The sequence below is a fragment of the Streptomyces sp. NPDC037083 genome, assembly GCF_055606485.1.
Window position 1 is genome coordinate 282,636 of sequence record NZ_JBVJSQ010000009.1, and the last position, 92,781, is coordinate 375,416.

At 73.0% G+C, this 92,781-nt stretch carries 88 protein-coding genes (1 of these 88 cut by a window edge); 39 read left to right on the forward strand and 49 right to left on the reverse strand.

The features are described from left to right. The 4 genes from ssuE to ACZ7DE_RS24860 all read left to right on the forward strand — a co-directional run. Positions 1 to 259, forward strand: partial view of an NADPH-dependent FMN reductase gene (gene ssuE / locus ACZ7DE_RS24845; protein WP_470764723.1) — the final stretch only. Its footprint begins 296 nt before the window's first position; 259 of the gene's 555 nt are visible here — the last part of the coding sequence; its start codon lies off the left edge, out of view; it ends in the stop codon at positions 257 to 259. A gap of 7 nt (positions 260 to 266) precedes the next feature. Beyond that, entirely contained in the window at positions 267 to 1,451 is a 1,185-nt protein-coding gene (locus ACZ7DE_RS24850; RefSeq protein ID WP_470764725.1) for an SfnB family sulfur acquisition oxidoreductase, read from the forward strand. A gap of 174 nt (positions 1,452 to 1,625) precedes the next feature. Further along, a complete protein-coding gene (locus ACZ7DE_RS24855) occupies positions 1,626 to 2,771 on the forward strand; it encodes an LLM class flavin-dependent oxidoreductase (protein WP_470764727.1) in 1,146 nt (381 codons plus the stop codon). A gap of 435 nt (positions 2,772 to 3,206) precedes the next feature. After that, on the forward strand, positions 3,207 to 4,313 hold the full coding sequence (locus tag ACZ7DE_RS24860; protein WP_470764729.1) for a hypothetical protein: 1,107 nt from the start codon (positions 3,207 to 3,209) through the stop codon (positions 4,311 to 4,313). A gap of 50 nt (positions 4,314 to 4,363) precedes the next feature. On the opposite strand, the gene ACZ7DE_RS24865 is transcribed toward ACZ7DE_RS24860, so the two are convergent. Beyond that, positions 4,364 to 5,392, reverse strand: a complete 1,029-nt coding sequence (locus ACZ7DE_RS24865) for an acyl-CoA dehydrogenase family protein (protein WP_470764731.1) — start codon at positions 5,390 to 5,392, stop codon at positions 4,364 to 4,366. A gap of 111 nt (positions 5,393 to 5,503) precedes the next feature. On the opposite strand from ACZ7DE_RS24865, the gene ACZ7DE_RS24870 reads away from it, so the two are divergent. The 6 genes from ACZ7DE_RS24870 to ACZ7DE_RS24895 all read left to right on the forward strand — a co-directional run bounded on the left by ACZ7DE_RS24870 (position 5,504) and on the right by ACZ7DE_RS24895 (position 11,168). Continuing rightward, positions 5,504 to 5,854, forward strand: a complete 351-nt coding sequence (locus ACZ7DE_RS24870) for a YciI family protein (protein WP_470764733.1) — start codon at positions 5,504 to 5,506, stop codon at positions 5,852 to 5,854. A 3-nt stretch (positions 5,855 to 5,857) separates the two neighbouring features. Continuing rightward, positions 5,858 to 7,075 (forward strand): RNA polymerase sigma factor, encoded by a 1,218-nt coding sequence (locus ACZ7DE_RS24875; protein ID WP_470764734.1) that lies wholly within the window; start codon positions 5,858 to 5,860, stop codon positions 7,073 to 7,075. A 77-nt stretch (positions 7,076 to 7,152) separates the two neighbouring features. Further along, on the forward strand, positions 7,153 to 8,478 hold the full coding sequence (locus ACZ7DE_RS24880) for an aldehyde dehydrogenase family protein (RefSeq protein ID WP_470764737.1): 1,326 nt from the start codon (positions 7,153 to 7,155) through the stop codon (positions 8,476 to 8,478). Between the two features lie 126 nt (positions 8,479 to 8,604). Further along, positions 8,605 to 9,525: an aldo/keto reductase gene (locus ACZ7DE_RS24885; protein ID WP_470764739.1), complete on the forward strand. Its 921-nt coding sequence runs from the start codon at positions 8,605 to 8,607 to the stop codon at positions 9,523 to 9,525. 148 nt (positions 9,526 to 9,673) lie between these two features. Continuing rightward, on the forward strand, positions 9,674 to 10,066 hold the full coding sequence (locus ACZ7DE_RS24890; RefSeq protein WP_470764741.1) for a VOC family protein: 393 nt from the start codon (positions 9,674 to 9,676) through the stop codon (positions 10,064 to 10,066). Between the two features lie 37 nt (positions 10,067 to 10,103). Continuing rightward, a complete protein-coding gene (locus ACZ7DE_RS24895; RefSeq protein ID WP_470764743.1) occupies positions 10,104 to 11,168 on the forward strand; it encodes an adenosine deaminase in 1,065 nt (354 codons plus the stop codon). On the opposite strand, the gene ACZ7DE_RS24900 is transcribed toward ACZ7DE_RS24895, so the two are convergent. Both ACZ7DE_RS24900 and ACZ7DE_RS24905 read right to left on the reverse strand, forming a co-directional pair. Beyond that, positions 11,150 to 11,665, reverse strand: coding sequence for a mycothiol transferase (locus ACZ7DE_RS24900; RefSeq protein WP_470764745.1), 516 nt, complete (start codon positions 11,663 to 11,665; stop codon positions 11,150 to 11,152). The genes ACZ7DE_RS24895 and ACZ7DE_RS24900 overlap by 19 nt on opposite strands. Before the next feature lie 25 nt (positions 11,666 to 11,690). Then, positions 11,691 to 12,575, reverse strand: a complete 885-nt coding sequence (locus ACZ7DE_RS24905) for a LysR family transcriptional regulator (RefSeq protein ID WP_470764747.1) — start codon at positions 12,573 to 12,575, stop codon at positions 11,691 to 11,693. A gap of 138 nt (positions 12,576 to 12,713) precedes the next feature. On the opposite strand from ACZ7DE_RS24905, the gene mgrA reads away from it, so the two are divergent. Then, a complete protein-coding gene (mgrA, locus tag ACZ7DE_RS24910) occupies positions 12,714 to 13,706 on the forward strand; it encodes an L-glyceraldehyde 3-phosphate reductase (RefSeq protein ID WP_470764749.1) in 993 nt (330 codons plus the stop codon). Here the strand turns inward: mgrA and ACZ7DE_RS24915 are convergent. Both ACZ7DE_RS24915 and ACZ7DE_RS24920 read right to left on the reverse strand, forming a co-directional pair. Then, entirely contained in the window at positions 13,696 to 13,995 is a 300-nt protein-coding gene (locus ACZ7DE_RS24915; protein WP_470764751.1) for a DUF1905 domain-containing protein, read from the reverse strand. The genes mgrA and ACZ7DE_RS24915 overlap by 11 nt on opposite strands. A 72-nt stretch (positions 13,996 to 14,067) precedes the next feature. Beyond that, positions 14,068 to 14,469: a nuclear transport factor 2 family protein gene (locus ACZ7DE_RS24920; protein WP_470764753.1), complete on the reverse strand. Its 402-nt coding sequence runs from the start codon at positions 14,467 to 14,469 to the stop codon at positions 14,068 to 14,070. A gap of 310 nt (positions 14,470 to 14,779) precedes the next feature. Here ACZ7DE_RS24920 and ACZ7DE_RS24925 point away from each other — a divergent pair, with 310 nt between their 5' ends. Beyond that, complete coding sequence (locus ACZ7DE_RS24925) at positions 14,780 to 15,190, forward strand: hypothetical protein (protein ID WP_470764755.1); 411 nt, start codon at positions 14,780 to 14,782, stop codon at positions 15,188 to 15,190. A gap of 50 nt (positions 15,191 to 15,240) precedes the next feature. Beyond that, positions 15,241 to 17,580: an FHA domain-containing protein gene (locus tag ACZ7DE_RS24930; RefSeq protein ID WP_470764757.1), complete on the forward strand. Its 2,340-nt coding sequence runs from the start codon at positions 15,241 to 15,243 to the stop codon at positions 17,578 to 17,580. A 377-nt stretch (positions 17,581 to 17,957) separates the two neighbouring features. Here ACZ7DE_RS24930 and ACZ7DE_RS24935 read toward each other — a convergent pair whose 3' ends face one another. Next, entirely contained in the window at positions 17,958 to 19,226 is a 1,269-nt protein-coding gene (locus ACZ7DE_RS24935; protein ID WP_470764759.1) for a streptophobe family protein, read from the reverse strand. Between the two features lie 214 nt (positions 19,227 to 19,440). Between ACZ7DE_RS24935 and ACZ7DE_RS24940 the strand changes: the two genes are divergently transcribed. Further along, complete coding sequence (locus tag ACZ7DE_RS24940; RefSeq protein ID WP_470764761.1) at positions 19,441 to 19,893, forward strand: ATP-binding protein; 453 nt, start codon at positions 19,441 to 19,443, stop codon at positions 19,891 to 19,893. A 163-nt stretch (positions 19,894 to 20,056) separates the two neighbouring features. Here ACZ7DE_RS24940 and ACZ7DE_RS24945 read toward each other — a convergent pair whose 3' ends face one another. After that, positions 20,057 to 20,944, reverse strand: coding sequence for an RNA polymerase sigma factor SigF (locus tag ACZ7DE_RS24945; RefSeq protein WP_470764763.1), 888 nt, complete (start codon positions 20,942 to 20,944; stop codon positions 20,057 to 20,059). Between the two features lie 354 nt (positions 20,945 to 21,298). Between ACZ7DE_RS24945 and ACZ7DE_RS24950 the strand changes: the two genes are divergently transcribed. Continuing rightward, entirely contained in the window at positions 21,299 to 21,709 is a 411-nt protein-coding gene (locus ACZ7DE_RS24950; protein ID WP_470764765.1) for a helix-turn-helix domain-containing protein, read from the forward strand. A 21-nt stretch (positions 21,710 to 21,730) separates the two neighbouring features. On the opposite strand, the gene ACZ7DE_RS24955 is transcribed toward ACZ7DE_RS24950, so the two are convergent. Beyond that, positions 21,731 to 22,333 (reverse strand): ClpP family protease, encoded by a 603-nt coding sequence (locus ACZ7DE_RS24955; RefSeq protein WP_470764767.1) that lies wholly within the window; start codon positions 22,331 to 22,333, stop codon positions 21,731 to 21,733. A 1-nt stretch (position 22,334) separates the two neighbouring features. Then, complete coding sequence (locus tag ACZ7DE_RS24960; protein WP_470764769.1) at positions 22,335 to 22,973, reverse strand: ATP-dependent Clp protease proteolytic subunit; 639 nt, start codon at positions 22,971 to 22,973, stop codon at positions 22,335 to 22,337. 212 nt (positions 22,974 to 23,185) lie between these two features. Here ACZ7DE_RS24960 and ACZ7DE_RS24965 point away from each other — a divergent pair, with 212 nt between their 5' ends. Next, positions 23,186 to 23,668, forward strand: coding sequence for a VOC family protein (locus tag ACZ7DE_RS24965; RefSeq protein ID WP_470764771.1), 483 nt, complete (start codon positions 23,186 to 23,188; stop codon positions 23,666 to 23,668). Here ACZ7DE_RS24965 and ACZ7DE_RS24970 read toward each other — a convergent pair. Then, positions 23,653 to 24,597, reverse strand: coding sequence for an aminoglycoside phosphotransferase family protein (locus tag ACZ7DE_RS24970; RefSeq protein ID WP_470764773.1), 945 nt, complete (start codon positions 24,595 to 24,597; stop codon positions 23,653 to 23,655). The two genes, ACZ7DE_RS24965 and ACZ7DE_RS24970, sit on opposite strands and share 16 nt — an antisense overlap. A 160-nt stretch (positions 24,598 to 24,757) precedes the next feature. On the opposite strand from ACZ7DE_RS24970, the gene ACZ7DE_RS24975 reads away from it, so the two are divergent. Further along, positions 24,758 to 25,558 (forward strand): VOC family protein, encoded by an 801-nt coding sequence (locus ACZ7DE_RS24975; RefSeq protein WP_470764775.1) that lies wholly within the window; start codon positions 24,758 to 24,760, stop codon positions 25,556 to 25,558. Positions 25,559 to 25,637: 79 nt separating this feature from the next. On the opposite strand, the gene ACZ7DE_RS24980 is transcribed toward ACZ7DE_RS24975, so the two are convergent. The 3 genes from ACZ7DE_RS24980 to ACZ7DE_RS24990 form a co-directional block, all read right to left on the reverse strand. Further along, positions 25,638 to 26,522, reverse strand: coding sequence for an NAD(P)-dependent alcohol dehydrogenase (locus ACZ7DE_RS24980; RefSeq protein ID WP_470764777.1), 885 nt, complete (start codon positions 26,520 to 26,522; stop codon positions 25,638 to 25,640). Positions 26,523 to 26,609: 87 nt separating this feature from the next. Further along, positions 26,610 to 26,843 (reverse strand): helix-turn-helix transcriptional regulator, encoded by a 234-nt coding sequence (locus tag ACZ7DE_RS24985; protein WP_470764779.1) that lies wholly within the window; start codon positions 26,841 to 26,843, stop codon positions 26,610 to 26,612. Further along, entirely contained in the window at positions 26,837 to 27,265 is a 429-nt protein-coding gene (locus ACZ7DE_RS24990) for a hypothetical protein (RefSeq protein WP_470764781.1), read from the reverse strand. Before ACZ7DE_RS24990 ends, ACZ7DE_RS24985 begins: the two co-directional genes overlap by 7 nt. Before the next feature lie 174 nt (positions 27,266 to 27,439). On the opposite strand from ACZ7DE_RS24990, the gene ACZ7DE_RS24995 reads away from it, so the two are divergent. Then, a complete protein-coding gene (locus tag ACZ7DE_RS24995) occupies positions 27,440 to 28,159 on the forward strand; it encodes a ribonuclease H family protein (RefSeq protein WP_470764782.1) in 720 nt (239 codons plus the stop codon). A gap of 15 nt (positions 28,160 to 28,174) precedes the next feature. Here the strand turns inward: ACZ7DE_RS24995 and ACZ7DE_RS25000 are convergent, their stop codons facing one another. The 3 genes from ACZ7DE_RS25000 to melC1 form a co-directional block, all read right to left on the reverse strand. Beyond that, positions 28,175 to 28,627, reverse strand: a complete 453-nt coding sequence (locus ACZ7DE_RS25000; RefSeq protein ID WP_470764784.1) for an SRPBCC family protein — start codon at positions 28,625 to 28,627, stop codon at positions 28,175 to 28,177. Positions 28,628 to 28,718: 91 nt separating this feature from the next. Continuing rightward, positions 28,719 to 29,543 carry a tyrosinase MelC2 gene (gene melC2 / locus ACZ7DE_RS25005; protein WP_470764786.1) on the reverse strand — a complete coding sequence of 275 codons (825 nt, stop codon included), beginning with the start codon at positions 29,541 to 29,543 and terminating at the stop codon, positions 28,719 to 28,721. Positions 29,544 to 29,586: 43 nt separating this feature from the next. Continuing rightward, positions 29,587 to 29,970, reverse strand: a complete 384-nt coding sequence (gene melC1 / locus ACZ7DE_RS25010; protein WP_470764788.1) for an apotyrosinase chaperone MelC1 — start codon at positions 29,968 to 29,970, stop codon at positions 29,587 to 29,589. A gap of 354 nt (positions 29,971 to 30,324) precedes the next feature. Here melC1 and ACZ7DE_RS25015 point away from each other — a divergent pair, with 354 nt between their 5' ends. Continuing rightward, positions 30,325 to 31,536 (forward strand): FAD-dependent monooxygenase, encoded by a 1,212-nt coding sequence (locus ACZ7DE_RS25015; protein WP_470764791.1) that lies wholly within the window; start codon positions 30,325 to 30,327, stop codon positions 31,534 to 31,536. 31 nt (positions 31,537 to 31,567) lie between these two features. Here the strand turns inward: ACZ7DE_RS25015 and ACZ7DE_RS25020 are convergent, their stop codons facing one another. Beyond that, positions 31,568 to 33,292, reverse strand: a complete 1,725-nt coding sequence (locus ACZ7DE_RS25020; RefSeq protein WP_470764793.1) for a cholesterol oxidase substrate-binding domain-containing protein — start codon at positions 33,290 to 33,292, stop codon at positions 31,568 to 31,570. Positions 33,293 to 33,428: 136 nt separating this feature from the next. On the opposite strand from ACZ7DE_RS25020, the gene ACZ7DE_RS25025 reads away from it, so the two are divergent. Continuing rightward, positions 33,429 to 34,412, forward strand: coding sequence for an aldo/keto reductase (locus tag ACZ7DE_RS25025; RefSeq protein ID WP_470764795.1), 984 nt, complete (start codon positions 33,429 to 33,431; stop codon positions 34,410 to 34,412). 97 nt (positions 34,413 to 34,509) lie between these two features. Continuing rightward, positions 34,510 to 35,010, forward strand: coding sequence for a DUF6328 family protein (locus ACZ7DE_RS25030; protein WP_470764796.1), 501 nt, complete (start codon positions 34,510 to 34,512; stop codon positions 35,008 to 35,010). 19 nt (positions 35,011 to 35,029) lie between these two features. On the opposite strand, the gene ACZ7DE_RS25035 is transcribed toward ACZ7DE_RS25030, so the two are convergent. Continuing rightward, the gene (locus ACZ7DE_RS25035; RefSeq protein ID WP_470764798.1) at positions 35,030 to 36,076 is read right to left on the reverse strand and encodes a hypothetical protein; all 1,047 of its coding nucleotides are present in this window, start codon (positions 36,074 to 36,076) and stop codon (positions 35,030 to 35,032) included. 118 nt (positions 36,077 to 36,194) lie between these two features. Beyond that, entirely contained in the window at positions 36,195 to 37,166 is a 972-nt protein-coding gene (locus tag ACZ7DE_RS25040; protein ID WP_470764800.1) for an LLM class F420-dependent oxidoreductase, read from the reverse strand. Between the two features lie 95 nt (positions 37,167 to 37,261). Between ACZ7DE_RS25040 and ACZ7DE_RS25045 the strand changes: the two genes are divergently transcribed. After that, a complete protein-coding gene (locus ACZ7DE_RS25045) occupies positions 37,262 to 38,728 on the forward strand; it encodes a serine hydrolase domain-containing protein (RefSeq protein WP_470764802.1) in 1,467 nt (488 codons plus the stop codon). Here the strand turns inward: ACZ7DE_RS25045 and ACZ7DE_RS25050 are convergent. From ACZ7DE_RS25050 to ACZ7DE_RS25090, 9 genes are all read right to left on the reverse strand, one after another. Further along, the gene (locus ACZ7DE_RS25050; RefSeq protein ID WP_470764804.1) at positions 38,717 to 40,366 is read right to left on the reverse strand and encodes a serine/threonine protein kinase; all 1,650 of its coding nucleotides are present in this window, start codon (positions 40,364 to 40,366) and stop codon (positions 38,717 to 38,719) included. The two genes, ACZ7DE_RS25045 and ACZ7DE_RS25050, sit on opposite strands and share 12 nt — an antisense overlap. A 316-nt stretch (positions 40,367 to 40,682) precedes the next feature. Then, a complete protein-coding gene (locus tag ACZ7DE_RS25055) occupies positions 40,683 to 41,642 on the reverse strand; it encodes a threonine/serine dehydratase (protein WP_470764806.1) in 960 nt (319 codons plus the stop codon). A 106-nt stretch (positions 41,643 to 41,748) separates the two neighbouring features. Further along, a complete protein-coding gene (locus ACZ7DE_RS25060; RefSeq protein WP_470764808.1) occupies positions 41,749 to 42,819 on the reverse strand; it encodes a polyprenyl synthetase family protein in 1,071 nt (356 codons plus the stop codon). Further along, entirely contained in the window at positions 42,816 to 43,898 is a 1,083-nt protein-coding gene (locus ACZ7DE_RS25065; RefSeq protein WP_470764810.1) for a tetratricopeptide repeat protein, read from the reverse strand. The genes ACZ7DE_RS25060 and ACZ7DE_RS25065 overlap by 4 nt, the downstream gene beginning before the upstream one ends. Positions 43,899 to 44,164: 266 nt before the next feature. Next, on the reverse strand, positions 44,165 to 47,158 hold the full coding sequence (locus ACZ7DE_RS25070; RefSeq protein ID WP_470764812.1) for a helix-turn-helix transcriptional regulator: 2,994 nt from the start codon (positions 47,156 to 47,158) through the stop codon (positions 44,165 to 44,167). Between the two features lie 79 nt (positions 47,159 to 47,237). Next, positions 47,238 to 47,591, reverse strand: coding sequence for a UBP-type zinc finger domain-containing protein (locus ACZ7DE_RS25075; RefSeq protein WP_470764814.1), 354 nt, complete (start codon positions 47,589 to 47,591; stop codon positions 47,238 to 47,240). Continuing rightward, a complete protein-coding gene (locus tag ACZ7DE_RS25080) occupies positions 47,588 to 49,051 on the reverse strand; it encodes an ATP-binding protein (RefSeq protein ID WP_470764938.1) in 1,464 nt (487 codons plus the stop codon). Before ACZ7DE_RS25080 ends, ACZ7DE_RS25075 begins: the two co-directional genes overlap by 4 nt. Positions 49,052 to 49,062: 11 nt before the next feature. After that, a complete protein-coding gene (locus tag ACZ7DE_RS25085; RefSeq protein WP_470764816.1) occupies positions 49,063 to 50,739 on the reverse strand; it encodes an NAD(P)/FAD-dependent oxidoreductase in 1,677 nt (558 codons plus the stop codon). Positions 50,740 to 50,881: 142 nt separating this feature from the next. Beyond that, complete coding sequence (locus ACZ7DE_RS25090; RefSeq protein WP_470764818.1) at positions 50,882 to 51,076, reverse strand: VOC family protein; 195 nt, start codon at positions 51,074 to 51,076, stop codon at positions 50,882 to 50,884. A gap of 171 nt (positions 51,077 to 51,247) precedes the next feature. Here ACZ7DE_RS25090 and ACZ7DE_RS25095 point away from each other — a divergent pair, with 171 nt between their 5' ends. After that, positions 51,248 to 52,120, forward strand: a complete 873-nt coding sequence (locus tag ACZ7DE_RS25095) for a universal stress protein (protein ID WP_470764820.1) — start codon at positions 51,248 to 51,250, stop codon at positions 52,118 to 52,120. Between the two features lie 78 nt (positions 52,121 to 52,198). On the opposite strand, the gene ACZ7DE_RS25100 is transcribed toward ACZ7DE_RS25095, so the two are convergent. The 4 genes from ACZ7DE_RS25100 to ACZ7DE_RS25115 form a co-directional block, all read right to left on the reverse strand. After that, positions 52,199 to 53,434: a DUF4032 domain-containing protein gene (locus ACZ7DE_RS25100; RefSeq protein ID WP_470764822.1), complete on the reverse strand. Its 1,236-nt coding sequence runs from the start codon at positions 53,432 to 53,434 to the stop codon at positions 52,199 to 52,201. Between the two features lie 9 nt (positions 53,435 to 53,443). After that, a complete protein-coding gene (locus tag ACZ7DE_RS25105; protein ID WP_470764824.1) occupies positions 53,444 to 54,193 on the reverse strand; it encodes an MBL fold metallo-hydrolase in 750 nt (249 codons plus the stop codon). A gap of 51 nt (positions 54,194 to 54,244) precedes the next feature. Then, complete coding sequence (locus tag ACZ7DE_RS25110) at positions 54,245 to 55,456, reverse strand: acyltransferase family protein (RefSeq protein ID WP_470764827.1); 1,212 nt, start codon at positions 55,454 to 55,456, stop codon at positions 54,245 to 54,247. 65 nt (positions 55,457 to 55,521) lie between these two features. Then, positions 55,522 to 56,151, reverse strand: coding sequence for an alpha-ketoglutarate-dependent dioxygenase AlkB (locus ACZ7DE_RS25115; protein ID WP_470764829.1), 630 nt, complete (start codon positions 56,149 to 56,151; stop codon positions 55,522 to 55,524). Positions 56,152 to 56,277: 126 nt separating this feature from the next. On the opposite strand from ACZ7DE_RS25115, the gene ACZ7DE_RS25120 reads away from it, so the two are divergent. Both ACZ7DE_RS25120 and ACZ7DE_RS25125 read left to right on the forward strand, forming a co-directional pair. Further along, positions 56,278 to 56,919 (forward strand): TetR/AcrR family transcriptional regulator, encoded by a 642-nt coding sequence (locus tag ACZ7DE_RS25120; RefSeq protein ID WP_470764831.1) that lies wholly within the window; start codon positions 56,278 to 56,280, stop codon positions 56,917 to 56,919. A 16-nt stretch (positions 56,920 to 56,935) separates the two neighbouring features. Further along, positions 56,936 to 58,609, forward strand: coding sequence for an FAD-binding dehydrogenase (locus ACZ7DE_RS25125; RefSeq protein WP_470764834.1), 1,674 nt, complete (start codon positions 56,936 to 56,938; stop codon positions 58,607 to 58,609). Between the two features lie 2 nt (positions 58,610 to 58,611). Here ACZ7DE_RS25125 and ACZ7DE_RS25130 read toward each other — a convergent pair whose 3' ends face one another. Further along, the gene (locus ACZ7DE_RS25130; RefSeq protein WP_470764837.1) at positions 58,612 to 58,971 is read right to left on the reverse strand and encodes a DUF488 domain-containing protein; all 360 of its coding nucleotides are present in this window, start codon (positions 58,969 to 58,971) and stop codon (positions 58,612 to 58,614) included. Positions 58,972 to 59,120: 149 nt separating this feature from the next. On the opposite strand from ACZ7DE_RS25130, the gene ACZ7DE_RS25135 reads away from it, so the two are divergent. The 4 genes from ACZ7DE_RS25135 (at position 59,121) to ACZ7DE_RS25150 (ending at position 63,902) form a co-directional block, all read left to right on the forward strand. Beyond that, a complete protein-coding gene (locus ACZ7DE_RS25135; protein ID WP_470764838.1) occupies positions 59,121 to 60,539 on the forward strand; it encodes a M1 family metallopeptidase in 1,419 nt (472 codons plus the stop codon). 61 nt (positions 60,540 to 60,600) lie between these two features. Then, a complete protein-coding gene (locus tag ACZ7DE_RS25140; RefSeq protein ID WP_470764840.1) occupies positions 60,601 to 61,344 on the forward strand; it encodes a L,D-transpeptidase family protein in 744 nt (247 codons plus the stop codon). A gap of 18 nt (positions 61,345 to 61,362) precedes the next feature. Then, complete coding sequence (locus ACZ7DE_RS25145) at positions 61,363 to 62,061, forward strand: response regulator (RefSeq protein ID WP_470764842.1); 699 nt, start codon at positions 61,363 to 61,365, stop codon at positions 62,059 to 62,061. Further along, a complete protein-coding gene (locus ACZ7DE_RS25150; protein WP_470764844.1) occupies positions 62,058 to 63,902 on the forward strand; it encodes a sensor histidine kinase in 1,845 nt (614 codons plus the stop codon). Before ACZ7DE_RS25145 ends, ACZ7DE_RS25150 begins: the two co-directional genes overlap by 4 nt. A 67-nt stretch (positions 63,903 to 63,969) precedes the next feature. Here the strand turns inward: ACZ7DE_RS25150 and ACZ7DE_RS25155 are convergent, their stop codons facing one another. Next, positions 63,970 to 64,218: a WhiB family transcriptional regulator gene (locus ACZ7DE_RS25155; protein ID WP_470764846.1), complete on the reverse strand. Its 249-nt coding sequence runs from the start codon at positions 64,216 to 64,218 to the stop codon at positions 63,970 to 63,972. A 100-nt stretch (positions 64,219 to 64,318) separates the two neighbouring features. Further along, positions 64,319 to 65,536 carry a saccharopine dehydrogenase family protein gene (locus tag ACZ7DE_RS25160; RefSeq protein WP_470764848.1) on the reverse strand — a complete coding sequence of 406 codons (1,218 nt, stop codon included), beginning with the start codon at positions 65,534 to 65,536 and terminating at the stop codon, positions 64,319 to 64,321. 145 nt (positions 65,537 to 65,681) lie between these two features. Here ACZ7DE_RS25160 and ACZ7DE_RS25165 point away from each other — a divergent pair, with 145 nt between their 5' ends. Then, complete coding sequence (locus ACZ7DE_RS25165; protein WP_470764851.1) at positions 65,682 to 66,404, forward strand: TetR/AcrR family transcriptional regulator; 723 nt, start codon at positions 65,682 to 65,684, stop codon at positions 66,402 to 66,404. On the opposite strand, the gene ACZ7DE_RS25170 is transcribed toward ACZ7DE_RS25165, so the two are convergent. Next, the gene (locus ACZ7DE_RS25170; RefSeq protein ID WP_470764854.1) at positions 66,401 to 67,315 is read right to left on the reverse strand and encodes a LysR family transcriptional regulator ArgP; all 915 of its coding nucleotides are present in this window, start codon (positions 67,313 to 67,315) and stop codon (positions 66,401 to 66,403) included. The genes ACZ7DE_RS25165 and ACZ7DE_RS25170 overlap by 4 nt on opposite strands. A gap of 77 nt (positions 67,316 to 67,392) precedes the next feature. Here ACZ7DE_RS25170 and ACZ7DE_RS25175 point away from each other — a divergent pair, with 77 nt between their 5' ends. Next, complete coding sequence (locus ACZ7DE_RS25175) at positions 67,393 to 68,010, forward strand: LysE/ArgO family amino acid transporter (RefSeq protein ID WP_470764858.1); 618 nt, start codon at positions 67,393 to 67,395, stop codon at positions 68,008 to 68,010. 105 nt (positions 68,011 to 68,115) lie between these two features. Continuing rightward, positions 68,116 to 69,420 carry an MFS transporter gene (locus tag ACZ7DE_RS25180; protein WP_470764860.1) on the forward strand — a complete coding sequence of 435 codons (1,305 nt, stop codon included), beginning with the start codon at positions 68,116 to 68,118 and terminating at the stop codon, positions 69,418 to 69,420. A gap of 25 nt (positions 69,421 to 69,445) precedes the next feature. On the opposite strand, the gene ACZ7DE_RS25185 is transcribed toward ACZ7DE_RS25180, so the two are convergent. Together ACZ7DE_RS25185 and ACZ7DE_RS25190 are read right to left on the reverse strand one after the other, a co-directional pair. Next, complete coding sequence (locus tag ACZ7DE_RS25185; protein WP_470764862.1) at positions 69,446 to 69,901, reverse strand: cyclic nucleotide-binding domain-containing protein; 456 nt, start codon at positions 69,899 to 69,901, stop codon at positions 69,446 to 69,448. 511 nt (positions 69,902 to 70,412) lie between these two features. Continuing rightward, positions 70,413 to 70,634, reverse strand: coding sequence for a hypothetical protein (locus tag ACZ7DE_RS25190; protein ID WP_470764865.1), 222 nt, complete (start codon positions 70,632 to 70,634; stop codon positions 70,413 to 70,415). Between the two features lie 528 nt (positions 70,635 to 71,162). Here ACZ7DE_RS25190 and ACZ7DE_RS25195 point away from each other — a divergent pair. The 5 genes from ACZ7DE_RS25195 to ACZ7DE_RS25215 all read left to right on the forward strand — a co-directional run bounded on the left by ACZ7DE_RS25195 (position 71,163) and on the right by ACZ7DE_RS25215 (position 74,473). Further along, positions 71,163 to 71,606 (forward strand): ATP-binding protein, encoded by a 444-nt coding sequence (locus ACZ7DE_RS25195; protein ID WP_470764867.1) that lies wholly within the window; start codon positions 71,163 to 71,165, stop codon positions 71,604 to 71,606. A gap of 224 nt (positions 71,607 to 71,830) precedes the next feature. Then, positions 71,831 to 72,649, forward strand: a complete 819-nt coding sequence (locus ACZ7DE_RS25200; RefSeq protein ID WP_470764869.1) for a SigB/SigF/SigG family RNA polymerase sigma factor — start codon at positions 71,831 to 71,833, stop codon at positions 72,647 to 72,649. Between the two features lie 55 nt (positions 72,650 to 72,704). Further along, the gene (locus ACZ7DE_RS25205) at positions 72,705 to 72,947 is read left to right on the forward strand and encodes a DUF5133 domain-containing protein (protein WP_470764870.1); all 243 of its coding nucleotides are present in this window, start codon (positions 72,705 to 72,707) and stop codon (positions 72,945 to 72,947) included. Between the two features lie 229 nt (positions 72,948 to 73,176). Next, positions 73,177 to 74,013, forward strand: coding sequence for a DUF1206 domain-containing protein (locus ACZ7DE_RS25210; RefSeq protein ID WP_470764872.1), 837 nt, complete (start codon positions 73,177 to 73,179; stop codon positions 74,011 to 74,013). 28 nt (positions 74,014 to 74,041) lie between these two features. Next, positions 74,042 to 74,473, forward strand: coding sequence for a hypothetical protein (locus ACZ7DE_RS25215; RefSeq protein ID WP_470764874.1), 432 nt, complete (start codon positions 74,042 to 74,044; stop codon positions 74,471 to 74,473). A gap of 436 nt (positions 74,474 to 74,909) precedes the next feature. On the opposite strand, the gene ACZ7DE_RS25220 is transcribed toward ACZ7DE_RS25215, so the two are convergent. Further along, positions 74,910 to 77,156: an FUSC family protein gene (locus ACZ7DE_RS25220; protein ID WP_470764876.1), complete on the reverse strand. Its 2,247-nt coding sequence runs from the start codon at positions 77,154 to 77,156 to the stop codon at positions 74,910 to 74,912. A gap of 31 nt (positions 77,157 to 77,187) precedes the next feature. Further along, the gene (locus tag ACZ7DE_RS25225; RefSeq protein ID WP_470764877.1) at positions 77,188 to 78,564 is read right to left on the reverse strand and encodes an NAD(P)/FAD-dependent oxidoreductase; all 1,377 of its coding nucleotides are present in this window, start codon (positions 78,562 to 78,564) and stop codon (positions 77,188 to 77,190) included. Positions 78,565 to 78,791: 227 nt separating this feature from the next. On the opposite strand from ACZ7DE_RS25225, the gene ACZ7DE_RS25230 reads away from it, so the two are divergent. Continuing rightward, positions 78,792 to 79,298, forward strand: coding sequence for a MarR family winged helix-turn-helix transcriptional regulator (locus tag ACZ7DE_RS25230; protein ID WP_470764880.1), 507 nt, complete (start codon positions 78,792 to 78,794; stop codon positions 79,296 to 79,298). A gap of 103 nt (positions 79,299 to 79,401) precedes the next feature. Here ACZ7DE_RS25230 and ACZ7DE_RS25235 read toward each other — a convergent pair whose 3' ends face one another. From ACZ7DE_RS25235 to ACZ7DE_RS25260, 6 genes are read right to left on the reverse strand one after another with little or no spacing between them, the layout of a single operon-like run. Further along, positions 79,402 to 81,147 (reverse strand): PP2C family protein-serine/threonine phosphatase, encoded by a 1,746-nt coding sequence (locus ACZ7DE_RS25235; protein ID WP_470764882.1) that lies wholly within the window; start codon positions 81,145 to 81,147, stop codon positions 79,402 to 79,404. Further along, the gene (locus tag ACZ7DE_RS25240) at positions 81,144 to 82,259 is read right to left on the reverse strand and encodes an anti-sigma regulatory factor (RefSeq protein WP_470764884.1); all 1,116 of its coding nucleotides are present in this window, start codon (positions 82,257 to 82,259) and stop codon (positions 81,144 to 81,146) included. Before ACZ7DE_RS25240 ends, ACZ7DE_RS25235 begins: the two co-directional genes overlap by 4 nt. After that, positions 82,256 to 82,705, reverse strand: a complete 450-nt coding sequence (locus tag ACZ7DE_RS25245; RefSeq protein ID WP_470764886.1) for an anti-sigma regulatory factor — start codon at positions 82,703 to 82,705, stop codon at positions 82,256 to 82,258. The genes ACZ7DE_RS25240 and ACZ7DE_RS25245 overlap by 4 nt, the downstream gene beginning before the upstream one ends. After that, complete coding sequence (locus ACZ7DE_RS25250) at positions 82,702 to 83,106, reverse strand: STAS domain-containing protein (RefSeq protein ID WP_470764888.1); 405 nt, start codon at positions 83,104 to 83,106, stop codon at positions 82,702 to 82,704. Before ACZ7DE_RS25250 ends, ACZ7DE_RS25245 begins: the two co-directional genes overlap by 4 nt. After that, positions 83,103 to 84,008 (reverse strand): STAS domain-containing protein, encoded by a 906-nt coding sequence (locus ACZ7DE_RS25255; protein WP_470764890.1) that lies wholly within the window; start codon positions 84,006 to 84,008, stop codon positions 83,103 to 83,105. The genes ACZ7DE_RS25250 and ACZ7DE_RS25255 overlap by 4 nt, the downstream gene beginning before the upstream one ends. A gap of 5 nt (positions 84,009 to 84,013) precedes the next feature. Further along, positions 84,014 to 85,294, reverse strand: coding sequence for a PP2C family protein-serine/threonine phosphatase (locus ACZ7DE_RS25260; protein WP_470764892.1), 1,281 nt, complete (start codon positions 85,292 to 85,294; stop codon positions 84,014 to 84,016). Between the two features lie 75 nt (positions 85,295 to 85,369). On the opposite strand from ACZ7DE_RS25260, the gene ACZ7DE_RS25265 reads away from it, so the two are divergent. Continuing rightward, on the forward strand, positions 85,370 to 85,843 hold the full coding sequence (locus tag ACZ7DE_RS25265) for a MarR family winged helix-turn-helix transcriptional regulator (protein ID WP_470764893.1): 474 nt from the start codon (positions 85,370 to 85,372) through the stop codon (positions 85,841 to 85,843). Positions 85,844 to 86,028: 185 nt separating this feature from the next. Here ACZ7DE_RS25265 and ACZ7DE_RS25270 read toward each other — a convergent pair whose 3' ends face one another. The 3 genes from ACZ7DE_RS25270 to ACZ7DE_RS25280 form a co-directional block, all read right to left on the reverse strand. Then, complete coding sequence (locus tag ACZ7DE_RS25270) at positions 86,029 to 86,415, reverse strand: STAS domain-containing protein (protein ID WP_470764895.1); 387 nt, start codon at positions 86,413 to 86,415, stop codon at positions 86,029 to 86,031. Between the two features lie 221 nt (positions 86,416 to 86,636). After that, complete coding sequence (locus ACZ7DE_RS25275; protein WP_470764940.1) at positions 86,637 to 89,006, reverse strand: SpoIIE family protein phosphatase; 2,370 nt, start codon at positions 89,004 to 89,006, stop codon at positions 86,637 to 86,639. 176 nt (positions 89,007 to 89,182) lie between these two features. Beyond that, the coding region (locus ACZ7DE_RS25280; protein WP_470764897.1) for a HAMP domain-containing protein at positions 89,183 to 92,781 on the reverse strand (3,599 nt) is incomplete at its 5' end.

The window sequence follows — 92,781 nt, forward strand, 5'->3', positions numbered from 1 at the left end:
CGGCAAGACGGTCCTGCCCCTGGCCACCGGCGGTTCCACCGCCCACGTGCTGGCCATCGACTACGCCCTGCGTCCCGTGCTCACCTCCATGGGTGCCGCCCATGTCGTGCAGGGCTGGTTCACCCTCGACAAGGACATCACCGCGCACGAGGACGGCTCCGTCACCGTCGCCCCGACCGCCATCGAGGCCCTCGCCCAGGTCGTCGACCAGTTCTCGGCCGCGCTCGGGCGGACCCCGCACCTGGCCGCGGCGAGCTGAGCGCACGGTGTCCGCCCATGTCATCGCCGATGACGCCGAAGCCCTCGCCGTCGCCGCCTCGCTGGCCGCGGAGTTCCGCGCGGGAGCCTCCGCCAGGGACAGCGAACGACGCCTGCCCCACGCCGAGTTGGACCGGCTGTCCGCATCGGGGCTGCTTGCCGTCACCGTTCCGGCCGATCACGGTGGGGCGGACGTCGACGCCTTGACCCTCGCGGAGATCTTCCGCCTGCTCGGCGCGGCGGACGGCAGCCTCGCCCAGATCCCGCAGAGCCACTTCGTCTACGTGAACGTGATCCGCCGCCAGGGTACGGAGGATCAACGGAAGTTCTTCTTCGCCGAACTGCTCGCCGGCCGGCGCTTCGGCAACGCCCAGTCGGAGGCCGGCACCCGGCACGTCCAGGACATCCGCACCCGCCTGGAGTCGCGGCCCGACGGCTCGTACGTCCTGACCGGCGTCAAGCACTACTCCACCGGCGCCGTCTTCGCCGACTGGATCCCGGTGCTGGCCCGCGCCGAGGACGAGCAGCTGCACGTCGCGTACGTGCCGTCCGACGCGCCCGGACTCACCGTCATCGACGACTGGGACGGGCTGGGCCAGCGGACGACGGCCAGCGGCACCGTCCGCCTCGACGGGGTCCCGGTGCCGGGCGACCGCGTCCTGCCGCACCACCTCACCTTCGAGGGGCCGCAACTCCATGGCGCCGTGGCCCAGTTGCTGCACGCCGCCATCGACGCGGGGATCGCCTCGGGCGCGCTCGCCGAGGCGGCGGAGTTCGTGCGGACGAAGAGCCGGCCCTGGTTCGAGAGCGGGGTGGAGACGGCCGCCGAGGACCCCCTGCTGATCCAGCGCGTCGGTGAACTCTCCCTCCAGGTGCGGGCGTCGGAGGCACTGCTGCGGGAGGCGGCGCGGTCGGTCGACGCGGCGCGCGCCGCTCTCACCGACGACACGGCCGCCGAGGCGTCCCTCGCGGTCGCCGCCGCGAAGGTGCAGTCGGCGCGGACGGCCGTGGAGGTGTCGAGCGCCCTGTTCGAGGTGTCCGGCACCCGGTCCGCCGTCAACTCGCTCAACCTGCACCGGCACTGGCGCGACGCCCGCACGCACACCCTGCACGATCCGACCCGCTGGAAGATCCAGCACATCGGACGGTTCGTGCTGAACGGCACCCGACCGCCGCGTCACGGTCTCCTCTAGCGGCGGCCCCCCGGGGCCCCGGATCCGAAGCCGGACGGACCGCCCGCCGGACCTTCGGCCCGACAGACCTTCGGCCCGACAGACCTTCGGCCCGACAGACCTTCGGCCCGACAGCCCGGAACACCGACAGCCCGATATGCCGACATGCTGACCTTCCCGATCGGAGACCCTCCCGTGTCCCTGACCTTCCACTGGTTCCTGCCCACCAACGGCGACAGCCGCCATGTCGTCGGCGGCGGCCACGGCACCCCCGCCACCGCATCCGGACGGGACCGGCCGCCGACGGTCGCCTACCTGAGCCAGATCGCCCGGGCGGCCGAGGACCTGGGCTTCGTGGGCGCGCTCACCCCGACCGGGGCCTGGTGCGAGGACGCCTGGCTGACCACGGCGATGGTCAGCCGGCACACCGAGCGGCTGAAGTTCCTGGTCGCGTTCCGGCCCGGCTCCGTCTCGCCGACGCTCGCCGCGCAGATGGCGTCCACCTTCCAGCGGCAGTCCGGCGGGCGGCTCCTGCTGAACGTCGTCACGGGCGGCGAGAGCCACGAGCAGCGGGCCTACGGCGACTTCCTCGACAAGGACGACCGCTACCGCCGCACCGGGGAGTTCCTGGAGATCGTCCGGGGGCTCTGGGCGGGCGGGACCGTCGACTTCAAGGGCGAGCACCTCCAGGTCGAGGACGCGAAGCTGGCCCGGCTGCCGGACCCGGTGCCCGAGGTGTACTTCGGGGGGTCCTCGCCGATCGCCGGTGAGGTGGCCGCACGCCACGTCGACGTCTACCTCACCTGGGGCGAGCCGCCGGCCGAGGTCGCGCAGAAGATCGCCTGGATCAGGGAGCTCGCGGCGAAGCAGGGGAGGACGCTGCGGTTCGGCGTCCGGCTGCACGTCATCACCCGGGACACCTCGCAGGAGGCCTGGGCGGAGGCGAACCGGCTGCTCGCCGGATTCGACGCGGAGACCGTGAAGTCCGTGCAGGCCGGGCTGGCGCGCAGCGAGTCCGAGGGACAGCGGCGGATGCTGGCGCTGCACGGCGGCAGCCGGGACGGGCTGGAGATCCACCCCAACCTGTGGGCCGGGATCGGGCTGGTGCGGGGTGGCGCGGGCACCGCTTTGGTGGGCAGCCACGAGGAGGTCGCCGAGCGGATCAAGGAGTACGCGGCGCTGGGCATCGAGGAGTTCGTGCTGTCGGGGTATCCACACCTGGAAGAGGCGTACTGGTTCGGGGAGGGAGTGCTGCCGCGGCTGGCCTCCGAGGGGGTGTGGAAGCATCCGTTCCGCACAGAGACGGTCTCCACGTCGACGCAGGTGCCGTTCGCGAGCTGAAGGACGCGTTCCGTCCGCACGGCCGCCGGACTCGATGAATCTTCAACTGGCCGTCGTGCGACCGTTTTTCCCGTGTCGAATTCTCCCCGATCCGTCACTAGCATGGACCTGGGAACGGGACACCGGACCCCATGCCGTAAGGCAGGGTGACGCGCACTCCCCACTCGCCGCCACGTTCCATGTGGCACCGGTCCGGATGGGAAAACGGCACCCCCCGCGCCTGTGAGCGGCCCGGTCATCGGGGTGACGGACCGGCGCCGCGTCAAGGATCAGCCCGCCCGGGGCGCTCACGAAGGAGGGTCGGCCATGGGCACTTCCCTGGCGACCGAGGAAAGCGCCCCGGCCAGTGCCCCACCACTGGCTCCCGCATCGCGTGTCAGGCAACCGAGATCGCGATGGCGGGCTCTGGCGAGAGCGCGACTCGCCTGTCTCGAGGTGCAGCTGACCCGGGAGGCGACCAGGCGACCGTGCGGCGACTGTCGCAGGGCCTACCTCGACGGAGCGAAAGGCCATCTCGACAAGGCCCGTTGTGCGGCCGACGAGGTGTACGGGTGGCGGCGGCCGTGGTCCGGTTCGATCGCCCGTGAAGGCGTCTGGTCCAATCTGCGCAGCGCCGACGTGCTGCTGCTGCGACTGGTTCCCGACGCGGAGGCCGCCGGCCGCGCGAGCGAGGTCATGGCGCTGGTCAGGCGACATCTGGACAAGGACGACCCACGCCGCGTCAGACTCGGCCAACGGATTCGGCACATCGTCTCCGACGGGCCGACGCCGGACGACCGCGAACTGCTGGCCCGGGCGCTCGACAGCGCGTACAACAACCTGGACGCCGAACTGGCCCGGGTCCGAAGCTTGCGGAACATGCTCTGGACCGCGACCGTCCTCGTCCTCGTCGGCCTGATCGGCCTCGCTGTCTACGGCTGGCTCGACCCCCGCTCGCTCAGCCTGTGTTTCGCGCCCAAGGCCAGTGCCGGTGACGTGAACCAGATGCACGTCGTGTGCCCCAGCACGGAGTACCACGACAGAACGGCGAACACCGTTCCCAGCGACCTCGCCCGGCCGCAGGACATCCTCACGGTCGAGATCGCCGGGCTGGTCGGCGCGGCACTCACCGTCATCGCCTCGCTGCGCCGCATCAAGGGCACCAGCGCGCCCTACATGCTCCCGCTGGCGTCGGCGGCGCTGAAGCTCCCGACCGGTGCACTGTCGGCCTTCCTCGGGGTGCTGCTGATCAGGGGCGCTTTCGTCCCCGGGCTCAGCGACCTGGACAGCAGGGCGCAGGTTCTCGCCTGGGCCGCGGTCTTCGGCGCCGCCCAGCAGCTGGTGACCCGTCTGGTGGACGACCGGGCGCAGATGACGCTGTCGGAGGTGGGCGGACCGATCCGGACAGTGGTCGACCAGGAGAACGCCGCCGTGACGGAGGACGACGGGCCCGGCCACGCCGAGACCACCGGATCACCGGTCGCCGTGGAGCAAGCCGGCGCCGGATCCTCCGGTGTCCCGGGCGAAAACCCGGACCGCGGCCCCGCAGAGGAGCAACGGTGACGCGGCCCGGAGAGGAACCGACCGGTGAACCGGGTGGCGGGCGCACAGTGTCAGCCGGCCAGCGCGTCGAGGTGAGCCGCCCGTGACTCCTGGGTCTGGGCCTGGACCATGAGGAACAGGGCTTCCCTCGCCAGACGTTGGGCCCTGCTCGTCAACAGCATGGAGCGGCCGCCGCCCGTCACCACCGCCGCTGTGGTGGCCGCCTGCAGCACCTCGTAGGCCTGCGTCCTCAGCGTCAGGCGCTCCGGCACGTTCTCGTGGGGTGCGGCATCGTCGGCGAGGGCGTAGGCCCGCGCGCGGCAGGCGGTGAGACGAGGACGCAGCGGGGCCGCCGCGTCCTCGTCCAGCAGGGCCAGGGCCGCCTCCGCGACACCGAAGACCGCGGGGTTGGCATTCACCGTCCTGAGGCGATCCGCCGCCGCCCACCGCTCGTAGGGGGTCCGCAGTGCCACCGCCTCGTCCGGGAGCCACAGGTCCGCCAGCTCCAGGGAGACCGTGCGCGCGGCGGTGAGGGCGGCGAGGCGCATCGGGGCCGAGGCCCGCAGTCCCGGCTGATCCCGCGCCTCGGCGAAGGCGAACACCGCCTCGTCCCCGTCGGTGACGCCGGCCAGCAGCATGACGTCGTTCAGGCCCCACCCCGTGTACCAGGGCACCGTCCCGTCGAAGCGCCAGCCGCCCCGCTCCCGCGTGGCCCGCACCGGTGTGCGCGGGTGGGCCCGCAGGTGCGCGTACGCCACCCCGGACAGCAGCTCTCCGGTCGCCATCGGGCCCAGCAGGCGGTCACGGACCGGTCCTTCGCTCCTGGTCAGTGTCAGCACCGGCGTGTGGTGCTGCGTCTGCACGAACCAGGTCGAGCAGCACGCCCCTGCCAGGATCTCCGCCGTCTCGCGCACCACGGCGCCGGGCGCCGCGGCGCCGCCGTACTCCTTCGGCGCGTTCAGGCCGAGCAGGCCCGAGCGCCTGATCTCGTTCAGGTGACTCGCGGGAACCTCGCCCTGGTCGACCTGCTCGGCCCGCGGGGCGAGGAGGTCGTCGGCGAGACGGCGGGCGCGGGCGACGAGAGGGTGCGGTGCGGTCATGGGCTGGATTGTTTCCCGATTCGTCTCCCGACTCGCGGCGCGGTGTGTCGATTCGGGGGAGAGTCGTTCGTGTAGGAGGTGAGAGAACGGCACGAGAGAGTGGAGGACGTCATGAAGCACTACCTGCTCAGCGTGGTCCAGCCCGCCGGCGGGGAGCCGCCCGCGGCCGAGGAGCTGGCCGAGATCATGCGCCGCGTGAAGGAGTACAACGACGAGCTGCGCGCCGCCGGCGCCTGGGTCTTCGCCGGGGGGCTGAACGGACCGGAGACGGCCACGATGCTGCGGCCCAAGGACGGCGACGTGCTCGTCACCGACGGGCCGTACGCCGAGGGCAAGGAGTACCTCGGCGGTCTGTGCCTGATCAGGGCCGCCGACCTGGACGAGGCCCTGGAATGGGGACGCAAGGCGGCGTTGGCCACCACTTTGCCCATCGAGGTGCGTCCCTTCGCCGACGCCCACTGACCGATGCCGGGCAGCACCGACGTCGAGGCCGTCTTCCGAGCGGAGTACGGCCGGGCCGTCGCCGTCCTCGTCCGCTTCCTCGGCGACATCGACCTCGCCGAGGAAGCGGTCCAGGACGCCTTCACCACGGCCGTGCGGCGCTGGCCGCAGACCGGTGTGCCGCCGAGCCCGGCCGGATGGATCATCACCACCGCCCGCAACCGGGCCGTGGACCGGCTGCGCCGGGAGTCCACCCGGGACGCCCGCCACGCCGAGGCCGCCCTGCTGCACGCCGCCGACCCGCCCGTGGAGGAGGGCCCCGTGCACGACGACCGGCTCCGCCTGGTCTTCACCTGCTGTCACCCCGCGCTGGCCCCGCAGGCGCAGGTCGCCCTCACGCTGCGGCTGCTCGGCGGGCTCACCACCGCGCAGATCGCGCGGGCCTTCCTCGTCCCCGAGCCGACCATGGCCCAGCGCCTGGTCCGCGCCAAGGCGAAGATCCGCGACGCCCGCATCCCCTACCGGGTGCCACGCGACGCCGACCTGCCCGACCGGCTCAAGGGCGTGCTCGCCGTCGTCTACCTGATCTTCAACCAGGGATACGAGGGCGACGCCGGCCTGTGCGCGGAGGCCGTGCGGCTCGGCCGGCTCCTGACCGAGCTGATGCCGGACGAGCCCGAGGCCACCGGACTGCTGGCGCTGATGCTGCTCGTGGAGTCCCGCCGGGGGGCACGCGAGGACGCCGACGGCGCGCTCGTGCCGCTGCCCGCGCAGGACCGTGCCCGCTGGGACCGGGACCTGATCGCCGAGGGGCAGTCGCTGGTCCGCCGCTGCCTGCGCCGCGACCGGCCCGGGCCCTACCAGATCCAGGCCGCCGTGCAGGCCGTCCACAGCGACGCGCCGACCGCCGAGGACACCGACTGGCGGCAGATCCTGCGCCTGTACGACCAGCTCATGGCCGTCGCGCCGAGCCCGGTCGTGGCCCTGAACCGGGCGGTCGCGGTGGCCGAGACCGATGGCCCGCAGCAGGCCGTCGACCTGGTCGACGCGCTGGACCTGGACCACTACCACGTGTACCACGCGGTCCGCGCGGACCTGTTGCGCCGCCTCCACCGGACCGCCGAGGCCGTACGGGCCTACGAGGCGGCCCTCGCGCTGAGCGAGAGCCGGGCGGAACGCGCCTTCCTGGAACGGCGCAGGCGCGAACTCCTCGCGGACCCGGGAATGAAGCGGGACCCGTAAATGGTTGGCATATACACCGAGCTGATCGCTCGGCCGACAACCAGGGCCGCAAGGCCCGTGCACCCCAGCGAGGCACCGTGACCACCGCAGCCACCCCCGAGCAGCCCGCCGACGTCGTCGCCCGACTGCGCGCCGCCTTCCGCTCCGGCCGCACCAAGCCCGTCGCCTGGCGCACCGACCAGTTGCGCCGGTTGCGCGCGCTGCTCACGGAGCAGGGCGCCGAGCTGGCCGCCGCCCTCCACGCCGACCTGGGCAAGAGCTCCACCGAGGCCTACCGCACCGAGATCGACTTCACCGTCCGCGAGATCGACCACACCCTCGAGCACCTGGACGAGTGGCTGCGCCCCGAATCCGCCCCGGTCCCGGCCCACCTGGGCGCCGACGCGACCGCGTGGACCCAGTACGACCCGCTCGGCGTCGTCCTCGTCATCGCACCCTGGAACTACCCCGCCCAGCTCCTGCTCGCCCCGCTGGTCGGCGCCCTCGCCGCCGGCAACGCGGTGGTCGTCAAGCCCAGCGAGCTCGCGCCCGCCACCTCCGCCGCCCTGGCCCGACTGCTGCCGGCCCGTCTGGACACCGACGCGGTCGCCGTCGTCGAGGGCGGGATCCCGGAGACCACGGCCCTGCTCGCCGAACGCTTCGACCACATCTTCTACACCGGGAACGGCGCCGTCGGCCGCGTGGTCCTGCGCGCCGCAGCCGAGCACCTCACCCCGGTCACCCTCGAACTCGGCGGCAAGTCACCGGCGTTCGTGGACCGCGACGCCGATCTCGCCGTCGTCGCCGACCGGTTGGCCCGCGGCAAGTTCCTCAACGCCGGCCAGACCTGCGTCGCCCCCGACTACGTCCTCACCGACCCGGAGACGGCCGCCGCCCTCGAACCCCTGCTGACGCGCGCGGTCGAGGCGGTCTACGGCGCCGACCCGCAGGCCTCCGCCGAATACGGCCGCATCGTCAACGAACGCCACTTCGACCGGCTCGCCGGCCTGCTCGGCTCCGGCCGCGTCGTCGTCGGCGGCGGCAACGACCGCGCGGACAAGTACATCGCGCCCACCGTCCTCGCCGACGTCGACCCCAAGTCGCCCGTCATGCAGGAGGAGATCTTCGGCCCGATCCTGCCGATCGTCACCGTCGACGGCCTGGACGAGGCGATCGACTTCATCAACGACCGCGACAAGCCCCTTGCCCTGTACGTGTTCACCGAATCCGAGACCACCCGAGGACGCATCGCCGCCGAAACCTCCTCCGGGGGTCTCGGACTCGGCCTGCCGCTCGCCCATCTCACCGTCTCCGACCTGCCGTTCGGCGGTGTGGGGGAGAGCGGAATGGGCAGCTACCACGGGCGCTACTCCATCGAGACGTTCAGCCACCGCAAGGCGGTGCTGGCGAAGCCGCTGGGCTGAGGCGTGGTCCGCAGGTCGGCGGTGACGACCGGGGGAAGCCCTCCGCAACACGGGCCACCGCCATGGCCCGTTGACGGAGGCGGCCGCGACCGCGCCGCTGATCCCGGTGGGTGCGAAACTGCCCGGATGACCACCGAAACGATCACCGCGGAGGCCGCGGGCACCTGGAACATCGGCGACCTGTCCGTCAACCGCCTCGGCTTCGGCGCGATGCGGCTGACGGGCAGCGCCGCCTTCCACCTCGGCACGCCGAGCGACCGCGACCGCTCGATAGCCGTGCTGCGCAGAGCCGTCGAGCTCGGCGTCGACCACATCGACACCGCCGCCTTCTACTTCTCCTCCCTGCGCTCGGCCAACGAACTCATCGGCCGCGCGCTTTCCCCGTACCCGGACGGCCTGGTCATCGCCGCCAAAGTCGGCCCGTACCGCGACTACCGGGGGGAATGGGGGGCCGCCGCCCGCCCCGAGGACCTGCGCGGCCACGTCGAGGAGAACCTGCGCCAGCTCGGCCGCGACCACCTCGACCTCGTCTACCTGCGCAGGATGGGGCAGGAGTCGATCGCCGAGCACTTCGGCGCGCTCGCCGCACTGCGCGAGGAGGGCCTGGTCCGCCACCTCGGGATCTCGGCGGTCCAGCCCCGCCACCTCGCCGAGGCGCAGGCCATCGCCCCGGTGGCGAGCGTGCAGAACGAATTCGGTCTCGGCCACCCCGGCCCGGCGTCCGCGGAACTGCTCGGGCTCTGCGGCGAACAGGGCATCGCCTTCGTCCCCTACTTCGCCATCGCCGGGGAGGGGGCCGAACACGGGGCGACCGCCGCCCACGACGAGGAGGTGCTGCGCATCGCCCGCGCCCACGACGCGACGCCCGCCCAGGTCCGGCTCGCCTGGACCCTCGCCCAGGGACGGCACGTCCTGGCCATCCCCGGCACCGGAAACCCCGCTCACCTGGCCGAGAACGTGGCCGCCGGAGCGCTGCGCCTCACGGGGGAGGAGACGGACCGCCTGAACGCGGCCCACCGCGGCGCAGGCCGCGCGCAGGGGGACTGACCCGCCCCGGCCGCCGCGACAACAGGCCGTACCGGCCCCCACTGGCGCGTACCAAGTTTTACGTATAACCTCACCCGTCAATCCCTTCCGGAAGAGTTCTTCCGCAAGGGGCCCCGTACAGCGTCCGCACACCCCCCGAAAGGTCCCGATGAGCCGCATCGCCCTGGTCACCCTCGTCGTCGACGACTACGACGAGGCGATCCGCTTCTACACCGAGGCGCTCGGCTTCCGGCTCGTCGAGGACGAACCCCGCCCCGACGGCGCCCGCTGGGTCGTCGTACGGCCGGGAGACGGCCAGGGCGGCGTCGGGCTGCTGCTCGCCCGCGCCAAGGGCGACGCCCAGCGCGCCCGCGTCGGCGACCAGACCGGCGGCCGCGCCGGGTTCTTCCTGCACACCGGGGACTTCGCCGGCGACCACGCCCGTATGCGCGCCGCCGGCGTGACCTTCCTGGAGGAGCCCCGCCACGAGACCTACGGCTCCGTCGCCGTCTTCCAGGACCTGTACGGAAACCGCTGGGACCTGCTCCAGCCCGCCGTCTGAGCACCGCCTGCCGAACCACTCGCCGAGGAACACGCACATGCCCCACATCGACACCGACACCCTCCGCCGGCTTCCCAAGGCCGTCCTGCACGACCACCTCGACGGCGGCCTGCGCCCCGCCACCGTCGTCGAGCTCGCGGCGACGGTCGGCCACACGCTGCCCACCACCGACCCCGACGAGCTCGCCGCCTGGTACTTCGAGGCCGCCAACTCGGGCGACCTGGTGCGCTACATAGCCACCTTCGAGCACACCCTCGCCGTCATGCAGACCCGCGAGGGCCTGCTGCGCACCGCCGAGGAGTACGTCCTCGACCTCGCCGCCGACGGCGTCGTCTACGGCGAGGTCCGCTACGCCCCCGAGCTGATGCTGAACGGCGGGCTGACGCTCCCCGAGGTCGTCGAGACGGTCCAGGAGGGCCTGGCCGCGGGCATGGCGAAGGCCGCCGCCGCGGGCACGCCCGTCCGGGTCGGCACCCTGCTCTGCGGCATGCGCATGTTCGACCGCACCCGGGAGACCGCCGACCTCGCGGTCGCCTTCCGGGACGCGGGCGTCGTCGGCTTCGACATCGCCGGAGCCGAGGACGGCTTCCCGCCCGCCGACCACCTCGACGCCTTCGAGCACCTGCGCCGCGAGAGCGTCCCCTTCACCATCCACGCCGGGGAGGCCCACGGCCTGCCCAGCATCCACCAGGCCCTTCAGGTGTGCGGCGCCCAGCGCATCGGGCACGGCGTGCGCATCACCGACGACATCGTCGACGGCAAGCTCGGCCGTCTCGCCGGCTGGGTGCGCGACCGCCGGGTCGCGCTCGAGATGTGCCCGACCTCCAACCTCCAGACCGGGGCCGCCGTCTCCATCGCCGAGCACCCGATCACCGCGCTGAAGGACCTCGGCTTCCGGGTCACCCTCAACACCGACAACCGTCTGGTCTCCGGCACGACGATGACCCGCGAGATGTCGCTCCTGGTCGAGGAGGCGGGCTGGACGATCGAGGACCTGCGCACGGTCACGGTCAACGCCCTCAAGAGCGCGTTCATCCCGTTCGACGAGCGCCGGGCCCTCATCGAGGACGTCGTCCTGCCGGGCTACGCGTCCGCGCTCTGAATCAGCCCGCGGACGTAGGCGGCCTGTCCGACGTGCTGGAGATCGTCGGACAGGACGCTGACCAGCCGCACGCCCAGGGTGACCGGCGGATCCCAGCGCTCGTCCACGACGCGCTCCAGGTCCGCCGCGGTGAGCGCGCGCAGAGCCGTCAGGGTCTGCGCGTGCACGGCGTCGTGGTAGCCGGTGAGCAGCCCTGCGTCCTGGACGCGCACCTTGGCGACCTTCGCGGTGCTGTGCCCGTACCCGATGTCATGGCGGGGCAGGCCGAGGCCGAACCGTTTCTCCCAGTCCTGCGTCAGCCACACCTGGTCGAGCCCGAAGGCGTCGGCGACGTGGTCGTCCTGGACCCGGGTGAGATGCCACGCCAGCCACGCGATCGAGTTGGCCTCGGCGGCGGGCCGGGCGTTGAGGCCGTCGGGGTCCAGGCCCTCGACGGCGGCGTGGACCTCTTCCTGGATGCGGTTGAACCCGTCGATGAGGATGTCCTTGGCATGCATACGTCCACCATCGCGCAGGGCGCGCTCACTCGCCCGCCGTTTCGAGCAGCCCCATCAGTGCTCGGGCCGCGGGACTGGTGGAGCGGGCGGGCGGCAGCAGCGCCACCGTCTCGTACACCGCCTCGCCGGTGCCGCTGAGGGCGAGCGCGGTGAGGGCCTCGCGCTTGTGCCGGAAATGGCGCGGCACGACCGCGACGCCGAGGTTCTCGTCCACCAGGTCCAGCAGACTGTGCACGTCGTTCACCTCCAGGGCGACCGTGCGCCGCACCCCGGCCTCGGCGAACGCGGCGTCGGTGGCGCGGCGCGGACCCCAGTCGGGATGGAAGTCGACGAAGACCTCGTCGGCCACGTCCTGGGGCGTCAGCGCCGCCCGGACCCCGGCGAGGCGGTGGTCGGGGTGGCACAGCGCGTACATCGGCTCGGTGGCCAGCGGTACGCAGCGCAGCTGGTCGGTGTCGGTCTGGGTGCGGTAGGCGAACGCCAGGTCGAGCCGGCCGGCCGCCACCTCCTCGCCCAGCGCGCCCGAGCCGGTCTGGCGCAGCCGGATCTCCACGTCCGGGTGCCGCCGCCGGAACGCTGCGAGCAGCCCCGCCACGTGCACCCCGGCGATGCACTGTTCGGTGCCCACCGAGAGGGTGCCGCGGACCACGCCCTGCACGGCGGCCACCGCCTCGTGGGCCGCCCGTACCTGTGCCAGGACCCGCTCCGCCTCCGCGAGCAGGGCCCGGCCCGCCTCCGTCAGCGTCACCCTTCGGGTGGTCCGTACGAACAGGGGGGCGCGCAGTTCCCGCTCCAGTGCCCGGATCGAGGCCGACAGCCCCGACTGGGAGACCATGAGGCGTTCGGCGGCCCGGGTGAAATGCTGGTCCTCGGCGACCGCGACGAAGTGCTGGAGGTGGCGCAGTTCCATGATTGAGAAGCGTATCCGCTGAATCTCATCGGATTCTTCTGTTGGACCACTACCCGCAGGCAGAGCCAGAGTGGAGGACGGTTCCCGAAGCTGATCCTCCCGAACCCGATCGTCGTGCCAACCCCTCCTGGAGTCGCGTTGTACACCGCACACCCCGACCGTTACGCGGACATGCCCTACCGGCGCACAGGACGCAGCGGCCTGAAGCTCCCCGCGCTGTCGCTCGGACTGTGGCACAACTTCGGCCCGGACCGCCCGGTCGAGACCCAGCGGGCCATCCTGCGCCGCGCCTTCGACCTCGGCGTCACCCACTTCGACCTGGCCAACAACTACGGCCCGCCGCCCGGCGCCGCCGAGTCCGCCCTGGGCGGGTTCCTGAAGACCGACTTCGCGCCGTACCGCGACGAGCTGGTGATCTCCACGAAGGCCGGCTATCTGATGTGGCCCGGCCCGTACGGCGAGTGGGGCTCGCGCAAGTACGTGCTGTCCTCGCTGGACCAGAGCCTGCGGCGCATGGGCCTGGACTACGTCGACGTCTTCTACTCGCACCGCCCGGACCCGGAGACTCCCCTGGAGGAGACGATGGGCGCCCTGCACAGCGCGGTCCAGCAGGGCAAGGCGCTCTACGTCGGCGTCTCCAACTACTCGGCGGAGCAGACCCGCGAGGCGGCCCGCATCCTCGGTGAACTGGGCACCCCGCTCCTCATCCACCAGCCGCGCTACTCGATGCTGGACCGCCGCCCGGAGAGCGAGGGCCTGCTGGACGCCCTGGACGAGCTCGAGGTCGGTTCGATCGTGTTCTCCCCGCTGGAGCAGGGCCTGCTGACCGGCCGCTACCTGGACGGCATCCCGGAGGACTCGCGGGCGGCGAGCGACAGCCCGTTCCTGAACTCCGAGGCGCTCACCGAGGAGCTCGTCGGCAAGCTGCGCGCGCTGGACGACATCGCCAGGTCCCGCGGCCAGTCCCTCGCCCAGCTGGCCCTGGCCTGGGTGCTGCGCGGCGGCCGGGTGACCTCCGCGCTGGTGGGCGCGAGCAGCGCCCGGCAGATCGAGGACAGCGTGGGCGCTCTGGCCCGGCTGGACTTCGAGGACGAGGAGCTGACCCGGATCGACGCGGTGATCAACGGCTGAGCCGTTCCGTCAGCCGGACGGTCACCCGGTCGCCCTCCTGCTTTCCGATCGCCTTGCGCACCTCGGCCCTGACGGGGAGTTTGTGGGTGCCGCCGCCGAGGGCCATGAACGAACTCCGGAACGGATGTCCGTCGACGGCCCCGCGGATCCTGACCGGTCCGTGGGTGCCGAAGAATTCGGCGGACTCCGGCCGGACGGCATAGGTCCGGCCGCCCTTCGCCGGGCTCTTGCGCAGGACGGCCGTGAATTCGGCGTTCAGTGTTCCGTTTGTCGTTCCGTTCGTGCTCATGATGTCCTCCGCTCGCGGTGATCCCTTTTCGGGTGGACTGCCGCGAGCGGGGGAATTCATCGCTGTCCGGGCTCAGGCCGCGGCGGGCACCCGGTCGAGGAATCCGAGGACGGCGGTGATCCGGTCCTGTGCGTCCAGGGTGATGACGTCGGATCCGGCCACCGGCGCCGAACCCTCCCCGGCGGGGGCGCCCTCGGCCTCGCTCACCAGTTCCCAGGAGAAGCGGGCCGTGTCGTGGTGCCCGTCGACCGTGCCCGTGAGGCGGAAGGAGAAGCCCGGGAACTGCGCGTGGACCGCCGCGACGAGGGCCGCGATCTGCTCGTGGCCGACGGCGTCGGCGAGCGGGTCGGTGTACCGTCCGTCCACCGCCCACGCTGCGTTGACAGCCTTGGCCAAGGCCTCGGACTCGCGTGCGTTCCAGGCCTCGAAGTAGCGGGCGACGGCGTTTGCGTAACGGTCGGTGTTCGCGGACATGGTGGAATCAGCCTCCGTCGAGGTCGTCGTTACTGGTCAGAACCCGGATTCGGCTCTTCGCCGATCCGGTGTGACCACCTTGCCCGCACCCGACGGTCCGGGTCGATTACCTGTCGGGTAATGACGACGGCTCCCGGCGTTCGCAGGATTTCGGCCATGAACGCCAGGGAATATGCCAGGAGACTGGCCAAAAAGTCATGGTGACAGTGTTTCAAGAGTGAACATACTCGAATGTCAGGGGCGAGTTCACTCGCAGGAGCCGCACGGAAAGCGAGGCGCAACCGGCAATCGAGCACCGGGGGAGAGGGACGTGCACGACGAATTCCTGTGCCATGTCACGGCGTACGGCGTCTGCGACGGCCGGCGCATCGGCGTACCGCTCGGCACCTACCGGGCTCCGACGCTGGCGCTCGCCCTGTGGTGGCTGCGGGACCGGGCCTCGTGGATGGCCGAACGGCTGGATCCGCGACCCGAGAGCGGGCACTTCCCCCCGGGCGCGCTGGTCCCGGTGGCGGACACCGTGCGCGACGTCCCCGCGTTGCTGCGCGCCTGGTGCGCCGACATGGAGCGGCAGGAGCTGGTGGCCGACGAGTTGGCGGGCGGCCGCCTGGTGCGGATCGCGGTCAGCGACGACACCACCGAGTACGAACTGCTCGCCGAGTCCGTCGACGCGCTGCGCATGCAGCGGACCGTCCCGGCCCTCGTCCTCCCCGTCGGCTGACACCCGCCGTCACCGGGCATGCAGGGGAGCGAATCGCTAGAATTTCGGGCATGGTGGAGCGGCCGGTCTCCTCGACCGCGCCCGCACTCGTGCTGGAGACCGAGACGGGCTCCACCCTGCTGGTGCCCGGCCACGACTACCGCGTCGGCCGCGACCCGCTCAGCGACATCGTCATCGACGACACCCGCGTCTCCTGGCGTCACGCCGTGCTGCGGCCGGAGGGCGATCACTGGACCGTCGAGGACCGGCACAGCACCAACGGCACCTACACCGACGGCGGCCGGGTCCACGAGTGGCGGGTCGGCCCCGGCAGCGTGATCCGCTTCGGCAGCCCGTCCGACGGGCCGTACGTCGCCCTGTCGTGCCCTCCCCCCTCCTGGGCCGGGCTTCCGCCGGGCGTGTCGATGCCCGCGCTGACCGGGACCTTCCGGCACCCCGCCAGCGTCAGGCCGCTGCCGTCGCACACCGTCCGGATCGGCCGTGCCGACGACAACGACCTGGTCGTCGACGACCTCGTCGTCTCGCGTCGGCACGCCGAACTGCGCCCGCGGCCCGACGGCGGACACGAGATCGTCGACCTGGACAGCCACAACGGGACGTACGTCAACGGGCTGCCCGTCCACCGCGTCCCGCTCGGCCCCGGAGACGTCGTCGGCATCGGGCACTCGGCGTTCTGTCTCGTCGGCGGCCGGCTCCAGGAATACGTCGACACCGGCGCGGTCTGCCTCGACGTCCAGGACCTGACCGTCACCGTAGACCGCGGCCGCAAGGTCCTCCTGGACCACGTGTCGTTCCCGGTGGAGGAGAAGTGCCTGCTCGCGGTCGTCGGCCCGAGCGGCGCCGGGAAGTCCACCCTGCTCGGCGCCCTCACCGGCCAGCGCCCCGCCGACCACGGCACGGTCGTCTACGACGGCCGCGACCTCTACCGCGACTACGCCGAGCTGCGCCAGCGCATCGGACTGGTCCCGCAGGACGACATCCTGCACGCCCAGCTGACCGTGCGCGCCGCCCTCGGCTACGCCGCCGAACTGCGCTTCCCCCAGGACACCGCGAAGGCGGAGCGCCGGGAACGGGTCGCGGAGGTCATCCGCGAACTGGGCCTCGAACAGCGCGCCGACCAGCCCGTGCACAGCCTCTCCGGCGGCCAGCGCAAACGGGTGAGCGTGGCCCTGGAACTGCTCACCAAACCGTCGCTGCTCTTCCTGGACGAGCCGACCTCCGGCCTCGACCCCGGCATGGACCGCTCGGTGATGCACATGCTGCGCGGTCTCGCCGACGACGGCCGCACGGTCGTCGTCGTCACCCACAGCGTCCTCAGCCTCGATGTCTGCGACCGACTGCTGGTGCTCGCGCCGGGCGGCCGGACCGCCTACTACGGGCCGCCCGAGGACGCCCTCGCCTTCTTCGGCTTCGAGCAGTGGCCCGAGGCCTTCGAGGCGTTCGAGCGCGACCGGGACCGCGACTGGGCGGGGGAGTACCGCGACTCGCCGCTGCGGCGGCAGTACGTCGTCGACTCCAGCGTGCAGCCCCGGCTGCCCCGCTCCGGGCCGGTCATCATGCTGCCGCCGCCCCGGCCCCGCGGCAGGGCCGCCCAGCTCGGCACCCTCGTCCGGCGCTACACGGCCGCGCTCGCCGCCGACCGCGCCTTCCTCGCGATCATGATCGCTCTCCCGTTCGTCATGGGCGCGATGGCCCGGGCCCTCGCCGGGAGCGGGCTGACCCGGGACACCGCGATGAACGCGCTGCTCGTCCTGTGCGTCGGAGCCGTCCTGACCGGGGCGGCCAACGCCGTGCGCGAACTCGTCAAGGAACGCGTGATCTACCGGCGGGAACGCGCCGTCGGCCTGTCCAGATCGGCCTACCTGCTGTCCAAGGTGGTGGTGCTGGGCACGGTCACCGTCGTGCAGGCGGTGGTGCTGACCCTGGTCGCCCTGCTCGGGGTCGACCTCCACGCGCCCGGCGGCGAGGGCGTGCTGATGCCGCCCCTGGCCGAGATCACCGTCGCCGTGGCGCTGCTGGCCTTCACGGCGATGATGCTCGGCCTGGTGGTCTCCGCGCTGGTGCGCAAGGAGGAGGTGACGATGCCGCTGCTGGTGCTGCTCGCCCTCGTCCAGGTGGTCTTCTGCGGGGCGCTGCTGAAACTGCAAGGCGTGCCGGGACTGGAGCAGTTCTCGTGGCTGGTGCCCGCACGGTGGGCACTGGGGGCGATGGCCGGCACGGTCGGGCTGTCCCGGATCGTGCCCGGCGACATCGCCGGTGACCCGCTGTTCGAGCACGCGGCGGGGGTGTGGCTGCTCGACGTGACGATGCTGGTCGTGCTCTCGGCGGTCTTCGGACTCATCGTCTCCCGTCTGCTGCGCCGACAGGAGCCCGCGGTGATGCGGACATAGCCGCCGTGCCGCACCCGGGGCCACCGGGAAGCGGCGTGGAGCAGGGCGGGACGGGAAGCGGCGGGGCGCAGGATGCGGTGGGGCGCAGGGCGGGGACGGGAAGCCGCGGCGGCGGTGTTCGCCCCGCCTCACTCCTGACCCGTCCCGCCGAGGGTTGCGCGCGCCGGGCGATCACCGTGCGCCGGGCCGCCGCGCCGGGCGGGCCCCGCCGCACACATCGCGCCGTCCTCGCAGGTGACGGCTCCGCACACGCCGTCCGTCCTGACGCCGAGTCCCTCGCAGCGGGCGCGCACCGGCCGCCGTCCCGGTGTCCGAGGATCACGTCGGCTGCGTGAAGAGGGACGGGCCCGGCGCGCCCGGCGCCGCCGCGGCCGCCGTCAGCGGGGTCGCGTTCCTCTCCGGCGGCGGACCAGGCCCGCCGACAGCCCGCCCAGGAAGCCCGTGACCAGCCCCCACAGCGCGGCCAGGCCCAGCGCCGACCACACCTCGGCACGCAGAAACACCTCTCCGGACAGATCGCCGCCCAGGTCGCCGAGACCGACCACGAACAGGCCGTAGTGCGCGGAGACCCGGCCGACCAGGCAGATCATCAGCACCGTGAGCACCAGCGCGACCGCCATGTGCAGGGCGTGCCGCCAGGGAGGCGTCCGCGGCGGCGAGTGGGCGGCCGTCAGGAACGCCGCCGCCAGCAGCAGCACCGCGTCCACGGCGACGAGCCACCACACGCGGCCGTCGTGCTCGGCGAGACTGCTCAGGTTCAGTCGTGCGGTGTCCTGGCCGCGCAGCACCTCGTCCAGGACATGCGGCATCGGCAGCCCGAACGGGCCCTCCACCCGGCCGTTCCAGGTGGCCCCCAGCCCGATGGTGAACGTCAGCCACATCAGATTGGGCATCCCGAGCAGCACCACCGCGAGGGTCTCGGCGGTGCGCCCCCGGGTCGCCGCGACGACGAGCGCGACGACCACGCCCACTGCGACGCAGACGAGCAGCAGCGCGACCATCGCGTGCGCGGCGGGCCGTACCGACTCCTGCAGGCGCAGCATCCGGGCCGGCAGCGGGGCCCCGCGCGCGACCAGCAACGCCAGCACCAGTACCCCGGCCAGCCACAGCAGCCCGATCACGAGCGTGCGCGGCACGTCCGCGGAGAAGCCGGCCTCGGGGCTGACACCGAACAGTTCGCCCAGGTCGCTCAGCGTGTCGTCGCCGAGGGGGATCGCGAAGGTCCGGTGCGCGGCGAGCGCCACGCCGAGGAGGCCGAGCAGCCACACGACGGCGATCCGGGCCGCCCATCCGGCCAGCTCCCCGGCACCCGCCACCGCACGGTGCCGCAGCGGCCGCAGAAAGCCCGCGCCGACCACGAGCGCCCCGGTCAGGGTGACGGACAGCGGGATCACCGTCAGGCCGGCCCGGGTGTCGGCGAGCCCGCCGGCGTCACCGGAGAGCTCCACCGTGCCGCCGACGGCCGTGACGACGGTCGCCGCGACCACCCGGGGGAAGGCGCCCTCCGGCAGATCCGAGGCTCCGGCCGCCCACAGACCCAGCGCGGCCACCACCCCCATGGCGATCAGTCCGGCCACCGCCGTGGCGAACGCCCGGCCCCAGCCGTGGCGCAAGACTGCCTGGTCACGAGGGCTGTACGGGCTCACCCTGCCACGCTAAGCAGCACGGGAGGAGCGCGCCTGCCGGGAGGGCCGTCCGCGTCGGGGCGGCCTGCGGGCCCCGACCGGAGCGCAGTGTGAGGCAGCCCATGGTCATTGTGTCCAGGAGGTGACGAGAGACTGGGACTGCACGGCGCGGCACGGGGTACGAGCACTGGTGCACAGCAGCGTCCGGCCAGTCCGGCCTCCGAGAGAGAAACGCATGATCGAGCACCTGGACGGGGCAGTGATACCGATTGGTTTCGATGTACCCGTGGAACCGCTACGGCGGGCGGCGCACTACACCGGTGAGCCCGGATGCATAGCCGAGGCCCGAGAGTTCGCCGCCCACTTCGTCGACCAGCTCAGGACGGAGTGGTGCGCCACGATCGGCGACCGGGTGAGCGGTGAGGTGATGCTGGTGGTCAGCGAGCTGGTGACCAACGCCGACCGGCACAGCAACGGGCCGTACATCCTGGAACTGGAGGGCACGGACGCCTCGGTCACGGTGAGCGTCTACGACAGCAGCGACGCGCTGCCCATGAGGTTCCCCAAGGACCCCGAGCGCATCGGCCGTCACGGTCTGGAGATCGTGCACGCGGTGGCGGCGGAGGTCACCGCCGAGCGGGTGCCGGTCGGCAAGCGGGTCCGCGCGGTGCTCACCTTCGAGGTATAGGCGCCCGGGGCGGCCCGCCCCACGCCCGCGTCGGCCGACGCGTCTTCGCCGGCCGACGCTTTGCTGTCTGTCGCTTTCCTGTCCGTCACAGGGGTCTGTCAGCCGCAGGGGTCGGTTCCGGGAGCCTTCACTCCGCCTGCCTCACCCCCGCGGGCGTCGCCGGTCAGGCGCAGCCCAGCTCGCCCAGCATCCCCTGGCGCAGGCGCATGATGATCCGCTTGATCAGGCGGGAGACGTGCATCTGGGAGCAGCCGAGCCGCTCGCCGATCTCCGCCTGGGTGGCCTCCTCGACGAACCGCATGTGGAGGATCTGCCGGTCGCGCTCGCTGAGCTCCGCCATGAGCGGCGCCAGCGAGTGGAAGTCCTCGACGAGCCGCAGCCCGTCCTCCTCCACGCCGATGAAGTCGGCGAGGACCGACTCGCCGTTCTCGGGGCCGTCGCCGGTGAGCGCTGCGTCGAGCGAGGAGGAGTTGTAGCCGTTGGCCGCGATCTGCGCCTCGACCACCTGGTGCTCGGCGAGGTTCATCAGCGTGGCCAGCTCCGCCACCGTCGGCTCCCGGTCCAGGCGGCTGGAGAGCTCGTCCCGCGCCCTGGCCAGTTCGACCCGCAGCTCCTGCAGCCGCCGCGGCACGTGCACGGCCCACGTCGTGTCCCGGAAGAAGCGCTTGATCTCACCGACGATGTACGGCAGCGCGAACGAGGTGAACTCCACCTCGCGCGAGACCTCGAACCGGTCGATGGCCTTGATCAGGCCGATCATCCCGGTCTGGACGATGTCCTCCATGTCGTCCCCGCGGCCGCGGAACCGGCCGGCCGCGAAGCGCACCAGGGACATGTTCATCTCGATGAGCGTGTTGCGGGCGTACTGGTATTCGTGCGTGCCCTCCTCGAGCACGGCGAGCCGGCTGAAGAACTGCCGGGACAGTTCGCGTGCGTCGCGCGGAGCCACGCTGCGGGGCGCTTCGATGCCCGGCAGCGGCGCGCCGGCCGTGCTGGTGAGGGCGGTGCCCTCGACGACCTCTGCCTCCGACCGGTTCACGGCGGTCTGCATGGTCTCTCCCTCGACAGTCACGGTTCGACGTCTGTTGCTCTCGGTCCGTGAGCGGACACGGGTGTGTACGCCTTCTGAGGGGGCGGGTACCCGGTCCTCGCCGACTCATGCGTGCCGAATGCGGCCGGATTTTCCGAGGCGACCCGCCCCGGGGCACCTCCACGGATCTGCGCGGATCCGCCCGGGACTCCCTGGATCTGCCCGGATCTCTTCCGATCCCGCCTGCGGGGCCGGTCGAGCCGTTGTCGGCCGGGCCGGCCCCGCCCGGCGACCCCCTCGCACGGGCCGGGCGATTCCACCGAGGGCGCAACGCCCGACCCTTGCCGCGGGCGTCGTCGCTCCTAGGCTTGAGAGGTGAGCAACCAAGCGCCGAACCGAGCCCGCGTGATCCCGCTGCGCCCGCCTGCCGTGCGCCCGGACACCGCTGCCCCCGTCCCCGCCGACCGCAGGCCCGCCGCGCGCGAGCCCCTGTGGCGCGACCTGGTCGGAGACGTGCTGCGCCGCGAACGTCAGGCGCAGGAACGCACCCTCAAGGACGTCGCCGACTCGGCCCGCATCTCCATGCCGTACCTCTCGGAGGTGGAACGCGGCCGCAAGGAGGCCTCCTCGGAGGTCCTCGCGGCCGCCGCCCAGGCCCTCGGCCTGAGCCTGGGCGATCTGCTGGCCCGGGCCCAGGGAGAGCTGATCAGGCTCACCGCCCGGCATCCCGAGCGGCGTCGTGCGACGACCACCTCGTCGCACGACGGTCTCTGCCTGGCCGCGTGACGCGGTGTGCGGGCCGGCGTCTCACGCCTTGGCGAGACGCCGGCTCACCACCTCGTCGGCCAGCCCGTAGGCCACCGCCTCCGGGGCGGTGAACACCTTGTCCCGGTCCATGTCGGCGCGCAGGGTCGTGATGTCGTGACGGGTGTGCCGGGCCAGCACCTCCTCCACCTGTGAGCGGATCCGGACCATCTCCTTGGCCTGCAACGACAGGTCCGACACCGTGCCCTGCCGGCCGCCGCTCGCGGGCTGTCCGAGCAGCACGCGCGCGTGCTCCAGCACGAACCGCCGGCCGGGGTCCCCGCCCGCGAGCAGCACGGCCGCCGTCGACGCCGCCTGACCGACGCAGAACGTCGAGATCGGCGCCTGGACGTACGTCATCGTGTCGTAGATCGCCATCAGCGAGGTGAACGAGCCGCCGGGCGAGTTGAGGTAGATCGCGATCTCGCTCTCCGGGGCCGCCGACTCCAGATGGAGCAGTTGCGCGATGACGACGTTGGCGACGCCGTCGTCGATCTCCGTGCCGACGAAGATGATCCGCTCGGACAGCAGCCGGCTGAACACGTCGTAGGAACGCTCGCCCTGCGGGGTCCGCTCGACCACGTTCGGAATCGTGTAGGTCCCCATGTCACAGCCCCATCCGTCGCCTGGAGGCGGCCGGTCGGACGTCCGCCAGGGACTCCACCACCCGGTCCACCATGCCGTACTCCCTGGCCTCCTCGGCCGTGAACCAGCGGTCGCGGTCCCCGTCGCGGGAGATGGTCTCCGGGGACTGGCCGGTGTGCTCGGCGGTGATCCGCTCGATGGTCCGCTTGGTGAACTCCAGGTTCTCCGCCTGGATCTCGATGTCCGCGGTGGTGCCGCCGATCCCGGCCGACGGCTGGTGCATCATGACGCGCGCGTTCGGCAGCGCGTACCGCTTGCCGGGCGCGCCGACGCTGAGCAGGAACTGGCCCATGCTGGCCGCGAAACCCATGGCGAGCGTCGAGACGTCGTTGGGGATCAGCCGCATCGTGTCGTAGATCGCCAGCCCCGCGTGCACCGATCCGCCCGGGCTGTTGATGTACAGGCTGATGTCGGTGCGCGGGTCCTCGGCCGAGAGGATCAGCAGTTGGGCGCAGACCCGGTTCGCGGAGACCTCGTCGACCTGGGTGCCCAGTAGGACGATGCGCTGTCCCAGCAGTTGGGCGGCGAGCTGGTCGTCGAAGCGGGTGGGCGCCGTCTCGCCCTCCTCGGCGCGGGGAGCGAGCATGGTGAGTGCGGTCATCGGTTCTCCTCGTCGTGGCGCGAAAGCCGTCGACTTCACTCTCACCTCGGGGCGACGCCAGGACGCCCGTTCTCTGCCCGCGGCAGATTCGCCACCGGCAGAGCGTCCGGGCGGCGAACGACCGGGGTCCGATCGGCAGCCGGTCCGCCGATGAGTTTTGGAGCCCGCGGGAGTCGACACCGATGACCGCGTTCCGCGCCCAGGAGGTATTCATGACCACCGACGGATTCACCACGTGTCTCTGGTTCGACGGCCAGGCCGAGGAAGCCGCCCACTTCTACGTCTCGGTCTTCAAGAACTCCAGCATCGGCTCGATCGGCCGCTACAACGAGGCCGGCCCCGGACCGGCGGGCTCGGTGCTGGCCGTGGAGTTCACGGCCAACGGGCAGAAGTTCGTCGGCATCAACGGCGGACCGGAGTTCAAGTTCAGCGAGGCGATCTCCTTCCAGATCTACTGCGCGGACCAGGAGGAGGTCGACCACTACTGGGCCAAGCTCACCGAGAACGGCGGCGAGGGCGGGCCCTGCGGCTGGCTCAAGGACAGGTTCGGCCTGTCCTGGCAGGTCATTCCCGACGGGCTGATCGAGATGATCAGCGACCCCGACCCGGAGAAGGCCGTCCGCACCACCAAGGCCATGTACGCCATGGGCAAGCTCGACATCGCCGCCCTGCGCAAGGCCTACGAGGGCGAGTAGACGGCGGTCGCCGGGGGTGCGGCGGCGCCCCCGGCCTCGGCCAGGATCTCCCGGATCACATGCCGGGAGTTCTCCGCCAGCGGCGGGTTGGTGTCCCAGTAGTACGGCAGCTGGATCAGCGAGATGGACAGCGCCCAGCCCCGGCCGCGCGCCCACTCGGCGTCGTCCGCGCCCACGGCCTCGCGGAACACCCCGCGTGCCGCCGCGGGCAGCAGATTCCACGCCACGATCAGATCGACGGCCGGGTCGCCCACCCCGACGCCGCCGAAGTCGATCACCGCTGTGAGCCTGCCGTCCTCCACCAGCACGTTGCCCGGCGAGAGGTCTCCGTGGGCCCACACGGGCGGCGCGGCGCGTCCCGGGGCCCGCAGCGCCTCCTCCCAGACGGCGGTGACCGCGTCAATGTCGATCCGCCCGGTGAGCCGGGCCAGGGCGTCGCGGGTGGGGCCGTCGCGCTCGGCCAGCGGAACGCCCCGGTCGCTCGGCGGCCCGCCCTGCGGGTCGATCCGGCGCAGGGCGGTGACGAACGCCGCCAGCTCCACGGCCAGCGACAGCGGCCTGTCGACGGCGCCCGCGACCGGATTGCGGCCGTCCAGCCAGCGGTACACCGACCAGGGCCAGGCGAACCCCTCGCCCGGCAGACCCCGTTCCAGCGGCACCGGGGCCGCGACGGGCAGCCGCGGACCCAACCGGTCCAGCCAGTGCTGCTCGTGCGCCACGCTCCCGACCGCCCCGGGATGCCGGGGCAGCCGCACCACCTTGTCGGCGCCCAGCCGGAACATCGCGTTCTCGGTCCCGGACGAGGCCAGCCGCCGCACGGGCAGTCCGGCCCACTGCGGGAACTGGGCGGCGACGAGCCGGCTCACCAGCGCGTCGTCCAGGTCGACCTCGTCCGGACGCATCTTCACGGCAGCGCACATGCGTCCCATTGGACGAGGCCGACTGCCGTGCCGTCCAACGGATTTCAGCAGGGGCGCGGCCTGCGTGCCCGGCTCGCCCTCGAAGGCCTCCGTGTTCGGCGCGCGGGCGGGGGGCCGGGTGACTAGCGTGAGGAACCGGACAATCCATCTCACCGGGAGGGCCGTCGTCATGGCCGTACGACCAGAGGGGGCCCCTTGTTGGGCCGACGCGATGTTCAGCGACCTGGAGGGCGCCAAGAGCTTCTACGGCGACGTCCTCGGCTGGACCTTCGGGGAGGCGTCGTCGGAGTACGGGAACTACACCCAGGCCTACGTGGGCGGCAAGGCGGTCGCCGCCGTCGTCCCGCCGATGCCCGGCCAGGAGGGCCAGTCGCAGTGGTGCCTGTACTTCGCCTCCCCGGACGCCGCCGCGACCGCCGGCCGGATCCGTGACAACGGCGGCGAGGTGCTGATGGGGCCCATGCAGGTCGGCGAGTTCGGCACGATGTGCCTGGGGCGCGAGCCCGGCGGCGCGGTGTTCGGCGTCTGGCAGGCGGGCGTCCACGAGGGCTTCGAGGCCCCGCCCGAGCAGCCCGGAGCGTTCTGCTGGGCCGAGGTCTTCACCCGCGACGCCGAGAAGACGGACGCGTTCCTCCCGGCCGTGTTCCCCTACTCGGTGAAGCAGATGGTGGACGACGCCGTCGACTTCCGGATGTTCGAGATCGGCGGCGACACCGTGCTCGGCCGCATGAAGATGACGGAGGAGTTCCCGCCCGAGGTGCCTTCGTACATCAACGTCTACTTCACCGTCGACGACTGCGACGACGCGGTGGCCAGGGCCACCAAGCTCGGCGGCGTCCTGCGCTTCGGCCCGATGGACACCCCGTTCGGGCGGTTCGCGGCGATCAGCGACCCGCAGGGCGCGAACTTCTCGGTGATCGACGTGACCACCACCGCGGGCGAGATGCCGCAGACCCGGGACGTGTCCTAGAGCGCGTACCCGGTGGTGATCGAAGACGGTTCGGGCCGCTGGGGCCGAACCGGTCGGCCGGGCCCGCTGAAGGCGTCCCTCACACGCTGATGGTGATCTTGCCGCGGGCCCGACCGTCCCGCAGGCACCGGATGGCCTCGGGGACGTCGGCCAGCAGGTACGTCCGGTGGACGACGGGTTTCACGGAGCCGGCCTCGACCAGGTCCGCGAGGAGCCGAAGATCTTCGTGCTTCTGTGCGGAGACGAGCCCCAGCAGCCGTTGGCCGACGAACGGTGACAGCGCCATCGCCCGCAGTGTGCGGCCGATGCCGCCGGTCCACTTGCCGCCGCCCTCGCCGCCGACGATGACGAGGGTTCCGCGCGGGGTGAGGGCGCGGCGTAGCCGGCGCAGCGGCCGGTTGCCCGCGATGTCGAGGACGAGGTCGTAACGGCGGGCGCCGTCCGTCGGGTCCTCGCAGGTGTAGTCGATGACCTCGTCCGCCCCGAGGGAGCGGACCATGTCCGTACCGGCCGGGCCGCAGACGCCGGTGACGTGCGCGCCGAACGCCTTGGCGAGCTGGACGGCGAAGCTGCCCACCCCGCCGGACGCGCCGATGATCAGGACACGCTGTCCGGCCCGCACGCGTCCGGCGTCCCGCAGGGCCTGCAGGGCGGTGCATCCGGACACGGGTATCGCGGCCACCGTCGCGAAGTCCGGGCCGGGCGGCTTCGGCGCGAGCCGGTCCTGCTGGGCGTACGCGTACTCGGCGAACGCCCCGTCGCAGGTGCCGTACACCTCGTCGCCGGGCCGGAAGCGGCTCACCCCCGCGCCGACGGCCTCGACGACACCCGCCGCGTCCATGCCCCGCACACGGGGTCTCGACCCGCGCAGCCCATGGGGCGTGAGGCGGATCGGGTACGGCAGCCCGGCCGTGACGTGCCATACGCCCGGATCGACCGCGGAGGCGTGGACGCGCAGCAGCACCTCGTCGCTGCCGGGCGTCGTCGGCTCGGCGACCTCTTCGAGGCGCAGGACCTCGGGGGGGTCCGTAGCGGTCGTGGACGATGGCCTTCATGGAGGCCCTCCCTCGGATTCGGGGTACTGGAAGACCTTTTCGAGCGGGACGGCGAACACCCGGGCGATCTGGAAGGCCATCTCCAGCGAGGGCGAGTACCGGCCCTGCTCGATGGCGATGACGGTCTGGCGGGTCACGCCGATGCGGCGGGCGAGTTCGGCCTGGGTCATCTCGCCGTGGGCGAACCGCAGGGCCCGGATCGCGTTGGTGACCCTGGTCGGCCTCACCACGGGTGGAGGCCGAACCGGTAGGCGACGATCTTCACCCCGGATGCGAGCAGCGCGGACAGGACGAACGCCAGGTAGATCGCGTTGGCGATCCAGAACTGGTCGACGCGGGCCATCGCCAGGACGAGCCCGGCCACGCCGCCGATGACCAGGAACGACTGGCCGATGTACGAGCCGAAGCGGTGGATCTCCCCGTCACGCCGGTCCTTGACGTTCGCACCCTCGGGCGACACGGTCGACACGATGATGTGCAGTGCGAACGACGCGGCGATGGCGGCGCAGACCGTCCACAGCAGCGCTGCCGCATAGGGCGTGTGAGCCAGGGGCGCGGGTCCGCCCCGCCCGAGGACGACCGCCAGGTATGCCGCGTACGACGTGATCGTGACCAGGGCCAGGATCCAGGCCCGTTTCTCTTCGAATGCCACTACCGGCTCCCCATGTGAATCGAACCTGACATCAGGGAGTGTCAAGCAGACGCGACACCATGTCAAGATTTCTGTACATCGGGCCGGGCGGTGGCGGGAGGCGCCGCAGGGGGGTGGCGCCCGGTCGCCGGTTCGCCAACGCTGGGGCAGCCGGACGGCCCGCCCGGCCATGGCATGATCGTGCGCATGCGTGAACGAGTGGTGGCCGCGTGCGACGGGGCTTCGAAGGGAAACCCGGGACCGGCGGGCTGGGCGTGGGTGGTCGCGGACGACGCGGAGGCGCCGGCCCGCTGGGAGGCGGGACCGCTCGGCAAGGCCACCAACAACGTCGCCGAACTCACCGCACTGGAACGCCTGCTGGCGGCGACGGACCCGGCCGTGCCGCTCGAGGTCCGGATGGACTCGCAGTACGCCATGAAGGCCGTCACCACCTGGCTGCCCGGCTGGAAGCGCAACGGCTGGAAGACGTCGGCCGGGAAGCCGGTGGCCAACCAGGAGCTGGTCGTCCGCATCGACGAGCTGCTCGACGGCCGCTCGGTCGACTTCCGCTATGTGCCCGCACACCAGGTCGACGGCGACCCGCTCAACGACTTCGCCGACCGCGCCGCCAGTCAGGCGGCGATCGTCCAGCAGCCGGCCGGCAGCGACCGGGGTTCCCCGGAGCCGCCGGCCTCACCGGACACCCCCAAGGCGAAGTCCGGACAGAAAAGCGGCCGCCCCGCCGGGAACAAGTCGTCCCGGCGGAGCGGCGGTTCGTCCGCCCGCACGATCAAGGCCAAGTTCCCCGGCCGTTGTCTGTGCGGCCGCTCCTACGCGGCCGGCGAACAGATCGCCAAGAACGCGCAGGGCTGGGGGCACCCGGAGTGCCGTACGGCGGACGTGGACGCGGGCTGAGCGTCCGCGCGGTGCTCAGAGCACCGCGCCGCGCCAGCCGCCGGTCTCCAGACCGCGCTCCTCGATGAACTCCTTGAAGCGCTCCAGGTCGCCCTTGGTCTGACGCTTCACGAAGCCCAGCTTGTCGCCGACGCTCTCGGCGACGCCCTCCGGCTGGAACTCCATCTGGAGCATCACCTTCGTGTGGGCGTCGTCGAGCCGGTGGAAGGTCACCACCCCGGCCTGCCGGGCCTCGCCGGAGACGGTGGTCCAGGCGACCCGTTCGTCCGGGATCTGTTCGGTGATCTCCGCGTCGAACTCCCGGTGCACGCCGTTGACACGGGTCACCCAGTGCGTGAGCGTGTCCGTCTTCTGTTCGATGCGCTCCACCCCGCTCATGAACTCGGGGAACGTCTCGAACTGCGTCCACTGGTTGTAGGCCGTGTGCACGGGCACGCCGACCTCGATGGATTCCTCGACCTGCGACACGGTCGTCTCCTCCTGCGTTGTCGTGGTTCGTTCTGCCGGTGGTGTGCCGGGCGGGTACCCGTGACCGCGGCGGCAAACCGGGCGGCGACGCTCAGTCGACGTCGAAGGTGTAGTGCGGGGTGTGGTCGAGGAGGTCGGCCGGGGTGGTGTCGTTCCAGGGCTTCATCGTCTCGTGCAGATCGACGACGTTCGGCGTCCCGCCGCCCGGGACGTACGCGGACTGCGGGTGCCGGCGCTGCCACTGGGCCCAGAGCTTGTCGATGTAGGCGTGGTGCAGCCAGAACACCGGGTCGTTGGGGGAGACCCCGGTCGCCATCTGTCCGCCGACCCAGACGTGCACGCGGTTGTGCAGATTGACCCCGCGCCAGCCCTCCAGGTGGTTGCGGAAGCCGTCGGAGGCGCTGTTCCAGGGCGCCATGTCGTACGTCGCCATCGACAGCACCGAGTCCACCTCGGACCGGGTCGGAAGCTCACGGACGCCCGTGCCCAGCGACCGCCGCAGATAACTGCGTCCGTCCACCCGGACGTTGATGGGCCAGTTGCCCGTCGAGGCGGCGAACGGACCGTCCGTCACCTGACCGTCCCGGCTGCGCCCGCTGCCGCCGAGGAAGTCGGGCGCCCACAGCGACGAACGCGGCGAGCGGTCGGCGGACCAGTCCCAGTACGGCAGCGTCACCGACGCGTCCACGGACTGCAGCGCCCGCTCGAACTCCAGCAGGAATCTGCGGTGCCACGGCAGGAACGACGGCGAACGGTGGCCGGTGCGCTCGCCGTTGTCGGTGTCACCGATGATGAACGCGTTGTGGGTGGTGACGAAGGCGTCGTAGCGGCCGTTGCGCTTGAGTTCGAGGAGGGCGGCGACGAAGCGCCGCTTCTCGTCGGCGGTCAGGGACGCCTGGTTCTTGCGGACGGTCATGTGCGGTGCTCCAAGTGTGCGTGTGAGGGGGCGGGGCGGCCGGTCAGCGGGCGGGGAACGGGACGAGGCGGGCGCCCTGCAGCTCGTCGACCGCGGCGCGGGCGGCGGCCCGCGGGGTGGGCACCGGGTCGTAGTGACTGACCACGCTGATCCAGGAGCCGTCGGCGTTGCGCATCACATGCAGCTCGACCCCGTCTATGTGCACCGCGTAGCCGCCCCCGTGGTGATGACCGGAGCCGGTCGCGGGCCCGCCCTGTATCCGGCGGCCCTTGTAGACCTCGTCGAAGGAGGCGGGGGAGCCGTGGGGGTCGTGGGTGTCGTGGGAGCCGTGGTGGTCGCCGTCGGCCCGGGCGGGGACTGCGGCGAGTGAGGCACCGGCGACGACGGCCGCCGCGGTGAGTGCGCGACGACGGCTGAGTTCCGGCATGCGGGACCTCCTGGAGTGCGTTGGGTTGACGACTCCGCATGCCTATAGGCGGCGAGGAGAAGGGGAGAAATCGGCCCGGACCGGTTGGCCGCGATCCGGACAATTAATTACATCTGGTGCAATGTTGAACGAAGATGATCTTGTTGTGCTGCGGGCCCGCGGGGGGTGGAACGGGCAATTCCTTTGCTCAAGATCCCTGCTTTCGGTGGACTTTCGCGCGCCCGTGGCGCGCCGGTGGTGTGGCTCACGTGGGAAAAGTGGCGCGATCGCACGGATGGGGTGTCCGTCGGCGCGTTCCGCCCCTGCTACCCTGCGTCGTCAATCAACCACGCCTGGTAACTCCTGGGGGTACGCGTGAAGGTCGCCTGTGTCGGCGGCGGGCCCGCCGGCCTGTATCTCTCGATCCTGCTCAAGCGGCAGGACCCGTCCCACGACGTCACCGTCCACGAACGCGACCCGGAGGGCTCGACCTACGGCTGGGGCGTCACCTACTGGCAGGGACTGCTCGACAAACTCCGCGACTGCGACCCCGAGTCGGCGCGGGCGATCGAGGAGAACTCCGTCCGCTGGAACGAAGGCGTCGCCCACGTCGGGGACCTGGCGACCCGTCAGCCCGGCGACGAGGGCCACGGCATCGGCCGTCACAAACTGCTGGAGATCCTGGCCGCCCGTGCCCGTGCCCTCGGCGTACGGCTGGAGTTCGAGAGCGAGATCACGGCCGCGGACCTGCCGGACGCCGACCTGGTCGTCGCCTGCGACGGAGTCCGCAGCGCCCTGCGCTCCCACCACGCCGACGACTTCGGCGCCGTACTCACGCCGGGACGCAACCGCTACGTCTGGCTCGGCACCACCAAGGTCTTCGACTCCTTCACCTTCGCCTTCGTCGAGACCGAGCACGGCTGGATCTGGTGCTACGGCTACCCCTTCAGCACCGAGCAGAGCACCTGCGTGATCGAGTGCGCCCCCGAGACCCTGGCCGGCCTCGGCCTCGACCGGGCGAGCGAGTCCGACGGCCTCGCCGACCTCGAGAAGCTCTTCGCGCACATCCTCGACGGCCACCCCCTCGTCGGCCGAGCCGCCGCCGACGGCAGCTCCCCGTGGCTGACCTTCCGCACCCTCACCAACCGCACCTGGTACCACGACCGCCTCGTCCTGCTCGGCGACGCCGCCCACACCACCCACTACTCGATCGGCGCCGGCACCACCCTCGCCCTCGAGGACGCCATCGCCCTGGCCGACGCCCTGCGGGAGAGCCCCGACCTCCCGCAGGCCCTCGCCCGGTACGAACGGCAGCGCAAGGCCGCCCTGCTGTCCCCGCAGAGCGCCGCCCGCCACAGCGCCCAGTGGTACGAGAACCTGACCCGCTACATCCACCTCCCCCCGGAACAGATGTTCGCCCTGCTGGGCCAGCGTCATTCGCCCCTGCTGCCCTACGTGCCTCCCCAGCTGTACTACCGGCTCGACCGGGCCGCCGGGCGGCTGGAGGTGCTGCGCCGGTTCAAGCGCTGGCTCGGGCCGAAGCTGGCGCGCGGCGCGCACGCACGGGCGCTGGCCTCGCGCAAGTAGCCGCTCGCCCTGGCTCCCCGTACGGGCGCCCCTAGGGGAACAGCCGCCCGTGCAGCGGAGCACGGAACACGCGGTGCGGGTCCAGCCGTTGCAACACGTCCGCGGCCTCGTCCCAGGCGGGGCCGAAGGACCCCGGCACCGCCGTCCCCAGCACGTCCTCGTCGCTCCACGCGGCCTCGTCCGTGTACCCCCAGCCCTTCGACCACTCCACCCGGGTGAGGCCGTGGCCGCCGTCGTACGTGGCGAGCAGGAAGCGCTCCAGCTCGCGGTAGAACGCCTCGGCGTACGGCGTCCCCGGCAGCGTCAGCACGTCCAGCCAGACGGCCGTGTCCCATTCGGGGTGGTCGGGGTCGGGCCGCAGCGCGGACAGTGAGGGGGCCCTGGCGCCGTCGAGGCCGGCCTCCGCCGGATCGTCGAGACCGGTCACCCGGATCTCCACCGAGCCGTTGACGGGGAAGCGCCCCAGGGCGGCGTACGCGGCCAGCCGCTCCCGGTAGAAGGCGGTGAACTCGCAGACGACGCGCTGCACCTGGTCCCGGCCGGTCAGCACCGCGTACCCGTTGGCGTGCACCCGCAGCGTGGTCGGCCTGATGTACAGCAGCGTGTTCTTCGACGGCCCCCACACGTCCGCCGACCCGGTCGCCACGAGACCGAGCGCGGCCACGTCGAGCTGCGCGTTGCCGAGCACCGGCGCCAGGTACCAGGCCGCGTCCGAGACCATCCGCCCGGCGAGATCGGCCACCGGCGTCGGGACGTTGTCGGAGAAGGGGTAGGGGTAGGGCCGCGTGAGGCGCCGTGAGGTGAGCGGTTTGGACGGTTCGACCGACCACACCTTCAACCACGGGAACTCGGTGAACGCGAACCAGATGGCCTCGACCCGTCCCTCGGCGTTCAGGAAGCTCGCCAGCGTCCGCCCCCCCGCGCCCGGCGCCGCGAACAGCTCCTTCGCCGCGATGTCCGTCCGGCTCACGCACCGCAGGTTGCTGTTCGCGCCCACCCGCAGCACCGCCTCGGTCACCAGCGACCGCCCGAGATGCGTGAGCAGCGCGGCGCAGTCCGCCTCGTCGCGCCGGAACGTCCGCAGCGCGTATGTCCCGCCGGCCGCGTCCCACACCACGGCCGTCAGGGCGAGCACGCGGTTGCTGAGCGAGCCGTACGTCTGCCCGGGCAGACGCTCCTCGCCCCGCGCCGGCACGGCGGTGCCGTGGGCGTCGACGGCGAGGGCGCCGCCCAGGGTGAGGTCCCCGGGGGCCGGAGCGGCGGTGACCCCGAGCCCGTGTCCCTCGAGGAAGGTCAGGAGCGTCTCCAGCGTGACAGCGCCGCCCACGCGCACCGTGTCGGAGGACTCCAGGGCCAGGCCGGTCAGGTGAGGGGCGGTGTCGACCAGCAGGACGGGCGCGTCCGCCGGGGTCCCCTCCGGCACGGTGAACGGGGACCAGCCGTGCGAGGCGCCCCGGGGCCGCACCGTCCAGCCGTGCCGCCAGGCCCAGTTGACGACGTCGACCACCTGCCCGGGGTCCTCGGGCGCGCACGCCCACAGGCCGGTGACGGTGATCTCCCCGTCCCAGTTGCGGTACGCCGTACGGGAGAGGGTCACGGCGGGTGGGAAGTCCGGCAGCTCCTGCGCCGCGACGGCCGGATCGGCGGCCACCAGGACGGGCACCGCGGCCAGAGCCGCGGACGCGGCGCGCAGGAAGCCGCGTCGGCTCCAGGCGGGCTCCTCCGGCGGATGGTTGCTCAGTGAACGTTCAGTCACGCGCTCACGCTAGGGGCCCGTCGGGGTGTGCGGCCCGATCATCGAACAGCATCACCCGTGAGGGTGAACGATGCGTGGCCTGCGACGCGGAGTGGTCCGTTCCGCGCGGGGCCACGGCAGATGACAGACTGACGCCATGGACGAGCGCGAATTCGGTAGGTCCGGTCAGCACGCATCGGTCGTCGGTCTTGGCACCTGGCAACTGGGCGCCGACTGGGGAGACGTCGACGACAAGGAGGCGCTGACGGTTCTGGAGGCGGCGGCCGAGTCGGGAGTGACCTTCTTCGACACCGCCGACGTCTACGGCGACGGACGCAGCGAGCAGACCATCGCCGCGTTCCTCAGCGGCCGGCCGGACCTCCATGTGCTGGTCGCCACCAAGATGGGCCGGCGCGTCGAACAGATCCCCGAGAACTACGTGCTGGACAACTTCCGCGCGTGGAACGACCGTTCCCGCCGCAACCTCGGCGTCGACCGCATCGACCTGGTCCAGTTGCACTGCCCGCCGACCGCCGTCTACTCCAGCGACGAGGTGTTCGACGCGCTCGACACGCTCGTCGAGGAGGAGCGCGTCGCGCACTACGGCGTCAGCGTCGAGACCTGCGCCGAAGCGCTCACCGCGATCGCCCGGCCGGGCGTGGCGAGCGTGCAGATCATCCTCAACCCGTTCCGCCTGAAGCCCCTGTACGAGGTGCTCCCGGCGGCCCGCGAGGCAGGCGTCGGCATCATCGCCCGCGTCCCGCTCGCCTCCGGCCTGCTCTCGGGCAAGTACACCGCGGACACCGTCTTCCCGGAGAACGACCACCGTGCCTACAACCGGCACGGCGAGGCCTTCGACCAGGGCGAGACCTTCTCCGGCGTCGACTACGCCACCGGCGTCGAGGCCGCCGTCGAGTTCGCGGCCCTCGCCCCCGAGGGGTACACCCCCGCCCAGCTCGCGCTGCGCTGGATCATCCAGCAGCCCGGTGTGACCACGGTGATCCCGGGCGCCCGCTCGCCGGAGCAGGCCCGCGCCAACGCGGCCGCGGCGCGGCTCCCCGAGCTGTCCGGGGAGACCCTCGCCGCCGTGCGCGACCTCTACGACCGGCGCATCCGGGAACAGGTCGAAAGTCGCTGGTAGGCCGCCCGCGGGCGGCGAGGGGACGATCGCCGCTCACGGGGTACTCGCCGGGAGAGAGGACCGTGAAGGTCGCTCCGACCAGCGAGAAGGAGGCCAAGTGACCGAGAGGACAGCAGCGGGCGTCGACGGGCGCACGGGGCGGGACGAGACCGAGGAGGAGAGAGCCGACCGCAAGTGGGTCGAGCTGCTCCAGGAGATACGCGTCGCCCAGACGGGCGTGCAGATCCTCTTCGGCTTCCTGCTGACTGTCGTGTTCACCCCTCGTTACGTGGATCTGCAGGACACGGACAAGACCATCTACATCGTGACCGTGGTCCTGGGCGCCTGTGCGACCGGCGCCCTCATCGGCCCCGTCTCCCTGCACCGCCTGGTCTCCGGGCGGCGGGTGAAGCCGCAGGCGGTGCAGTGGGCGTCCCGGCTGACCCTGGTCGGCCTGCTCCTGCTCCTGGCCACCATGACCTCGTCGCTGCTGCTGATACTGAGGGTGGCCACCCACGACGCCTTCGTGCCCTGGCTCGTCGCGGGCGTCGTCACCTGGTACGTGCTGTGCTGGTTCGTGCTCCCGCTGTGGACCCGGCAGCGCTACACGACGCAGTGAGCACCGCCCGTCGGCCCGGCTACCGGGCTCCGGGCACGCCGCCCCGCGCGCCGCGCAGCGCGGCGATGCAACTGCCGATCGCCTGCTGGAGTTCCTCCAACTGCTGCACCATGTCGTCCTCGTAGAACTCCTGGGCGTCGTCGAAGGTCAGCTCGTCGAACACCTTCGTGGCCCGCTGCAGGCTGCTGTAGAACTTCGTGCGCCGCTCCTGGACGCGCAGCTGCGGATCGGCCTCCACGGTCTCGACCACGAGGGTCTTCAGCGTGTCGTAAGCCTCGGTCGCCCACTCGCCGGCGTCCTCGTCGTCGTCCAGCTCGTCGAGCAGCGACAGGTGCCGCTCGGCCTCCTGGCGCAGCTCGGCGGGCGCGTCCACAGTCTGACCGGCGGGCGTCTTGATCTGCCCGGACTCGGCGATCTGGCGCACGTACCCGATGCGGTCGGCCGAGCGGCTCTCGGAGGCCACGGCCTTCTTCAGGTCGTCGGTGCGCACGACGTCCCGGGCGAGCTCGGTCTGCAGGTCCGGGTCCTCCTTGATGCGGTCCAGGAGGGCGGCGCGGGCCGCGCGGGCGGTCGAGGGGTCGGCGAGGATCGCGGCGCGCAGGGCGGTGGGGTTCTCCGCGACCTCCAGCGCCTTCGTCGGGCGGATGCCCTCGGCCTCGGCGGCCTCGGCGATCGCGGTCCCGCGCTCGGAGGCGGCGCTGGAACGCGAGACGTAGTACGTCAGCCACACCTCCGCGTCCGGCAGCTCCACCTCCTGGCCCGGCGCCAGTTCCTCGAAGTGCGGGACGAGGCCGTCGTCGGCGGCCCGGTCCCACGCCTTGTAGTACCGCATGACGCGCTCGGCGGAGCAGCCGGCCAGCTCCGCGAACTCCTTCGCCGACACCTTGGGAGTCTCGTCGGCGCTCTGCCCGCCGGGCCGGACGCTGCGCGCCACCATCAGGCCGAAGGCCCACCCGCCGGTGCGCGCGTAGACGCCGAACTCGCGGGCGTCGCGCGCCACGAGGTCGGACAGGGGCGCGGCGGACGTCTCGGGGGACGTCTCGGGCAGGTCGATCGCCAGGGTCACGGATGACGCTCCTCTGTGGGCTGCTGGGCATGGGATCGGCACGGCGAAAGTGCAGACCGGCAGCCTATCCGGACCCGTCGGCGATGCCGGGCAGACCCGCGTGCGGGCCGGACGGCGCTCAGCCGAAGGCGTCGCGCAGGGCGGGCAGCAGGGTCTTGTCCGCCCAGTCCAGGTACGCCGGCTGCGAGTCGCCGCCGATCTGCACCAGGGCGATCTCCGTGAACCCGGCCTCGACGTAGGGGCGTACGGCCTCGACGAAGTCGTCCGGGTCGTCGCCGCAGGGGATCGAGGAGGCGACGTCGTCCGGCGTCACGAACTGGGTCGCCGACTCGAAGGAGTCCGGGTGGGGCAGTTCGGAGTTCACCTTCCAGCCGTTGCCGAACCAGCGGAACTGGGCGTGCGCCCGCTTCACGGCCGTGTCGCGGTCGGCGTCGTGGCAGACCGGGAGCTGGCCCACGCGCGGCTTGCCCTCGCCGCCGTGCCGGTCGAAGGCCTCCAGCAGGCCCGGCTTGGGCTCGGTGGCGATCACCAGGTCGGCCAGCCGGCCCGCGAGCCGGCAGGAACGCTCGCCCGAGACGGCGATGCCGATCGGCGGCGGCTCGTCGGGGAGGTCCCACAGCCGGGCCGAGTCCACGTCGAAGTGGGTGCCGTGCCGCGTGACGTGCCCGCCCTCGAACAGGGCGCGGATGATCTCCACGGCCTCCTCGAGCATCTCGTGCCGTACGTCCACCGAAGGCCAACCGCCGCCCACGACATGCTCGTTGAGGTTCTCCCCGGAGCCCAGCCCCAGCCGGAAGCGCCCCTCGGACAGCAGTTGCATCGTCGCGGCCTTCTGCGCCACCACCGCCGGGTGGTAGCGGAAGGTCGGACAGGTCACGTATGTCATCAGCGGGATGCGTGAGGTGGCCTGGGCGGCGGCTCCGAGCACACTCCACGCGTAGGGGGAGTGCCCCTGGGAACGCAGCCACGGAAAGTAGTGGTCCGACGTGACCGAGAAGTCGAAGCCCGCCTCCTCGGCCCGTACCACGTGGTCGACCAGGTCACGTGGGCCGGCCTGTTCGGTCATCATCGTGTATCCGATTCGCACCATGGCTCCCGAGTCCCCGGCCGCCGGGGGAGGAAACAGGCCACGAGAGACCAGGAAGGGGGTCGATCACCGCCGTCCGGCCGGGGGAGGATGCGGACATGAGCGCCCGCCCGCTGCCTTCGAGCACCCCGTCCGCCCAGGGCGTCGACGCCCTGGGCCTCCTCGCCTTCCTCGACGCCGTCGAGTCGGCCGCGATCGTCGAGCCGCACAGCCTCATGATTCTGCGCCACGGCCGGCTCGTCGCCTCCGGCTGGTGGGAGCCTTACACGCCCGACCGGCTCCAACTGCTGTACTCGCTCAGCAAGAGCTTCACGGCCACGGCTGCCGGTTTCGCCCTCGCGGAGGGACTGATCGGCCTCGACGATCCGGTCGTCTCGTACTTTCCGGAGTTCGAGGCGGACGTCACCGACCCGCGCAGCCGCGCGATGCTGGTGCGTCACGTGGCGTCGATGGCGAGCGGGCACGAGGAGGAGACCTACGAGCGGGCGCGCGCCCTCGACCCCGACGACCTGGTCCGGGGCTTCCTGCTGTTGCCGCCGGACCGCGACCCGGGAACCGTCTTCGCCTACAACCAGCCCGCGACCTACGCGCTCGCCGCGATCGTGCAGCGCGTCACCGGTCAGTCGCTCACCGCCTATCTGCGGCCGCGTCTGCTGGACCCGCTCGGCGTCGGCGAGGTCGCCTGGCGGACCGACCGGTCGGGCCGCGAGTTCGGTTTCAGCGGCTTGCACGGCACGACCGACGCGATCGCCCGGCTGGGACAGCTCTATCTGGACGAAGGTGTGTGGGAGGGCGAGCGGCTCCTGTCGCGGGAGTGGGTCGCGGAGGCGACGCGCGCACACGTGCCGACGGCGGCCGGCCCGAAGGCCGAGGCGGACCGCCTGGACTGGGAGCGCGGCTACGGCTTCCAGTTCTGGCGCTCACGGCACGGCTACCGCGGCGACGGCGCCTACGGACAGTTCTGCCTGGTCCTGCCCGAGCACGACGCCGTGATCGCCGCGACCGCGGCCACGAGCGACATGCAGGCCGTGCTCACCCTCGTCTGGGAGCATCTGCTGCCCGCGTTCCGGCCGCAGCCGCTGACCGGCCGCCGGGACGCCGACACGGCCCTCGCCCACCGCCTGGCGCGGCTCGCGCTGCCCGCGGCCCCCGGCGACCCGGTGCCGCCGGAGCGCGCCGGGGAGTGGTCGGGCGCAGCCTTCACCCCGTCCGGCGGTGTCTGCGCCGACCAGCCGGAACTGACCGGCGTCACCGTCACCCGGGGAACCGGCGGCTGGGCGCTGAGTCTCGCCGAGAAGAACGGCGATCTGAGGCTGGAGCTGCCCGCGGGACCCGGCGGCTGGCGGGTGTCCGAGGAACCGCTGCCCACCGCGGTCGGCGGCGGCTGGACCGACGGCGACACGCTCGCCGCGCACGTCGTGTTCCTGGAGACCCCGCACCGCCTGCGGGTGACGTGCTCCCTCGCCGAGCGGACGTTCACCGCCGGCTGGGACACGGAGCCGCTGCACCGCGGCCCGCTGCGCTCGATGCGGGCGGCCGGCCGCCCGCCCCGCTCAGGCGGCTGACCTGGGCCGGAAGGTCTTCAGGAACGTGTCCAGGGCCTGCCGGCCGGCCTTCGTGTCCCAGTCGGCCGCGGGCGTCGTCCAGCGCAGCGAGAAGCTGCGGCGCCCACCGAGCAGGAAACCGCGACCGAAGGTCCGTTCCTGCTCACCGTCGACGTCGGCGACCCATTCCATGTCGGCGGCCTTGTACCCCTGGTACGTCGTCGCCTCGATCGCGCCGATGCGCCGGAAGCCGTCGGCCTTCTTCAGGTTGGGCTCGACGTCGTCCCGCCAGACGAGGACCGGGTCCGGTCCGGCGTTCTCGCTGTAGGTCACCGCGAGGGTCCGCGGATCGCCGGCCGCGCCGAAGGTGACGCGGTACGCCTGGCCGTCGCGCGCGGTGTCCAGCCGCTTCCATCCCGGGGGCAGGGCGACCGAGAACCCCTCCGGCGCCCGGTAGACCCGAAACCCCTCGGGCAGGGCGGTGGCGGTCACGGAGGGGGAGGGGGACGGGGACGGGGAGGCGCTCGGCGACGGGCTGCTCGGCGCGGTCGGGGTCGCGGCGGTCGGCGTCGGCGCCGGCGTCCGGGGGCCTCTGTCCCCGGCGTCGTCGCCGGCCGTCGGGGCGGACGCGGACGGACGGGCCTGCGGTCCTCCTGCCGCCGTCTCGTCGCTGTCGGACAGCTGGTGGGTCACGGCGAGGGCGGCGACCGCCACGGTGACGACAGCCAGCGCGGTCCCGGCCGCCATGGCCCGGCCGCTCCAGTGCGGGCCGACCTGCCGGGCGGCGGCGCACACCCGCCGCAGCCGGGGTGCGGGCAGGGCGGCGTGCGGGTCCTCGTCCAGCACACGGGTGAGGGACTGGCGCACGACGGTGCGGGTCAGGCGCTCCCGGGAGTCCTTGCGCAGCAGCCCCTGCACGGTCGGGGTGAGCGAGCCGGCCCGCAGCGGAGTGCGCAGCGGCAGCCGGTCCACGCCCTTCAGCGTCGCCTCGGGCCGGTCCCGGTCCCGGTACGGCGGCCGCCCCTCGACCATCGTGTAGAGGATCGCGCCCAGCGCCCACAGGTCGGCGGCCGGCCCGATGCGCTCGTCGCGGGCCTGCTCGGGGGAGGCGTACGACGGGGCGGCCACGCGCGGGGCGAGGGTCGCGCCGGCCAGGCCGAAGCCGGTGAGGACCAGCGGGCCCTGGCTGCGCAGGAACACCTGGCCGGGGCTGAGCTCGCCGTGGGTGATGCCCTCGCCGTGCGCGACCTCCAGCACGTCCAGCAGTTGCAGTCCGATCGCGGCGGCCCGGGCGGGGCCGAACGCGCCCTTCTGCTCCATGAGCTGCCCCAGCGGAGGGCCGTCGATCCACTCGGTGACGGTCCACAGGGAACCCGCCTCCTCCACGGCGTCGACGACCGCGGCGATCCGGCCGGGACACAGCCGCGCCATGGTCTCCGACATGCGCAGCACCCGGTCGGCGGCCTGGCGCGCCTTCTCCTCGCCCTGGTCGGCGGGCAGCCCGATCCTGGTGACCAGGCACGGGCGCGCCGCCCCGGTGTCCTCGACGTACTCGCCGTACCAGCTGACGCGGTTCGTCTCCTGGTGGACGACGTCGAGCAGCCGGTACCTCCCGGCGACCAACTCGTTCGTGGAGACGTGCGTCTTGACCATGGCCATCCCTCGTTGAACCGCTGGTACTCACCTTTCCCAGTGGTACGACCGCCGTGAGGGGGTCCGTTCAATTCATCCGCAACTCCGGTGCGATTTCTGTCCTTCATTCAAGAAAGCCGCCGTATGACGGGCCGCATGGCCGAGCGTGTGTGCGAGAAAAAGGGAATTGCCGGGACTCGTCCGGGACCTGTCCAGCGGTGTAACCAGCGGTAAACAGGTCGGCGTCGAGACTTCGGCGATCCGGAAAACGACCTTCTGGGCCGTGGCCCATTCCTGCTCGGAGGCCGTTTCGACGGTTTTCCGCTATCCCGTCGCAGCGGTGTCAGCGCAGCCCGAACCGTTCGGTCCAGGCCGTCAAGTCCGCGGTCGTCGTATTGCCCCCGCAGACGACCAGCCCCAGCCGCGCGCCGGGCCCCACCCGCTCGACCACCCGGCGGGCCGCGGGCAGCAGACAGCCGGCCGCCGGCTCGGTCCACACCTTGGCGTGCTCGGCGAACTCCAGGCAGCCCCGCACGGCCTCCCGGTCGGGAACCGTCATCACCTCGGTGACCAGGGCCGAGACATGGTCGTACGTCAGCTGCGAGACGCTGGGCGCGCTCAGGGTGGACACGATCGACGACAGCGCTACCGGCACCGGTCCGCCCGCCGCCAGCGCCTCCGACATCGCCTGCGCGCCCTCGGTCTCCACGCCCCAGACCCGTACGTCCGGGCGGCGGGCGCGCAGGGCGGCGGCGACACCGGCGATCAGGCCGCCGCCCCCGATGCTGACCAGCACGTCCGTGAGCTCACCGGCGTCGGCGGCGAACTCCAGGCCGACCGTGCCCTGCCCGGCGACGACCACGGGATCGTCGAACGGGTGAACCAGGGTGAAGCCCTCGTCCCGCAACCGCTCCACCAGCGAGAACGCGCCGTCCATGGTGTCGGTCAGCCGCACCGAGGCGCCGGCCGTCTCCGCGATCTCGACGGCACGGGCGGGCGCCGAACGCGGCATCACGACGGTGGCCTTCACATCCAGCGCGGCGGCCATGACCGCGAGTGCGATCCCGTGGTTGCCGCCGCTCACCGCCACGACCCCGGCCGCCCGCTCGGCCTCGCTCAGCGACAGCAGCTTCGCAGTGGCCCCGCGCGCCTTGAACGAACCGGTGCGCTGGAGCAGCTCCAGCTTCGCGGTCACGGGGACGCCGAGCAGCGCCGACAGTCCGGGGCTCGTCACGGTCGGAGTGCGCACGACGTGTCCGGCGATCCGTCCGGCGGTGGTTTCGATGTCCGAGATGCCGATCAAGGCAGTCACCCTTCCGGCGCGGGCGGAGAGGGGAAAGGCCGCGCCTGGTCCGTCTCGCACCCTCACCCGCCGCCGCGGCGTGGGTCAACTCGTTTCGCGGTCCGGGTCACAGATCCCGGCGCACCGCGAAGTCGACCAGGGAGCGCAGGTCGCGGACGGCGTCGGCGGCCAGCGGCACTTCGGCGAGCGCCGTCTCGGCGGCGCGCACCTGACGGTCCGCCTCGACGAGCGCCGCCGCCCGTCCGCCCGCCGCCTCGACCAGTTCGGCCGCCTCGCCCGGATCGCCGCCCCGCTCCAGCAGCACGGCCAGGCGACGCGCGGCCGGGCCCGGCGATTCGAGGGCGGCCAGCACCGGGAACGTCTTCTTGCGCTCGCGCAGATCCCCGTGGACGGGCTTGCCGGTCACCGACGGGTCGCCCCAGATCCCCAGCACGTCGTCGACCACCTGGAACGCAACCCCCAGGTGCCGTCCGGCGCGGTCCAGGGCGGCCACCGCGGCCGCGGGCGCGCCGCCCAGGACGGCTCCGAGAGCTGTCGCGCAGCCCAGCAGCGCACCGGTCTTGCCCTCGGCCATCGTCCGATAGGCCCGCGGCCGCACCCGCTCGGGCCCCGACCAGGGCCGCGCGGCGAACAACAGGTCGTCGGCCTGCCCCCGGACGAGGTCCCCGAGCGCGCCGGTCAGCAGGCGCACGGCGGCGGCGCCGGCGGGGGGCGGCTGCAGCGCGAGCGTCTCGACGGCCAGGGCGAACAGCGCGTCGCCCGCGAGGACCGCCGCTCCGGTGCCGTACGCCTTCCACACCGTGGCGCGCCCCCGCCGGACCGGGTCGCCGTCCATGACGTCGTCGTGGAGCAGGGAGAAGGCGTGCACGAGTTCCACCGCGACCGCCGCGGGCACCCCGGCCCGCCCGGGTGCGCCGGCCGCCTCCGCGCCGAGCACCGCGAGGGCCTGGCGCAGGCCCTTGCCGCCGGAGCCGGTCACGGACGACCCGCCGATGCCGCACCAGCCGAAGGTGTACCCGGCCATCTCGGCCACCCAGGGATGCGACCGGCCGACGGCCTCCCTGAGTGCGGGCCGCACCAACGAGCCGCAGCGGGACAGGACTTGGTGAGCGGTGGGCGGGGTCGCGAGGGCGGGATCCGCCGGGTGTTCCGCCAGCGCGGAGTCGAGCGCCGTCACCGTGCCGCCGCCGTGCTCTCGTCGACCGCCGCCGCCGGGGCTTCCCCCGTGCGCGGTGCGAGGCCCAGCTCCTGCTGCGCCCGGCCGACCATCTCGCGGGCGTGCCGCAGCCCGATGCGCTCCAACGTCGCCGCCAGGTCGGCCAGTTCGACCGCCGTCTCGTCCCGGTCGCGGCCCAGGCGGGCCAGCGACTTCGCCAGGCCGAGCCGGGAGAGGGCCTCGCCGCGCGGCTCGCCCATCGCGCGGAACTCGCCGAGCGCCTGCTCGTACAGGTCGCGGGCCTCGGAGTAACGCCCGGCCCGGTACAGGACGTTGCCGCGCATCTTGTGGTTGTACGCCAGCGCGCCGGACAGGTTCATCGTGCGGCAGGACGCCTCGGCCTCGGCCAGCAGGGCGAGGGCGCGTCCGGTGTCGCCGTCGCGGACGGAGACGATGTCGGCCAGCCCGCGCAGCGCCCAGGCGTGACCGCGTCGGTCCTCGGCCCCCGCGGCGATCCGGGCCGCCTCTTCGAACAGGGCGTACGCGCGGTCGTAGGCGCCGGAGTTGCGGTGCATCTGCGCGATGCCTTCCAGCGCCCACACGGTGTGCCGTGCCTCGCCGCGCCGGCGGGCCTCGGCCAGCAACTGCTCGTGCAGCAGTCCGACGGCCTCGTAGTCGCCCTGGATGCGCCCCGTTTCCGCGAGCCCGGCCAGGGAGTAGCCGCGGACGACGACGTCGCCGCCCCGCTCGCCGAGGTCCGCCGCGAGCGCCAGCAGGCGTCGGGCCAGCGGGAAGGAGCCCCGCTGCCGGGCCAGGGTGCCGCCGCTCCACAGCGCCCACGCCATCGCGCCGACGTCACCGGCGCCCCGGGCGGCCCGGTAGCTCGCCTTCCAGGCCTGGTCCGCCTCGCGCACCTGACCCAGCCGGCGGTGCGCCTCGGCGACCGCCAGCCCCGAACGGGCGGCCTCGCCGTGCTCGCCGGCCCGTTCGGCCGCTCTGAGCCGCTCGGTGCCGGCGGCCAGCACGTCGTCCAGGGAGGAGTTCACGGAGAGGGTGGTGAGGGCGCCCTGGTACTCCGGGGCGAATGCCTTGCCGTACATCGGTTCCTTTCGGCCGGTCACCGCGTATGCACCGTGTGTATAGATGAGGTGTATACATGGCGCGTATAGTCCGGTGTGTTGCCAGGCAAGACGTCGGCGGTGTGCCAGGGGTTGCCTGTGAGACGCGGATCACCGACGGAGACCGCGGGGGCGTCCACTGCCCAAGGGCCTTCTGCGGCCGCCGGCCCGCGGCGCGGGAGCCCGGCCGCAGGGCGGCGTTCTCCCGCGCCGCCCTTGTCGCGGGCGGCCCCTTCGAGGATCCGCCGTCAGCTCGTGGCGCCCGTCTCCGGTTCGATCAGCCGCTCGCGGTAGGCGATGGCCACGGCCTCGGTACGGCTCGCCGCGCCCACCTTGGCGAGGATGTTGGAGACATGGACGCTCGCCGTCTTGCCGCTGATGTAGAGCTCCTCGCCGATCTGCCGGTTGCTGCGGCCGAGGGCGAGCAGTCGCAGGACGTCCTGCTCACGGGCCGTCAGGGTGACCGAACGGCCCCGGGCCGCGGACGAACCGTCCGTGAGACGGCCGCGCCGGATCAGGTCCTGCGCCCGCTCCAGCAGAGGCGTCGCGCCCAGCCGTGCGGCCGTCTCACGGGCGGCACGGGCCTCGACGGCCGCCTCCTCGCGCCGGTCCGCCGCCAACAGGGCCTGCGCGTACCGCAGTCGGCAGCGGGCGAGCTCGTAGACGTCGCCGTAGCCGAACGCCTCCACCGTCCTCTCCCAGGCGGCCACGTCGGGACCTGCGGCGGCCCAGGAACCCTCGGCCTCGGCACGGGCCAGCCAGGCCCGCCCCTCCGGCCCCTGCGGCACGCCGGTCTGGCCGCTCAGCGCCACCGCCCGGGCCGGCTCCAGCAATTCGGCCGCGACGGCGGACCAGCGGCCGGCCGCCGCCTCGTCGCCGGTCAGGCGCGCCTCGGAGGCCGCGTCGGCCACCGCGGCCAGGGCCAGCGCGGTGAGCCGGACGGTGACGTCCGGGCGGGTTCCCGCATCGTCCCTCAAGGACTCGGCGGAGGACCGCAGCTGGGCCACCGCCGCCTCGGCGTCGCCGCTCAGCGCCGCCGCGTCGGTCAGGACGATGCCCGCGACGAGCGCCGCCATCCAGTCGAAGGGGCCCTGGAGGAGGGCCCGGGCCCGGTCGACGGCGCCGTGCTCGCCGCGTGCGAGAGCGACGTACAGCGTGGGACCGACCGCGAACCCGCCCGACGCGGGCAGCACCGCCAGATCGTTCGCCGCCGTCCGCAGACACTCGTCCCACCGGCCCAGCGTGTAGAGCACCACCAGCTGCAGATAGCGCATCTCCAGTGGATACGGCGACGACAGCAGCCCCGCCCGGCGGGCCCGGTCCAGGCCCTCGGCCAGCCAGGGCAGGCAGTCCTCCGGCTCCCCGGCCTCGTAGGCGCCCATGGCCAGGGTGAACAGGGCCCGCAGCTCCACCGGGGCGTTGCCCCCGCGCCGGGCCAGCTCCCGTGCCTCCCTCAGCCGTGCGCGGCCCTCGGGGGAGCGGCGGCCGCCGCCCTCCAGATTGGCCAGCGAGACCAGCAGGTCGGCGCGCGCGTCCGTCAGCCCGAGTTGCTCGGCGACGCCCAGCGCCTGGTGGGCGACGCGCAGGGCGGTCTCCGAGTCGCCGACCTGACGTGCCGCCAGGACGTGCGTGGCGGCGGCCCACACCCACGTAGGCGACGGCGGTTCGGCCGGGATCATCGCCAGCGCCTCGCTGCTGTACGCGAACGCGGCCGTCAGGCTGTCGACGCCCAGGAGGGTGCCGGCGAGCGTGTAGCGCACACGTGCGGCGAGCTCCGAGTCGGCGTTCTGGCCGACGCCCGCGAGCGCGGCCCGGGTCAGCGAGACCGCACGGTGGGCCTCCCCGGCGTGCGCGGCCGCCGCCGAGGCCCGCAGCATCAGCGTGACGCGGTCGTTGCCCTCGCCCGACGGCCGGGCGGAGGCGGGGACCGACCGCCAGAGGTCGAGGACGGCCTCCAGGTGGTGCAGTTCCTCGGCGGGCGCCCCGACCCGGTGGGCGTGATCGGCGGCCTCCAGCGAGGCGGCGAGCGCCTCGCCCAGATCGCGGCTCTCGCGGTAGTGGTGCGCGCGCTCCGCGGCGGTGTCGCCGCGGTGACCCCGGCCCGCGAGCAGACGGGCGAACGCACCGTGCAGACGTGATCTCTCCCCCGGGAGCAGGTCGGCGTACACCGCCTCGCGCGCGAGGGCGTGCCGGAAGGCGTACATGCCGTCACCGCCGGCGACCAGCAACTGCCGGCCCACCGCCTCTCGCAGGGCCGACTCCAGCTCCTCCTCGGGCAGCCCCACCGCGTCGCGCAGCAGGTCGTGCTCCACGCGCCGGCCGGCGACGGCGGCGGTCCGCAGCACCTGCTGGGCCGTGTCGGGGAGTTGCTCGACCCGGATCAGCAGGAGGTCCGCCAGCCCGCTGGGCACTCCGCCGGACTCCGCGTCCCGGGCCGCCAGGAGCTCCTCCGCGTAGAAGGCGTTGCCCTCCGCGCGCTCCACGATCCGGCGCACCGTGGCCTCCGGCAGCGGACGGTCCTCCAGGGCGCGCACCAGGCGGGCCACGTCGGCGTCCGCCAGCGGACGCAGCTCCAGCCGGTCCACGGCCGGCAGCCGCACCAGCTCGGCGAGCAGGGGGCGGAACGGATGGCGGCGGTGCAGGTCGTCCGCGCGGTAGGAGGCGAGCACCGCCAGCCGGTGACCCGTCCCGTCGCCCGCCGGCCGCTGCAGCAGGCCCCGGCTGAGCAGGAAGCGCAGCAGGTCGCGGGAGGAGGGGTCGGCCCAGTGCAGGTCCTCCAGGACGAGGAGCAGCGGGGAGATCTCCGAGAGGTCGGCGAGCAGCGACGCCATGCCCTCCAACAGCCGCAGCCGGCCTCCTCCGCTGTCCGAACGCGCCAGGGGACCCCCGTCGTCCCGGACGGCGTCCGCGCCCGAACCGAGCAGCCGGTCGACCACCGGGTGCGCGGCCAGCGCGGAGGCGAACCGCCCGTCCGCGGCGAGCAGGCCCAGGATCTCCGTGAACGGCAGATACGGCAGACCCACGTCACCGAGGTCCACGCAGTGCCCGGTGAGCACGGTCATGCCGGAGCGCGCCGCATGTGCCGCGATCTCGTCCAGCACGCGTGTCTTGCCCACGCCCGCGTCCCCGGCGATCAGGACCGCGCGCGCCTCACCGCCCCGCGCGCGCTCCAGCACGCCGGACAGCCGGGCGAGCTCCTCTTCCCGGCCGATGAACGGAGTGGCGAACACGGTCTGCGACACGGCTCCATCCTGGCACGTGCCACGGCCGACGCGGCCCGCGGACCAGGAACGGAACCCCGCCGCGCGGACCGCGGCCGGCTCAACGCCGCAACGACCGCGCCCAGTCCGCGGGCACCCGCCCCGCCGGACCCGGCGTGGGCTGGTCCGCGGGGTGGCTCACCGGAGGGGCGAGCTCGGGCCCGGACTCGTACAGCTCGTCGGTGGAGTAGTCCCAGAACCACTCCTCGCCCGGCTCGAAGCTGCGCACCAGGGGATGCCCGGTCGCCTTGTAGTGCGCGGTGGCGTGCTGGGCGGGGGAGGAGTCGCAGCAGCCGACATGGCCGCAGCTCGCGCAGCGTCGCAGATGGAACCACCAGCCGCCCGCCGCGTCGCAGTCCACGCAGCCGGCGCCGCTGGGCGGGACGCTCGGGTCGATGGCGTCTACGTCGGTCATGCGGGCTCCTCGGCGGGGTCGGCGTCGTCCTGGACGCTCTCGGGGTCGGGGGCGGTCAGCGGCAGCAGCACCTGGAAGCGGGTGTCGCCCGGAGCGGATTCGACCTGGAGGCTGCCGTGGTGCTTGTTGACGATGATCCGCCAGGAGATGTCCAGGCCGAGACCGGTGCCCTCGCCGACCGGCTTCGTGGTGAAGAACGGGTCGAAGATGCGACCGCGGATGTCCGGCGGGATGCCGGGCCCGGTGTCGCGGAACTCCACCAGCAGCCGGTCGCCCTCGCGGGCCGTCCGCACGGTCAACGTGCCTTCCCCGCCGGTGCTGTTGACGGCGAAGACGGCGTTGTCGACCAGGTTCGTCCACACCTGGTTGAGCTCGGCGGGATAGGCCGGGACCGGCGGGAGCGCGCGGTCGTAGTCCTTGACGACCTCGATGCGCCGGCCGATCTTGCCCGACAGCATCAGCAGGGTGCTGTCGAGGAGTTCGTGCACGTCGACGACCCGGTAGGGCGCGCGGTCCAGCTGCGAGTACTGCTTGGCGGCGTCGACGAGGTGGGAGATGCGGTTGGTGGAGTCGTCGATCTCGTCCATCAACAGCTCGGTCTCGACCGTGTAGTTGAGCCATCCGATCGCGCCCGGCAGGGTGTCCTCGTCGACGGCGGCCGCGACCTGCTCCAGCCAGTCCACGTCCAGCCCGGCCTGCACGAAGGTCGGCGCGATCCGCCAGCCCTCCGCCATGCCGCGGTCGTCGAGCCAGTCGGTGAGCGCGTCCTCCCGGTCGGAGGCCTCCAGCGGGCTCAGCACCGGCGCCTTGGCGACCAGTTCGGCGGTGCGTTCCTGGATCTCGATCAGCCGGGTCATCGCCTCCGAGTCGTACGCGCCGGAGGCGATGACGGCGAGCTTGTGCCGCATCTTCGCCACCCGCTCCCGCAGCGTGGCCGTGGCCCGCACGGCCGCCGCGGCCGGGTTGTTCAGCTCGTGCGTGAGACCGGCCGACAACGAGCCCAGCGCCAGCAGCCGTTCGCGCTGCCCGATCGCCCGCTGGGTGTTCTTCGAGCCGAAGAACAACCCCTCCAGCAGGTGGGCGGCCATCGGGAACCACTCCTGCATGACGGCCGAGAACGACTCGGCGGGCAGCACGAAGAACCGCGTGGGCTCGGTGACCCGCATCGAGTTGTTGTAGACCTGCGGCACCCGGTCGCCCAGGTACGCCTGCATGGCCCCGGCGTACACCCCGCGCTGGGAGGTGCGGCTGACCTCGACGTCGTCCCCGCCGACCCGGCGGGACAGCACCACCGTGCCCTCGATCATCACGTAGAAGCAGGTCGCCGGGTCCCCCTCGGTGTACACCGGGCCCGGCTCGAACCGCTCCACGCGGCCCTCGCTGCACAGCCGTCCCAGCTGCTCCGGGGAGAGCTTCTCGAACAGGAACAGCGAGCTGATCTCGGCCGGGCTGCACGGCATCGGCCGCCCGCTCACGACTGCTCCAGATACCGGTGGACGAGCATGACGGCCATGGCTCCCTCTCCGACGGCGGACGCGACGCGCTTGGCGGACTCCGCGCGCGCGTCGCCCGCCACGAACACGCCGGGAATGCTGGTCTCCAGGTGGTACGGCGGCCGGTCCAGCTCCCAGTCCGCCGGCGGCCGCCCGTCCGGCGTCAGATCGGGGCCGGCGAGGATGAACCCGCGCTCGTCGCGCAGCACCGTGCCCTCCAGCCAGTCGGTCAGCGGGGCCGCGCCGATGAACACGAACATCCACTGGGCGTCGACGAGTTCGGTCTGCCCGCTCGCCACGTCCCGCAGCGTCAGCTGCTCCAGACGGTCCTCGCCGTGCGCGGCCTCCACGACCGTGCCGGGGCGCACCGAGATGTTCGGCGCCTCCTCGATCTGCTGGATCAGGTAGTACGACATCGACGCCGCGAGGGACTCCCCGCGCACCAGCAGCGTCACGGACTTGGCGCCCCGCGCCAGGTACATCGCCGCCTGGCCGGCCGAGTTGGCGCCGCCCACGATGTACACGTCGTGCCCCTGGCAGGAGGCCGCCTCGGTGAGCGCCGAGCCGTAGAACACCCCGCAGCCGGTCAGGTCGTCGCAGCCCGGCGCCGCCAACTGCCGGTAGGACACGCCGGTGGCGAGGATGACGCTGTGCGCGGCCACCGCGGACCCGTCCGAGAACCGCACCACCCGCGCGGATCCGCTGACCTCCAGCCCGGTCACCTCACGGGCGGTGAGGATCTCGGCGCCGAACTTCGTCGCCTGCCGGCGCGCCCGGTCGGTGAGCTGGGCCCCGGACACGCCGTCGGGGAAGCCCAGGTAGTTCTCGATGCGCGAGCTCTGCCCGGCCTGGCCGCCGGTCGCCGACCGTTCCACGAGCACGGTGCGCAACCCCTCGGAGGCCCCGTACACGGCCGCGCCGAGTCCGGCCGGGCCGCCGCCGATCACCACCAGGTCGTAGAACTCGGCTGTCGGCGTGGTCGCCAGCCCCACCTGGGCGGCCAGCTCGGGGGCGTCCGGCGCGACCAGCGGCGTGCCCTCGGCGGTCACCACCAGCGGCAGCCGCTGCCCGTCGGCCCCGGCAGCGGCCAGCAGCCGCTGCCCCTCGGGTTCGTCGGCGGAGTACCAGCGGTACGGCACCTGGTTGCGCGCGAGGAACTCCCGCACGTCCGAGGAGCGCGCCGACCAGCGGTGCCCGACCACCTTCGTGGCCGGCACGGGCCGGTGGTCGCTGGACCGCCAGGCCTCCAGCAGGTCGTCCAGGACGGGGTAGAGCTTCTCCTCCGGCGGGTCCCAGGGCTTGAGCAGGTAGTGGTCGAGGTCGACGACGTTGATCGCGTCGATCGCCGCGCTGGTGTCCGCGTAGGCGGTCAGCAGCACGCGCCGGGCGCCGGGGTACACGTCCAGTGCCTGTTCGAGGAACTCGATGCCGTTCATCTGCGGCATCCGGTAGTCGGCCAGGATCACGGCCACCAGGTCGCCGCGCAGCTTCAGCTCGCGCAGCGCCTCCAGCGCGGACTCCCCGGACTCGGCGCGCACGATCCGGTACGAGGCGCCGTACCGGCGCCTGAGGTCACGGGCCACGGCCCGGGAGACCCCCGGGTCGTCGTCCACGGTCAGGATGACGGTCCGCGCGGTGTCGGCGGCCTGTGCCATACGTCTCCCACCCCGAGAGGGTCGTCGGTCGCGCGGCACGGCGAAGCCCGCGCCGGCTCCGCCCATCGTATGTTCGATCGTTCCGATGCGCTCCGGATACCGGCGGACCGTGCGCTCTCGGATCAGTGCGGGGCGCACGCCGTCAAGCCGTCCGGCGCGCTCCGAGCACACAGAACGCGTTGCCCTCGGGGCCGACCGGCGTCACCCAGCGCGGCTCGCCCTGTCCGACGTCCGTACGGCGGGCGGCCAGGGACAGCGGGCGGATCTCCTCGGCGTGCCGGTCGTCGGGGCGGAAGTCCAGGTGGAGCCGGTCCTCGACCGTCCTCCCCTCCGGCACCGGGACGAAGAAGACCAGGCCCGGCAGCAGGTTCCGCCGCGGTCTGGTCTCGTACTCGGTCAGATCTCGTGCTCGGCGGGGGCGTCGACGACCACCTGCTCCGAAGCCATGCCGGCGGCGTAGTGAAGACTGGGGCCCGACGGATGTGGTCACGACAGAGGAGGCGGCGGGATGACGGTCCCGATCACGGCAGGGGTCGACGGGACGGACGAGAGCCTCGCGGCGCTCGCCTGGGCGGCCCGCGAGGCCGTCCGGCGAGACCTGGACCTGCGGGTGGTGCACGCCTGGCGGTTCCAGCCGAACGCGGCGGCCGACGTGGCGGACCGGGACGCCCAGGAGCGGTGGGTGCGGGACTCCGTGCGGCAGGCCGTCGCGACCCTCGCCGAACGGCACCCGGGGCTGACCGTCACCACCGACGTCCAGGAGGGCGGCCCGGTCGAGACGCTCGTCGCCGCCGCGGCGGACGCGGAGATGCTGGTGCTCGGCTCGCGCGGGCACGGGCCGGTCTTCGGCTTCCTGCTGGGCTCGGTCGGCCAGCAGGTGATCGCCGAGGCCACGCGGCCGGTCGTGCTGGTCCGGGCCGGTGACCGGCCCTCGTCCGAGGTGGCCGGCCACGAGATCGTCGTCGGTCAGCAGGGCGAGCCCGAGGACAGTGCGCCGGCCCTGCGCTTCGCGTTCGAGACGGCGGCCGCGCGCGGCGCGAGCGTGCGCGCGGTGCGGGCCTGGACCCTGCCGCCGGTGTTCGCCTACAGCCCCGGCTCGCTCAGGCTCCTCGACGAGGCGGGCGGCCTGGAGCCGTACGAGAAGAAGGCGCTGGCCGAAGCGCTCATGCCGTGGCGGGAGCGGTTCCCGGACGTGCCGGTGGTGGAGCACGTGGAGATGGGCAGCGCGGGCCAGGTGCTGCTGTCGGTCGCCGGACGGGCGCAGCTGACGGTGGTCGGCCGCCGCGCCCACCGCACGGCGGTCGGCGCCCGGATCGGCTCGGTGGCGCACGGGGTCCTGCATCACGCCGACTGCCCGGTCGCCGTCGTGCCCCAGGACTGACCGCCGCGGATCCGTGCCGGAACCGCTCGGGGCGCGCTCCGGTCTGCGTTCCGGGCGGGCTCCGGCCGCGCCGCGGGATCACTCCGGAACGGTCGGCTCCAGGGTCTCGCGCGCCTTGGGCAGGATGTTCTGGATGTAGTCCTCGACCACGGTGTCGAGCCCGATGTCGTGCTGCGCGCGCTCCGACAGGTACCAGCGGTGTTCGAGGAGCTCGTGGTAGATCTCCGCGGAGTCCATGGACCCGCGCAGTTCGAGGGGCACCGCGCGCACGGTGGGCCGGAAGACGTCCCGCACCCAGCGGTGGGCCAGCACCTCCGGGCGCGCCGCGAGCGGGTCGCCAGGGGCGTAGTCGTCCTGGGTGGCCATCCAGCTCTCCAGGTCGCTCAGCAGCCGCCGGGCCTGGTTCTCCTCGGTGTCCAGGCCCGTCAGGCGCAGCAGCTGACGCTGGTGGTGGCCCGCGTCGACGACCTTCGGCACGAACGTGACCGAGTCGCCGCTGGAGGAGTGCTCGATCTGCATCTCCGCCACGTCGAAGCCGAGCTCGTTGAGCCGGCGGATCCGGCGCTCGATGTAGTGGTATTTGCCCGCCGGGTAGACGGAGGTGCGGGTCAGCTCCTGCCACAGGGCCCCGTAGCGGGCGCAGATCTCCGTGCCGAACTCGATCGGGTCCACCGACGGGTGCAGCGCCCCGGAGGCCTCCAGGTCGAGCAGTTCGCCGCTGATGTTGACGCGGGCGAGGTCGAGGTCGTACTCGCGCTGGCCGGTGCTCAGCCGGGGGTGCAGGTCGCCGGTCTCGGCGTCGACCAGATAGGCGGCGTAGGCCCCCGCATCCCGGCGGAACAGCGTGTTGGACAGCGAGCAGTCACCCCACGCGAACCCGGCCAGGTGCAGCCGCACCAGGAGCACGGCGAGGGCGTCCATCAGCCGGTGCATGGTCGCCGGACGCATCGTCGTCTCGAACATCGAGCGGTACGGCATCGAACCGCCCAGATGCCGGGTGACCAGCACCGACTCCAGCGGCGCGTCGTCCCCGTCGGTGCGCCCGGTGACCACGGCCAGCGGGTCGACGGCGGGGATGGCGAGCCGGTCGAGGTCACGCAGCAGCTCGTACTCGCGCAGCGCGGGGCGCTCGGCGAGCTCCTTGACGGCGATCACCTCGTCGCCGGCCCGGGCGTAGCGCACCACGTGGCGGGAGATGCCGCGCGGCAGCGGGACCAGGACGTCCTCGGGCCACTCCTCCAGAGGCAGGTGCCAGGGCAGCTCCAGCAGGAGTGCCGGATGCTCCGGATTGGTGGCGCTGATCTGCAAAGCCATGGCCCGACCTTAGACGGCGTGCCGGCGGGCCTGCTGCGCCGCCGCCTTCACGGACCCCTGGTGCAGCGGACCGTGCCCGGGCAGCAGCAGATCGCCCGACAGCCCCTCGATCACGTCCAGCGAGGCGACCGCGCGGGCGCGCTCGTGGTGGAACATGTCCGGCAGCAGCTGCGGCCCCCGCACGCGCGAGGTCGGATGACCGCTGACCAGCGCGTCTCCCGAGACGACGATCCCGGCGTCGGGGAGGTGGTAGACGGTGTGGCCGTCGGTGTGGCCGGGGGTGTGCACCGGCACCGGCCGGCCGGGCAGGTCGAGCGGGCCCCCGGCGGCCGGGAACGCCTGCGGCGCGGCGACCGGGTGCTGCTCGGTTCCGCCCGAGCGCAGCACGTGCACCATCCAGGGCAGCACTCCGGGCCGCCAGACGTTCCTCAGCACCTCGCCCACGGTCACCTGCTGCAGGAACTCCCGGCGGGCGTGGGGCACTTCCGCCTCGTGGAGAAGGACCGGGGTGCCGTACGTCGAGCGCAGGTACTCGGCGGAGCCCAGGTGGTCGTTGTGGGCGTGCGTGATGAGCACGGCCGTGACCGCCTCCGGCGAACCGCCCACGGCGGCAAGGGAGTCCAGGACCAGTTCACGGTCTCCCGGGTAGCCGGTGTCGATCAGGGTGAGGGCGTCGCCGTCGGTGAGGATCACCCAGTTGGTGTTGCTGCCGTGCACCAGGTAGGTGCCGTCCGCCACTTGCCGTACGTCTGCCCGCATGGCCGTCCCGTGTCCTCGAGGATGGTGCCCGCCGGGGGACAGCAAAGCAGATCACCGCCCTGATGTGGACCGTGGGGTTCCACGCATGCCGAACAGGAACCTGGTGACCCGCGTCCGGCGCACCCCGTACTCGTACACCAGCAGGATCACCGCCAGTGAAGCGGTCACGATCGCCGTGTACTTCACGGCCATCGGCGCCGGCCGGCCGACCACGCCGTAGGCGAAGGCCACGACCACCGGCTGGTGGAGCACGTACAACGGCAGCGCGGCCACCGCGAGATACCCCAGCACCGGGCCGGGCGGACGGCGGCCGGCGCGAGGCCGGTCCAGCAGTCCCAGGATCGCCACCACCCAGCACCAGCCCGCCGCGCCGAACAGCGCCCGGCAGGCCAGCGCGAGCGGCGTCCCGTCGGTGAACGGGTCGTCCGCGGTCATGAACCCCGGCGCCGTCGCCGTGAACAAAGCGACGCCGAGCACGCCGACCGGGACGGCCGCGCGGCGTGTCGCGGCGCGGATCCGTTCGTCGTCGGACAGTGCGTAGCCGTACGCGAAGAACAGCAGATACGCCCAGCGGTTCCAGCCGGCGTAGCTCTCCTCCATGCCCAGCAGGGAGTCGATCGCGGCGAGCGGCAGGGCGGGCAGGAGCAGCAGGGTCGGTCGGCGGCCCACCGCGTCGCCCGCCCTGAGCGCGGCAGCGGCCAGCGGGGCCGCCACCGGCGCGAGGAGCAGACAGAAGACGAGGAGGAGGACCACGAACCACAGGTGGCCGGTCTCGAAGTGCTCCCCGCGCAGGACGAACGGGAAGTCGCCGAGATCGAGCCGGACGTCGAAGAAGCGCAGCCAGAAACGCCCGTAGGGCTCGTCGTAGCGCGGGTCGGCGGCGCGCAGCCGCAGCCACTGGGGGACGGGGATGATCGTGAGCGTCGCGAAGAGGAGCGGGACGCCCAGGCGCAGCAGGCGCTCGCGGGCGAAGCCGCCGGGGCCGCGCCGGCGGATCGAGTGGCGGGCGCCGAGCCCGGCGACGAGGAAGAGCATCGGCATCGCCCACACCACGCCGAGGCCCGCGACGACGGTGACGGCGTCGGTGGTGTCGCGGTTCTTGACGTAGAAGTCGTCGTCCGGGGAGAAGACCAGGGCGGCGTGGAAGAACACCAGGCCGACGACCACGAGGGCGCGCAGCACGTCGAGTTCCGTGCGCCGGGCGGCAGCGCTCGTCGGGAGCTCGGCCGTCGTGGCCGGGGGCGCGGGCTCCGGGTTCCTCATGGCCCCAACGTACGTACCCCCGCGGGGTACGGGTACGGGTACCGCCGGCTCCGTTTGCGGGGCGTTCAGCGCACTCCGCGGGGGCGGAACTGGATGCTGATGCGCGGTCCGGCGGCACGGGCCGACTTGGGGACGCAGTGCTCCCAGGTCCGCTGGCAGGAGCCGCCCATCACGATCAGGTCGCCGTGTCCCAGGGGGCGTCGTACCGTCTCGCCTCCGCCTGCCGGACGCAGGAGCAGGTCGCGCGGCGAGCCCACGGAGAGGATCGCGACCATCGTGTCGACGCGGGCGCCGCGGCCGATCCGGTCGCCGTGCCAGGCGACGCTGTCCCGGCCGTCGCGGTAGTGGCACAGGCCGGCGGTGACGAACGGCTCGCCCAGCTCGTCCGCGTAGTGCGCGGACAGTTCGCGGCGGGCCTCCTCCAGCACCGGGTGCGGGAGCTTCTCGCCCGCTCCGTAGAAGGCCAGCAGACGCGGTACGTCGACGACGTCGTCGTACATCTTCCGGCGCTCGGCGTGCCAGGGGACCTCGGCCGCCAGGTGTTCGAACAGCGCGTCCGAGCCGGTGAGCCAGCCCGGCAGCACGTCGATCCATGCGCCCGCGCCGAGCGTGGTGCGGCGCAGTCCGTCGAGCGGGGCGAGGTGCAGTTCGTCGCTCTGGTCGAAGAGGGACCCCTGGAGGTGGTGCGCGGTCATGCGTCCAGCGTACGCCTTAATCGAAAGTGTGTTCGTGGTGTGGGGGTGGAGTCGGGTGGGTGCTCGCTCGCCCTTTCGATGCATCGATGTATCGGATACATTCGCGTATCGAACGGAGGTCCGACCATGGACGAGGGGCAGAGCCGGCCGGCGGGGCGTGTCACCCGACGCCGGGCCCGTACGCGGGCGAACCTGCTCGACGCCGCCTTCGCCGTCTTCGCGGCCAAGGGCTTCGGGCGCGTCTCCATCGAGGAGGTCTGCGACGCCGCCGGGTACAGCAGGGGGGCCTTCTACTCCAACTTCGCCAGCCTGGACGAGCTGTTCTTCGCGCTCTACCGGGAGCGCGCCGACCTCATCGCCCAGCAGGTCGCCGACGCCCTCGCCGGGGACGGCCCCGACCTCGACGTACCGGCCTCGGTGGACCGCGTCACCGAGGTGCTCCTGCTGGACCTGGACTGGCTGCTGGTCAAGACGGACTTCCTGGTGCACGCCGCCCGTGACGCGGCGGTGGCGCAGACCCTCCTGGAGCACCGGAGCAGGCTGCGCGGCGCCATCGCCGACCGGCTGGCCCGTGCCCGCGGTCACACCCCCCTGCCCGCCGCCCTCGGCGACGCCGACTCCGCCGCCCACGCGGTGGTCGCCGCCTACGACGGGGTCACCACCCAACTGCTCCTGGACCAGGACGTGGACGGTGCCCGCGCCTGGCTCAAGCAACTGCTCACCGCGCTGCTGACCGACGGCAGCACCCCTCCCGGATGTTCCGAATGAGAAAGGCACCCTCGCCATGGACGCGGACGTCATCGTCGTCGGAGCGGGCCTCGCAGGCCTCGTCGCTGCGCACGAACTCACCAGCAGGGGCAGAAGGGTCGCCCTGGTCGACCAGGAGAACGCGGCCAACCTCGGCGGCCAGGCGTTCTGGTCCTTCGGGGGCCTCTTCCTCGTCGACTCCCCGGAACAGCGCAGGCTCGGCATCAAGGACTCCTTCGACCTCGCCTGGAGCGACTGGCGGGGCAGCGCCCGATTCGACCGCACCGAGGACGAGGACTCCTGGGCGGTGCGCTGGGCGCGCGCCTATGTGGAGTGGGCGGCGGGGGAGAAGCGCACCTGGCTCGCCGGACACGGGATCTCCTTCGTGCCGACCGTCGGCTGGGCCGAGCGCGGCGACCTGCGTGCCGACGGCCACGGCAACTCCGTGCCCCGGTTCCACGTCGCCTGGGGCACGGGGACCGGCGTCGTCGAACCGTTCGTCCGCTACGCCAAGCAGGCCGCGAAGGACGGCCTGCTGACCTTCTACCACCGTCACCGCGTCGACGCCCTGGTCCTGGCGGACGGCGCGGCACGCGGCGTGCGCGGCACGGTCCTGGCCGCCGACGACGCCACGCGCGGAGTCGCCTCCAACCGGGACCCGATCGGCGAGTTCGAACTGACCGCGCAGGCCGTGGTCGTCACCAGCGGCGGCATCGGCGCCAACCACGAGATGGTCCGCCGCTACTGGCCCGAGCGGCTCGGCACCCCGCCGGCCGAGATGGTCACCGGCGTCCCCGCCTACGTCGACGGCCGGATGCTCGACATCAGCGCCGAGGCCGGGGTGCGCCTCGTCAACCGCGACCGCATGTGGCACTACACCGAGGGCATCCAGAACTGGGACTCCATCTGGCCCGGCCACGGCATCCGCATCCTGCCCGGCCCGTCGTCGCTGTGGTTCGACGCGCTCGGCCGCCGGCTGCCCGACCCCTGCCTGCCCGGCTACGACACCCTCGGCACCCTCGAGTACCTGCGGACCACCGAGGACATCGCCGGGTACGACCACTCGTGGTTCGTCCTGACCCGGAAGATCGTCGAGAAGGAGTTCGCGCTGTCGGGCTCCGAGCAGAACCCGGACATCACCGCCAAGGACCGCAGGGCCGTCCTGCGCGACCGGCTGCTCGGCAAGGGCGCCCCGGCTCCGGTGCAGGCCTTCCTCGACCACGGCGCGGACTTCGTGATCGCCGACACCCTCGACGAGCTGGTCGAGAAGATGAACGGGCTGACGGAGAAGGCGCTGCTCGACGTGGACGCCCTGCGCCGTCAGATCCAGGCCCGCGACCTGCAGATGGCCAACCCGTACAGCAAGGACGCCCAGGTGCAGGGCATCCGCAACGCCCGCCGCTACATCGGCGACCGGCTCGGCCGCGTCGCCACTCCGCACCGCATCCTCGACCCCGAGGCCGGCCCGCTGATCGCCGTCAAGCTGCACGTCCTCACCCGCAAGACCCTCGGCGGCATCCAGACCGACCTCGACTCACGCGCCCTGGGCGCCGACGGGCGGCCGGTCGAGGGCCTGTACGCGGCGGGCGAGGTCGCCGGCTTCGGAGGCGGCGGCGTGCACGGCTACAACGCGCTCGAAGGCACCTTCCTCGGCGGCTGCCTCTTCTCCGGGCGGGCCGCCGGACGGGCGGCGGCGAAGCAGGCCGGCTGACCTCAGCGCTGGTCCGCCGTCAGCAGGCGGACCAGCACCGCCGTGTGGCTCTGCTCCGGCGACTTCGCGGCCGTCACCAGCGTCACCGGCCCCCCTGCGATCAACTCACGTACGTGATCGAGGAGTTCGGACGCCTCGGGCCCGGCGAGCTCCGCCTCGTAGCGGCGGGCGAACTCCTCGAACGGCCCCTCGCCCGCGTGATACCAGCGGCGCAGCTCGGTCGAGGGCGTGAGCCCCTTGGGCCACTCGTCGACGCGGGCCGCCTCCTTGGACACCCCGCGCGGCCACAGCCGGTCGACCAGGACCCGCACGCCGTCCTCCGGCTCGGGCGGGTCGTAGACGCGACGTACGCGGACCTTCATGGTGACCGTCCTCGGGTTTGCGGCTCGTGCCGATCGTAGGCAGGCGCGTCCGCCGGCACCGCTCGGCTTGACCTGAATGAGGGGGAAGACAGGGGCGTCCGGTCCTAGTCTGAGGACGTTTGATCACACGCCACCCCCCAGGAGCACACGTGACACACCCCCGCAGACGCACCACCGCTCTGCTGCGCCGTGAAGCCGTCGCCGCCACCGTGCCCGTCGCCGTGGCCGCACTGCTCATGGCGGCCGGACCGGCCACCGCGGCCGGCCCGACGGGCACGGCAGGCGTCGGCGACCCCTACTTCCCGCTGGCCGGCAACGGCGGCTACCACGTGACCCACTACGACCTGACCCTCCGTTACGACCCCGGCAGCCGCCGCCTCGACGGCAAGGCGGTCCTCACCGCCCGCGCCACCCAGCGGCTGACCCGCTTCGACCTCGACTTCCAGGGGCTGAAGGTCACCGGCCTGACGGTCGACCACGTCAAGGCCGGCCACCGGCGCGACGGCCAGGAACTCGTCGTCACCCCCCGGCGCGCCCTGCGCAAGGGCGAGCGGTTCCAGGTCACCGTCACCTACCACGGCACCCCCGGCCCGGTCACCGATCCCGACGGCTCGCCCGACGGCTGGATCCCCACCGACGACGGAGCCTTCGTCGCCGGCGAACCGCAGGGCGCCATGACCTGGTTCCCGGCCAACAACCATCCCCTCGACAAGGCCTCCTACGACTTCACGATCACCGTCCCCAAGGGCCGCGCCGCCGTCGCCAACGGTGTCCTGCTCGGACAGCACACCTCGAAGGGAAAGACCACCTTCCGCTGGCGTCAGACGGAGCCCATGGCCGCCTACCTCGCCACCGCCACCGTGGGGAAGTTCCAGGTCAAGCAGTACACGACCCGCGACGGACTCAAGGTCTACGACGCCGTCGACCCCCGTGAGGCCGCGGCCGCCGCGCCCGTGCTGAACAAGCTGCCGTCCGTACTGGAGTGGGAGAGCAGGCTGTTCGGGCCCTACCCCTTCCGCGCCGCCGGCTCCATCGTCGACCACGCCCCGGACGTCGGCTACGCCCTGGAGACCCAGTCGCGGCCCGTGTACGACGAGGCGCCCGACCTGGACACCCTGGTCCACGAGAGCGCCCACCAGTGGTTCGGCGACTCCGTCTCCCTCACCTCGTGGAAGGACATCTGGCTCAACGAGGGCTTCGCCACCTACGCCGAGTGGCTCTACGCGGAGCAGCACGGCGGCGACAGCGCCCAGAAGGCCTTCGACGCGCTGTACGCCCGCCCCGCCACCGACGGCCTGTGGAAGTTCCCGCCCGGCGACCCCGGCAGCGGCGCGAACATCTTCGGCACACCCGTCTACGCCCGGGGCGCCATGACCCTGCACGTCCTGCGCACCGCCGTCGGCGACCGCGCCTTCCTGCGCATCCTGCGCGCCTGGGCGGACCGGCACCGCTACGGCAACGCCACCACCGCCCAGTTCCAGCGGCTCGCCGAGCGGGAGTCCGGCAAGGACCTCGACGCGCTGTTCCGGACCTGGCTGTACGGTCGGGGCAAGCCCGGCAGGCCGTGACGTCCCGCGAGAGGCGGTGCAACCTGACGAGTTCCAAACACCTTTCGGTCAGGGTCTACCCATGATCACGCACCGCCTCCGCGTCGCGCTGCTCGCCGTACCCCTCCTGCTCACCGGATGCGGCGGCACGGCGACGCCCTCGGCCGGGCACCCGCCCACGAGCACCGCCGCGGCCGCGGCGGGCGCCCCCGCGCCCCTGGGCTCCGCCGCGGCGACACCGCAGCGGATACCGGGCCTGGGGCCGAAGACCCGGGCCGCGGTCCCCAAGGACGCGCGGCAGGTGGTCGTGGTGACCGGCAGCGGCAGGAACTCCCCGCTCTCCACGGTCGTCCTGCACCGCCGCACCGGGGCCGGCTGGCAGGCCGGCCAACACTGGCCCGCGCACAACGCGCTGCACGGTTGGAGCGACCACCACATGGCCGGCGACCTGCGCTCGCCCGTCGGCGTGTACGGCCTTTCCGACGCCGGCGGCCTGCTGCGCGACCCCGGCACGAAACTGCCGTACGACCGGGGCAGGGGCTTCCGCTCGCCGGGCACCGGGTTCGAGGGCGAGTCGCTGGAGGGCTCCTTCGACTATGTGATCGCCATCGACTACAACCGCGTCCCCGGCACCTCGCCGCTCGACTGGACCCGCCCGCTGGGCGCGAGCCGCGGTGGCGGGATCTGGTTCCACGTCGACCACGGCGGCCCCACCCACGGCTGCGTCGCCCTCGCCGCGGAACGCATGAAGGACCTGCTGCGCACCCTCGACCCCGCGCTGCACCCGGTGGTCGTCATGGGCGACCATGCCTCTCTGGCCCGCTGAGAGAACGGAAGTCGCCGCGTGTGCGCTCATGTACTGGTCGCCGAGGACGACGCGATGCAGGCCGAACTCATCCGCCGCTCGCTGCTCGCCGAGGGACACACCGCCACCGTCGTGCACGACGGCTCCGCGGCGCTGGAGGCGGTGCGGCGGGACCGGCCGGACCTCGTCGTGCTGGACCTGATGCTGCCGGTCGTCGACGGGTTCGGGGTCTGCCGGGTGCTGCGCCGGGACGACGACGTCCCGGTGCTGATGCTGACCGCCCGCACCGCCGAGGACGACGTGCTGCTCGGCCTGGAACTCGGCGCCGACGACTACATGACCAAGCCCTACAGCCCGCGCGAGCTGATGGCCCGCATCCGCACCGTCCTGCGGCGCAGCGGGCGCGCCGGCGCCGACCGGCGCGACGATCCCGTGGTGCGGGCCGCGGGGCTGGCCGTCGATCCCGAGCGGCACGAGGTGCGGTGCGCCGGTGAGACGGTGGAGTGCACCCCGGCCGAGTTCCAGATCCTGCTGGCGATGGTCTCCGAACCCGAACGGGTCTTCTCCCGGCGGCAGTTGCTCCAGTGCACCCGCGGCTTCGACCGCTCCTCCACCGAACGCGCCGTGGACGTGCACATCATGAACCTGCGCCGCAAGATCGAGGCCGATCCCCGCAGACCCGTGCGGCTGCTGACCGTGTTCGGCGTGGGCTACAAACTGAGCGGCGGCCGCGCGTGACCCGCGCCGGCCGTGTCCGCATACCGCTGCGCAAGCGGCTGCTGGTGCGGCTGTTGAGCGCCTCCGTGCTGATCGCCGTGTGCTCGGTGGCCGCCACCGCGTGGCTGGCGGTGGCCACCACCACCCGTGCGCTGCGCGAGGAACAGGGACAGGCCCTGGCCGACGACATGGACATCCTCGCGCGCCTCAGCGGCTACGCGGCCACCCACCCGCAGTGGGCGGGCGTCCAGGCGACGGTGCGCGACCTGTCCGCCAGGACGGGCCGGCGCATCGCCCTGACGGCCGCCGACCGCACGCTCCTCGCCGACTCCGCGCCGCACGGCACGTCGCTGCCGCCACGCGCCGCCGCCACCATCGACCCCCTGCGCACCGACACCGACAGCGAACGCGGCGCCCAGCTCGGCGGCATCGACCCGCGGGTGGTGGGGCCCTACCGGCTCACCCCGCTCGAACGCCGCAAACTCGACGCCCTGGCCCACGCCCGGCAGCGGTGCTTCTCCCGCTACGGCATCGAGACGACACTCGTGCGGACCCCGAGCGGCCGCCCGGTGCTCACCGACGCCGACGGCGCCGCCGCCTCCGGCTACGTGCCCGAGGGCTGCGCGGACGGACAGCTCGACACGCCGGCTCCCACCGAACAGAAGGCGCTCACCGCGCTGCAGGCCCACGCGGCCGTCTGTCTGACCCGCGTGGGCCTGGACGCCGGCATGCCGCTGTATTTCGGCCCGGGCATCCCCGGCGTCACCGGCCGGGACGCGACCCCCGGACCCGCGTACGTCAAGGCGGGCGACGCCAAGGCCGTGCGCGCGGCCCAGAACTGCCTGGAGGACGCCCGCCGCACCCAGCTCGACCCGTATGTGGCCCCGGTCGCCGAGCTGTTCCTCGGGGGCGGGTCCGGCGGTGCGGCGCCCCGCTGGGACATGTCCCCGGCCAACAAGACGAAGGTCTTCGGCGCGGCGGGCCTGGTGCTGGCCGTCACCGTCGCCGTGAGCGCCGTCGTCGCCACCCGTCTGGTGCGGCCCCTGCGCGCCCTCACCGAGGCCGCGCAGCAGCCCCCGGACCGGCACGCGCGGGTGCCCGTCACGACGCGGGACGAGACCGGCATCCTGGCGGAGGCGTTCAACGACCTCGCCGAGCGCAGGGAACGTCTGGAGGCCCAGCGCAAGGCCCTCGTCAGCGACGTGGCGCACGAACTGCGCAGCCCGCTCACCAACATCCGGGGCTGGCTGGAGGTCACCCGCGACGGGCTCGTCGAACCCGACGCCGAACTGCTCGGCGCCCTCCACGAGGAGGCGCTGCTCCTCCAGCGCGTCATCGACGACCTGCGCGACCTCGCGGCCGCCGACGCCGGCGCCCTGCTGCTGCACCGCGAGCCGGTGCCCGCCGACGAGTTGCTGGCCCAGGTCGCCGCCGCCCACCGGGTCGCCGCCGACGCGGCCTCAGTCGCCCTGCGCACCGAGACCGGCACGGCCCTCTGGCTGGACGCCGACCCGGTGCGGCTGCGGCAGGCGCTCGGCAACCTCGTCACCAACGCCGTACGGCACACGCCGCCGGACGGCACGGTCACGCTGACCGCCCGGGGAGACGGCGAGCAGGTCGTCCTGGCGGTCGCCGACACCGGCACGGGCATCGCCGCCAAGGATCTGCCGCATGTCTTCGAGCGGTTCTGGCGCGCGGAGAAGTCGCGCAGCCGCCGCACCGGCGGCAGCGGCCTGGGCCTGCCGATCGTCCGTCAGCTGACGTCCGCCCACGGCGGCACGGCGGAAGCGGCCAGCACGCCCGGCACGGGCAGCGTGTTCACCCTGAGACTGCCGGCTGCGGCGCCTCCCGCGGAAGGCTGACGGCGGCCCGCCGGGGCGGTGGGACGCGCGCGAACCGCCCTGTGCCGGGCGGCGCGTGGCCTCCTGGTCAGGAGCTGCGCCGCGCCCTGATGCGCCGCTTGAGTGCGCGCCGTTCCGTCTCGCTCGTGCCGCCCCAGACCCCGAGGGTCTGATCGGTCTCCATGGCCCATTCCAGACACGGCTCCCGCACCGGGCAGCGCCGGCAGACCGCCTTCGCCTGTTCCGTCTGCAGCAGTGCCGGGCCCGAGGTGCCGATCGGGAAGAACAGGTCGGGGTCCTCAGTGCGGCACTCGGCGTGCTCTCGCCAGTCGTCCATCGAAGTCACCTGCGATCCAGTCGTGTGTGCTTCCGGATGAGTTGCTCCCGGTCGGGTCACCGGGGGCGCGGCGGTGAAACAGGACGGACCGGAAAAACGTTCACTGCTCCCGCAGGCCCCACGGGGAGCCGTACGCCGTCAGCAGGTCGAGGAACGGGCGTGCGGGGAAGGCCTCGGGGCCCAGGACGCCCGCCCCGGACCACGCGCCGGTGGCGAGCAACTCCAGGGCGACCACCGGGTTGACGGCTGTCTGCCACACCACGGCCTGGCTGCCGTACTCGGCCATGGACCACTGGTTGTCGACCACGTGGTACAGGTACACCTCGCGCGGCGCACCGTCCTTGACGCCGCGTACCCAGGTGCCCGCGCACGTCTTGCCGTGCATCAGGTCGCCCAGTGTCGCGGGGTCGGGCAGACAGGCGGCCACGACGTCCCGGGGCGAGACCGTCACCGGTCCGTGCGCGCTCGGCACGGTCACCGGCGCGGTGCCGTCCAGCCCCAGGCGGTGCAGCGTCCGGAGCGTCTCGACGAACTCCCGGCCCAGGCCGTACTTGAAGGTGACCCGGCGCGCCTTCACCCAGCGCGGCATGAGCAGCACTTCCTCGTGCTCGACGTTCACGCACTCCACCGGTCCGATGCCCTCGGGGAAGTCGAACACCTCGGGCTCGCTGAAGGGTGCGGTGGTGAACCAGCCGCGGTCGGCCTCGTAGACCACGGGAGGGTTCAGGCATTCCTCGATCGTGGTCCAGATGCTGAAGGAGGGCGCGAAGTCGTGGCCCTCGACGGTGAGGTCGGCGCCGTCGCGGACGCCGATCTCCTCGATCTCGTCGAAGAGCTCGTCGGCGGCGTGCCGGGCGAAGACGTCCGACAGCCCGGGTTCGACCCCCATGCCGACCAGGGCGAGGGCGCCGGCCCCGGCCCAGTCGTCGGACTCGGCGAACTGCTCGTCGCCGAGCCTGACCCCGCACTCCTCGTACGGGCGCTCCGGGTGCGGCCGGGACAGCGACATCGCCATGTCGACATAGTCGGCCCCGGCGGTGCGCGCCGCGCGGAAGAGGGGCATCACGAACCGCGGGTCGGTGGCGTTGAGCAGGACGTCGCAGCGGTGGCGGGCGAGCAGGCCGGCCACGGCGGCCTCGTCGCCGGCGTCCACGCGCTCGGCGTGGAAGCGGTCGTCGCCGTCGAGCGCGGCGACGGCGGCCGCGCTGCGGGCGGGGTCGAAGTCGGCGACCACCATCGCCTCGAAGAACGGACGACGGGCGGCGATCCGGGTGATGGCGGTGCCGACACCGCCGGCGCCCACGAGCAGGACACGCATGACGAGAACTCCCTCGGTCTGAGAGTGCGAACGCAGAGTGTGCGAACGAAGAGTGCGAAGCGGGCTGCCCTGTCCCAGATACAACGCCCGGCGGTCGCGTAAGGTCAATGGCGTTGGCATAAGAGCGCGAGGGAGCGTGGGGCACATGGCCAAGCAGGTCGTCCCCGAGGAGAGGCGGCGCCGGCGTCGTCCCACCAGGAGCGGCACGGTGCTGTCGGAGCCGCTGATCGTGCAGACCGCGCTGCGACTGCTGCGCGAGCACGGCAGTACGGGGCTCACCGCCCGGCGCCTCGGCCTCGCCCTGGACTGCGACCCGAGCACGCTCTACCGCTACTTCCGGGGCATGGACGATCTGACCCTCGCGATCGGCGACGCGCTCATCGGCGAGGCGCTGCGGGGCTGGCAGCGGACGGGGGAGTGGCGGGCGGACCTGCACGCCGTGGGGCTGCGCGTGCACGCCGCCTACGTCGCCCACCCGCAGGCCGCCCAGCTCACCGCGAGCCGGGTCACCGGTCGGGCCAACGAACTCGCCGCCGACGAGACCGTCCTGGACGTGCTGCGCACCGCCGGCTTCCCGCTGCCCGACACCGTGCGGATCTACCACGCGTTCATCGACCAGACCCTGGCCTTCGCCGCCCTGGACGCCGCGTCCCTGGCCCTGCCGCGGGCCGCGCAACGCGCCGACGACGCGATGTGGCGTTCCACGTACGCCCACCTGCCCGCCGAGACCCACCCCAGGATCGCCGAGGCGGCCCCGCTGCTGTCGACCCGCATGGTGACCAGCGCCTATCCGACGGCGCTGGAGATGCTGCTGGACAGCGCGCAGGCCCGGCTGACGGCCCTGCGGGCGGCCGGCGCGGCGCCCTAGACGTTCAGCGCCTCGGCCGCCGTCGCCGCCACCGCGTCCGCCACCGCCGCCAGGGCCGGCGAGTCGAGTTTCCACTGCTGCCAGTACAGGGGGACGTCCAGCGGGCGATCGGGGGCGAGGGGCACCAGGCCGCCGGAGCGCAGCAGCGGTTCGCCCTGGACCTCGGGCACCATGCCCCAGCCGAACCCGGCGGCGACCGAGGCGACGAAGCCCTCCGAGGTCGGCACGGCGTGTCGTACCGGGCCCGCACCCGGGGTACCTGGCCGCAGTCCACGCACGAACGCGTCCTGGAGGTCGTCGCTGCGGTCGAAGGTCATCACCGGCGCCCGTGTCAGGGTTTCGTGCAGCGGGCCGTCGGCGAGATGCCGGGCCACGAACCCGGGGCTCGCGGCGGCCAGGTAGCGCATCGTGCCAAGGGCGCGCACCGAGCAGCCGGTCACGGGGGCGGGCGAGGAGGTCACCGCGGCCATCACCAGTCCCTCCCGCAGGAGTTCGGCCGTGCGGGTCTCGTCCTCACGGTGCAGCTCGAAGCACAGCGGCGGCTCCTGCGGCACCCGGGCCAGGGCCGGCAGGAACCAGGTCGCGAGCGAGTCCGCGTTCACCGCGACCGTCACCCGTGTCGGCTCGCCCTCACCGCTCATGCCCAGCTCGGACCGCGTGTCGCGCTCCAGCCGGGCCAGCTGGCGGGCGAACCGCACGACGATCTCGCCGGACTCCGTGGGCCGCACCGGCTTGGTGCGCAGCAGCAGGACCCGGCCCGTGCGCTGCTCCAAAGCCTTCACCCGCTGGCTGACCGCCGACGGCGTCACGTGCAGGGCGGCGGCCGCCGCGTCGAAGGTGCCCTCGTCGACCACGGCGAGCAGCGTCCGTACCTGGTCGAGGGGGAGGTCGAGGGAGAGGTTCGTCGTCACTTGAGCATCACGGATCCTAATGATAGGTAAGAATCTTTAGCTGTACCCCCAGAGATCGTCTGCCTAGCGTGGAGGGCATGTCCAACGCTCTCACCGCCGCGGCCGCCGGCTTCGGAACCGGTCTGTCGCTCATCGTCGCCATCGGCGCCCAGAACGCCTTCGTGCTCCGCCAGGGGATCCGCCGGGACGCCGTCCTGGCCGTCGTGGGGATCTGCGCGCTGTCCGACGCGCTCCTGATCGCCCTCGGAGTGGGCGGGGTGGGCGCGGTGGTGGTCGCCTGGCCCGAGGCGCTGACCGTGGTCGGCTGGATCGGCGGGGCGTTCCTGCTCGGGTACGGGCTGCTCGCGGCTCGCCGGGTGGTCAGGCCCGGCACGGACGCCCTGCGCACGGACGGCGAGACCGCGGGCTCGCGCCGCCGGGCCGTGCTCACCTGCCTTGCGCTGACCTGGCTCAACCCGCACGTCTACCTCGACACCGTCTTCCTGGTCGGCTCGATCGCCGCCGACCGCGGCACGCTGCGCTGGACCTTCGGCCTGGGCGCGGCGTTCGCCAGCCTGTGCTGGTTCGCGACCCTGGGCTTCGGCGCCCGGCTGCTCGGCCGCTTCCTGACCCGCCCCGCCGCCTGGCGCGTCCTGGACGGACTGGTGGCGGCGACGATGATCACGCTCGGGCTGCTCCTGGTCGCGCGCGCCTGACGTCCGCGATCCGGGACAGCGTGTCCAAAAGGGCGGCCGAAGCGCACGGGGAGCTGCGATAGTGACCCACGGAATCGAAAGATGTAACGAGCAGCCAGGAAGCGCGTGGACACGAGCGAGAGCACCCCCGCACCCGAGGCCGAGGAGGCCCACCCGAGTCCGCGCGACCCCGTCCGCAGCGGCTGGCGCCGCTGGGCGATGGACACCCGGCCGCTGCGCCGGCCGGCCTATCGGCGGCTGTGGTCCTCGACCGTCGTCACGGCCGTGGGCAGCCAGCTCACCGCGGTGGCCGTGCCCAAGCAGATCTACGACATCACCGGCTCCTCCGCCTGGGTCGGCTACGCCAGCCTCGCCGGACTGGTGCCCATGGTGCTCTTCGCGCTGTGGGGCGGCGCGGTCGCCGACACCGTCGACCGGCGCAAGCTGCTGCTGGTCACCAACAGCGGCATCGCCCTCACCTCGGTGCTGTTCTGGATCCAGGCGGCCTCGGGGCTCGGCTCGGTGGCCGTGCTGATGGTGCTCCTCGCCGCCCAGCAGGCGTTCTTCGGCCTGAACTCGCCCGCCCGCAACGCCTCCATCGCCCGCCTGGTCCCCGCGGACGAACTGGCCGCCGCCAACGCCCTGGGCTCGACCGTCATGCAGACGGGCCTGGTCGCCGGCCCACTGCTCGCGGGCGCCCTGATCCCCGTCATCGGCCTGCCCGAGCTGTACCTCCTCGACGCCGTCGCGCTGTGCGTGACGCTGTGGGCCGTGGTCCGCCTGCCCGCGCTGCCTCCGTCGGCGAGCGCGGCCGCCCGGCGCGCCGGGATGCGCGAGATCGCGGAGGGCTTCCGCTACATCTCCCGGCACAAGGTGCTGCTGCTGTCCTTCCTCGCCGACGTCATCGCCATGGTCTTCGGCATGCCCCGCGCCCTGTTCCCACAGCTCGCCTCCGAGACGTACGCCTCCTACGGCGAAGGGCTCGCGCTCGGTCTGCTGTTCGCGGCGATCCCCATCGGCGCGGTGCTGGGCGGACTGTTCTCCGGGACGTTCTCCCGTGCGCGCCGGCACGGCTGGATGGTCATCGGCGCGGTCGTCGCGTGGGGCGTGTCGATCGCCGGGTTCGGGCTGAGCGGCAGTCTGTGGCTCGCGGTGATGTTCCTGGCCTGTGCCGGCGTCGCCGACATGGTCTCCATGGTCTTCCGCGGGGCGATCCTGCTGTCCGCCGCAACCGACGAGATGCGCGGCCGCATGCAGGGCGTCTTCACGGTCGTCGTCGCGGGCGGACCACGCCTGGCCGACGTCCTGCACGGCACCGCGGGCACCGCCTTCGGGCCCCGCGCCGCCGTCGCCGGCGGAGGTCTGCTGGTCGTCGCGCTCATGCTGGGCCTGGCGGCCGCGGTGCCCGCGCTGCGCCGCTACCGGATCTGACGGCGGGTGCCCGAGCCGGGCGGGGCTACAGCACCCCGCGCCGGTGCGTGCCGTACTGCTCCATCAGCCTGCCCCGGGTCATCTCCAGCCGGTGTGCGAGGATCTCGGCCACGATCCGCACCAGTGACAGTCCGAGCGCAGGCTCCTCTTCGCAGAGCTTGAGCACCGGCTGCGCCTCGAACTCGTAGGCGCGCACGGGGCTGAAGGCCTCCGCGCCGAAGTCCCACCGGTACGGCGGGAACAGCCACGACCAGCCGAGCAGGTCGCCGGCGCCGAGGCTCGCGACGGTGACCCGTCGATGGGACGTGACCTGCTGGACGAGCGAGACCGCGCCGGAACGGATCACCCAGAAACGGTCGGCCGTGCCGCCCGCTTCGAAGATCCGGGCGTCCTCCGCGAAGGAGACCTCGCGGGCGAGTTCCATCAGGCGCCGACGCTGGGGCGGCGGCAGGGCGGTCAGCAGTCTGGTCGCTTTGGTCATGGCGCGGGGCTCCTCGCCGACGGTCGGTGCGGATGGTTGCTCGGAGGGTTCTCCCCTTCTCATTTCAGCCGCTGCCGACGTCACGGGCACCTCGGCGGACGGCACTTTCCCGCGTTCCGCGGGCGGACGTCCGTGAGGGCAGGGAAAAGCCCTGGCTGGACGGGGGAAGCCAGCCAGGGCAGCGAAGGGGTGGTGGATGGAGGAGGAGCACCGTCGACTCCGCCCACCACGTATGGATGAACCGTAAACCATTCACGGTGGTTTCGTGCGGCCAAAACCCGGCCACGTGACCCGTTTCACTCCGTCCCGTTCCGCTCCGTCCCGCTCTCCGTCGTCCCGTCCCGCCGTCCCGTCCCGACCGCCCGCGTCACGACCCCGACGGTCACGAACCCCGGGCCGCCCGTCTCGGGCAGGTACCTGCCCCACCGCCTCCTCGCCGGACAACACGCCCTGCGCCCGCCGCAGTTGGCCGGTGACCTGCAATCCGCCTCTCGTGCGGCCCGGCACCCGGTCACCGTCCGTCGGCGGCACGGCCCGGCGTCAGGATCTCGTCCAGCACCCTCACCACCGACTCGTAGGCGAGACCCCGCACCCGGGCGTCGAACGCCCCGTCCGGATCGGTCTGCGCCAGGTCGGTGTTGCGGGCCCGCCAGGCCAGCAGCTCATCCCCGGCGCAGGCCCGGGCCCGCTGGATGCGCCGCAACAGTTCATCGGAGTCCACGACATCGCTCATACAGGCCGCCTACCCAGGTCCGGCGCGACGATTGCGCCCAGTCCGGGAGGTTTGGCCGCCGACGGGGCGGCCAGCCGAGAGAGGAGAAGAAAAGACCGCACCGCCCGAGGAGGGCGGCGGGGACGCGGGAGAGAGGCGCCTGCGGGCCGCGGCGAAGTGACGGTCGGCCCGGACGGCGATCCGCAACCGTGCCGGACTCCGGCCGAACGATCCCGAGCGATGGCCGGGGCGGGCCAGGTCCGGAACGTGCCCCGGCGCGTCCATCGCCGGACGACGGAGTCCCCCGAGTTCGGAGTCCGGAGTCCGGCGGCCCTGGGTCGACGGGCTGCCCGGGCCGACGGCCGGGCGCGGAAACGGCTGGCCGGCCTCGGAGCAGGGGTCCGGCCTAGGAACAGGGGGCCGGCCTCGGAACCGCGGACCGGGCGCGGAACAGCAGGCCGGGCTCGGGGCGGCGATCCGCTCGCCGTGCACCACCATCCGCCACATCGACGACCATCGACCAGCCGGAACAGTCAGGGGAGCGAAGGGATGCGTACGAACGACTCGACGGACCGCGTGAACGTGCCGGACGGCTCGTTCGGGCGCGAGGGGCACGAGCAGTGCCGACCGGCCGATGTCCGCAGCGCCGTGCGACGGGTCGTGAGCGGCCGATGCGGGGCCATCGGCTGTCCGTACGACGAGGAGGCCCTCTCGGACGCGCTGCTGGTCGCCTCGGAGCTCACGAGCAACGCCATCCTGCACGGCGGGGGCGTCACCGGCTTCGACGTCGACGTGGAGGGAGGGTCCGTGTGCGTGTCCGTCAGCGACCGCAGCGACCGGCTGCCCGTGGTCGCCGACCCCTTCGACGAACAGGGGCGACGGCGCACCGGCGGCCGCGGCTGGCCGATCGTCTGCCGGCTGGCCCGCGACGTGCGGGTGTCCGGCCTGCCGTCCGGAGGCAAGCGCATCACCGCCGTGGTCCCCGTGTTCTGACCCGCCGTCCTGGCCGCCGCGAAGGCGGCCGGAGCACCTCGTGAACCCCTTTTTTGGATGTGGAGTTTGCACCTCCAGGGGCAGGGCAGATGGAGGTTCGTGCTTCGGACCGGAGGCGCGCCGACGGGAGCGGTGGGACCGCTTCGGGGCGCTGCACGCGCCCCGGGTGTCAGGAGCCCTCCCGTCGTCAGTCACCTGAAACAACCGTTCAGGAGCGTTTACGCATGCCTATCGACATGTCGACAAGCCGTCCCGCCGCATCGGCCCCTGCCGCTGCTCACCCGCGACGCACCCACGACGACGCGCCCGACACCGCAGGCCGGTTCGCCCGGCTGGTCACCCTGGAGGAGGGCCCCGAACGGGACGCCGTGCGCGACGAGATCGTCACCGCCTGGCTGCCCATGGCCCACCGGATCGCAGGCCGCTTCCGCGACCGCGGCGAGGCGATCGAGGACCTGCGTCAGGTGGCGGCCCTGGGGCTGGTGAAGGCCGTGGACCGCTTCGACCCCGAACGCGGGGCCTTCGAGAGCTACGCCGTGCCCACCATCACCGGCGAGATCAAGCGGCACTTCCGGGACCGCATGTGGGCCCTGCGGGTGCCTCGCCGGGTGCAGGAACTGCGCAACAAGGTGCGCGTCGCCCGCCGGGAACTCGCCCAGAACCCGGGAGCCCCCGAACCGTCGGTCGCCGACCTCGCCGCCCACACCGGCCTCACCGAGGACGAGGTGGCCGCCGGACTGGAGGCCCTGGAGAGCTTCAGCACGCTCTCGCTGGACGCCGAGGTCCCCTCCGGCGACGACGGCTACAGCCTCGCCGACACCCTCGGCGCCGCCGACTCCTCCTTCGACGTCGTGATCGACCGCGAGTCGGCCAAGGAAGGTCTGCGGCGCCTTCCGGAACGCGAGCGCGCCATCCTCTACATGCGCTTCTTCGAGGACATGACGCAGAGCAGGATCGCCGACAAGCTCGGCATCTCCCAGATGCACGTCTCCCGGCTCATCAGCCGCAGCTGCGAGCGGGTGCGCCAGGAAGCTCTGCGCTGACCGACCGCAGGACACGACACCCCCACCTTCGTCGACCGTAAGGAGAAGCCCGCCGATGCTGATGCCCCATCCTGCCGTCCTGCGCAAACTCGTCGACGAGTACGAGGCGCTGTCCGGGACCGGTTCCCCCGAGGCACGCGCGCAGGAGCGCGACCTCGCCTACACGCTGTGCGTGTCCACCGGCACGCGGGACGTGAACCAGGCCCTGCAGACGGCCCGCCGTTGGCTGGAGGCGGCATCGGCCGCCGACGCCGTGGGACGCCCGCACACCGATGACGGGCCCCGCGTGTACGCCTGAACGGCAGAGAGGCACCCGCGGACCGAGGCGGTCCACGGCGACCCGACGGCGGGTGCGTGACGCCCGCGGCAGGGGTCGTCCCACCTCGCGCACATGCACCGCCCTGCGGCCGGCCACCCCGAACAGGGGTGACCGGCCGCAGGCGTGTGCCCGACGGTGCGTGTGTCCGGCCCGAGCCGGGGCAGTCGGATTCTGCGAAAGTCGGGGAGACTTCAGGGAGGGGTCGGCAATGAACACCAGTGCCATGGCGCACAACGGTCGCGCCGGGGCGGAGCGGGCGGCACGCGGCTCGGTGACCAAGGGGGCCGCCAAGGCCGGACTCGCCGCACGCGGGGTGATCTACCTGCTGGTCGGACTGCTGGCCCTGCAGATCGCCTTCGGCGACAGCAAGGAGCAGGCGGACCGCCAGGGCGCCCTCGCCGAGATCTCGCAGAAGCCCTTCGGCTCCGTCCTGTTGTGGGCGCTGGGCGTCGGACTGGTCGGCATGGCACTGTGGAGGCTCTCCGAGGCCGTCTTCGGCGCGGCCGGCGCCGACGGCCGCAGCGCCAAGAAGAGGCTGCTGGCAGTCGTCCGGTGTGTTTTCTACTCCTTCGTCGCCTACTCCGTCCTCGCCTTCGCCGCGGGCTCGGGCAACGGCGGCGGTTCGAGCGACGAACAGTCCAAGGACGTCACCGCGCGGGTGCTCGGCCTGCCCGGGGGGCAGTGGATCGTGGGCGTCGGCGGCGCCGGGATAGTCGTCGCGGGCGTGTGGATCGGCGCCCGCGCCGTCATGCGGTCCTACCGCAAGCACATGCTGCTGGGGCAGATGTCCCCGCGTGTGCGCCGGCTGGTGGACATCACCGGCGTCGGCGGCGGCGCGGCCCGCGGCGCGGTGTTCGCCGCCGCCGGAGCGTTCGCCATACGGGCCGCCGTGGAGTACAAGCCGGACGAGGCCAAGGGGCTGGACGACACGCTCCGCTCGTTCGCCGGCACACCCGCCGGGCCCGGCCTGCTGGCCTGCGTCGCCGCCGGGCTGATGCTCTTCGGACTGTTCTCCTTCGCCATGGCACGCTGGCGCAAGGTCTGACGTCCGTCTCGCGGGGAACACGAACGAGATGAACGAAGCAGAGTTCCCGCGCGACGGACGGCCCGTGGACATGTACCTCGACCTTCTTCGCGTCCGCATGGACAGCGAGGACTACCAGCTCCTGCTGAAGGTCGTGGCGCCTGCGCTGCGCGCCCTCGACGAACAGCCCCCCGAGAGTCTCGACTTCGCCCTCGACCCCGAGGAGACCGAGGATCTGCCCCAGGAGATCCGCGACGAGGCGGCCCTGGTCATCGCCACCGCGGTCACCGGCCGGCTCGACAACCAGCTGGTGGAGATCCAGGTCGACGGAACCGGCCCGGTCCGGGTGGTCACCGACGCGGCCACCGCGTCGGACCCCGGTCGCCTCGCCGAGATCGCCGGCTGCATCCGGCAGCGCCAGCAGGACACCGAGGAACTGCGGGGCATAGCGGCCGCGAGCGGCATGCCGACGGACTTCTGAGCCCCTCCGGGGCCCGCCGCACTCCAGTGGCGTCCGGGGTCCACCTCGCTCCAGTGGCCAGGTTCCACCCCATTCCACCGGTCTCCGGGGCCCGCCCCGCTCCGGTGTCCGGGGCCCGCCCGGTTCCTGTGGTGTCCGGGGCCCGCCCCGCTCCGGTGTCCGGGGCCCGCCTCGTTCCGGTGTCGGGGGTTCGCCCCACTCCACCGGTGACCGGGGCCCGCCCGGTTCCTGCGGTGTCCGGGGCCCGCCCCACTCGGGTGGCGAGGGCCCACCCCACTTCGGCTGTGGCCGGGGTCCCCGCCACTTCGGCGTCCGGGGCCCACCCCATTCCTGCGGTTCCGGGGCCCGCCCCGTACCCGCGGTGGACGGGGTTCGCCCCCCTCCACCGGTGGCCGGGGTCCGCCCCGCTCCGGTGCTCCGGTGTTCGGGGTTCGGCTCATTTCGGCGGTGCCACCGGCGCCCCGAGTGGGCGCGCGAGGCCGACCACCGCCTCGTCCAGGCGCTGAAGATGCCGCAGCACGCGGTCGGTCACCCGGCCGTAGCGCGGTGTCCCCGGCCCGCCGGGCTTCAGCAGGGCCGCGATGCTCGGCCCGGTCAGGACCTCGGCGGTGCTCGGCTCGTCGGCGACGTGGGCGGCGATCGCCCCGATGTTGTGCAGGATGCGCTGCCCGGCCCGGCGCAGTCGCGGGTCCGCCGCTATCGACGGATGCGTCGGCAGCAGTTCGGCCGTGGCCGCCAGGGACCGGGCGTGGTACGCGCAGGTCTCCAGGAGCGCGACGACGTAGCGGGCGGTGTCCCGCCGGGTCCGCAGCGGTGTCACCGGGTGCGTCAGCGGCTGCGTGGCGGCCCGCAGGTCGGCCAGCGCCTGGTCGAGATCGCGGGCCCGGTCCAGCAGCTCGGCCGGGGGACCGCCGCTCAGCTGCTCCACGGCCGCCTCGGTGACGTCGGTCAGCCGGTCCAGCACCGTCGTCAGCAGCTCGTTGGTCCGCCGGTCCGTGTGCACCGGCAGCACCAGCGCCGCGGCGACGATCCCGCAGGCCGCCCCCAGCGCCGTCTCCTCCACCCGCAGCACCAGGACCGACAGGCTGTAGGTGTGCAGCAGCGTGTACAGCACGCCCAGCGCGGCCGTCACGAAGAACGACATCAGGGTGTACGACAGCGGCGCCGTGTAGAACATCGCGAACACGCACAGCAGCACCACCGCGAACGCGGTCCACGTGTGGTGCCCGACCAGTCCCGCCAGCACGATGCCGGCCACCACGCCCAGCACGGTGCCCAGCAGCCGCCGATAGCCCTTGACCAGGATCTCCCCGGTGGAGGCGGTGTTGATGAACACGATCCAGCAGGTCAGCACCGCCCAGTACCAGCGGTGGGAGGACAGGAGCTCGCCGCCGACGATGGCCAGCGCCGAACCGACGGCGACCTGCACCGCGGCCCGGGTGGTCGGCCGCCGCAGCCCCGTGGCCTGCGCCGCCGTCCCCTCGTCCTCCTCGGCCCCGCCGATCGCGGCGTCCTCCGCGTCCATCTCCTCACGGGAGCGGGCCGTCTCCGGGCTGTCGTCGGACTCGTCCTGCGGCCCGTCCAGCGCGATCCGCAGCCCCAGCACCGCCCGCGCCGCCTCGCCGACGCCCCGGAAGACGTCCTGGACGTCGGGCGGCGCCTTCGGCAGATTCTCCTCGTCCCGGTAGCCGAGGAGCCGGTTGCGCACATGCGACAACGCGGTGCCCGACCCGGCCGCGACCGGATGCCGCACCAGCAGCTGCAGTGCCAGAAGATCGCGGCGCAGGGTGTCCAGGGCCTCGTCCCGCACCGGCACCCGGCCGCTCTCGGGCAGTGGCGCGCCCGGCAGGTGCAGCGTCAGGGTGTCGGCCCGTTCGGCGCTGCGCGCCGTCAGCAGCAGCAGGCCGAGGCGCTCGGCGGCGATCTCCGCGTCCGCGATCCGCCGCTGCACCAGCCGGGCCACGGCCTCGTCCGGGGTGCCCTCCTCCAGTCGGCCCTGGATCATCATGGCCGTCTCGTGCAGCCGGGCGGTGCCCTCGCGCACATGGGCGACGGCCTTCGCCACGTCGTCCGTCCCGGCGTCGAGGAGTTCGAGCTGGGCGTCGAGCAACTGCGCCAGCCGCGCCCGGAAGGCTTGCCGCAGCCGCAGCAGGATCCCCGTCGGCGTCTGCGGCACCAGCGCGAACCGGGCCACCGCGCTGCTCGCGAAGGCCACGACGATGACCCCGTGGTACCCGGGCAGCGACGACGTCCCGACGCCGACGAACAAGGACATGAAGTAGACCTGGAAGCCGATCAGCCCGAGCGCCGTGCCCCGGTCGCCGAACCGGCGGCCGTAGACCGCGCAGAAGATCAGCGCGACGAAGAAGAGGTCACCGGCGACCACCCGGGAGCTGAGCAGCGCCGCCAGCGACACGGAGACCAGCGCGACCGGCAGGCCCAGCGCCAGTGTGACGGCCTGCCGGTCACGCTGCTTCTCCCGGATGGCGAACGTGGCGACCATCGCGGCGATGGCTCCCGCCACCAGGTGCGAGACGTCCGCGCCCAGCAGGGAGAGCACGGCCAGCGTGAGAGCGATCGCGCCGACCGTCCGCAGCCCGGCCGCCAGACGCAGCAGCCCGGGATCGGACGCCGCGACCCGATCCCGCACCTGTGCGCCGAACGCCCGTGCCGCCGCCCTCACGCCCGCCGTACTCTCCCCTGCCGTCCGTGCCTCAGGCGGAATCCGACCCTGCCCCCTCCACGTGCGCCCGCACCTGTTCGGGCGTCAGATAGCTGTCCGTGTACTCGAAGTCCTTCAGCTTCGCCGCCCGGCGGGCCTGGAACCCGGTACGGACGAAATCGTCGCCCGCGATCGCGTTGAGCGTCCAGTTGGTCAGCACCCGGGCCTTGGCCACGCCCGTGCGCAGCGCAGACCAGTGGTACCCGCGGGCCACCGCCTGCGCGGGCAGCCCCCGCAGCTCGATGCCGAGCGGCTTGGACACCGCGTCCGTGCCGCCGAGGTCGACGACGAGGCCGAGGTCCTTGTGCACGTACGGCCGCATCGACTGCCCCCGCAGCGTCGCGATGACGTTGTCGGCGACGGCCTTGCCCTGCCGCATCGCGTGCTGGGCCGTGGGCGGGCAGACGGCGCCCTCCTCGCCCTTGGCCCGGTCGGGCACGGCGGCGGCGTCCCCGAGCGCGAACACCCCGTCGTGGCCGGGCAGGTTCATCTCCGCCTCGACGGCGAGCCGCCCGCGGACCGTCTCCGCGCCGAGCGTCGCCATCAGCGGGCTCGCCACGACGCCCGCCGTCCAGATGAGGGTCCGCGTCGGGACGACCCGGCCGTCGGTGAAGGTGACCTCCTCCGGGCCGGCCTTGGCGATCGACACGCCCAGCGAGACCTCGATCCCGCGCTTGCGCAGCACCTCCTGCGCGCTGCGGCCCAGCTTGTCGCCGAGTTCCGGCATCAGCTTCGGGGCGATGTCGATCAGATGCCACTTGATCAGGCCCGGATCCAGCCGCGGGTAGCGCTTGACCGCGTTGTGGGTGAGCAGTTGCAGACAGGCGGCGGTCTCGGTGCCGGCGTAGCCGCCGCCGACGACCACGAACTGCAGCCGCGAGGCCCGTTCGGCGGGGTCGTTGCTGGCGTCGGCGAGGTCGAGCTGGGTGATGACGTGGTCGCGGATGTACGCGGCCTCCGCCAGGGTCTTCATCCCGAAGGCGTGATCGGTCAGCCCCGGGATGTCGAAGGTGCGGGTGACGCTGCCGGGAGCCAGCACGATGTAGTCGTACGGCTCGTTGACGATCTCGTCGGTGATGGTCCGGATGACGCAGACCTTCGACTTGAGGTCCACGCCGACGGCGCCGCCGGGGATGATCCGGGTGCGGTACTTCTTGCTGCGGCGCAGCGAAACGGCGATCGACTGGGGCGTCAGCACGCCGGAGGCGACCTGTGGCAGCAGCGGCAGATAGAGCTGGTAGGCGAACGGCGTCACCAGAGTGACGTCGGCCTCCGCGGTGGAGAGTTCGCGTTCCAGACGTCGAACGCACCCCACTCCCGCGAAGCCCGCGCCCACCACCAGGATCCTGGGTCGTGTCACGATGTCCATCCCTTTCTGCGGCTCCAGGCGGTCTGCCCGACGTCATGCGCGTGCCCCGCCCCCGGGCGCTTCGCACCTCATCGATCCCACCGCGCCCGTACCGCTTCCGCCAGCCGGGCGAGGCATGCAGACGAACGTTTCTCCTGAGGCTGCCTCCGTACCCGCAGATGGGCCTGTGTACGCCCCCGCCCTTCGGGTAGGCCGACGTACATGACAATCGCGGTGGTCGGAGAGCGATGACGGTGGGCTGTGCGGAGGGCGCCGACGACGGCCGGCGGGACGGCCGCCGGACGCAGGCTCGGCAGGTCGCGGACGCGGTGGAGAGCCTGGTGGCCTGCTGGCTCCTGGCCGCCGAGGAGGCGGCGCCGCGGCTGCCGGCCCGGCAGTTGCTCGCCCTGCGGACGGTCCGGCGCAGACCGGAGCTCAACCTGACGGCCCTGGCCGAGCATCTCGGCGTCGGCCTGCCCACCGCTAGCCGCCTGTGCGACCGCCTCGAGGCCGCCGGGCTCCTGGACCGCGCCGTCCACCCCCGCAACCGGCGCGAGGTGCAGCTCGTGCTGACCGCCTACGGACAGCGCGTCCTCGCGGACGTGGGAGAGCGACGGGTCCGGCGGCTCGCGGCCGTGCTCGAGGACATGTCGGCGGGCCAGCGCGCCGCCCTGGAGCAGGGTCTGTACGCCTTCCACCAGGCGCACGCCAGGAGGCCCGGGGCCGGTCGAGGGCCGCGCGAGACGGGCGACTGACGGGCAGCGGGGACGGGGCGCTGGCACAGGGCGCTGGGGCGGGCGGCCGGGAGGGGCCGTCGGGACGGTCCGACCGGGGCCGGGAGGGGCGGCCGGGCGTCTCTCAGGCCTCGGCCGGCAGGGGCCCGCCGGGCTGAGAGTCGAGCCGCCCCTCGAGCCTGCTGCCGAGGTGGCACAGCAGCAGACAGACGTCGTCGTCGCGCTCGGAGTCGCTCAGCATCGGGTCCAGGATGCGTTCGGCCGAGCCGTCCAGGTCCGCGTCCAGCTCCTCGGCCGGGAACGCGCCCAGCGCCGACGCCAGCCGCTCGATCCCCGGGTCTATGCCCTGGGCACGGCGCTCCACCAGCCCGTCCGTGTAGAGCGCCAGCGTGGACCCCGGCTCCAACGGCACGGTGTGGTCGGAGATCTCCTGGTGCAGCGGGATACCGAGCATCGCGCCCGGCTTGGCGTCCAGGATGCTCACCCGCCCGTCGGGTCCGCGCAGCACGGGCGGCGGATGCCCCGCGGCCGCCCAGGTCAGCACGGGCTCGCCGGGCTTGAAGCGGGCGATCACGGCGGTCGCGTACAGGTCGGGCTGCAGGTGGTGCAGGAAGATGTGCAGCCGCGTCAACAGCTCGCCGGGGGAGCCGCCGTCGACGGCGTATGCGCGCAGCGCGGTGCGCAGCTGGCTCATCATCACCGCCGCGTGCAGCCCGTGCCCCGTGACGTCGCCGATGACGGTGATCAGGCTGCCGTCGGGCTGCCGGAACGCGTCGTACCAGTCGCCGCCGATGTTCAGCCCGTACGTCGCCGGCAGATAGCGGGCCGCGAGGCGCAGCCCCGGGAGGGTCGGCAGCTCGGTGAGCAGGGCCCGCTGGAGGGTCTCGGCGATGTCCCGGTTGTGCTCGAAGCGGCGGGCGTTCTCCAGCGCGCCGCCGGCCCGCCGGGTGAGTTCCAGGAGCATCACGGCGTCGTCCGGGTCCCAGCGCTCGCCGGGCGGGGTCAGCGTCAGGACGCCCAGCGGCGCGCGGCGCGTCGGCAGCGGCACGCACAGCAGGGGCCGCTCGGGCAGCAGCGCCGACGGCGGCTGGTCGTCCACGCCGGGCAGGCCGCCCGGTTCCGCGGCGGCGTACTGCGGTCGTCCGGTGCGGGCCGCGAGCACCGCGGCGGCCGGGTGCGGTACGGACGCGCCCCGCTCGCCCTCGGTGTCGAAGAGCCAGACGTCGACCGTGCGGGCGTACTCGGGCACCAGCAGCTCCGGCAGCCTGCGCACGATCTCCTCATGGTTGAGGGAGGCCGTCAGTGCCGCGCTGGCGTCGGCCAGGAAGGTCAGCCTGCGGCGGGCGTTCTCCGCCTCCCGGCGTGCCGCGTGCTCCGCGGCGAAGGCCTCGCGCTGCGCCCGCCCGGCGGCGTCCAGCTCGGCGTGCAGCGCGAGGACGCCCTGGTTGGTCTGGTGCAGCTCCTCCCGGTGGAAGGCGACGAGTTCCTCTTGTTCGGCGAGTCGTTCCAGCACCACGGCGGCGTCCTCGTCGGCGCCGAGCAGGGCCTCCGAGAGGACGGCGGCGTCGCCCGCCACCGCGTCGCTGACGGGGGCCGGGGGGAGTTCCGGGCAGGGCGCGGTGATCAGCCACGGCGGCTCGTCGCCGGCGGGGCGGGGGGCGACCTCGACCCGCAGCGACCCGCGGGCCGCCGTCAGGGCGACCTGCCAGGCGCCGCCCTTGGTCAGACACTGGCGCAGCCGTGTGCTGAGCGCGGTGGCGAGCCGGGTGCGCTCCAGCGGCGGCACGCCGTACGCGGCGGCGACCCGCGCGGTCGCGATCCGGACGCGTGCCGCGTCGGTGACGGAGCTGATCTCCCAGGTGCGCGTCATGGGCGGTCCGGCGGGGTCGGGGACAGGACGGCCACCGCGGTGTCGTCACGCACCGGGCGGGCGGAGCTGCCGGCGTCGCGCACCGTCACCGCGGCGGTGAGGGCGGGGTCGGCGGACAGCAGACGGGGGTCGGCGGGCGGCGTCCAGCGGCTGGGCAGCCCGTCGCTGTGCAGGACGAGGAGACGGTCCGCGGCCCAGGACGCCTCCGTCTCGGGCAGGCTGGTGGGCCGGTGCACGCCGGCTATGCCGGGCCGGGACAGCAGATGCCGCCAGGAGTCGCCCTCGCGCAGCCGCGCGCCCACGTTGCCGATGCCGGCGAAGCGCAGTCGCCCGGCCCGCACGTCGAGCTGGGCCACCGCGACGGCCGCGCCCCGCGTGCCGCGCAGGGCGCCGTCCAGCCGGCGCAGGAGCTCGGCGGGCGGGAGGTGGCCCGAGCGGCGGACCTCCTGCGTCGCGGCGCCGGAGGCGAGGGCCGCCTCGGGCCCGTGTCCCAGCCCGTCGGCCAGCATCAGCGTCAGCAGGCCGTCGGCCTGCACGCAGGTCCAGGCGTCCCCGGAGTACTCGGCGCCCCGGAAGGGGATGTTGACGCCGCCGACGCGGGCGGGGACGACGGCGTGGGCGGAGGCGGGGGCGGAGGTCTCGCTCGCGGCGTCGGGGCCGGCCCCCCGGGAAGCGGCGTCCCGGCCGCCGCGGGTCCTCGGCGCGCCGCCGATCCGGGCCACCGCGACCGTGCCGCGGCCCGGGACGCTGTGCATGTCGAAGTCGGTCGCCAGCCGTCGGCAGGTGCCCAGCCCGGCGCCGAGCGAGCCCGCCGTGGAGAACCCGTCGCCGAGGGCGGCCGGGACGTCGGACATGCCCGGCCCGTGGTCGACGGCGGCGATCTGGACCATGAGGCCCCGCGCCCGTCCGCTCGGCGCGGGGACCGCCTCCACGAGGAGCTGACCGCCGTGCGCGTGCTTGAGCAGGTTCGTCGCCAGCTCGGTCGCCACCAGGGCGGCGTCGTCGGTGCGCGCCCGGTCCAGGCCCGCCAGCGCCGACGCGGCCTCTGCGGCCACCCGCGCGTCGCGCAGCCGCGTCGAGTCGTGCACGGGGACGTCCCACACCCGTGTCATCGGAGCTCCTCACGCGGGCGGGGCGGGCGGGCGGCCCAGGAGGTCACGGTGACCGTGGTGCCGGCTCCGGGCGCGCTGTCGATGGCGAACTCGTGCACCAGCCGACGAGCCCCGCCCAGGCCCAGCCCCAGCCCGTCGCCGGAGGTGTAGCCGTCGCTCAGCGCCTGTTCCAGGTCGGCGATGCCCGGGCCCTGGTCGGTGAACGTCAGCCGCAGCCCGTGCGCCGACCGCCCGTCCGACACGCGCTCGGCGGCCATCTCGCCGCCGCCGCCGTACACCAGGGTGTTGCGGGCCAGCTCGCTTGCCGCCGTGACCAGCTTGGTCTGCTCCACCAGGCCGAAACCGACCGCGGCGGCCGCCTGGCGCACGTGCTGACGCACCCACACCAGGTCCAGGTCCGAGCGGATCGGCAGGCGGGCGTCCACGCCCGCGGCCGTGCCGCTCACCGCGGCTCCCGGCGCGGGCCGTGCGAGGGCGCCGCGAGCATGTCCAGGGCCGCCTCGGTGCTCAGCGCGGTCCGCAGTCCCGGCAGCGTCAGCCCCAGCTCCACCAGAGTGATCGCCACCGCGGGCCGCATGCCCGCCACCACCGTCTGCGCGGCCAGCAGCCGCGCGCTCGCCGCGATCTCGGCCAGCACCCGGCCCAGGAAGGAGTCGATGATGTCCACGCCGGAGATGTCGATGACCACCCCGGTCACCCGGCTGCGGACGATCGACTCCGCGATGTCCTGCTGCAGCTGCTCCGCCGTACGGTCGTGCAGCTCGCCCTGCAGGGTGATCAGCAGGACGTCGCCGAGCCGTAGCACCGGCACGGGGGCGGCGCCCGCGGGGGAGAGGTCGTGGTTCACCGGGGACCCGCACCGCCTGACGTGGCGGGCACGATGTCGGCGCCCAGCCGGTGCAGGGCGTACGCCAGGGCGTCGGCGAGGCTCGCCCGGGTGACCACGGGCAGGTCCAGGCCGAGGTGCACGATCGTCTGCGCGATGGCGGGGCGGATGCCCGAGACGACGCACTCCGCGCCCATCAGCCGCACCGCGGCCACGGTCTTCATCAGATGCTGCGCCACCAGCGAATCGACCGTCGGCACGCCGGTGATGTCCAGGATCGCGAAGCGCGCCTGCTGGTCGACGACCGACTCGAGCAGGGTCTCCATCACGACCTGGCTGCGGGCGCTGTCGAGGGTGCCGATCAGCGGGACGGCGACGATGCCGTCCCAGAGCCGGATGACCGGCGTGGCGACCTCCAGCAGCTGCAGTTGCTGCCGGTCGATGAGGGCCTGGCCCTCGGACAGCGAGGTCTCCATGACCACCAGCCGCAGCGTCCCCATCAGCGCGGTGAGGGTCGTCGCGCACTCCATGAGGCGTGCGGACGGGGCGTCCGGGAGGTCGGCGACGAGCAGGTTCACCACGGGGGCGCGCAGGGCGTCCACCTCGTGGGAGATCTGGGCGGCGCTCAGACCGGCCCGGGCCCGGGCGGCCGCCATCCTCGCCAACTGCTCGCGCACCATGGTGAATCCGGCGCCGTCGGTGTCGATCACGCGTCCGGACTGGGCGACCTGCGCGAGTGCGTCGGCGACCGCCCGGCCGGCCTCCACCGCCTCGTCCCGCGAGACGGTGAACACCGCGCGGAACAGGGGTTCGTCGGCCCATCGCTGGGCGATCTGCTCACGGCGGCGGCTCAGGAAGGCGCCGACCTCCTCCGTGGGCGTGGCGTTCTCCGCGTTCTCCGCCGCCGTATCGTGTTCCGGCAACTGCTTCACTCCTCGTCCGCGTCGTGTCGCTGCGGTCCCGACGATGGCGAGGGGACCGTGGTGTGTCCGTCGTCGGGCGACAGGTCCGAGCCGGGGCGGCCGGACGGCGACGTGGGTCGTCTCCCGAACCAGTCGAGACACACGACCAGCGCGTCGTCGTCCGGCTCGGGTCTGCCCCGGTGACCGGTGAGCTCGCGCAGCACCGCGCCCGGGACGTCCGCCGCCGGGAGCAGGGCCGCCGACGACACCGCCCGGGCGAGCGCGTGCTCGCCGTAGATCTCGCCGCCCGGCGCGGCGACCGCGTGCACCCCGTCGCTGACGAAGAGCAGCCGGTCGCCGGGGAGCAGGGTGAACTCCTGCGCCACGTAGTCGGTCTCCTCGAACATGCCCAGCGGCAGCTGCGCGTCGAGCTCCACCCGGGTCAGTGCCCGGTCGCGGACCAGCAGCATCTGTGGCGAGCCCGCGTCGACGACCTGCATGCGCCCGGTGGCCAGCTCGATCTCCACCAGGAGCACCGACAGGTGCGCCTCGCCCCGGTAGTGGGCGTGGATCGCCTGGTCGGCCAGGGCCGCCTGGTCCGCGATCGGGATGCCGGCCCGGCGGGCGTTGCGCAGCGCGTTGATGCCCAGACCGGTCAGCAGGGACGCCTCGATGCCCTCGCCCATGCCGTTGGTGACGTAGATCATCAGCCGGTCGCCGGAGGCCGCCCAGTCGAAGTTGTCGCCGAAGACGGCGTACGCGGGCTCCAGCTGGGCGCCCAGCGCGTACTCGTCCCGGGCGCAGGAGCGGGCCGGGAGCAACTGCCACTGCATCTCGGCCGCCAGCGTCAGCCGGTCCTTGCGGCGCGCCTGCCGGTAGGTGTCGGTGTCCCGTTCGGCGACGACGACCTCGTGTCCCAGCAGCTGCGCCAGCTCGGCCAGCTCGGCGAGCCGCTCCCGGCCGGCCGCCTTCGCGGGCAGCGTGACCGACAGGACGCCCAGCCGGTCGCCGCGCACGGTCACCGGAAGGTGCGCCAGGACCCGGCCGCCGTCGAGCTCCTCGAGGTACGGCTCCTGGGCGCCGAAGGCGCGGCCCGGGGCGCCGGCGTGCAGCGGGGCCGGCCGCGGACCCGATGCGCCGTGGCCTTCGTGGGGCACGGGCAGCAGCTCGGTCAGTCCGTAGTCGGCCAGGCGGAATTCGACGGCCTCCGCCGCGTAGTGGGCCCGCAGCACCGTGTGCAGTGCGTCGAGGAGTCGGTGGGGTGCCGCGGAGCGCAGGGCGCGTCCGGCGGCGACGAGTCTGTTCACGCGGCCGGTCCCGTCGTCTTCCGGAGCCGGGGGCGGGCTGACAGCCGTCGCGAAGCCTGCGAGAGTGTCACCGTGATGTCCTCCTCCTCGCGTCCGCAGCCCCACCAGGTGGCGCGTGTGACCTCACAGGCGTCGGAGTTGCTGGAAGTCCTCTGGGGCCGCGCCTCCACGGCGCCGGTCTCCGCCTCCCAGTTGCGTGTGCTGTTCATTCTGGAACACCACGAAGGCATCAACCTGCGCACGCTCGCCGACTCCCTGGGGTCCACGCCGCCGTCCACCAGCCGCCTGTGCGACCGGCTCCAGGCCGTCGGCTTCGTCGAGCGCCGCACCTCCGCCGGGAGCCGCAGGGAGCTGGAGCTCTTCCTCAGCCGCCGCGGGAGCGCCTTCCTCGCCGACCTGAGGTCACGCCGCGAGGTAGCGCTGGAGGGGGTGCTGGAGCAGATGCCGGCCGCCCAGCGCTCGGCGCTGCTGAGAGGGCTGGAGGCGTTCTGCACGGCCGCGGCCGCGCAGATCCACGAGTCCGACGCCGCTGACGCCCGTACCGCCTGACGGTGTTCCCGGGCGATCGGGTTCGCCCACAGGCACATCGGTGATCCCTCCCGCATCTGTCCCGCTCACTCTGTTGCTTCACGTGCACAGTTGTCAAATGACAACTATTGGACGGCACTCGCCCGCACCTGCGTGTTCTCCGACACGGGCGCGACGGCCGGCGCCCGGGCGCCGACGGCCGCTACTCAGTGCCCGGGGGTCCCGGGCTGCTGCCGGTCGATGAGCTCCAGGGCCTGCTCCGCCTTGTCGGATATGGGCACGGTGATGCTGACCCCGGTGAGGTCCAGGACGCGGCGGACGGCCGGCGTCGGATTGATCACGTGCACGCTGCCCGGCAGCGCCCGGGCCTCCTGGTAGACCCGCAGGATGATGTTCATCCCGGACGAGTCCATGAAGGGGACCTCGGACAGGTCGATGAGGAAGTGCCGTCGACCGTGATGCAGCTGGTTGGCCAGATGGGCCTGGAACTCGGTCGCGGTGTCGAGATCCAGGTGGCCTTCGACCGTGACCAGGGCGACGTCCTCCCGAGGCAGGGTGACCTCGACGGACAGGGGGTTCTGGGCGATGGACACGTGTTCCTCCGAAAGCTGGCGGTCGGGGGCGTCTACCCCGGCGGGCGACTTCGATACGCCCTGACGGCGGACGGGGACGGTGGGGGGCGGCACGGGAGAGTTCCCCATGGTCCAGTCCTGCCCCTTCCACCTGCGGATCCCCGCCCTGTTGGTGCGCACAGCCAGATACCCCCGATTCGCGAGGGCATGCATCGACGCCGCGCCTCCGTGACCGCGCGGCCCTAGTGCAGCCGGATGCCCACGATGCAGGTGTCGTCGTCCGTGTCGGACTTGCTGTACGTGAGCAGCCGGTCCAGCTGCTGGTCCAGAGTCGGCGGCACCGTGCGGGCCTGCACCAGCAACTGCGTCAGCGACTCCTCCACGGACCGGTCCCGGCGCTCGATCAGGCCGTCGGTGTACATCAGCAGGGTGTCGTCGGCCGCGAGCTGGACCTCCTCCTCCTCGTACTCCGTGTCCGGCACGGCGCCCAGCAGCATGCCCCTCAGCAGGGGCAGCGGCGCCGCCTGGGCGTCCCGCACCAGCACCGGCGGCAGATGACCCGCCCTGGCCCAGCGCAGCGTCCGCCTCGACGGGTCGTACAGACCGCACACCGCCGTGGCCGTGATGGACCCCGTCAGATGGTGGGCGACGATGTTGAGCCACGACAGCAGCTGCCCCGGCCCCGCCCCGGTCACCGCCAGCCCGCGCAGCGCGTTGCGCAGCACCACCATGCTCGTCGCCGCCTCGATGCCGTGCCCGGCCACGTCGCCCACGCACAGCATCACCCCGCCCGAGGGCAGCACGACGGCGTCGTACCAGTCACCCCCCACCAGGTGCTCCTCCTCGGCGGGCCGGTAGCGGACCGCCACCTGCAGCCCGGGGACCTCCAGCGGGGCCCGGGTCGGCGGCATGATGGCGTGCTGCAGCTGCAGCGCCAGCCGGCTGCGCTCGCTGGCCTGCTGCTCGGTCTGCGCGAGCTGGTCGCGGGTGGCGGCCAGCGCCACCTCCGTCCAGTGCTGTGCGGAGATGTCCTGGTAGGCGCCGCGCACGGCGACCAGACGGCCGTCGGTGTCCAGCACCGGCTCGGCGACGATCCGCATGTGCCGGGTCACTCCGTCCGGCCGCTGCAGCCGGAAGGCGGCCGAGGCGGGCCGGCGGTGGTGCAGCAGCGTGCGCAGGAGGCGGCCGACGACGACCGCGTCGTCCGGGTGGGCGTGCTCCGACAGCTCCTCCAGCCGGACCGGAGGGCTTGACAGGGGACGTCCGTACAGGGCGAACAGCTGCCCGTTCCACATGGTCTCGCCGGTGAGGAGGTCCTCCTCGAAACCGCCGATACGGCCGAGCCGCTGGGCGTTCTGCAACAGGCTCGCCAGCCGTGCCGCCTCGTCCTCGATCCGCCAGATCAGCAGCACGCACGTGCCGTGCCGGCTGATGCTGAGGTCCGCGACGGCCGCCAGCGGCACCTCGCCGACCAGGGCCGTCAGACTCATGCGGCGGGCCCGGAACGGCTCGCCCGTGGCGTGCACGCGCTCGATGCGCTGGAAGAGGTCACCGCCGCCGGCGGCCATCGGATAGGCCTCCAGCAGCAGGGCGCCGTTGATCACGGCCCGGGGCCGCCCCGCCGGGTCGAGGAAGCGGTCGTTGACGTGCTGGATGCGGAAGTCGAGGAGCTTGCCCGAGCCGTCGACATGCGGGACGAGGACCAGGGCCGGGTCGTGCAGTCCGTCCGTCAGGTCCATCAGCTCCGCCGCGTCCGGCAGCACGAGCGACTGCTGGTCGTGCCCGCGCACATGCGCGTACGACTGCAGGGTGTGGGCGCACAGCTCGGCCAGCGCCTCCACCTGGCGCATCACCTGGGGCGGCTGCGGGGACAGCGGGGACGGCCAGGCGATCTCCAGGATCCCGTGGACGCGTCCGGCGGTCGCGGCGGGCACGGCGACCCGACCGCCGTCGGGGTGCAGCTGCCGGCCGAGGGTGGGCAGCCCGGTCCGGTCGAGCGAGCCGATCCACTGCGTCGAGCCCTCGGTGAGGGCGTTGCGGGCCACGGTGGCCACGTCCGGCGGGACGTACCGCCAGCGCTCGGCCTCGCCGGGGGAGAAGCCCGCGCTGCCCGCCAGGCTCAGCGAGCCGTCGGAGGCCGCCGCCCAGATCGCCACGGCCACCGCCCCCAGCGGGCCCAGCGCGTGCTGCAGCAGGGAGTCGGCCACCGCCTGGGTGTCGTGCGCCGCCGCCAGCGCCCCGCTCTCGGCGGCCCGCAGCCGCACGGCGGCCGACTGCTCCTCCGCCTCGTCGGCCCCCCGGACGGCGGCCAGGAAGGCCTCGGTCACCTCGGAGAGCCGGTCCTTGGCCGCCTGGTTGATGACGTCCACCGCGAACTCCAGCGGCGTCGTCCCGGCCTGCTCGGCCAGGTCGGACAGCTGCTGGGCCGCCTCGGCCGGCCCGCAGCCCAGGCGCTCCACGAGGATGCCCTTGGCGAGCTCGATCAGCGCACGCCCCTCGGCCTCGGCCTGAGCCGCCCGCACCTCCCGGCGCAGCCGGTCCACGGTGGCGGCGAGCCGGCCCACGGGCGAGGACGCGGCGGCCTCCGCCTCACCCCCGTCCTCCTCGGACACGAGCTGACGTCCCCCGGACGGGTCGGGGCCGGCCGCCGTGGCGGTGTTGGCCCCGGCCGTGCCGGTGGGCGCGGGCAGCGACCGGGCGTCGCCGGGCTCTGTCGGCTGGGCGGGAATGGTCACGGTGTGCGGACTCCTCGACTGGGGACGCCTGTGGCGCGGGGGGTGGGACGTCCTCAGACGGTCAGCCAGCGCCGGACGCAGGCCATGAGGTCATGGGTGTCGACCGGCTTGGTGACATAGTCGCTGGCCCCTGAGGCGAGGCTCTTCTCCCGATCGCCGGGCATCGCCTTGGCGGTCACCGCGACGATCGGCAGCTCGGCGTACTCGGGCATACGGCGGATCTCGGCCGTGGCCGTGTACCCGTCCATCTCGGGCATCATCACGTCCATCAGCACCAGCGCGATGTCCGGGTTGGTGCGCAGCGTCTCGATCCCTTCGCGGCCGTTCTCCGCGTGCAGCACCCGCACGCCGTGCAGCTCCAGGATGCCACTCAGGGCGAACAGGTTGCGCGCGTCGTCGTCGACGACGAGGACCGTGCGGCCCACGACGGCGTCGTCGACCGGCGGCGGACCCTCGGGCTGCGGCTCGTCCGGCCGCACCAGCGCCAGGACGTCCCCGGGCTGCTCGGCGGAGAGGTGCAGCGTGATGCGCTCCCGCAGCTCGTCCAGGCTGGACAGGAACTCCATCGGCTTGCCCGCGGCGCGGGACTGCAGACTCTGCTCCTGCGCGAGGTCCGCGCGGTGTCCGCTGTGCACGAGCACCGGCACGCCCGTCAGCGCCGAGTCGTCGTGCAGGGCCTCCAGGAACCGCGACGCCTCGGCGTCCGGCATGCCCAGTTCCAGGACGACGCAGTGGCAGGGCTCCGCGGCCAGCGCACCCGCCGCCTCGTGCGCCCCGACGGCGGTGACGATGTCCACCGGGGCGGCCGACGTACCGTCCTCCCGGCCGCGCGCCATGTCCGCGACGACGCTCTCGGCCACCAGCGTCAGCAGACCCCGGGGCCGCTCCTCCACCACCAGCAGCCGGCGCGGACGCCGCCCGGACGGACCGGCCGCCACCGGCACGCCCGGAGCGCCCACGGGGAGCGCGGCGGGCGTCTCGCCCTGGACCCGCTCCAGCGTCCGGCCCCGTTCGACGACCTCCTGGAAGTCCCGTCGCGCCACGGGCAGATACAGCGTGAACGTGCTGCCGCGTCCCGGTGTGCTGTCCACCGTGACCGCGCCGCCGAGCAGATGCGCGATCTCGCGGGTGATGGACAGGCCCAGGCCCGTGCCGCCGTACTTGCGGCTGGTGGTGCCGTCCGCCTGCTGGAAGGCGCCGAAGATGGTCTCCAGCTGCTGCTCCGGGATGCCGATGCCGGTGTCCTTCACACGGAACGCCACCACGGTGCCGCCGCGCACCACGCCGCTCGGCACCTCCTCGTCGGAGGCCGGCTCGATGCGCAGCTCCACGCCGCCCTGCTCGGTGAACTTCACCGCGTTGGAGAGCAGGTTGCGCAGCACCTGACGCAGCCGCGAGTCGTCGGTCAGCAGGTCGGCGGGGGCGCCGGCGGCCGTGTCGATGGTGAACTCGAGGCTCTTCTGCGACGTCATCGGCCGGAACGTGGCCTCGACGTACTCGATGAGCTGCCGCAGCGAGACGCGCTCCGGCGAGACGTCCATCTTTCCGGCCTCGACCTTCGACAGGTCCAGGATGTCGTTGATCAGCTGGAGCAGGTCGGAGCCGGCCGAGTGGATGATGCCCGCGTACTCGACCTGCTTCGGGGTGAGGTTGCGCGAGGGGTTCTGCGCCAGCAACTGGGCCAGGATGAGCAGGCTGTTGAGCGGGGTGCGCAGCTCGTGGCTCATGTTCGCCAGGAACTCGGACTTGTACTTGGACGCCAGGGACAACTGCTGCGCCCGCGCCTCCAGCTCCTGCCGGGCCTGCTCGATCTGCAGGTTCTTCGCCTCGATGTCGCGGTTCTGCGCCACCAGCAGCGAGGCCTTCTCCTCCAGTTCGGCGTTGGAGTGCTGCAGTTCCTCCTGCTGGGACTGCAGTTCGGCGGAACGGGCCTGCAGTTCCGCCGTCAGCCGCTGGGACTCGTCGAGCAGTTCGTCGGTGCGGGCGTTGGCCACGATGGTGTTGACGTTGACGCCGATGGTCACCCGCAGCTGCTCCAGGAAGTCCAGGTGCGTCTGCGTGAAGGAGGTCACCGACGCCAGCTCGATGACGCCGAGGACCTGCCCCTCGAAGACGATCGGCAGCAGGAGCAGGGCGCTGGGCTCCACGTGCCCCAGCCCCGAGGAGACGATGACGTAGCCGGGCGGCAGCTCGTCGACGGTGATGGTGCGGCGGCTGCGCGCGGCCTGACCGACCAGGGAGCGGCCGAAGGGGATGCGGGTGGGACGGGTGTCGTCGGCGGGGTAGCCGTAGGCGCCGACGAGCCGCAGCTCGGGGCCGTCCGGGCCCTCCTCCGCCAGGTGGAAGGCGCCGAACTGGGCCGACACCAGTGGCACCAGCTCGTCCATGATCAGCTCGGCGACCACGGGCAGGTCGCGGTGGCCCTGCATCAGACCGGAGATGCGCGCCAGGTTGGTCTTCAGCCAGTCCTGCTCCTGGTTGGCGCGGGTGGTCTCGCGCAGGGACTCCACCATCGAGTTGATGTTGTCCTTGAGGTCGGCGACCTCTCCGGAGGCCACCACGGTGATCGACCGGGTCAGGTCGCCCTCCGCGACGGCGCTGGTGACCTCCGCGATGGCACGGACCTGCCGGGTCAGGTTCCCGGCCAGTTCGTTGACGTTCTCCGTCAGGCGCTTCCAGGTGCCGGAGACGCCCTCCACCTCGGCCTGGCCGCCGAGGCGTCCTTCGGTGCCGACCTCGCGGGCGACGCGGGTCACCTCGTCGGCGAACGCGGAGAGCTGGTCGACCATCGTGTTGATGGTCGTCTTCAGCTCGAGGATCTCGCCGCGGGCGTCCACGTCGATCTTCTTCGACAGGTCGCCCTTGGCCACCGCGGTGGTGACCAGCGCGATGTTGCGGACCTGGCCGGTGAGGTTGTTGGCCATGGAGTTGACGTTGTCGGTGAGGTCCTTCCAGGTGCCGGCCACGTTCGGGACCTGCGCCTGGCCGCCGAGGCGTCCCTCGGTGCCGACCTCGCGGGCGACGCGGGTCACCTCGTCGGCGAACGCGGACAGCGTGTCCACCATGGTGTTGATCACGTCCGCCAGCGCGGCGACCTCGCCCTTGGCCTCGACGGTGATCTTCTGCGAGAGGTCGCCGCGGGCCACGGCGGTGGCGACCTGGGCGATGGAGCGCACCTGGCCCGTCAGGTTCGACGCCATCACGTTGACGTTGTCGGTGAGGTCCTTCCAGGTGCCCGACACCCCGCGGACCGTGGCCTGGCCGCCCAGGTTGCCGGCCGTGCCGACCTCGCGGGCGACGCGGGTGACCTCGTCGGCGAAGGCGGAGAGCTGGTCGACCATCGTGTTGATGGTGTTCTTGAGTTCGAGGATCTCGCCGCGGGCGTCGACGGTGATCTTCTGGGAGAGGTCGCCCTTGGCCACCGCGGTCGCCACCTGGGCGACGTTGCGGACCTGGTTGGTGAGGTTCCCGGCCATGAAGTTGACCGAGTCGGTGAGGTCCCGCCAGGTGCCCTTGACCCCCTTGACGTCGGCCTGGCCGCCGAGGCGTCCTTCGGTGCCGACCTCGCGGGCGACGCGGGTGACCTCGTCGGCGAAGGCGGAGAGCTGGTCGACCATCGTGTTGATGGTGTTCTTGAGTTCGAGGATCTCGC

Excerpts from the sequence above, each read along its gene's own strand:
- ACZ7DE_RS24865 (WP_470764731.1), bottom strand. The coding sequence starts at position 5,392 with ATGACCGCACCGCACCCTCTCGTCGCCCGCGCCCGCCGTCTCGCCGAC.
- ACZ7DE_RS24870 (WP_470764733.1), top strand. The coding sequence starts at position 5,504 with ATGAAGCACTACCTGCTCAGCGTGGTCCAGCCCGCCGGCGGGGAGCCG.
- ACZ7DE_RS24875 (WP_470764734.1), top strand. The coding sequence starts at position 5,858 with ATGCCGGGCAGCACCGACGTCGAGGCCGTCTTCCGAGCGGAGTACGGC.
- ACZ7DE_RS24885 (WP_470764739.1), top strand. The coding sequence starts at position 8,605 with ATGACCACCGAAACGATCACCGCGGAGGCCGCGGGCACCTGGAACATC.
- ACZ7DE_RS24890 (WP_470764741.1), top strand. The coding sequence starts at position 9,674 with ATGAGCCGCATCGCCCTGGTCACCCTCGTCGTCGACGACTACGACGAG.
- ACZ7DE_RS24895 (WP_470764743.1), top strand. The coding sequence starts at position 10,104 with ATGCCCCACATCGACACCGACACCCTCCGCCGGCTTCCCAAGGCCGTC.
- ACZ7DE_RS24900 (WP_470764745.1), bottom strand. The coding sequence starts at position 11,665 with ATGCATGCCAAGGACATCCTCATCGACGGGTTCAACCGCATCCAGGAA.
- ACZ7DE_RS24905 (WP_470764747.1), bottom strand. The coding sequence starts at position 12,575 with ATGGAACTGCGCCACCTCCAGCACTTCGTCGCGGTCGCCGAGGACCAG.
- ACZ7DE_RS24915 (WP_470764751.1), bottom strand. The coding sequence starts at position 13,995 with ATGAGCACGAACGGAACGACAAACGGAACACTGAACGCCGAATTCACG.
- ACZ7DE_RS24920 (WP_470764753.1), bottom strand. The coding sequence starts at position 14,469 with ATGTCCGCGAACACCGACCGTTACGCAAACGCCGTCGCCCGCTACTTC.
- ACZ7DE_RS24930 (WP_470764757.1), top strand. The coding sequence starts at position 15,241 with ATGGTGGAGCGGCCGGTCTCCTCGACCGCGCCCGCACTCGTGCTGGAG.
- ACZ7DE_RS24940 (WP_470764761.1), top strand. The coding sequence starts at position 19,441 with ATGATCGAGCACCTGGACGGGGCAGTGATACCGATTGGTTTCGATGTA.
- ACZ7DE_RS24945 (WP_470764763.1), bottom strand. The coding sequence starts at position 20,944 with ATGCAGACCGCCGTGAACCGGTCGGAGGCAGAGGTCGTCGAGGGCACC.
- ACZ7DE_RS24955 (WP_470764767.1), bottom strand. The coding sequence starts at position 22,333 with ATGGGGACCTACACGATTCCGAACGTGGTCGAGCGGACCCCGCAGGGC.
- ACZ7DE_RS24960 (WP_470764769.1), bottom strand. The coding sequence starts at position 22,973 with ATGACCGCACTCACCATGCTCGCTCCCCGCGCCGAGGAGGGCGAGACG.
- ACZ7DE_RS24965 (WP_470764771.1), top strand. The coding sequence starts at position 23,186 with ATGACCACCGACGGATTCACCACGTGTCTCTGGTTCGACGGCCAGGCC.
- ACZ7DE_RS24970 (WP_470764773.1), bottom strand. The coding sequence starts at position 24,597 with ATGGGACGCATGTGCGCTGCCGTGAAGATGCGTCCGGACGAGGTCGAC.
- ACZ7DE_RS24975 (WP_470764775.1), top strand. The coding sequence starts at position 24,758 with ATGGCCGTACGACCAGAGGGGGCCCCTTGTTGGGCCGACGCGATGTTC.
- ACZ7DE_RS24995 (WP_470764782.1), top strand. The coding sequence starts at position 27,440 with ATGATCGTGCGCATGCGTGAACGAGTGGTGGCCGCGTGCGACGGGGCT.
- melC2 (WP_470764786.1), bottom strand. The coding sequence starts at position 29,543 with ATGACCGTCCGCAAGAACCAGGCGTCCCTGACCGCCGACGAGAAGCGG.
- melC1 (WP_470764788.1), bottom strand. The coding sequence starts at position 29,970 with ATGCCGGAACTCAGCCGTCGTCGCGCACTCACCGCGGCGGCCGTCGTC.
- ACZ7DE_RS25025 (WP_470764795.1), top strand. The coding sequence starts at position 33,429 with ATGGACGAGCGCGAATTCGGTAGGTCCGGTCAGCACGCATCGGTCGTC.
- ACZ7DE_RS25040 (WP_470764800.1), bottom strand. The coding sequence starts at position 37,166 with ATGGTGCGAATCGGATACACGATGATGACCGAACAGGCCGGCCCACGT.
- ACZ7DE_RS25045 (WP_470764802.1), top strand. The coding sequence starts at position 37,262 with ATGAGCGCCCGCCCGCTGCCTTCGAGCACCCCGTCCGCCCAGGGCGTC.
- ACZ7DE_RS25050 (WP_470764804.1), bottom strand. The coding sequence starts at position 40,366 with ATGGCCATGGTCAAGACGCACGTCTCCACGAACGAGTTGGTCGCCGGG.
- ACZ7DE_RS25065 (WP_470764810.1), bottom strand. The coding sequence starts at position 43,898 with ATGTACGGCAAGGCATTCGCCCCGGAGTACCAGGGCGCCCTCACCACC.
- ACZ7DE_RS25075 (WP_470764814.1), bottom strand. The coding sequence starts at position 47,591 with ATGACCGACGTAGACGCCATCGACCCGAGCGTCCCGCCCAGCGGCGCC.
- ACZ7DE_RS25080 (WP_470764938.1), bottom strand. The coding sequence starts at position 49,051 with ATGCCGTGCAGCCCGGCCGAGATCAGCTCGCTGTTCCTGTTCGAGAAG.
- ACZ7DE_RS25085 (WP_470764816.1), bottom strand. The coding sequence starts at position 50,739 with ATGGCACAGGCCGCCGACACCGCGCGGACCGTCATCCTGACCGTGGAC.
- ACZ7DE_RS25095 (WP_470764820.1), top strand. The coding sequence starts at position 51,248 with ATGACGGTCCCGATCACGGCAGGGGTCGACGGGACGGACGAGAGCCTC.
- ACZ7DE_RS25100 (WP_470764822.1), bottom strand. The coding sequence starts at position 53,434 with ATGGCTTTGCAGATCAGCGCCACCAATCCGGAGCATCCGGCACTCCTG.
- ACZ7DE_RS25105 (WP_470764824.1), bottom strand. The coding sequence starts at position 54,193 with ATGCGGGCAGACGTACGGCAAGTGGCGGACGGCACCTACCTGGTGCAC.
- ACZ7DE_RS25110 (WP_470764827.1), bottom strand. The coding sequence starts at position 55,456 with ATGAGGAACCCGGAGCCCGCGCCCCCGGCCACGACGGCCGAGCTCCCG.
- ACZ7DE_RS25115 (WP_470764829.1), bottom strand. The coding sequence starts at position 56,151 with ATGACCGCGCACCACCTCCAGGGGTCCCTCTTCGACCAGAGCGACGAA.
- ACZ7DE_RS25120 (WP_470764831.1), top strand. The coding sequence starts at position 56,278 with ATGGACGAGGGGCAGAGCCGGCCGGCGGGGCGTGTCACCCGACGCCGG.
- ACZ7DE_RS25125 (WP_470764834.1), top strand. The coding sequence starts at position 56,936 with ATGGACGCGGACGTCATCGTCGTCGGAGCGGGCCTCGCAGGCCTCGTC.
- ACZ7DE_RS25130 (WP_470764837.1), bottom strand. The coding sequence starts at position 58,971 with ATGAAGGTCCGCGTACGTCGCGTCTACGACCCGCCCGAGCCGGAGGAC.
- ACZ7DE_RS25140 (WP_470764840.1), top strand. The coding sequence starts at position 60,601 with ATGATCACGCACCGCCTCCGCGTCGCGCTGCTCGCCGTACCCCTCCTG.
- ACZ7DE_RS25155 (WP_470764846.1), bottom strand. The coding sequence starts at position 64,218 with ATGGACGACTGGCGAGAGCACGCCGAGTGCCGCACTGAGGACCCCGAC.
- ACZ7DE_RS25160 (WP_470764848.1), bottom strand. The coding sequence starts at position 65,536 with ATGCGTGTCCTGCTCGTGGGCGCCGGCGGTGTCGGCACCGCCATCACC.
- ACZ7DE_RS25165 (WP_470764851.1), top strand. The coding sequence starts at position 65,682 with ATGGCCAAGCAGGTCGTCCCCGAGGAGAGGCGGCGCCGGCGTCGTCCC.
- ACZ7DE_RS25175 (WP_470764858.1), top strand. The coding sequence starts at position 67,393 with ATGTCCAACGCTCTCACCGCCGCGGCCGCCGGCTTCGGAACCGGTCTG.
- ACZ7DE_RS25185 (WP_470764862.1), bottom strand. The coding sequence starts at position 69,901 with ATGACCAAAGCGACCAGACTGCTGACCGCCCTGCCGCCGCCCCAGCGT.
- ACZ7DE_RS25190 (WP_470764865.1), bottom strand. The coding sequence starts at position 70,634 with ATGAGCGATGTCGTGGACTCCGATGAACTGTTGCGGCGCATCCAGCGG.
- ACZ7DE_RS25195 (WP_470764867.1), top strand. The coding sequence starts at position 71,163 with ATGCGTACGAACGACTCGACGGACCGCGTGAACGTGCCGGACGGCTCG.
- ACZ7DE_RS25200 (WP_470764869.1), top strand. The coding sequence starts at position 71,831 with ATGCCTATCGACATGTCGACAAGCCGTCCCGCCGCATCGGCCCCTGCC.
- ACZ7DE_RS25205 (WP_470764870.1), top strand. The coding sequence starts at position 72,705 with ATGCTGATGCCCCATCCTGCCGTCCTGCGCAAACTCGTCGACGAGTAC.
- ACZ7DE_RS25210 (WP_470764872.1), top strand. The coding sequence starts at position 73,177 with ATGAACACCAGTGCCATGGCGCACAACGGTCGCGCCGGGGCGGAGCGG.
- ACZ7DE_RS25215 (WP_470764874.1), top strand. The coding sequence starts at position 74,042 with ATGAACGAAGCAGAGTTCCCGCGCGACGGACGGCCCGTGGACATGTAC.
- ACZ7DE_RS25225 (WP_470764877.1), bottom strand. The coding sequence starts at position 78,564 with ATGGACATCGTGACACGACCCAGGATCCTGGTGGTGGGCGCGGGCTTC.
- ACZ7DE_RS25230 (WP_470764880.1), top strand. The coding sequence starts at position 78,792 with ATGACGGTGGGCTGTGCGGAGGGCGCCGACGACGGCCGGCGGGACGGC.
- ACZ7DE_RS25235 (WP_470764882.1), bottom strand. The coding sequence starts at position 81,147 with ATGACGCGCACCTGGGAGATCAGCTCCGTCACCGACGCGGCACGCGTC.
- ACZ7DE_RS25240 (WP_470764884.1), bottom strand. The coding sequence starts at position 82,259 with ATGACACGGGTGTGGGACGTCCCCGTGCACGACTCGACGCGGCTGCGC.
- ACZ7DE_RS25265 (WP_470764893.1), top strand. The coding sequence starts at position 85,370 with ATGTCCTCCTCCTCGCGTCCGCAGCCCCACCAGGTGGCGCGTGTGACC.